This window comes from Endozoicomonas ascidiicola (genome assembly GCF_001646945.1).
Classification (GTDB): Bacteria; Pseudomonadota; Gammaproteobacteria; order Pseudomonadales; family Endozoicomonadaceae; genus Endozoicomonas; species Endozoicomonas ascidiicola.
On sequence record NZ_LUTV01000002.1, the window covers coordinates 379,807 to 476,323 of the forward strand.

A 96,517-nucleotide genomic window follows, 5' to 3' on the forward strand; every position below is an offset into this window, starting at 1 on the left:
GTTAATAACGAACCCGAACAGCAAAGCCAAACGAAAAAGTTATCGAGCCAGTAAAGATGTCTGCAGGGAGTGCTCTTACCGCTCGAGGTGCAGTGGTTCAAAAAAGGAGGCGGGCAGAGTTATCCGTACGGATAAGTTCGAGGCCATACGCCAAGCCATGAACAAGAAAATGGAAACCACTGAAGCAAAGGCAATATACGCACATCGTAAAGTCATCGCTGAGCCACCGTTTGGTCAGATAAAAAATTCTGGTTTCAAGAGCTTTAGTCTGAGAGGTAAAGAGAAAGTAGCGGCAGAGTTTTCGCTGGTATGTTCGGCGCATAACATGAAAAAAAATGGTGAAAGTAGCATCAACGGGGTTAATCCGTCTTGATGATTTGAAAAAGGTTAAAAATGCAGCATAAATGCCTTAAAAAGGCCTGAATATGAGTAAAGTGGAAAATTAAGGTCTAAATGCTGATCATTATTTGAGCGCTTTCAGGTTGAGCTGGTTTTAGGAGAGCTAACCGGGCTATTCTCGGTCAGCCTCCTAGGGGGCGTGTCGTTTATTCTTGGCTGGCTGATGCTGGTCATTTTTAGTGTGACTCATTATTCCAATGACTAATACAAATGGCGCTTTTAAATTTTGTGCGAACAAGTTATTTTGGACAACTGGGCAATACCCATAGGGCATAAAAGCGAAGAGACGAGTCATAACCATAGTTATGGCGAGGAACTTCAACACAGATCCAGTTAGCTAAAATGGCTGCACAGCCCATAATTTAAAAGCAGAGTTGGTTATAAGGCAGCCCTTTCAGAGCTGCCTTAATTCCGGTTTAGCTGTCATACCGTGAATAGTCAGATCATGGGCGTTCCAGATCTCAAATAGTTTGCCAGAATGCTCTACTAATACGGGCATCATACTCACAGTAAGGTCTTCTGCGTAGCGACAACCCGCCTCTGAATATATGTTCACGACTGTTACATTGGGAACCGTCATCGTATCGACCTGATAACTGTCTACTGCCAGTAGTTCACTTTGCCCAGTTGCCGGATTGGTGACACTGGCCATTCCACTTTGTGGCACGGTAGTTGTTACCTGTTTGGTACCACCTTCATGCAAATAGGCGGTACATGTCTTCCCAAAGACTAACCCCCAACGGGATACATGAATAAACTGACCTGACTTTTGCCCGGCTTCATAAGAACCTCTTTGCTCACCGGAAGGGTTATCAAACCTGTAACCATATTGACGGTAAGACTCTGTTTGTTCAAAAGACTGGCCAGCCAATTGAACTGAGGTAATAAAGTACTTGGACTCTGTCAGATGAAATGGGTTGAGTGGATAAGGGTGCACATAACGCAGCACCACAGGCTGATCGAATGGCACAGATTGAAGTTGGTCGTAAACAAACTGGTCATAAGTTGAGACTTTTAACGTTTCAGAAGGATAGTGTTTACCATTAGCACTATGATTTGCTCCAACCTGAATCGTCATTTCTTTTGTGGAAAAGAGTAGCCCTCGGGTAACCACATCCCCTTTATGGCCAACTAGCACGCCGCTTCCCCAATACCCACGAGGAGTCGACGATACCGGAGCTCCGAACACTGTTTGTGTCATCAAGCCTGAGTAGATAATTGTGCTGGCAGCCACTCGAATCAATAAACCTGGATTTAAACTACTGAACATAACTTTCGTCCTATTTTATGAAATTTCGAGGATCGAAGACAGTCATTGCTCTGACAGTTTTTGATCTTGAAAATTCAAAAAAATATTGCATTTTTTGGGAGGAAAACCTTACGGGCACAGCTTTCACAACCGCTCCCACAATGAACAACAGCGACTTTTACCCGTTAAGAAATTTGCATTTTGAAGAGTGGGCAGTATCTTACGCGGTTATTTCCACAGATTCAGAACCCCAATGAACGATATCACTAAGTCAGTTGATGATGCTGAGAACCCACATGATACCAACCCCCACCAACGCCGGATAAAAAGTTTTGTCTTACGCGCAGGTCGTATGACTACAGGCCAACAGCGTGGTTGGGATGAGTGTTGGCCTAACTGGGGTCTGTCTCTGGAAAGCGGCACTGAAGGTTTCCTGAATGCTTTTCCGGAACAGGCACCACGGGTTCTGGAAATCGGTTATGGCATGGGCCACTCTCTAGTGACCATGGCTTCTCAGGAGAGCGATAAACACTTTATTGGTATTGAAGTGCATCGCCCCGGTGTTGGCAGTCTGCTGAATGAAGCGCGACTGGCAGACATTAACAACCTTCGTAGCTATTGTGATGATGCCGTTGAAGTGCTTAAGCAATGTGTGCCCGATGGCAGCCTGTCTCGAGTGCAGATTTACTTCCCGGACCCATGGCACAAAAAGCGTCATAACAAGCGTCGTCTGATTCAGCCGGAGTTTATCCAGATGATTCGTCCAAAGCTGGCGATTGGTGGCGTTGTTCATCTAGCAACAGATTGGGAAAATTACGCCGAACAAATGCTGGAAGTGATGAACGCTGCAGAAGGCTATGAAAACCAGGATAAAGAAAATGGCTATTCACCACGCCCGGATTTCCGCCCGCTGACTAAGTTTGAAAAACGTGGTCAGCGTTTAGGCCATGGTGTTTGGGATTTGCTGTTCACTCGCCTTAGCTAAACAAGTGGAGAGTTAAGTAAATAGCTCCAGAAGGTCGTTTAGAAACAACCTGCCCGTTGGGGTGGGTTGCAGGCGACCTTGCTCAAGCGGCTCTAATAAACCCTTTTGCTGAGCCAATGCTAACGACGCTGTGATACTATCCAGATTCTCACCAGTTCTTGCTCTGTACAAACCCTGCTCAACACCGTGATTCAATCGCAGCACATTCATCATGAACTCGATAGGCAACTCATCAACCGCCAATATTCGCCGCCCTGTTTCAAAGGCTTGCTGCTCATCACTTGCCGCTAAGTAATCTGCCGGCATTCGGGTTTTCCAGTTACGAATGATCTGGCCTGTGGATAAATCGGTCAGTTTGCCATGGGCTCCGGCACCAATCCCCATGTAATCCCCAAACTGCCAATAGTTCAGATTGTGCCTTGAACGTTTGTCAGCCTGACTGTATGCCGATATCTCATACTGTTCAAAACCCGCTGAAGCCAGTAGTTTCTGCCCTGCCTCCTGAATATCCCATAATGTGTCGTCTGGTGGGAGCACAGGTGTTTTTGAGTAGAAGACTGTGTTTGGTTCGATGGTCAGCTGATACCAAGAAATATGTGCAGGTTTCAGCTCAATGGCCCGCTGAAGATCATGGAGCGCGTCATCAAGAGATTGATTGGGCAAGCCATGCATCAAATCAATATTGATATTGGTGAAGCCGCTTTCAATGATGGACTTGATGGCCTGATACGCTTCTGCAGCACTGTGGATTCGGCCAAGCTTTTGCAGTTTTTCATCCTGAAAACTTTGAACACCGAGAGAGATTCGGTTCACCCCCGCATCGATATACGACTGGAAACGATCATGTTCATAGGTGCCAGGATTGGCTTCCATGGTGATTTCAATGTCATCAGTAAAGCTGACATGCTTCTGTAAGCCATCAAACAGCCTCTGGTACGCTTTTCCTGATAATAGGCTAGGCGTTCCACCTCCAATAAAAATCGAGTGTATAGCGCGCCCCTGAACCTGTGACAGCTCATTCTGGAAATCATGCAACAGTGCGCTGATATACGCGTCCTCCGGAATGTCGCCATTCAAACGGTGGGAGTTGAAATCACAATAAGGGCACTTCTTCACGCACCAGGGTACGTGAATATAAAGACTGAGAGGAGGAAGGGTTAACATAAAGTCCATCACCGAGGCGTTTGCAGCCTCAGTTGTTCAGCTCCTTCAGGCTACTGATCAGCGTTTGCAAAGCCTGAGCACGGTGGCTTAATTGGTTTTTAACTTCTGATGGTAATTCAGCGGCAGTTTTGTGTTCTGTGGGCACCATAAACAACGGATCATAACCAAAGCCGTGATCACCCAGCGCTTCTTCAATAACAAAACCTTCCCACTTGCCGTGTGCAACGATGGGCGTTGGGTCATGCTCGTGACGAAGGTAAACCAGCACACAATGGAAACGCGCTGTTCGCTCTGCCGACTTAACACCGGCAAGCTTTTGCAGCAGTTTCTGGTTGTTGTCCGCATCAGAAGCATCTAACCCTGCATAGCGCGCAGAGTAAATGCCAGGCTCGCCATTCAGGTAATCCACCTCAAGCCCGGAATCATCAGCAATCACTGACAGGCCGGAGATCTTTGCTGCATAGCGCGCTTTCAGAATGGCGTTTTCCACGAACGTCAGCCCAGTTTCTTCTGCTTCAGGCAACGTCATCCCGATGCCAAACTCACTTTGAGGCTGCATCTGGATATGAAGCGGTTCCAGAAGTCGCTGGAATTCTGCCAGCTTGCCCTTGTTACCACTGGCAAGCACGACCTGGCGAATATCCCTGACCATAGTATCTCTCTATTCTAAAAAGCTTTACTGATAAAACGTCTGTTCAAAGCGCAGTGTCTCGCTTTTCAGACTGTCTTGGGGCATAACATCAATGACGAATTTTAGCAGTTCTTTATCCGAAAATTTGAAGTCAGCCAGATAATAAACAGCGCCGCCGTCTTTCACTTCCGAAAATTCCAACCCCTTTTTCTGAGTCAGTAAATTCATTGAGTGCCCAGCAATGGTTCCGGTCACGGCTTTACCAAGTTCGCCTTCTGACACGTCACGAATGGCAATATTCACAATGCCATAACGCTCACCACGGCGGAGATTATACTGATCAGCCACATCCGGGGTAATAAACGTGCTATTAAACGCACTGAAGTACACTTCATAGTTGCCGAACCTTTCTGGCTCGTTATCCAGAGCCCGAGCGGCTGGAATGTTATCATTTGCCTTTGCAAGGCTGGTCAGTAATGCAAAGACAATAAATATCCCTGCTTGCTTCAATTGTTTGGTTAATGCCATTACGAATCCCCCTCCGCCATCGTCAAATGATAAATGGCTACTTCTCCCATCAGGTTTGGCCAGACATTGGCAAACACGCCATTTTGATATGACTGATCCACGACCATTCGGTTCAATACCCGATAATTCTTTTCCCGGCACAACGCTTCGAAGTCCCGAAAGGTACAAAAGTGTATATTAGGTGTGTCGTACCAGGTGTAAGGCATGTACTTGGATACTGGCATCCGACCGTTAGCGGCCAAATGTACACGACAGCGCCAGTGACCAAAGTTCGGAAAGGTAACAATACACTGCCGTCCAACTCTCAACATTTCTTCCAAAACAAGATGCGGAAAGTGCATTACCTGCAGCGCCTGAGTCATAATCACGGTATCGAAACTGCCCGTTTTGAAATTCCCCAGCCCGCGATCCAGGTTCTGCTCTACAACGTTTACTCCTTTATCAATGCAGGCTTCAATGTCCTGCGAATTGATTTCAAGGCCGTAACCCGTCACCTGCTTTTCTTTTTGCAGTTCATACAACAACTGACCATCACCACAAGCCAGATCAAGCACCCGACTTGTTGGTGCAACCCATTTGCGGATGATGTCCAGATCTCCACGAGTCGTCATTGGCAATCCTCCGCCACGCGATTCATATAAGCCGCTAATCCTCTGGTGTATCTTGGAATATCCATCAAGAAGGCATCGTGCCCCTGTGGTGCATCCACTTCCAGATAGGTGACGCATCTGTCCGCTTCCATCAGCGCATCGACAATTTCTCTCGAACGCTCCGGTGAAAAACGCCAGTCGGTGGAAAACGACGCCAGAAAAAATTTAGCGGATGCATTGCCAAGCGCCTTTGGAAGGCTGTCGCCAAACTCTGCGGCAGGATCAAAATAATCCAGCGCCCGAGTCATTAACAGGTAAGTATTGGCATCAAACATTTCTGAAAAACTTTCACCCTGATAACGAAGATAACTCTCTATCTGAAAATCCACGTTATAGTCATAGCTCAGGCTGTCGTTTTTCATTTCCCGCCCAAACTTGGCACCCATGGCATCGTCAGACAGATAGGTGATGTGCCCGACCATCCGAGCCAAACCAAGCCCTTTGCGGGGAATCGTGTTTTCTTCGAGGTAACGCCCATTTAAAAACTGTTCATCAGACATAATCGCCTGACGAGCCACTTCGTTAAAAGCAATATTCTGAGCTGACAACCGAGCCGCTGACGCAATGATAACGGCGTGGCGTAATCTTTCTGGATAGGTAATAGACCATTGCAGCGCCTGCATACCACCGAGGCTGCCACCGACGACAGCTGCCCACTGATCAATACCTAAATAGTCTGCCAGCATAGCCTGACTGCTCACCCAGTCACTCACCGTAACTACCGGAAAATCAGGGCCGTAGGCTTTACCCGTTTTTGGGTTCTCACTGGTGGGCCCGGTACTGCCATGACACCCACCCAGATTATTCAGAGCAACCACAAAGAATCGATTGGTATCGATGGGTTTTCCCGGGCCAATGCAGTTATCCCACCAGCCGGGTTTGCGCTCTTCCATGGAGTGATAGCCCGCGACGTGATGATGGCCGCTCAGCGCATGGCAAATCAGAATCGCATTGGAGTGGGACTCATTCAGCTGACCATAGGTTTCGATCATCAGCTGGAATCCGTCCAGCACTTCACCGCACTCGAGAGCCAGAGGTTGATCAAACCAGATTGCTTTCGGCTCGACCAACCCGACTGAGTCAGAAGGGATTACTTCAGGCATTGCTTTATCAGGCTTTTTATTAGTGACCAAAACGCCCCCTCTAGCGCCAAAAGCGGCAGAGGAAACTGAAAGAAAGCAATGGGAGTGTATCCGCTAATTGATTGATTGTCAGCTCGATTGAGCTACCTGGTTGTTGGCGCTTCTAATGCCAGCTCTGTAAGCGCCAGAACATGATTCAGAAAACACCCTTCAACTTGCCGCGAACAAAAATGCAGGTGTTGTGTATGAATATAATCATCCACACTCTGCCGATTCATCAGGGATACATAAAATGCTCTCAGTGCTTCATCTTCTACATTCAGATCAGAAATAATTCTGGCACAGGGCTGTGTATTTTCGTTCATTTAAAACTCCCGAAGCCTGATGCTTCTGGGTACTGCTTTGTTCCTTGCAGAGGGCTCGGAATACGATATCCAAAATTCTCAAAAGCAGGCTCGAAATAGATATAAGACGCTGACTAACTATTTAAAAGCCAGTCAGCGCTGAACTTCCAGACAGTGTACTTATTCATTTACGGATAAATACACAAAACAAATAGAGTATAGTCAGGCTTTTCTGAGTTATTCTTATTTAAACTACTTTCGGACAGCCACACTGATACAATCAGTGCTATCGTAACTATCCGCAATAGTGCAAACTATTCAATCATCTTTCACTGTTTTTCGGTGTCATTGTCGTTATGTCTATTGAATCTCTTGGTCAGCTGGAATCAAGGCTGCAAAACCTGATAGATAAATTGGAACTGTCCAGAATGGAAGTCGAAGACCTCCGCTCTGCCAATTCCCGTCTTGAGGAAGAAAACACGCAGCTGAAACAGGAGCTGTCCGCTTGGGGCGATCGTGTTTCTGCACTGCTTGGCAAGCTTGATGTGGTTTCTGAAGAAGAAACAAATCAGGAAGAAGAAGCAGTCGCCTGATATCAGGGGCATTCAGCCCCTGAAACTCTTTTCTTAAGAAATGATTCAACCCATTTCGGCGGATTCCAATTCTTCCAGCGCTTCCATCCAGGCTTCTTCTATCTCGACCATCTGACACTTGATATCAGCTTGTCGACCCAGTAAATCTTTTAACTGATCTTTGGCGGATTCCTCATACAACGATGAATCTGATAATGATGCTTCAACTTCCTCCAATGAAACCTGAAGACCTTCAAGCTGTTTTTCCAGCTTTTCGGCTTTTTGCCTTAGCGGACGTAAAGCCTGACGTCTTTCTGCCTCCTGTCGCTTAGCATCTTTTCTTTGCTGAGCAGAACTGGACGACACCCCCTTTTCTTCGGTTCTGGCTGCACGGGATTCGTTCTTTTCCCGAGTTCGTAGCTGAACTAGCCACTGGCTGTAATCTTCCAGATCACCTTCGTAACTTTCCATACGACCATCATGCACAAGATAGAGCTCATCCGTCGTACTGCGAATCAGGTTTCTGTCGTGAGACACCAGAATCATTGCGCCTTCGAAAGACTGCAACGCCATAGTCAGTGCCAGGCGCATGTCCAGATCAAGATGGTTAGTTGGCTCGTCCAGCAACAACAAGTTAGGTTTCTGCCAGCCAATAATAGCCAATGCAAGACGGGCTTTTTCTCCACCCGAAAACCCTTGAATCACTTCAACGGCTTTATCACCGTGAAAACCAAAACCTCCCAGGAAGTTTCGTAATTCCTGCTCCCGGGCATTGGGCGACAATCGTTGCAAATGCAGAAGAGGAGTTGCCTGAAAATCGAGGCTTTCTAACTGATGCTGCGCAAAGTAACCAACACTTAAATGTTCTCCCTGATGCACTTCACCTGCGAGCAGAGGCAACTCTCCAGCCAGAGAGCGAATCAAGGTGGATTTACCCGCGCCATTTGCCCCAAGTAACCCAATGCGGCTACCGGGCTGGATATTCATACTCAACTGCAGCAGCGTCTTTTCACCGTACCCTAGCTGAGCCTTATCCAGAACCAGCAACGGAGACGACATTTTGTCCGACTCAGGGAACGAGAAAGAAAACGGTGAATCGACATGTGCGGCAGAGATTTCTTCCAACTTTGACAGTGCTTTCAATCGGCTTTGGGCTTGTTTGGCTTTGGACGCCTTGGCACGAAAACGCTCAACAAATTTCTCCATATGAGCACGTACTTTCTGCTGTTTCTCGAAAACGGCCTGCTGCTGTTCCAGCCTTTGAGCACGCAGTGTTTCAAATGCAGAATAATTGCCTCGATATTGGTTCAGCGTCTTTTGTTCAATATGCAAGGTGTGATCTGTTGTCTCATCCAGAAAATCACGGTCGTGCGAAATAATCAGTAAAGTTCCGGAGTAACGCTTTAAAAAGCTTTCCAGCCAGACAATCGCATCGAGATCCAAGTGGTTAGTCGGTTCATCCAGCAACATAATATCGGATGGACTCATCAGGGTTTTTGCCAGATTCAGTCGCATTCGCCAGCCACCGGAAAAATCACTGACGCTTTTATTCAACACATCATGATTGAACCCAAGTCCATGCAACAGCTGCTCGGCACGTGATCGAGCTGTATAGCCATCGGCTCTCAATAATTGCTCATGCAAATCGGCCAGTTTGTCGTGGGCACCGGATGTTTCGGCATCGGCTATTTTCTGCTCGATTCGACGCAACTCTGTGTCACCATCAAGAACATAGTCCACCGAATTTCTGCCCAGGGCTTCTATTTCCTGAGCCATATGAGCCAGTCCCCGACCTTTATCAAAGTGGAGATCGCCTTTATCCGGCTGCAAATCGCCCGTCAGCAATGCGAGCAGACTGGATTTTCCACACCCATTCGCTCCAACCAGCCCAACATGCTGGCCAGAATGGATAGTAACGGAAGCATCCTCCAGCAAGAGTTTGCCGGATCTTAATAGGCTGATTGAGTTTAATGTGATCATGCCGGGCATTATATTGGGGAAGAGACAGATTACGAACTGTTTTGGCGGGGTTTATTTCAGACATTAAAAAAGGGGGATCAAAATCCCCCTTTAGCGTAGAGCATCCAACTTGATTACTTCTTCTTGGCAACACTTCTGGCCGGAGCCTTTCTCTTAGGAGCTGCTTTACGAGCTGGCGCCTTTTTCTTAGCGGTTGCCTTACGAGAAGGAGCCTTCTTAGCAGCCGCCTTACGAGCAGGTGCTTTTTTCTTGGCTGCAGGCTTTCTCTTAGCCGCTACTTTTTTCTTGGCAACTTTCTTTTTAGCTACTGGCTTTTTCTTAACTACTTTTTTCTTAGCCGTAGCCTTCTTCTTAGTAGCTACCTTCTTTTTAGCAACAGTCTTTCTTTTAGATGCTGTTTTTTTGACGGCAGCTTTTTTAGCAGTGGTTTTCTTTTTAGCAGTGGCTTTTTTCTTGGCAGCAGCTTTTTTCTTAGCTTCTGCTTTCTTTGCCGCATCTGCTTTCTTTTTAGCACTGGCTTTTGCTTTCTTCAGCGCTTCACGCGCTTTTTCCAGCTTTTTCTTCAGTGCATCAACTTCTTTTTCCCACTTCTTAACCATGTCGACTTTTCTAACAGTCTTCTTGGCTGTGGTATTTTTCTTTGCTGTTGCCTTTTTAGCAGGTGCCTTCCTGGCAGTGCTTTTTTTGGCTGCAGTCTTCCTTGTTGCAGGCATGGGTCGTCCCTCGTTCTGAATTATCCAATCTACTAGTAGTTAGTACATCGTTATAAAAACCGAGCAATTTATACCCAGCTTTAATTCCAACATAGAGTGCTTATTCGTCATCTGCAAATTTTTTTTTAGTAATTAAAGTGTTTTTTTACGCGAAATGATTAATTCAGGAAGGAGTAAGATCGCATACAAATTCATTGTTAATAGAAAAACACTTTATTTAAAGTATATTCTTAACAGCGATAGAAGAGGCAGTAGAAAAAACTCAACAAGAAAAATATTTAATGAAAAATCAAAAAAATAAACAAAGCCACAGGCATTTTTACCATGCAGCTTGTTAAAAATGCGCTTAAAGCACTTTAACCAGACAGTTTTTCTCTGTGAGGCTCATGCAATATCTCTATCATGTTATCTTCCAGGCTGAACCGCTCTTCCAATGCTTCTCCAAGTTCTGAAACGGATTCCTGAAGCCTTTGAAGGGAACTGATAGACTCGCAGCTATCATTAAAGCTCAAACACTTCGAGGTATTTTCTTCTAATCTGGGAATGATATCGAGAACAAACTCACCACTTTTATCTTTATGCTCCAGCGCTTCCTGAATCAGCTGCTCATACACTTCAAAGTGCCCCGCAGAAACATAATCCACCAGAATCTGACACAGTTCTTTTAATTTGTTTGCTACCGGTCGGTTGTCATCATCAAATTGATCCATTCCATTTATGGAACAGTAGAGCACAATCAACTCCTGTCGTTCGCTGAGCCAGCGATCAATAATTTCTGATACTCCTCCCCAGCGTTCTTTTGCCGTTTGGCAACCCTTCAGCATGATAAACAGTTCCTCTTAACAGTTAGATCTCTTCTGCGTGAACGGGACCACTTAAGTACCTTTAGTAGGTATTTAAAGTGCTAGGTTATGACACTGGATTTTTTGCGGCAAGGGTTTATTTTTCTCACCATATAAAAAAAACAATTGCAAGTTTTGCGCAATCTGCATGTTTGCTAAGGAATAGGGCTTATTAGTCTCTGGCAAATTATATTTAATTATTAAAACAGCAGGCTTTAATGATAAAACAGTATTTTAATAGACTGGAAATCCTTTTCCTGATCTACAGATAAGCCATTACCACTTACGTTCAATTCAATGAACGTTAAACTTCCGAAGCCATATATTCCTTAAGGAATTCATCAAAGCTTCTGTCATCACTACTTTCTCTGACTAATTGGTCTTCAATGGATCGCCCTGCAATCTCTTCGAAGTAGCTTGTACGTTCAGCGCTCAATTTTTCACTGTAGGTGATATCGGCGTGCTGTTTAGATAAAGAGAGCATGAACTCCAAATACCCCATATCCCCAGACTGTAATGCACTCAGCACCTTTGCAGATGGCGTTAAGGATACATCCTCAAGCTTCGTCTGTTCTCCATAGATACTGGCTGCAAACAATGAACTCTCATTGGCTTCATCCAACAATTGAGCGATAGGCAACATCTCTTCCAATAGCTGGGTTCCCCATTTTTTCATGGAGAGCATCTGACCGGCATTTTGAAGTTCCAAATCTGGACGACGACCTTCCAGCACAACGCGCTTAAAGTTACCCGTAATTTCCATGCATTCCGCTTCAAGAATCGGCTTACTAGGTTGGAGCGCACAATAAAGAAGGAAGACATCAAGAAAGTGCGCGTCTTGCTCACTCAATCCAAGAGGTTCAAACGGGTTGATATCCAGACAACGCACTTCAATATACTCAACACCTTCATTACGAAGAGCGGTAACCGGCTTTTCACCGGAACGAGTAACCCGCTTAGGGCGAATATTGCTGTAATACTCGTTTTCAATCTGCAACACATTGGTGTTCAGTTGTAGATACTTATCACCCGACTTCAAGCCAATCGTTTCATAAGGCGGATAAGGCGTGCGGATGGCTTTGGTCAGACAATCAACGTATTCATCCAGCGTGTTATAGCAAATGCTTAAGGATGACTGCGCATCATTGCTATAACCCATATCACTCATACGGAGTGAGGTTGCGTACGGAAGATACAGAGCGTCATCGTCCAGTGCTTCCAACCCGGACTTTTCAACGCCCTCAGCATCATCAGCAAAAAAGCTTCTGTGCACGACAGGTGAGGCACCAAACAGATACATTAATAGCCAAGAGTAACGGCGGAAGTTTCGAATCATGCCGAAATAACCAACGGACACACGATCCGCGTCTTCAACATCTTCGCCTATCACGTCCCAGAACGCTTCAGGCAGTGAAAAGTTATAGTGTATACCCGCGATAGTCTGCATCGGCTTACCATAGCGATGCCACAAACCTTCCCGGTACACGCTTTTCATGGTGCCAATATTGGAACTGCCATATTGGGCGATAGGAATATTCTCATCACCTTCCAACAAGGGCGGCATACTGCCAGGCCAAAGCAACTCACCATCAATATTTTGCCAGGTGAATTGATGTAATTGCTGCAAGAAAGTCAGAGTATCATCTACGCGACAATGTACAGGGGTTATAAACTCAAGCAGTGCTTCGGAGTAATCGGTGGTGATGTAAGGATGGGTCAGCGCCCTGCCAAGGGATTCATTATGAGAGGTTTTGGCAAGACGTCCATTAGACGTGACTCTGAGACATTCCCGTTCAATCCCGTGACAAATACCACGAAGCATCGAATTATTAGCATGGGACCGGAGCAGCTCCAGACGATCCTGATAATCAGTAGCCAATGTAAAAATCCAATAATTAGGTCAAGTATCAGTGCGATAATTCCGGGGAGGAGCACGACACCTGAAAGCAGTAATCAGTTTAGTCTTTGATCACGTTCTTTAAAGAAGTAATGATAACAGCGCCACCCTATAAAATCTTTTACTTCCTACGATCCAATACAAAGAACCCGCTTAGCAGAAAGCCAGACACATCATGCATCTGGCTTTCTGTTATTGGTAGCAACTGTCGTTTATATGACCTTCAAGCCATCACTTACGCAACTGCTTTGCATTTGCGAAGATATCCGCAAGAGTTCCACCGGAGTCTTGCTGTTTCTTACCACGGCCAGCAGGCTGACTTGCACCTTGCGGTTTACGCCCTGCAGATTTATCGGACTGAGCCTTACGAGGTTGCTGACGAGCTTCTGCAACTTGCTCAGCTTTATCAGACATTCTCATAGTCAGACCAATACGCTTACGCGGCACATCCACTTCCATCACTTTTACTTTGACAATGTCGCCTGCTTTCACCACCTCGGCAGGGTCTTTGACAAAGCTTTCAGACAGCGCAGAGATGTGCACCAGACCATCTTGATGCACGCCCACATCAACAAACGCACCGAAGTTGGTAACGTTGGTCACGACACCTTCAAGCTCCATGTTTAGCTTGAGGTGACGAATGTCTTCGATACCGTCTTTAAACTCAGCCGCTTTGAAGTCAGGACGTGGGTCACGGCCTGGTTTGTCCAGTTCAGCGATGATGTCGGTAACCGTTGGAACACCGAAGGTTTCATCGGTGAAGTCCGCAGCGTTCAACGTTCTCAGGAAAGCCGAGTCACCAATCAAACCACGAACGTCACGTTGTGAATTTCCGGCGATTCGTTCAACCAGCGGATACGCTTCCGGGTGAACGGAAGAACTGTCCAGTGGGTTTTCGCCATTCATCACCCGCAGGAAGCCCGCAGCCTGTTCGAAGGTTTTCTCACCGAAGCGGGTCACTTTCTTCAGATCTTTACGGCTTTTGAACGTACCGTTTGCATCACGATACGCAACAATGTTGTCAGCCAGTGTGCGGTTCAAACCGGATACTCGAGCCAGCAATGGGCTGGAGGCGGTATTCAAATCAACACCAACGGCGTTTACACAATCCTCAACCACCGCTTCCAAAGAGCGCGACAGATTCGTTTGGCTAACATCGTGCTGATACTGACCAACACCAATGGCTTTTGGTTCAATCTTCACCAGCTCCGCCAGCGGATCTTGCAGACGACGGGCGATGGATACTGCGCCACGAATAGAAACATCCAAATCCGGGAATTCACGGGAAGCCAGTTCAGAAGCGGAGTAAACCGACGCACCTGCTTCGCTGACTACAATTTTGGTGAGATTCAGTTTTGGATAGCTGCGCATCAATTCAGCCGCTAGACGATCTGTTTCACGGGAAGCAGTGCCATTACCAATACTTACTAGCTCTACCTGATGGGTCAAACACAGTGTTGCCAGTGTACCCAGCGCTTCTTTCCACTTCTTCTGTGGTGCGTGTGGATAAATTGTCGTGTATTCCACCAACTTGCCGGTGCCATCCACAACGGCGACTTTTACGCCAGTTCTCAAACCTGGGTCTAAACCAAGTGTTGGGCGCAAACCAGCCGGTGCCGCCAACATCAAGTCTTTCAGGTTTTTAGCGAAGACTTTGATGGCTTCTTCTTCAGAGTTTTCGCGAATGCGGGTCATCAGCTCGGTTTCAAGCTGAGACAGTAACTTCACTCGCCATGTCCAGCGAACCACATCTTTTAGCCAATCGTCACCCGCACGGCCTTTGTGTTCCACTTTCCAGAAATCCGCAACCAGCTTCTCACAAGGGTGAGTAGCGCGGCGATCTTCCGGCTCATCAGCCAGTTTAATGCTGGCCTGAAGCACGCCTTCGTTGCGACCACGGAAAATCGCCAGAGCGCGGTGAGAAGGTACACGCTTCAGTGCTTCGTCGTGTTCAAAGTAGTCGCGGAATTTCGCGCCTTCTTCTTCCTTGCCTTCAACACCACGGCTGCTAAGAATGCCATCGCTCCAGAGCAGGTCACGGAGCTTGCCAAGCAGCTCAGCGTTTTCACTGAAGCGTTCCATCAGAATGTAGCGAGCGCCTTCCAGTGCCGCCTTCACATCGGCAACGCCTTTCTCTGCATCAACAAATGCAGCAGCTTCTGCTTCAGGGTCTTTTTCAGGCGTATCGAACAGCATGTCTGCCAAAGGCTCCAAACCTGCCTCACGGGCAATCTGAGCCTTGGTCCGACGCTTAGGCTTGTAAGGCAGATAAAGATCTTCAAGACGGGTTTTGGTGTCAGCGGAACGAATGTCCTTTTCTAACTCAGGGGTTAGCTTTTCCTGCTCAATAATACTTTTAAGAATGGTTTCGCGACGGTCTTCAAGCTCACGAAGGTAACGAAGACGTTCTTCCAGCGTTCTCAGCTGAGTATCGTCCAGACCGCCAGTGACCTCTTTACGATAACGGGCAATAAAAGGAACCGTGGACCCATCATCCAAAAGTTGTACCGCACTGGTGACCTGTTCAGGTCTCGCACCTAACTCTTCCGCAATACGCTGAGAGATACTCTCCATTAAATCACACTCATTACCAGTGAAAACGGTCAATTATAACGAAGCCTGCACACCTTGGAAGCATAAAAAAAGGGAAGACAGTGCTTCCCTTTCATCCGGCATCACAATTGTGATGTCAGTCCAGTGACGGACCTGCGGCTACTAGCGCCTTACCTTCATCATTGTCTGTGAACTTCACGAAGTTGGTAATGAAGCGATCAGCCAGATCTCGAGCCTTGCGTTCCCACTCAGCTGGATCTTCATAGGTGTCCTGAGGGTTCAGGATACCATCGTCCACACCTTCTACTTGTTGCGGCACGTGCAAACCAAAGAATGGCAGAGCGTTGGTTTCCGCTTTATCGATAGAGCCATCGAGGATTGCATCAATAATTGCGCGAGTCGCTTTGATGGAGATGCGTTTGCCAGAACCGTTCCAGCCAGTGTTCACCAGATACGCAGTGGCACCGTTGGCTTCCATCTTCTTCACCAATTCCTGCGCGTAGCGGGTTGGGTGAAGTGACAGGAACGCCGCACCAAAGCAGGATGAAAACGTTGGTGTTGGCTCAGTAATACCACGCTCGGTTCCTGCCAGTTTGGCAGTGAAACCTGAGAGGAAGTGGTATTTGGTCTGCTCTGGCGTCAGGCAAGAAACCGGAGGCAGAACACCAAAGGCATCAGCAGTCAGGAAGATCACCTTCTGAGCATGACCGGCTTTGGAAACAGGCTTAACAATGTTTTCAATGTGATAAAGCGGGTAAGAAACCCGGGTATTCTCGGTTTTGGAGTTATCGTCAAAATCGATTTTACCATCGGCGCTCACAGAAACGTTTTCCAGCAACGCATCACGGCGGATAGCATGGAAAATCTCCGGCTCATTTTCTTCTCTAAGGTTGATGGTTTTGGCGTAGCAGCCACCTTCAAAGTTGAAGATACCATCGTCGTCCCAGCCGTGCTCATCATCACCAATCAGTGCGCGTTTTGGATCTGCGGACAGTGTCGTCTTACCGGTACCAGAAAGACCGAAGAAAATAGCAGTATCACCATCTTCACCAACGTTGGCAGAGCAATGCATAGAAGCGATGCCACGCAGTGGCAACAGGTAGTTCATAATCGAGAACATACCTTTTTTCATTTCGCCGCCGTACCAGGTTCCGCCGATGACCTGAATCCGTTCGGTCAGGTTAAAGGCGACAAAGTTCTCAGAGTTCAGCCCCTGTTTTTCCCAATTCGGATTGGTGCACTTGGCGCCGTTCATCACGATGAAGTCTGGCTCAAAGCTTTCCAGATCGGCAGCATCTGGGCGAATAAACATATTCTTCACAAAGTGCGCCTGCCAGGCCACTTCAGTGACAAAGCGAACACTCAGTCGCGTTTCCGGGTTGGCTCCGCAGAAACCATCAATGACGAATAAGCGTTTACCAGACAGTTGATTGGTGACCAAACCTTTGAGATCGGCCCAGATTTCTTCGGTAATGGGTTTGTTATCGTTTTTACCTTGATCCGACCACCAGATAGTGTCACGAGTGGTGTCGTCTTTTACGATGAACTTATCCTTAGGAGATCGACCGGTGAAGATGCCGGTGTCCACTGAGACCGCCCCCATTTCGGTGACAATGCCTTTTTCATACCCTTCCAGCTCTGGCCGGGTTTCTTCCTGAAAAAGTATTTCATAGGAGGGGTTATATACAACTTCCGGGACATCCGTAATCCCAACTGCAGCCAGGGCTTCCTTTACGTTTACATGGGTCATGCAAAGTTCTCCTAAGGCAATACTCAACTTAACGTTTTATGATGTTAAATTATGATAATTCTTGTGGCGCAGATAATAGGGCATTCGGCTAGTTATTGAAATATGAGTACCAGTGTTTCTGGAGGAAAATCGCCCTTTATTTTGCGCCGATTGTTAATCGAGCACTAATGACAGTAATCCTTTATAAGGATCGATATTTTGCTGCAGATCAATTTTTCGAAAAACGGTAGAGAGAAATCCACCCGGAATGGTGGCAAAGAGGCAGGAGCCACAGTGGCATCCTGACTCTCCCATTATAAACTGTCAGTGCAGAGGTGTTTTATGGCTGAAGATCGCATCAATATCGTCTTTACCAAAAGCATATTGCTGATTACAGAACTGGCAATCCATAGCAACCTGTCCTTCTTCTTCAACAATCGTTTCGACTTCTTTGCGGTCTAAAGTACTGATGATTTTCGCGCTGCGTTCCCAGGAACAAGTGCAGGCAAACTTAACCGGCTCGTTGTCGAATACCCGAACGGCTTCTTCATGGAACAGACGAACTAATAAAGTCTCATGATCCAAATCCAGCAACTCTTCAGCCTGAGTAGTTTCTGCCAGAGCCGTCATGCGATTCCAGGATTCAGAGCGGTCTTCTTCAGAAAGCTCAGCACTGGCGGGCAGAGCCTGCAGTAAAAAGCCTGCAGCCGTTTTGCCATCACAGGCCAGCCAAAGGCGCGTTTTTAACTGAACGGACTGGGTAAAATAATCCTCAAGACTGGCAGCCAGACTCTCTTTTTCCAGAGGCACAATGCCTTGATATCGTTGACCTTTTACCGGATCGACCGTAATCAGCAGGCTCGCCCTGCCCAGCAAATCCTGCATGGACGATTCGGTGATACCTTCTTTAAACTGAGCCACTGCACGGAAGGACTTTTGATCGGTACACTCCACCATCAAAAGGGATAACGCCCCTTCGCCACGAGCCTGAAGCGTCAAAAGCCCGTCAAATTTCAGGGTTGTACTCAACAACACTGCGGAGGCAATCAACTCTCCCAGAAGCTTACGAATCACGTCCGGATAGTCATGGGAGGTCAGCGCAGCCACATAACTTTCATTCAGAGAAACCACTTCTCCACGGATATCCGTGTTTTCAAAAAGGAAACGCTGAACTGCGTTATCACTTCTACTCATCAGTCAAATTCCAAAATCGCCACCGTCTATGCTCCAGAATTATGATGCTGTTTGACCATTCACAATGGCAGCAAAAACGATAAATATTTAATAAAAACAATTGATTATATAACAACCACAGATCTAAATCTTCCTGCTACTTATAGCTTATATATATCAAAATTCACTCAGCTATACTCAGATAATGTAAAAATAAGCGACTATAGAGAGTACAAGGATGGCAATTGATCCAAAAAGTGCAGGTGATTTTCATTCATCGCAAAGGGCTTACGAAGAGCTAATCAAGCAAGGGCCTTCGAAACAGTCAGCTCCTCACCAAAAACCTGTACCAAACTTTATACCACCAGCCGAGCATGACATAGAGGCCACAGGTCTTCATGAGCGGCTCATAGAGAATCAATCAAACTCACCAGAAGCACTGGAAAACTTGCTCCGAACGGAAAAAGATTATCTGGCGTCGCTTGAAGAAAAAAGTGATTTATTAAAGTCACTAGAAAAAATAAAACCGCTTGTTGGCGACTTAGGGAGCCTTAAAAATAATCTATCACGCTTAAACAAAGATTTTGGCTTCTCCATTTCTTATCAATACGAGGGTATCAATGGAGAAGATGTGTCTATCATTCCTCCTGATAGTAAACTGAGTGAGGAAGAGCTTTTCAGATTACTTGGCGAGCTTGGTATTCAAATCAAAAAAATGGATGATGCGTTCAAAGACGAAAAACTGACAGCGCTATCAGAAAAAATAAAGAACGATATAAACAATACAACGACCGAACTTCTCGAGCTCAAACCTGAATCTGAAGAAATCACATACAAACCTAAAAGCAAAGAAGTAATAGATATCAATCCATACTTACCTGATTACCCAACAAGATCGAATCTTGAAATGAGAGCACCCAATGCTAGCGATAATAATTCTGGCGGGCATTTCAAACTGTACAACCTGAATAAACAACAGCATAAACCTTCTGACCGAGAAGCCACACCGCCAAGTAGCCTCACAACGAGTCCAAAAACACCCAAAACGTTACCACATCCTTCACCAAGTCCTGTATTGCGAGATTCGACAGGCACTGATGACACAATACCTAAAGAAATCCCAGCATCCACAGTCCCATCTTTCGTGACGCCACCAAGGGCAACAGCTCTTTCAGATGACTTCTCTCGTGAGCAAGCCGACATTATTTTTGCAAAGAATAAAGTAGACTTTCAGGATATAAAACATGAATTACCGAACAACCCTGAAAGCATCGGCAGCATCAAATCTATCGCTTTGGTAACTCCAGACTGCGAAAATGAATCAGATTATTTTGCTGGGCAAATTCATAGCCAATTTAACGAAGGTTCATCAACTGAACTATTACAAGAATTTCATGACATATTGTTTAACAAAACAAAACTTAAGCGAGAGAAAAAAACAACTCTGGACAAGTATGATGTTTTAGAAATAGTGCACAAAGCCTTTGCAAGCAGCAGGCTATCATTAGAAAGCAACAGTAAAGAGCATTTCAACATCTATTTAATGCTTGATAACAAAAATTACTTAATCAATCGTGGTGACATTGAACTATGCTGTATCCCCAATTATTTCCCCGATGAAGTAAAAAACATCCACATTGGCAATACTGATCCAGAAATACAATCTATTCTCAGACAAAAAACCTTTTGCCAACAGCTTAAAGAACCAAATCTTTTACCTGCGATTACAGAGCTTCCAGATGACGACGACACAGAGGACAAAGATAAACGCACACACTATTACTGCTTCCAAAAGAACAGAAACTCTCAAGTCTTAAATGACACATCTCCTCTTAGTGATCATGTCATAGAGGCTAAATCTGATGATGACATCACTCAGGCTACAATCAGTGAAGGGCTTGTATCGATAATCGAAGAATTAAATAGAGAGGAGTCTGTCAGCAATAAGCCTCTGGTTTTGTTCAACTTCAGCAATATAGATCCTACTCATGATGAAGGATTCCGTACCCCTCGGTCGTCTTCATCATCAGACGATGACTTCAGCAGTGATGACGACACTGCTTACAGAACACCTGCAGCCTCTTCAGATGATAGTGAGTCTGACTTGTCTGATTATTCTGAAAGCGAAAATTCTTCGGTCAACAATAGTTTTTCTTCAGGTTCATCAGAGCTCTCTTCTGAAGCATATAGCACTTCACAATCAGGAAAAAAACGCCGTAAAACAAAGCGTCAACGGGACCAGACTTACCAAAAGCCACGCGCACTGAGTGCTGCAGAAGATTCTGATGATCAACTAGTTTCTTTGACAACACACTTAGCCCCAATAAAAGCTGCAAAGGTATCGCAAACAAAACCTGCAAGTCTGGCTGATAAGAATCACACTGAAGATGAAGACGTTGTTGAAAATGACAGTAGATACCCTGCTGATGAAGGGCTGCCAACTACCTTCCCGCCACCACTGTATAATGAGAACTCTACAAGCACTTTTGACAACTGGTTCAACGTAGAAGATGAAAATGACTGGAAAACAAGAGTCTCTAACCGCATAAGATCTCCCAGACCTAATCAGGCACCAGCATCAGATCGCAAAACATTAAAAGAACACCAAGAAGAGCTTCTCAATGCAGAGATGGAACTAAGTGAGGATGAACTACCTGAAACTGCTTTAAAACGACAACGAAACCTTGCTTTCAGAAACAAGATAAATGAAATAACAGAAGAAAACACACTACCAAACAAAGATGTTGGCCGTACTGTTGAAGATATTAAAGAGCCTGATACCACCTTGTCATCATCCACTAGCCCGGATGATTCACTATTAAGCTCTTATGATGATAAAACCTCAGATGCTAGTTATGATGCCAATAATGTTAATCAATTTGAAGATGATGATTAACTGACAACATACAAAATTTTTGTTACTCGAATTCCAAGACTATTCGCCGCCAACCTGCCAACTCTCAGGAAGCACAAACCCCATGCTATCCAGCAATGACCCCATAGAGGCCAAAATCCGATAGCGAGCCTGAGTCTCCTGATAGATAGCCGATATCAGGCTATTACTTGACTGAAAAAGTTCATTCTCACTGTCCAGCAAATCCAGCAGAGTACGCTTACCAATATTAAACTGTCCTTTGTAAGCGATAACCGTTTCCCGGCTCGCCTTTTCATGGGCTAACAAATATACCCGCTGTTCGCCGGCAAACTTGTAAGCAGCCCACGCAATACGAACGCGCTCTTCAAGATCTCGCATGACCCGGTCTTTCTGGGAATGGCGTTCTTCCACCTGATAGGCACTTTCCATTAGCCGGGCTTTATCACCACCACCACTGAATAAATTGTACCGAAACCGCAGCATCACTTGAGTATCGACGTTCGAACCTGGTTGGCCATCGGCGTCTTTTTTCCAGCTCTTATCAAGCTCTATATTCAATGAGGGTAAATAGGCGCTCTTCCGTGATTCGAACGCATGCTCAAATGAACCGATATCTGAGTCAGCTGCTTTTAAACTGGGGTTGCCTTGGCCGCTTTGTTGGATTATCGCGTCAATATCGCCAGGTATTTCTAAGTGCTCAAAACTTGGAAAAGCCAGTTCAGCGGGGCTATGTCCAACGAGCGAACGGTATTCACTTTCCGCATCCGATAAATTGTTATAGGCATTAATCAAGTTGGCATTAGCTCTTGCAAGGCGACCTTCAACCTGAATTAAATCTGAGTTTCTTGCTACGCCCTGTTTGGCGCGCTGCTCAATCTGAGCATAAATCTCGTTATGAATGTCCAGATTATCTTTCGCCAGCTCAACCAGCTCACGCCGCTCCATCACTCTCAAATACACCGAGGTAATCTTCAGCGAAATCTCTTCAAGGGTTGACACCAAACGCCACTGCTCAGCTTCCGTACTTTTTTTGGCACCGGCAACACGATTTTTGGTATTAAACCCGGCAAAAAGACTTTGCTTTATGGAAATCGCTGCTTCCTGCTTGGTAAAACGGATTTCATCAATCTGTTCATTAGTTCCATCAGGAACGTCCTTTTTCTGAGTTCCGTAGCCGGCAGATATATCCAACGATGGGAAAAAGTCAGCTCTGGCCGCACCAATGGTTTTCTCTTCAGCTCTGAGACGGTTAACGGCTACTTTAACCTGCGGGTGGGATAACAGCGCTTTGGTTAGCGCTTCCTCCAGTGCTTCCGCAGAAGCCGGCGAGTTCCAGAGTATCAAGCCTAAAGCAAGGCTATAGGCCAAAAAGGGAAAGCGATTCATAAGGTTCCCTGTATCATTCCTGACAAGATTTATTATGAAATTACATCGCCACTGAGGCGCAGGACTTTAAGTAATACTCAAAATCGACCTTTCCTGAGGGGGTAATACCAATTCTGTTTTTAAATTATGGGCTGCACAGCTATTTTGTGCCTACTGGATCTGCGTTGAAGTTCCTCGCCATAGCTACTGCTATGACTCGTCTCTTCGCCTTGCCCAGTCGCCCAAAATAATTTGCTCGCTCCAAAATTTAAAAACGCCATTGGTATGACTTCTAGTCAGCACCCGCCCACTTGTGATAAAAATACAGAACTAACGATCTGGATTGATAGTACTTCAATAACAAACTGAGAACGGATCGAGAAAATCAAAAAGCGACAGTAAAAAGTTTTGGTGCTTGTGTGGGGCATCGGGGGCAAAACATGCAAGGCAGCGAAAAAGACCTTAAGGTCATGATTATTGATGACAGCAAGACAATACGTCGTACTGCTGAAACTCTGTTAAGCAAGGCGGGCTGTGCGGTAGTGACAGCAACCGACGGTTTTGATGCTCTGGCAAAAATTGCCGAGTCTGAGCCGGATATCATTTTTGTTGATATTATGATGCCTCGTCTGGACGGTTATCAGACCTGTGCATTGATCAAGAACAACAGTGCCTACCAACGAATTCCTGTTATCATGCTCTCCAGCAAGGATGGTCTGTTTGACCGAGCTCGTGGTCGAATCTCTGGGTCTGATTATTATTTAACCAAACCTTTCAGTCGTGATGAACTGTTTGGTACGATTCGAGACCACTGCCCAGATTACGCTCTGGCGGTATAACATCGAATAAAGAGTGGGCAGCATTAGCCTGCATACGTTTTAACGATTCATTTGCCTGATGATGGCCTTCCAACAATAAAAGGCTGTTTTTACTAGGGGGACTTATGGCGAAAATTCTGATTGTCGACGACTCACCGACTGAACTGTATCAGCTGAGCGCCATGCTGGAAAAACATGGTCATACCGTTCTGACTGCTGATAACGGCGCTGATGGTGTGGCTTTGTGCCGCGAAGAACAGCCTGATGCTGTACTGATGGACATCGTCATGCCAGGCCTTAATGGTTTCCAGGCAACTCGCCAACTGTCAAAAGATGCTTCTACAGGCCACATCCCGGTCATCATCGTGACCACCAAAGATCAGGAAACTGATCGTGTTTGGGGAATGCGTCAAGGCGCCAAGAACTATCTAACCAAGCCCATTAAGGAAAATATCCTTCTGGAAACCCTCAACGAAGTGCTGAGTGACGTTGCTGCCTGATAAAGCAGAGTCTGGTTTTTTGTTGAACTTCCTATTGAAGATAACCTTTCTGTTGTGATCCAGTAGGGGTTAACCAGAAATAAAGGAATAGAATGAGCAGCTCCACTCATCCATTCGACTATCTGGAAGCACTGGAACAATGTGCTTCCCTGTATGCTGCACCCATTCCTGCTGAACAGTCTGATCTCAGTTACTGGCAGGGCATCTCGTTTTTGCTGAACAAGCAACAATACGTCGTGCAATTGGGCAGTGTTACTGAAATCCTTCTGGTTCCCCAGACAACACCATTACCGGGCGTTCATGGCTGGGTCAAAGGCATTGCTAACGTCAGAGGACGTTTGATCCCGATCATCAGTCTGACTGATTTTTTGAGCAATGATGACAGCTTGCTAAATATTGAAACGCAACGGCAGGCCAAACCAGAAGCCAGTAACCGAATCCTGGTTATCGAGAAGAAAGACATGTCCGTTGGTCTGATTGTTGATGAAGTTCAGGGAATGATGCAGTTTTCAGCCAACACCTTCTCGGATGAAATACCCTCATCGCTACCGACCAGCGTTCACCCCTACACCCGGGGTTCATACCAGAAAGATCACCACTACGTTGTATTCAGTATTGAAGGGCTCATGACCAGTGAGCGTTTTCTCAAGGCAGCCAGCGAATAAACAGGATTTTGATTTCAGATTAGAAATCGGGGAATAAACCATGAAAGGCAATCCAGCGAACAGGGGACAGGGAAGCAAGGCGAACAGAGGCACCATTGTATCGATTACAATGCTGGTTCTGTCCCTGTCGGTCATGACAGGCGCGTTTTTCTACAATGACCAGCAGTCTCAGCTGCTCCTGACCCACGCAACCAGTGCGGGCGAGCTCCGGGTACTTTCTCAGCAGATTGCAAAGAACGCTTCGGAAGCGGCTTCTGGTAAAGAAGAAGCGTTCCCCCTACTGAGAGACGCTACCAACATGTTTGGCCAGTACATCGGCGAGTTGAATAATGCAAAGCTGTCTGCCCTGCCTTTCGTAGAAACCTCTGACTCTGAAGCTGCCCGACAGATCAACGCCCTGAACAGTTCCTGGATGGAAATGCAATCTGAGGCACAGAACATTCTGACCGCACAAGACACGGTACTGTCCCTCCACGACGTAGCGAACACCTTGGGTGAAACCATTCCACAGCTACAGATTGAATACGATGAGATCGTAGAAATCCTGCTGGAAAATGGCGCTCCATCTGATCAGATCTCCATGGCGCAAAGACAGCCATGGCTGGCAGAACGTATTATTCGAAGCGTTGCCAAGGTACTGGAAGGTGGTGAAGATTCCATCATGGCGGCAGACAGCTTCGGCCGTGACGCCAAGCTTTTTGGTCGAGTACTGGACGGTATGATCGAAGGTAACGTCGCCATGCGTATCAGTCAGGTGACAGATAACGAAGCGATCGACCGCTTGCTGGAAATTGCCGACCTGTTCGAATTCGTTGACGGTAGTGTGGACGAAATTCTGGAAACCTCTCCAGAACTGTTCCAGGTACGCGCCGCATCCGACACCATCTTTACCGACTCCCTGGAATTGCTGGAGCAAACTTCCGTTCTGGCTGAAACTCTGTCCGTTTCTACTGTAGAACAAAGAACACTGGAAATGATCATCCTCTTGTCTGGTGGTCTTTCCTTGCTGTTTGTACTCTCCACTGCCATGTCCATCATTATGGATACCCGTCGTCGTCTGGAAGAAACCAAAGCCCAGAGTGACGAAACTGAAGCACAGAACAGCGCAAACCAGAAAGCGATCCTGCGACTGCTGGACGAAATGGCCGACCTGGCAGACGGTGACTTGACCGTGAAAGCCGAGGTAACCGAAGACTTTACTGGCGCCATCGCTGACTCTATTAACTTCTCCATCGAGCAGCTGCGAGCTCTGGTTAACACCATCAACCAGACTGCTGTACAGGTAGACGCCGCTGCTCAGGAAACTCAGGCAACCGCCCGTTTGCTGGCCAAGGCTTCTGACCATCAGGCCCAGGAAATCGGTTCAACCACACAATCTGTAAACGAAATGGCGGAATCCATCGACCGGGTATCCGGCGAAGCCTCCGACTCTGCAGATGTAGCAGAACGTTCGGTACAGATCGCTGCCAATGGTGGTTTGGTCGTACGTAACACCATTGATGGTATGACCACCATCCGTGAGCAAATTCAGGATACTTCGAAGCGTCTGAAGCGCCTTGGTGAATCTTCTCAGGAAATCGGTGACATCATCTCCCTAATCAACGAGATCGCGGACCAAACCAACATCCTGTCTCTAAACGCGGCCATTCAGGCTTCCATGGCTGGTGAAGCAGGACGAGGCTTCGCCGTGGTAGCGGATGAGGTACAGCGTCTTGCGGAACGGGTTTCTGCCGCGACCAAACAGGTAGAAGGGCTGGTATCCGCAATCCAGACAGATACCCACGAAGCAGTTATCTCCATGGAACACACCACTTCTGAAGTGGTACAAGGTGCACGACTGGCACAGGATGCGGGTGTTGCTCTGGAAGAAATCGAGACAGTATCCAACAGCCTTGCAGGCCTGATCCGGAACATCTCCGAAACGGCAAAAATTCAGTCTCAATCTGCTTCTCAGATTTCTACCCGCATGGTGGCAATCCGGGATATCTCGGTTCAGACATCGACTGGTACCAAGGCTGCGGCGCAATCCGTAGGTCAGCTGGCAGACATGGCGGTGACTATGCGTCAGTCCGTCGCCGGCTTCAAACTGCCTGAAACCACGGATGCCTGATCTTCAGGATCGGAGCTGTAAGATACTGAACGCATGAACTTAAGCATGATGCCCGCCATTCAGGGGTGTTTGATTACGGGGGCCTGGCATGGTCGAACAGCGTGAATATTTAGGCCTGGACTGGGTTATCAGTGAAATTGACACAACCCTCACTGAAGCCCGCCAGGATCTTGAGACCTATGCCGAAGCCACGGAGGATCAATCCTCCCTTGCCGGCTGTCGTGCAAAAATCCAGCAGGTTCACAGCACACTTAAAGTGCTGAAACAGCAAAGTGCGCGCCTGTTAACCAGTGAAATTTTATTGCTACTGGAAAACCTGCAGGAGAGCTCTGCCGAACAAAAGTCTGACGAGAACAGTCAAGACAAGATGGTCACGTTGATTCAGGCCATGTTACAACTGCCTGATTATCTGGTTCAGATTTCAAGAACCGGAAGAGACAACCCAAGGCTGTTTCAAAAGCTCTTAAGTGACATGCGACAGCTTCGAGGTGAATCTGCACTATCCGATCTGGACTTTTTTTCACCGACGATTGTCATCGCCAATGAGCCTATTGCTGATGAACAATTGGCAAAGATTCAGGCAGGCGGCTTTACCCCGCTGGTGCGTAAAATGCGCCAGAAATACCAGCTGTCGCTGGCCGGTGTTTTAAGAGGCAGCCAGCAAGAACAGCAGCTGGTGATCATTGGTAAAATTTTTGCCAAGATGCAAAACCTTTGCTGGGACTCCCCATTGTCTCCACTGTGGGATGCAGCAACCGGGCTTGCAGAAGGCCTCCGGGAAGGTGCAATTGCTGCAGATAATCATGCCATTTCCATTCTGCGGAAATTGGATAATGAGCTGAAACTCCTGACTGGTGACGACATTCGTCGTATTAATACCACTCCAGACGAAGAGCTTCTTCGTAATATCCTGTACCGTGTGAGTAAAGCAGAAAGCAACAACGCATTACTGCTCTCACTGAAGCATCGCTATGGTTTGGATAAAGCGCTGGAACAGAATCAGGCTGATGAAAAACTGACAAACTACCAGGCAACGGCACCTGTCGTCAGTGCTATTAAAGAAGAACTTGCTAACGTCAAAGACGCTTTAGACCTGTACATACTCAACCCTGAGACCAACAGAGAGCGGCTTCAAGAACAAATGCCGGTGTGCCAGCAGATTACTGACACCCTTGGTATGCTTGGCCTCGATAAACTTCAAAGTACCATGCAAAAAGAGTCAGAAAGCCTCCATCTGATTCTGACCACTGAACAGCCAAACCCTGCCGAAATTAATAACTCGCTGATTGATATTGCCGCCCGTTTACTGGAAGTAGAAACCGGGCTCAATCAGTTCATGAGTTATCGACCCACCGTTACGGGCGATGGTTCAGAATCTTCGCAGATGAGTGATATTCATCAAACGGTTATTCATGAAGCCCGCGAAACCCTTGAACAGGCAAAAGGCACGTTAGTTGATTATCTGGGCAGCAATGAAAACAAGGAATTTCTGACCAAACTGATCCCGATGCTCAAAAGTATTCAGGGCAGCCTGGCCATTATCCCATTACCCCGTGTTGCCGACTTGATGGGGCGGTGCTCCAATTACATTAAAAGTCAGTGGTTGGAAAGAACCGCGAAACCAGAGCTTGATGAACTTGAAGCATTGGCTGATGCTCTGTCCAGTGTTGAGTATTATCTGGAGCAGTTGACTACAGGTGTATCCAACTTCACTGAGAAGACTCTGGATATCACTCAGCAAAGCATCGAAAAGCTGGAAGCCAGAACACCTGCACCATCGATTCCAGAAAATAAACCAGCACCAACAACAAAGCCGGCTGGCGAAAAGGTGAACCCTTTTGCCAGCCATCTGTTCAGCGATGAAGAAAAGAAAGAACAACAAGCTGCACAGCCCACCGATACCAACGACCATGTTCTGGAGTTCAATTACGAAAAGCCTGTAACACAGGAACAGGTGCAGGTCGCTGAGAACAGCCAGAGCGACGATGGTTATAACCTATCCATCGATTTCAGCCCAACCATCTCTAGCAAAGCTATGCCTGAGCCAGAAAAGGTTGAAGCGCAGAACACAGCAGATGAAGCTAACCTTTCTATCGATTTCAAACTAGATAGTGCAAAGGCTGAGACAGCTGAACACGCCTTAGAAGAAACCAAAGAAAACGACGAAGCCCTGTTCATTGACTTCGCTTCCGACGATTTAACCTTTGAGATTGAGACATCAGAATCGGTTCAAAGTAGTCCTGAGCCCATTCTGGATGACCAAATTCTATCCCTTGACGATATGGAGTTTGATGAGTCTGAGTTCGAAGCCGATCCTATCGGACCAGAAATCGAAGCCTCACTGGCGCTGAGCGATGATGTTCTGGATTTTACTCTGGATGACGAAGAAGATCTGGGTGAAATCTTTGTAGAAGAAGCGACCGAAGTTCAGGAGCTTCTGACCGAGCAATACGCCATCTGGCGTAAAGACAGTAATGATGTACGCAGCCGGACTGAAGTTCGTCGAGCCTTCCACACCTTAAAAGGCAGTGGACGCATGATAGGCGCTGAAGTTATTGGAGAGCTCGGCTGGTCTATCGAAAGCATGCTGAATCAGTTGATCGATGGAAAAATCAATATCTCTGAAAGCATGATCCAGCTGATAGACGACGTCATTGTCATGCTGCCAGAACTGGTTCAGGACTTTGCTGCTCAAAACCAACAACTGACGCCAGAAGTTCTGGTCTGCATGGAGAAAGCAGATGCCCTTGCCAAAGGCCTGAGTTTTGTTGTCGAGCAGGAAGAACCTGAAAGTGATGCACAAGAGGAGCCTGCAGTCCTCTTTGGTGAAGTAGTACCTGCAGCTGAAGACCTCAGCATCGCCGAAGAGATTGAACTAGGTTCGAATGAAGGCTCTAGCGAAGAGTCTGACGAAGAGTATGACCAACAGCTGCTGGAGATTTTTGACAACGAAGCCAGAAGTCATCTGGCCGTTGTAAAAGATTTCATCGAGCAGTTTTATCAGTTGGGTGACAGCATCCAGATAAGCGACACCGTTCAACGCGCACTGCATACGCTGAAAGGCAGTGCTTACATGGCAGATATCACCCCTCTAGCAGATCTGATTGCTGCCATTGAGAGAACAGTGAAAGAGTTCCGGGCACACCTGGTGCCAGCAGACAGTCAGATTATCAGTATGCTGGAACAGGGCATTGATCTGATCGAAGACGCTTTAGTCCAACTCCATGGCGGTGCCAAACCGGTTGAACTGAAGGTTGATAATTACCTTAATTGGATTGCGGCTCTCCATAGCCAACTGCTCAGTAACAGCCTGCAGGATGACTCATCTCACGACGCACCTGCAACGATTGCCACTCAGCAAGGACAACAGGCATCGTTGTTCTTATCTAACGACCTTGACCTTCTATTGGACGCCAATAAGTTCCTGAAAGGCTGGGTAAACGGCATCCCGAAGGAAGAACTGGAGAGATTTAAGTTTGAGCTTCGGGTTCTCACGGCAAATGCCACTGAAGCCAGTCTTGCTACGATGGCTGAACTCTGCGACGTGCTTCTGGACGTCTGCACCTATCTTGAAACCCGGGAGTCTTCTCTTCCTGAACTGCTGCTAATACCATTTATGGATGGTTTTGAGGCACTGGTGGAGATGATGAATCAGGTGGCTTCCCAGCAGACGCCTGAATCACCTCAAGCTGTCTTTGGCGATTTACGAAAAGCTCTGGCCCTGTTGCTGAATGAACAGCAGGCATTACAATCCGTTGAAGCCTCTCCCGCTCCAGTTGAACCGGTGATACCGGATATCGTTATTGAAGAACTGGACGACAGCGCTGTTGAAGAAATTGTTATTACAGCGCCTGCCAATAATAAACCAACAGAAATCACACCTAAGCCTTCACCCGCGATGCCTGCTGCAGCCACAGCTCAACTGGATGAATATGAGCTGGAGTTGCGCCAGAACTTTATTGAAGAAGCCTTTGAGCTTCTCGAAGATTCTGTCCAGGCATTGGAAGTCTGGCTTGATGCACCGGACGATTTACACCCGGTACATGAGCTTCAGCGTAGCCTGCACACCTTGAAAGGTGGTGCACGCATGGCAGAACTCTATGAGCTTGGAGATCTCTGCCACGCACTGGAAGATATTTATGAAGTGATCACCACGGGTCGGTGCACCTCTGATCGTGCACCACTTGCACTGATTCAGAAAACACACGACACCATTGAGTCATCACTGAAAAACCTCAGCACCGGTATGGCGCTACCAAGCACTGCCAACATGCTGGAAGAGCTGCAATCATGGAAACAGCGTTTGATCTCTGGAGATACCGCTCCTGAGGTTGAGGTGCTGCCGGATTATCTCGCATCGCCTGAATCGGTTCAAAGCCTGGCCAGTGCAATCGCACCGGCGCAGATCGCTGAAGCAGCAGCAGAAAGAGCCGAGATAACGCCAGTACAAATTTCGACAGAAACGGCTAATCCTTTGGAGCCCGTTTCCACCATCAAGGTTGCCACTCAGAACATTCCTGTATCGGAAGGTGTTGCACTTCAGACTGCACCCAGCGAGATGATTCGTGTTCCATCTGATCTGCTGGAAACATTGATCAATCTGGCCGGTGAATCCAGCATCAGCCGCTCTCGAATTGAGCAGCAAACGGCTGACACTGCCCGAACACTGGATGAAATGAATCGAACCATTCTTCGTGTGCGGGAACAGTTGAAACGTCTGGATATTGAAACACAAACCCAGATTATGTCCCGTCACCAGGGAGACCTTGGTGAAAATCCAGACTTTGATCCGCTGGAAATGGATCGGTACTCAGAGCTTTCACAGCTTTCCCACGCACTGGTCGAGTCAGCGTCTGACTTGGTGGATTTGCGCGAAGCGATGCAAGAAAAAACCAAAGACATGGAGGGCCTGCTGGCACAGCAATCCAGAACTCAGATCGAGCTTCAGGAAAAACTGATGAAAGCCCGGATGGTTTCCTTCAGTCGCCTGGTACCAAGACTCCGCAAGATCGTCAGACAAGTGTCTGATGAACTGGGTAAACCTGTTGAGCTGATGGTTGGCAATGCCGAAGGTGAAATGGACAGAACCATGCTCGAGCGTGTGCTTGCACCACTCGAGCACATGCTGAGAAACGCCATCGGTCACGGTATTGAAAACGCTATCGAAGATCGTCAGCGCCTTGGCAAACCAGATATTGGACAAATTTCTATCTCCATTCGTCGTGATGGCTCCGATGTGGTCATCGAACTGTCTGACGATGGTCGTGGTATTGATATTGAAGCCGTCAAAGCAAAAGCAATTGAGCAGGGCTTGATCAGTAAAAGTGCTCAACTGTCTGATCAGGAAGCGCTTGAATTGATTATGCGTTCTGGCTTCAGTACCGCCAGCAGCATTACCCATATTTCTGGTCGTGGTGTGGGTCTGGATGTGGTGAACAGTTCTGTTCGTCAACTGGGTGGTAGCATCCAGGTGAAATCAGAAACCGGCGAAGGTACTCACTTTTCTCTGCGTCTGCCTTTCACTCTTTCCATCAACCGGGCACTGATGGTGGAAGTCGGCGGTAGTTTATATGCACTGCCTATGCATGCCATTGATGGTATCTCTATGATGTCATCAGATATCCTGACCGACTGCTATCGCAATAATTCACCATTGGTTTATGGTAATGGTACTGAGCACAAACTGATTTATATGGGCGCTCTGCTGGGCACCAGTATCCCTAAGATCAGTGAAGGCCAATGCCCGGTGGTTCTGGTTCAACGTGGTAATGATAATGTTGCCGTACACGTCGATGCGATTATTGGTAGCCGTGAAATTATCACCAAAAGCCTGGGTCTTCAGTTTTCCGGCCTGGCGGGTGTGAACGGTGCCACCATTCTGGGTGATGGTCGAGTAGTGGTGATTCTCGACCCGGCGGCACTCTATCGCAGACATCTGCTATCGCATATTGAAGCTACGATTAAAGACGAAGCTGAAAAGAGTGAGAAAGTCGCGAAAGTACTGATCGTAGACGACTCCGTAACTGTACGAAAAGTAACCAGTCGTCTACTGACCCGCCAAGGCTATGAAGTGTCATCTGCCCGGGATGGTGTTGAAGCTCTGGCCATGCTGGCTGAGCAAAAGCCGGATATCATGTTGCTTGATATTGAAATGCCGAGAATGGATGGCTTTGAGGTCGCCAGCTCCGTACGTAATGACCCTGAGCTGAATGATCTGCCAATTATCATGATCACGTCACGAACCGGCGAGAAACACCGAACTCGAGCCATGAGTCTTGGTGTGAACGAGTATATTGGTAAACCTTTCCAGGAAGGCCCATTGCTCAAAGCTATTAAAACCCTGATTATGACTGAAACAGCTTGAGCCAAGCGACTAATACCAATGGCGCTTTTAAATTTTGGAACGAGCAAGTTATTTTGGGCGATTGGGCAAGGCGAAGAGACGAGTCATAGCCATAGCTATGGCGAGGAACTTCAACGCAGATCCAGTCGACCAAAATGGCTGCACAGCCCACAATTTAAAAGCAGAATTGGTATATGCAAGCCACTGAGTAAGAGAGTAGTGCTATGCCAGGAATTCATCACATGACATCGGTGCTGCTGCCAATCCAGCAGCGACCTTTGCTGATACCGGCAGTCTGCCTGGCGGGTAATACTGACTACACCAGGCCAGAGGACAACTATCCTGAACTGGATTGGTTGCTGGGTGACATTCGCTGGCGTGGTGAAAAAGTGCCTGTCATCTCATTTGAGCGAATGAATAAAGGCCGGTTTACGGAATTCTCAGCCACCAACCGGATTGCCATTATTAATCGTACGACAAAGGGCAGTAGTTACGGTTTCTATGGATTGGTGGTTCAGGGGATTCCACAGCCCCTTACCATCGTTAAAGAAGAGTTACGAAACTCGGCTGAAGAAGCAGGCCCCATGGAGCAACATCGAGTTATTCTCAAGGATATCCCCGCCTCTATTCCAAACCTGACACTGCTTGAACAAGCACTTGAGCAGGCTGTTTCTGCTCGACATACTACTGCAATCGTTTAAATCTGGCAGTTTCGATTAGAAGGGAGTCACGCTCCCTTTTTAATAATCTCCCCACAAATATTGCATCAAAGAGATCGCGACCACTGGTGCTGTTTCAGTTCGTAATACTCGTGGACCAAGAGCTAGCGGATTAAATTGCTTTTGCTCAGCCATGACAATCTCGTCTGCCGTCAAACCTCCTTCAGGACCAATCAACAGAGAAACTGAGTCTGGTGCTTCATAGCCACTTAACTGTTCTTTTGTCCGGTGGTGCAGCACAAAATTAAGATTCGTCTTTCTTGTGGATAACCACTCCTCAAGCTTCACCGGTGGATGAATCACTGGAATAATGTTGCGCCCGCACTGCTCACAGGCACTGATGGCAATCTGCTGCCAATGCTTAACTCTTTTATCCAAGCGTTCCGCATTCAGTTTTACTTCACACCGCTCACTCCACAAAGGTGTGATTGATGTAACACCCGCCTCTGTGGCTTTTTGGATAGCATAATCCATCCGTTCCCCACGGCTTAAGATCTGACCAAGCTCAATGGTAAGAGGAGATTGAGCATCGCCTTCAATAAGGTTATCTAAATAAACGGTCACTGACTTTTTACTAACGCTTTCCACCTTTCCCTGCCACGCACCGCCCTGTCCATTGAACAAAACCAGAGGTTCATCCACTTTCATACGAAGCACACGCCCAACATGATTGGCCGCACTTTCAGCGAGTTCAACCGAGCTGTTTGCCTGAAGAGGCTGATCAGAAAAAATCCGAGGGTTTCTCATAGTCACTATCAGTTCATAAGTAAGCTAGAGGGAATTATAAGCGGCAAAAGAGACGGAAAGGTATTAAATCACCCGAATCCAAAAGTATGGTTCAGGTGATACAGAGTTTTACTGGCGACTAAAACCAAGGTTATTACAGATTCTCTCGCAAGGCTCTGATTGATTCAGTGTATAGAAATGCAGTGCTGGTGCGCCACCGTCTAACAGCCGTTCACAAAGTTGGGTGATGACCTGCTCACCAAATTTTTTGATGCTGCTGACATCATCTCCATAGGCTTCTAGCTGCTTGCGAACCCATCTCGGCATCTCGGCCCCACAGGCATCGGAGAAGCGAGCCAACCGGCTGTAGTTGGTGATCGGCATAATGCCCGGCACAATCGGCACATCAATACCCATGGCTCTGACACGCTCAACGAAATAGAAGTAGCTATCAGGGTTGAAAAAATACTGGGTGATTGCCGAATCGGCACCAGCATTCACTTTGCGCTGAAAATTTTCGAGATCTATTTCAAAGTTAGGCGCTTGTGGATGCGACTCTGGATAGGCGGCAACTTCAATATGAAAATGATCGCCAGTTTCTTCACGAATAAACTCCACCAACTCATTGGCATATCGCAACTCACCAATGTCACGCCCCATACCTGAGGGCAAGTCACCTCTCAGGGCGACAATACGGGTAATATCTTTACTGCGGTAAAAGTTCAGAAGCTCCCTAAGCTGCTCCCGGGAATCACCAACGCAGGAAAGGTGTGGTGCGGTAGCAATATTGGTTTTGCTCTGAGTGGTGAGTACTGTATCAAGAGTACGATCTTTTGTAGAACCGCCAGCACCATAGGTGACTGAGAAGAATTCCGGCTGGCACGCCGCAAGATTCAGAGCGTGCTGCGCAAGTTTCTGAGCGCCTTCTTCCGTTTTAGTAGGAAAGAATTCAAAACTGATCGGGATTTTTTTACTTGTTGTTGCAGACATGATGAATACCGTAGGGTAAAGCGACTGATACATCTAACAGCATCAGTCGCATACTGACTTAATACTTGTAGTCGTCGCTTTTGAACGGACCCTCAACAGGCACATTAATATAGCCCGCCTGTTCATTGGTCAGTTTGGTGATCACGCCACCGAAGCCTTCGACCATATAAGCCGCCACTTCTTCATCAAGCTTTTTCGGCAAGACGGTCACTGATAGGTTAGCCGCTTTCTGATCTGCAGGCAGGTCAGCAAACTTGCTTTCAAACAGATGAATCTGTGCCAGTACCTGGTTAGCAAATGAACCATCCATAATACGCGACGGATGGCCGGTAGCATTGCCAAGGTTGACCAAACGGCCTTCGGACAAAAGAATCAGATGATCGTTAGACGACTCATCACGCAGGATTTTATGCACCTGCGGTTTGATTTCTTCCCAGCGCCAGTGATCACGCATGAACTGAGTATCGATTTCAGTATCAAAGTGGCCAATGTTGCACACCACACAGCCATTTTTGAGACTTTGAAGCATGTTGCGGTCACAGACGTGAACGTTACCGGTGGTGGTTACCAACAGGTCTGTGGTGCCAAGGAGTGCCTTATCAATAGAAGCCAGTGTTCCATCATTAACACCATCGAGGTAAGGAGACACAACTTCATAACCATCCATACAGGCCTGCATGGCACAGATAGGATCCACTTCTGTCACCTTAACGATCATGCCTTCCTGACGAAGCGAAGCGGCAGAACCTTTGCCCACATCACCATAACCAACCACCAGTGCTTTCTTACCAGAGAGCAGGTGGTCTGTGCCGCGCTTGATGGCATCATTCAGGGAATGGCGGCAACCGTATTTATTGTCGTTCTTGCTCTTAGTGACCGCATCGTTAACGTTGATTGCTGGCACTTTCAACGTACCTTTTTCCAGCATTTCCAGCAGGCGATGTACGCCGGTGGTGGTTTCTTCAGAAATACCGTGGATGGCATCCAGCATTTCAGGGTATTTGTCATGGAGCAGCAGAGTTAGATCACCACCGTCGTCCAGAATCATATTGGCATCCCATGGGCTGCCTTTACCATCAAGAATGGTTTGCTCAATGCACCACCAGAACTCTTCGTCGGTTTCACCTTTCCAGGCAAAAACAGGAATACCTGCCGCTGCAATAGCCGCCGCCGCATGGTCTTGAGTAGAGAAGATATTACAGGAAGACCAGCGAACATCGGCACCCAGTGCAATCAGGGTTTCGATCAGTACCGCTGTTTGGATAGTCATATGAATGCAACCCATGATCTTTGCATTCTTAAGGGGCTGCTGATCACGGTATTTGGCGCGAATGGCCATCAGAGCAGGCATTTCACCTTCGGCAATCTGTATTTCGCGGCGCCCCCACTCAGCCAGAGAAAGGTCTGCCACTCGGTAATCCGTTACCTCGGTAGCAGTTGAAATGGCAGCCATATCAGGGTTAGCACTCATTTTTTATATCCCGCTCTGCGTATTATCCGAATATAACGAAGTCTAGCAGCGGTTAACACCTATATCAATATATTTTGATATAGGCTTGGGAGCATTTTAATCTATCCTCGACTGTGATCGAATAATTCTACCTTTGAGGCTCATGTGATCATGCTTAGCCCTTTACCTACAAAATTTCAGCATACTCCATATGCTGTATTGGAAGATGATACTAAATCCTTACCGCCACCCACCACTCAAAATAGAGTCGGAGGTATAACTACGTTTAATCAGCATACAGTTCAACTTCCACAACAGGAGCAAAAACTCTTTCAAGCCTTTAAACATTGTAGAGAACATCTTGGGAAAAAAAATAAGGTTATAGGACTGGACCAAAGAGACACTGTAGTTATTAAACAACTCACACATTGCTTTTATGGTGATGAATCGTCTTATAAAACAAACCGGAAGCTTAAAAGTATTGCAGGTTGCTCCACACCAGGACTTATATATGCAGGAATAACAATGGGTATCGGCGTTGCCTGCGCTCCATTCACGGGTGGAATTTCTTTACCCCTGGCTGGAACTGCAGCTGCTATTGGTTTAGCTAGTGCTGTTCACGGCGCAGCCAAAGGCGCGGTTGTAGGGGGGCGCTGTTGCCATGATAGAAAATGGTTTCAAAGTCTCGTCGGGGCAGAAAACACAATGCTTTTTTTAAAAACACATCCCAAGGCTGAACAAATCGAGCAATTGAGAAAAATAGCAGACGATCTCCAAAACAAACTTTTACCTGATAATTTTAAGAAGACTTTTGCTAATATCAGGAAGGATTTGGGATTATCGAAATACAACATTAAAAATAAAATAATGTTTAAGAAAGATTCTACTCATTTAGCGGCTGAATTAAAATTGGCCTCCCGTGTTATAGATATATATTTCCAGCATGCACTATACAGACATCTAAATCCTAAACAGAATTCAGATCTGCCTATGTTACTGACAGGAGAGCACTCACGCTCTCCCTCACTGCAATCCACTACAAGCAGTAACAATCCATTCCTTAGTGATTTCATTCCTTAGTGATTTGGTTAAATAGACAAACCTAAACCTGCAGCCTTACGAAGTTGGTCAGCTTTATCCGTATTCTCCCAGGTAAACTCAGCTTCTTCACGGCCAAAGTGACCATAAGCAGCGGTTGCCTGATAAATTGGACGTTTAAGATCCAGCATCTTCACCAACCCACCAGCACGCAGATCAAAGTATTCACGAACCAGTTCTGCGATCCGGTCGTCAGAGACTTTGCCGGTTCCGAAGGTGTTGATGGAAATCGACGTAGGCTCGGAAACACCAATGGCGTAGGAAATCTGAATTTCACAACGATCAGCCAAACCTGCAGCAACAATATTCTTCGCCACATATCGACCCGCGTAAGCAGCTGAGCGATCAACCTTGGATGGATCTTTACCAGAGAAGGCACCACCACCGTGACGAGCCATACCGCCGTAGGTATCAACAATGATTTTGCGGCCAGTCAGACCACAGTCGCCTACCGGGCCGCCGATCACGAAAATACCGGTTGGGTTAATGTGATACTTGGTGTCTGCATGGAGCCAGCCTTCCGGGAAAACAGGCTTGATGATCTGTTCCAGCACTTCACGACGAATCTCTTCCAGAGACACACCAGGAGAATGCTGAGTAGACAGCACCACGGCATCAACGCTTTGTACTTTGCCGTTTTCATCATAACGCATGGTAACCTGACTTTTTGCATCAGGGCGCAACCATGGCAGCGTGCCATCCTTACGTAACTGAGCCTGACGTTTTACCAGCTCGTGAGCGTAGTAGATCGGTGCAGGCATCAGCACAGGCGTTTCGTTGGTTGCGTAACCAAACATCAAGCCTTGGTCACCGGCGCCTTGATCGTGATCGTCACGTTCATCAACACCAACAGCGATGTCTGGAGATTGCTTACCAATGGCATTCAGCACTGCAACGCAATCGCCATCAAAACCCAGATCACCGTGGTTGTAACCGATATCGGTCACTACCTTGCGAACCAGGTCTTCAATATCAACATAAGTATTGGTTCTTACTTCACCCGCAACCACGACCATGCCGGTTTTTACCATAGTTTCCACAGCGACACGGGCATCTGGGTCGTCTTTCAACATCGCATCCAGAATTGCATCAGAAATCTGATCAGCAATTTTATCCGGATGACCTTCGGATACAGATTCGGAAGTAAATAGTGAATACTCAGACATAGTCGTAGAACCCTCTTAATCAATGAAAAAATAATAAACTGTCAAAATCAGTTATTCCGGCAACTGGAAACATCTGACCTGAATTTGAAAACCATTACGTAAGCCAAGATACTGGGACTCGGAGCTTAAAAGGCCAACTTTCTCTGCCCACTGGCTTAACTCTTCTGCGCTGAACCCCAACCATAAGTCACCGCAGGATTCACGCACCCAGTCCTGATCATGATGACTGAGCTCGCTGATCATCATGCTGCCGCCGGGCTTTAACAGCTTTGCTGACCAGAAAAAAATATCGCCGGGGCTGGGAACATGATGCAGTACCATGTTCGCAACGATGCAATCAAAGCGTTTTTCGTAGTCGCTTAACGATTGAATCTCGCCATGGATAAAGTGGATATTGTCCAACTTCTGGTTACTGGCACTTTGTCGTGAATAATCGAGCATTTTCTCTGAGCTATCCACCGCATAGACATCATCAAATATGCCCGATAGCGTCTTCAGAAAAGCACCTTCCCCTGGCCCGAGTTCCAGTGCCATTTTGGAATCAGTAAACGTCGTCGCAGCAATCAGATCCGATACCGAATCGGCATAAAGCTGATGTTCAGCAATCAGCTCTTGCTGCTTGCGAAACTCATCAGAATTTCGGGTGAAGAATGCCTGAGACAACTCTGATCTCTGCTGACGAATCAACTGAAGGCGCTTTGTCAGCAGCTCAGGCATAGGAAGCTCTTCCACCGCCTGATACAACGCTCGCACCACAGGTTCCAGAAAGCTGTCGGATGGTGGCAACGCCCTGCGATAAAAAATGCTATTGCCATCCTTCCGGGTAGAGACGAGCCCTGCCTGCAGCAGAACTTTTAGATGGTGGCTCATGGCAGGTTGTCGCATATCAAAAAGGCTGCTGAGCTCAAGCACCCCTAATGACTCCGTACTCAACACTCTGAGAATCTGCAGTCTTAACAAGTCGCCGCTGGCTTTTGTCACAGCTGCCAGCTGTTCGTAACCCTCAGTCAATGTAAACCGCCTTTTCCTTTATACCCATCATGCACAGCGGGTCTCATTTACTGATGTTGATTTTAGCAACACAGACAACCTATATCAAAATATTTTTATATACATGATGAATTGCAAATTCTGCTCTATAGTTATCTCCTTCAATTGGCTCAGGCATTTCTAATGGCCTTTCTAATATGCAGTTGTCCAAATGAAAGCATATTTTCTGACTAAGTAGACAGCCACTCTGCAGCATTGCAGCTATCCACTCAGCCAGAAATATTCGATTTCATTTGCACAACTTCTGACTAACATCATTTAATTGGCACGATTGTTAGTCGTAGATGTTCAGCCGTTTTCGGCTTGGGGCGCTACTTAAGAATCACCTGTGGCCAACAGCCAGATGAAATAATACGCAAATGAATAAAGTCCTTGCCAGCGAGGTGCCAGAAAGCTCAAACACCTTGCTTTATCTGCAAATTACCATGATGGCCTGCTGCATCTTTAATTTCGACATACTCTGGAATTTAAAAGAATCCCTTCTGGTCACCCGACTGGGAGCAGAAGCTATTCCTTTTATTAAACTGTGCGCCGTCATGCCAGTTGCTTTCATTTTTTTGTTTTGTTACAGCGCACTGGCTAACCGATTGAATAAAAGAATGCTATTTGCCGTAGCGATTGGCCCGTTCCTTCTATGGATGCCCCTGTTCTCTATACTCATTTACCCAAACCTTGATGCTTTTGCCCCGGCCACTTTTACCCAATGGCTTTCACCCTATGTACCAGATCATCTTCAGTTTATTACTGGCATGATTTATTACTGGCCACTCACACTGTTTTTTGCTTTGGCTGAAATATGGGGATCCGCCGTCATTTGTATTTTGTTCTGGACCTCCGTTAATGACCTCCATAACAGTCGAAGTGCAGCCCGGCATTACCCAATTTTGACTATGGTGGGCAGCAGTGCCTCTATTATTTCCGGACCTCTTTTATACTATTGTGCTTCAAAAGGATTATCTTCAGAGAACGCTGGATGGCAGGGAAGTCTGACAACACTTTCCGTACTGTTTGTCATTTTTGGGCTGATGATTCTTGTACTGAATGAATACTGCTATCGCCTGCAGGGTGAAGATACAAAAACACAGTCAAGCCTTTCAACCACAACCCACCTACCCGTTTTTGATAGTTTTAAATACTTGGCTCGCTGCCCCTACCTCACCAGCATTGCTCTGATGATGTTGGGATATTGTATCTCTATCAATATGGTTGAGCTGGCTTGGAAGAGTCAGCTTGTGGAGAAATACCCCAGTGAAGTCGACTATTCGATGTTTATGGGCAAGGTTGCACTGGTTAATGGCATCGGTAGCCTGCTCTGCGGATTAATGACGCCGGTATTACTCAATAGAAGCTGGTTCACAGCGACGTTTGCAACACCTTTTATTATTCTTATTACAGCAGCCCCATTTTTCATTTTCACGCTGTTCCAAAACGCCAACCTTAACCTTCTTTTTTTTAGCAGCCTTGATCTATCGATGCTGAGCCTCAATGCCGGACTTTGCTGCCATGCTCTGGGAAAATCCGCAAAGTACACCCTATTCAATACAACCAAAGAGATGACTTTTGTACCTTTGGATGTAGAAAGAAAATACAAGGGCAAAGCCGCTATAGAACTGGTCGTCAGTAGGGTTGGTAAAGCTGGAAGTTCTCTGTTGCAGCAAATCTTAATTTCTCTGGGTGGCTCGATGAGTCTGATTACCTCCTGGCTGGCTGGTGCGTTTTTAATGGCAATCATTATGTGGCTTTTTGCTATCAAGAAACTTGGCAAGCACTACTGGAAACTTATGGACAATGAACCCTGATCGGGATCGGAGGAGGTGCCGGCTTGTCAAGCTACAACACCTCCAGCAATGAACATTTTACCAATGTGAGCATTTCATATGACTGAAAACTCAAATTGCTTCGCCAAATATAGCCACTGCGTGCGCTATAACCGGTAATTTAACATCGCCTCTTCACGACTTTCGCCTAAGATTCCCACTCGATAAGAAATATCAGAAGCTCTCATTGCCTCATTACCACTACCATAATCAATAGCGCGCGCGATCTCCGACGCCATCAAAAGGCATTAAGCTGGCAATCAGCGGATGATGGTCAGCAGCAAACAATGATGAATTAACCGGCAAAACAGGACGGCTTCCAAAAAGCCCTATTTTCAGTTTTCCATAGTCAGCTTTTCCCATGCTCTCTCTAATCTCTTTCGGGTCAGTCAGCTCTGATGCTTCCAGTTCAGTATTAACCACTGGTTTGTTATAAATGGTAATGCTTGATCGACCAGCATCAAAGCCGCTACTGAATGTTCGATCAAGAACACCACTTACCGGATGCGTAGCAGGCGTTACTGCTTTGCTATTTTGATCCCATATCAGCTTTTTTGCCTCAGGCAGCATTTCCCCTTTAACAGCATTTCTGATGTCAGTCTCTGCAGATCTGGCTGCGTCTTGCCCTGCTTTTGTGGGCTGATAGCCAAAATCAAATGGGTCCATCGTCATAGATGACGCTTTATCAGCAGGTATTGACTCACCCTTATGATTATTCCAGCGGTCATAATGATGAATATCCACATTGCTGACTGCTCCAGCAGTTAGAACAGAATCTATTACCGCATCCCTATCCTCTTCAAAGGTGTTCATATCACCCATAGCCACAACCCGAGCATTTGGGTCTGCCTGGCGAATTTCCGCCATGCGCTCTCCCAGTTTTTTGCCGTACGCTTTTTTATGCTCCGAATTCAACCCACTGTGCAGGTTCAAAACGTGGGTTATCACACCATCAGGACTTTTATAAGCGGTCTCCAAGATACTTTTGCAAGTTATGTCGCTAAGGTTATGTCTGAATTTTTCTTTATTAAAAGCTCCCTTTTCTTCCTCTGATCCTTCCTTCGGAAACGACTTCCCGAAAGGCTTACCATCAACTGTGACTCGTATTGGCTTGGTTTCTTCCTTAATCAGTTCCAAAGCACAATCTTTACGGCGTGCAGTCATAAGATTAAAAGACCAATCAATCGAGGGGTCTACTTTCTCAAAAACTACTTCATAACCCAATTTGTCGAGAAACGTGGAAAACTCCAGGACAAAGTTCTTTTTCGTTTCAGGATTATCCATATCCACCAAAAAGTCTCTTAGCTCTTGAAGGCAGATAATGTCAGGCTTTTGCAACTTTACAATTTCTGCCAACATGGTCCAGACGTGAATTTTTCGATTTTCCATCCGGTAGTGAGGGTGAGTTTGATGCGCCAGCCCATTACCAGCTTCCAACCGCCCCAGGCAAAGATTGACATTCCAGGACAAAACTTTGAATGCATCACCGCTCTCATTCTGTTGTTCCGCCACTTGGATGGAATCCAGGTATTCTTTAACTAATGGGTGGTCAAGAAAATGCTCTGGATTGACCAAGCTGGTCTTCTGGAAATCAGATAAAGACCGAATGATTTCACCATCTACCTGAAGGTAGTTTTTACCTTCAACCTCACATACACCAACCGACTGATTCAGGGTTGCTTTATCCTGAGCTAAATACACCTGACTAGCTGAAGTGTTATTGGGCAAAGATGCCGAAGGCACTCTAGGGTTCATACTAAGCATATCGTTTATCCTTTATTTCATACTCACGTTAACGAGATAAATTGGACACTTAGTTAATAAGCAAGTTCCTTCCAAGCCCAAAAATTAATTTATGATGTTTCATGTTTTCGTCCAAAGGCTTTAAAATAGCGCCCGAATTCAAATGAACTGGATCCCCAGGAGCAGAAATTCCATGTCCTCACGTCGTGAGCTTGCCAACGCTATTCGCGCCCTCAGTATGGACGCCGTCCAAAAAGCCAAATCCGGCCACCCGGGCGCGCCCATGGGAATGGCGGATATCGCTGAAGTACTTTGGCGAGATTACCTGAACCACAATCCGACCAACCCGAAATGGATGGACAGAGACCGCTTTGTTCTGTCCAACGGTCACGGTTCCATGTTGCTTTACTCTTTGCTCCACCTTTCAGGGTATGAGTTAAGCATTGATGATCTGAAAAACTTCCGTCAGCTGCATTCCAAAACCGCAGGTCACCCTGAATACGGTTATGCACCGGGCATCGAAACCACCACTGGCCCACTGGGTCAGGGCATGGCCAACGCTGTTGGTATGGCGGCGGCTGAGAAAGCACTGGCTGCTCAGTTCAACAAACCGGGCCATGACATCGTTGACCACCACACCTATGTATTCATGGGTGATGGTTGCATGATGGAAGGTATTTCCCACGAAGTTTGCTCCCTGGCGGGCACGCTTGGACTGGGTAAACTAGTTGCGTTTTACGACGACAACGGCATCTCCATCGATGGTGAAGTTGAAGGTTGGTTCACTGACGACACCGTTAAGCGTTTTGAAGCTTACAACTGGCACGTTATCCCTGCGGTTGATGGTCACGATGCAGATGCCATCAAAGCGGCTATTGAAACGGCTCATGCAGAAACCGAAAAGCCAACCCTGATTTGCTGCAAAACCATCATCGGCTTTGGTTCGCCAAACAAAGAAGGCAAAGAAGATTGCCACGGCGCGCCACTGGGCGACGACGAAATCAAACTGACCCGCGAACGTCTGGGTTGGACTCACCCGTCGTTTGAAATTCCATCTGACATCTACAGCCAGTGGAATGCCAAAGAAGCCGGTGCAGCTAAAGAAGCTGCGTGGGATGAGAAGTTTGCTGCTTACTCAGCGGAGTTCCCGGAACTGGCTGCAGAGTACGTTCGTCGTCAGAAAGGTGAACTGCCTGCGGACTTCTCCGAGAAAGCTAACGCTTACATCAAATCCTGTCAGGAAACTGGTGAGAAAGTTGCCAGCCGTAAAGCGTCCCAGAACACTCTGAACGCTTATGGCCCAGAGCTACCAGAACTGCTTGGTGGCTCTGCTGACCTGGCGGGTTCCAACCTGACCATCTGGAGCGGCTCCAAAGGCATCAAGCGTGAAGACGCTAACGGTAACTACCTGTTCTACGGTGTTCGTGAATTCGGCATGACTGCCATGATGAACGGCATCGCCCTGCACGGTGGTTTCATTCCTTACGGCGCGACTTTCCTGGTCTTCATGGAATACGCTTGCAACGCGGTGCGTATGGCAGCACTGATGAAGCAGCGCTCCATTCAGGTTTACACTCACGACTCCATTGGTCTTGGTGAAGACGGCCCAACCCACCAGCCGATTGAACAAATTGCCAGCCTGCGCATGACGCCAAACGTTAACGCGTGGCGCCCATGCGACACCGTTGAATCTGCGGTTGCCTGGAAGCACGCGATCGAACGCACCGATGGTCCGAGCGCACTGATCTTCTCCCGTCAGGGTCTGCCATGCATGCCAAGAACGGATGGCCAGATCGCCGCTGTTGAGCGTGGTGGTTACATCCTGAAAGATTGCGAAGGCACTCCGGAACTGATCCTGATTGCCACCGGTTCTGAAGTAGAATTGGCCATGAATGCTGAAGCGGCTTTGACTGAAAAAGGCCGTAAGGTGCGCGTTGTCTCCATGCCATCCACTGATGTATTCGATGCTCAGGACGCAGAGTACAAGCAGTCCGTTCTGCCTCTGGAAGTCTCTGCCCGTATCGCTATTGAAGCGGCTCAGGCTGATTTCTGGTACAAGTATGTAGGCTTGGATGGTCGTATTATCGGTATGACCACCTACGGCGAATCAGCGCCAGCGGAAGACCTGTTCCCATACTTTGGGTTTACCGTAGATAACATTCTTGCTGCTGCAGAAGAGCTGATCGATTAATCACTTCTAAACAGCAAAACCCTTATAAAAACGGCGGTGGACGTAAGTCTTCCGCCGTTTTTTTTGCAAACGTTTGGTAATTCACATCCGAACTAGAGTACCTATCTATTTATTGCGTATGGCTTTTATGAAAGAATCGTTATAGCCGTATGCAATATAAAGCGGATGTAGTTATCTCTTCGCCTTCACATAAACCTCATACATAATATGAGAAGGAAATAGGCGAGCTCACCACCACACCTCAACACTGAATTAGTGTTGTCTATCTAGAACTACACCGATACGGCCTACCCGCTTTTACAGCGGCATCTCACTTATACGCAGTCACTGTCGTTTTGCACAGAATGCTTTTACCTAAAGCAGCAAAATTGTGGCCGCCTGACGATTTAGGCCTGAAGAATGACAATGATCTCCGGAGAGACCACCGGAAACGGGATGACCAAAAAGGAATATCTCAGCCTTATACTGACACTAGGCACACTCACAGCCCTTGGTCCATTGGCTATAGACCTTTATTTGCCAGCAATGCCTGCTATTGCCAGCAGCATGGGCGAGCCTTTAAGTCGCATTCAGTACACATTAAGCGCTTACACCATTGGTTTTGCATTAAGTCAGCTTATTTATGGGCCACTTTCTGATCGCATTGGTCGACGCAAAGTCATGTACCCGGGCATTGTCTTTTTTGCCCTGACCAGTTTTCTGGCCGCTTACAGCACTTCCGCTACTGAACTGATCGTTGTTCGTATCCTGCAGGCCTTTTCCGCAGCGGCCATTATGGTCACCATTCCGGCCATGATTCGCGATCTTATGCCCAGAGAGCAGGTAGCCAAAACATTGTCGTCCATTCTGATGGTGATGACTGTTGCTCCTTTAGCAGCACCACTGCTGGGCGGGCAGATTCTGAAATATTTTGGCTGGGAAATGCTGTTTGTCTTTCTGGCGATTACTGCGGTTCTGGCACTTGTGCTGGCGGTTTTCCGTATTAAAGAAACGCTGAAAGAAGAAGACCGGTTGGTGGTTCCACCTGTGCAACTGGCGTTGAATTACGCCAATATCCTGCGTAATCGTGAAGCGATGGGCTGCATTCTCTGCCATTCACTTTTCTTTGGCGGCATGTTTGCCTTTATCGCCGGTTCACCTTTTATTTACATCGAACTTTACGGCGTACAGCCAGATCAATACGGTTTGCTCTTTGCCATCAACATTCTGGCCATGAGCGTCACCAATATGGTGAATATCCGCCTGGTAGAAAAGTACAAACTCTACGCCATTTTGCGCAATGGCAGTCTGCTGGCTGCGGTTGCTGCACTTGTTTTACTGTTCAATGCAGCCACCGGATTTGGTGGGATTGCCGGCTTAATGATTCCTATCGCAATCTACATATCTTGCATTGGTTTTACTGGGCCGAACTCTAACGCCCTGGCACTGTCTCATTTTCCAAAATCTGCCGGTTCCGCCAATGCGCTTGCGGGGGCTCTTCGCTTTATCGTCGCAGGCATTGCTTCAGCGTTGGTTGGTGTACTGCATAATGAAACAGCCATCCCAATGGCGGCTGTTATGGCCGGCTGCGGGCTTCTCTCAGTGGTCGCATTATTGTTAACCCGCAATGAAGGTGCTACAGAAGAAGAGGTTCCTGCCACTGCGAACTGATATTCTTTGTCGACTCACTGGCTTTAGAAGCCGTTATTTAAGATGGAATCTGAAGCTAGAATATATAAACAAAATAGCTTTCTACAGGAAAGCTATTTTGTCAGGGAAATATAGGCAGTGGTTAAAACAAGCGGCTCTCGCCAATCGCTCTTTTAAACGCGTTCAACTCTCGATTCTTATATGCTTCAACCCGTCTGGTCGCATCTTCAAACAACTTTTCACGCTTTCTATCCACATCATCAAGCAATTGCTCTTTTTCCAGAATTTCAGATTCAACTGCTAACGTATCTTCTCCTTCCGGTATACCTTCCAGCTGACTTCTTAACGATTTAAGCTGTTGTTCGAGCGAACTTTTAGCCGTAGGAACCTGACTGTCAAACTCGGCTGTCACATCGGCATGTAACTGTTCGATTCGGCTATTCAAATCCTCCTTATAAATCTTCAGCATATCGTGCCGTGTGTTTTTGAGCTCCGTCTTCACATCATCTCTTGCCGCATGAATATCTGCGACACGGTTATCCCGATCCAAATAATCCTTATAGCCTTCACTGCTATTGAATGCCTCGATAAATGTACTGATTTCTTGGTTACGGGCATTCGTATTACCCAGTGTGGGCGCCCTTATCACGACATATTCGACCTTATCAGAATCTCCCCCGGCAGGAATCGGTAGCTTAACTTCGCCCTTCTCCTTGGCAAGCAGTGCCTCCGCATTCTGCTTTGACAGCTCGATAGTCCCATCCATAAAAGCCAGACTGTCAGCAAATTTATCTTGAAACGCTTGCATATGGTCAATATGGCGCACCATTTCCTTTTTAAGGCTATTAAGTGTTTCCAGTTTCTGTCCAAACTCTGCCTTTTTGGATTCCAGGCTGGCTTTTGCTTCCGGATTTACACGGTCAAAAGCCTTATCGGATATAGGTTTAAAATTTTCTTTCAAGACGAATCGCTTCAGTTTTCCCAGGCCATTCTTAATCGTCTTCAGGGCCGCACGTCCCAGCTCTCTCGCCCCGGCTGCCTTTTCCTTGACGGAGGCAACCAAATCCGAATCAATATTTTTTACAATTCTCAACCCCAGAGGTTTGGATGGCGCTTGCGTTTGTGGCTTCCCTCCCACTTGATCATGCTGCCTGATACCTACAGTGGTAACGGGCTTCGCCTGAGTCACTGAAATTCCTTTTAAATTCCCTGACTGATTTGTAGATGCTGGCAATGGGTGAGTTAAACCCGGTGCGTTGATCGGCGAGTTGCTTCCTAAACCATTCATTCCGTGTGCCATGTGCACTCCCTCAGAGTCTATTCCTTGATGCTATTTCCAATTGTAGTTATTCGCTCAGGGATAGCCTCAAAACCCATAAACATAATGAGAGTTCAATATGTCACAGCAGGCATTCATCTGAACAACAGCAGCTTCGCCAAAAAACCATCATATTCCGGTGATGTTACTGCTTAGAGCATTACTGCCTGCCATGCCCCAACCTATCAATGATAACCGGCCAGCAAAGTAAGCCCTCATAAGACGCCTTTCTCAATGGGCGATCATATCATTTTGGTATTATAATCATCTCTCTAAAACGATTAGATTTGGATAGCTGAACCATGACATATCGGGTGGCCATTAATGGATATGGTCGAATTGGCCAGTGCGTACTGCGGGCACTTTACGAAAATGGCTACCGCCATCACCTGCAGGTGGTCGCCATTAATGAGCTGGCCAATATCGATACGCTGGCTTATCTGACTCGCTACGACACCACCCACGGTCGCTTCCCCGGAGCCGTCAGCTTTGAAGATAATCAGCTATTTATTGGTGACGATACCATTCAAATCTCTCGAGAATCAGAGCCACAAAAACTGAATTGGAAAGATTTGAATATCGATCTGCTGCTGGAATGCTCCGGCGCATTTTCTGATCGGTCAACCGCAGAACTGCACCTGGAAAGTGGCGCTGCACGCTTGCTCTTTTCCCAGCCTGCCAAACCGGATGTGGATGCCACCATTGTTTATGGCATTAATGAAGAGTCTCTCGACCCAACCCATCGCATTGTTTCCAGCGCCTCCTGCACCACCAATTGCATTGTACCTGTCCTCAAAACCCTGAATGACTCCTTGGGCATCGAATACGGCACCATGACCACCATCCATTCAGCCATGAATGATCAGCCAGTCATTGACGCATACCATCAGAATGACCTGCGCCTGACTCGAAGCGCATTGCACTCGATTATTCCTGTGGACACTGGTCTGGCAAAAGGCATCAACCGTCTATTGCCAGAGCTGAAGGGTCGTTTTAAAACCAGTGCCGTTCGTGTGCCCACCATCAATGTTTCCTGTATCGACCTTACGATTCAGGTCAGCCGTGATACGTCAACCGCCGAGGTAAACCGATTGCTGGAACAGGCAACCTATGGTCGTCTTGAAGGCATTATGGGTTTCACTAATGAACCCCACGCCTCTGTTGATTTTAATCACGACACCCGGTCATGTATTGTCGATGGTACTCAGACGCAGGTTTCTGCTCATCGTCTGGTAAGGCTGCTATGCTGGTTTGACAATGAGTGGGGTTTTGCCAATCGAATGCTGGATGTTGCGAACTATTGGTTAAATACGGCTGTGGATAATTAATCCACAGCTAACAGAGATACACAACATCCACCAAAAACCTGTGCCCCTCCGAAAACCCTTGATACGCCTGTTGATTCAGGTCATCAGAGTGTTTCAATGAATACCTGAAGCCCATTTTTTATGCTATTGTCCCTGACGTTTTTTCGCTGATTCCAAACAGCCATGAGCTGAAAATGCCATTGCTCCGAAGAGTCATAGTATTTTCTCCAGCCTGGCATTTGGCATTTTCACTACAGATAGCCCCAGCCATCTTTCGCTAATGCGAAAGTAGCAAGAGTGAATATCAGGAGAGCTCTCCATGAACGTTTTAAAAATGACTGATCTGGATCTAGCCGGCAAACGCGTTTTGATCCGTGAAGACCTTAATGTTCCGGTTAAAAACGGCAAAGTCACCAGTGATGCGCGCATCCTGGCTTCCCTGCCAACCATCAAGCTGGCAATAGAAGCCGGTGCCAAAGTGATGGTGACTTCTCACCTGGGTCGCCCAACTGAAGGTCAGTACGACGAAGAATCTTCTCTGAAGCCTGTGGCCGATTACATTGCTGATCTGCTGGGCAAAGACGTTCGTCTGGTAAAAGACTGGGTTGAAGGCGGCTTTGACGTCGCGGACGGCGAACTGGTCATTCTGGAAAACTGTCGTTTCAACGTTGGTGAAGGCAAAGACGACGAAGGTCTTTCTCGCAAAATGGCAGCTCTGTGCGACATTTATGTCATGGATGCCTTTGGTACCGCTCACCGCGCTCAAGCCTCTACTCACGGTGTTGGTAAGTTTGCTGCCATTGCCTGTGCCGGACCTCTTCTGGCTGCAGAACTGGAAGCCCTTGGCAAAGCCATGGATAAGCCTGCCCGCCCAATGACTGCCATTGTTGGTGGTTCCAAAGTGTCTACCAAACTGACGGTTTTGGAATCCCTGTCCGGCATTTGCGACCAGCTGATCGTTGGTGGCGGTATTGCCAACACCTTCCTGGCAGCTGCAGGCAAGAACGTTGGTAAATCTCTGTACGAAGCTGATTTAATTCCACAAGCCAAAGCGCTCATGGACAAGTGCAGCATTCCAATGCCTGTCGATGTAATCTGTGGCAAGAAGTTTGATGAAAACGAACCCGCTGTCGTTAAGTCCGTTGATGATGTACAAGACGACGACATGATTTTCGACGTTGGTCCTGAAACACAGAAACTGTTCGCCGACGTTCTGATCTCAGCCAAAACCATCCTGTGGAACGGCCCAGTTGGCGTGTTTGAATTCGATCAATTCGGTGAGGGCACTCGCTCCATGTCCATGGCGATTGCAAACTCCAGCGCCTTCTCCATCGCTGGCGGTGGCGACACTCTGGCGGCTATCGATAAATACGGCATTAAAGACAAAGTGTCTTACATCTCCACCGGTGGCGGAGCTTTCCTTGAGTTTGTAGAAGGTAAAGTGCTTCCTGCGGTTGCCATGTTGGAAGAAGCTGCCAAGCGTTAAGTGCGTCTTAATTCTGAAAAATTATAGTCGAGTTCAGGCATTGCCTGTTCCCGACTATAATGCCTGTTACGCCTTTATACCGCTTGCATCATCGTCAAATGAGTATTTTCTTCGTGGCATTCTCGCGCCTTGCTACGCTGTCTTGCTATTGAGTCCCCTTTTGAGTCCTGTAGAATGTTTTTACTGAAAACGTCTGGATCGTTTGTTGGTTTCAGTGAAGCTAGTTTTAAAAGGATTTGCTATGTCGTGTAGTACGGATAAGTTGAAGCAGGGATGGTATTTACTGAAAACCAAAAACCGGGAAGAAGTCCGTGCTCAGGAAAACCTGGAAGCGCTTGGCTTTGAGGCCTATTGTCCGCTGATTTTTGGCAAAGCTGTACAGGTACCTCTTTTCCCCAGCTACATCTTTATTCGCTTGGGTATTGAAGGCGAACCACCTTATCACAAAATTCGCTCAACCCGGGGCATTCTGCACATCGTTCGATTTAACCGGATGAATCACAAGTTAAATGAGTCTGGTCGTTTACCTAAGAATCAAGCAGCCTCTCTACTCCCAAGCCCAATTCCGAACGGCGATCAAATCATCGATCAGATCGAAGCCATCACCTGGTTACAGAATGGCGCTGACCCTGAAGAAAAGCCCTCTAATCTACGCTTCCAGTCGGGGGAAACGGTGCTGTATGACAACCCGCTATTCCGACATCTTGAAACCACCTTTATCAAAGGTGTGAACATCGATCGCGGTATTGTTCTCATCAAATTTATCGAGAGCATGCGCACAGATGATGGCAGTGAAGAACGCAAGGTCGTTGCCGAAAGAGAACTAAACGTTCCGTTAAAAGACCTACATAAAGTAGCCGAAGAAGCTTGATGGACAAAACAACACTGGTCGCTCAAATGCGGCCGCTATCCCTTGGGCTGGAAGCATCGTCGCTTGAGCAATCCTATTTTCAATACTATGGCATTGACCTGGAAAACAGGCTTGAGAATATCGATCACACCTTTGGTTATGTCGATACTCAAGACTTCCGAATAGCCTGCCATCTATATTCCTGCCGCGCCCCTAAAGGCTCAGTATTTCTGCTCCATGGCTACTACGATCACGTTGGCCTGTTTGAGCACATTATCCGTTTTTTCCTGGAGCAGAACCTCAACGTATTGGCCTACGATTTACCCGGGCATGGTTTATCCAGTGGTGAGTCAGCAACCATCGAGGATTTTGGAGATTACCGTCAGACCCTGGAAGATATGCTTTCTTTTTCGGAGCCTCTGCTACCAAAGCCTTGGTTTGGTTATGGACAAAGTACCGGATGCGCAATCATCACCGACTTACTGAACGACTATGTTAGCCAGAAGCAACCATTACCTTTTCAGCAGGTCATTTTGTCAGCACCTCTGGTTCGCCCTTACTTATGGTGGCTCGCACGCATCAAGTTCTACATAGCACAACCATTTATCAAACAGATTCCGAGAACGTTTAAAGAGAACTGCCGCAATAAAGCCTTTATCCAGAAGGCCCATAGTGATCCGCTAGCACCAAAAGTTCTGCCTACGCAGTGGGTAGCGTCCATGAATCGGTGGATAAGAAAAATTGAAGCCAGCTCAAGTCAAATCGATATTCCTGCATTCATTCTACAGGGTACGAATGACACGACAGTGGATGGCCATCATAACTTGAAAATACTGAACAGGCTTTACATCAACCCTTCGGTCATGTGGCTTGATGGTGCCCGCCACCATTTACCGAATGAAATAGAAGACACTAGAACACAATATATGAACTGGCTGATCAGCAAGATCAAACCATAAATCTACATCTTGTCCCAACCGAAAGCTTCTCGCTTAAGCTTTTTAGTATCGTAACAAAGGTCCTGAAATCTTAGAAAATTCTTACCATAAGGCTGCCCATTGAGCATCAACTGATAGTCTGAAAATGTTGATTTATTGATACCAAGAATCCGTTGATGTGGGATTGAAAAGTGAGCTATCGAATTAAGCCAATCATCCAGTGCGTCCAGAGCATCTTCCCGGGCATCAGTGCCATAGAGATCCAGAATCTTTTGATTATCCAATCTCACGATACAGCTTGAGCTTGTCGTTTTTATTTCAAGCCGGCCATCCATAGTGGGATGATCCAATACTCGAAACTCTCTTTTTAGTGAAGACAGGTTTGCAGCAAGCTCATTACAAGCTCTTTTTTTTGCATCCTTCCTGAGAGCATCTACCTCTTTCGCTTTTCCCGCCGCTTCTGATGTTTTTGCAAAATAAAGTTTATTATTAACCTCAACCATATAACGGACTTCATAGATAATATTGTCACTGTTATCGGAGGTCAGTTTCGCTTCTTGCTTCCATACAGTAACACCTTTCTTTATCCCGCCAGGAAGAGCGTTGACGGCCTGAAGTAAGCCTTTCGGGTAATCACTACAAGGTACTTTTTCTCTCGGACTCAGGTTGCCGTAATACGTTCTTCCTGTAAAAATACCCTCTATGTAAGTCAGGTGAGCTTCACCTTTATTACCATAGGGTTGTTCGGACCTAAAAGAACATGAAGAGTCTCTTATCGCCACAGTAATTTTTCTGGCTCCCAGAGGCACATCCTTTACCAGTTTTTCATACACTTCCGGTAAATAATTCTTCACCTGCACCAGAGCGACTTTGTAGCCACAAAACGTACCTTGAATACCGGCCCAGGTACTTTTTACCAACTTAACAATAAAGCAGCTCTTATTCTCTTTTTTCCAGGCAAACTTAAATGCGTCTATACCGCCCAAACTGACCTGATTATCAATAGACATAAAAAGCATCCCTTTTAATAAAGTGCCTGTTAAGAACATGACATCGCAGTTACGCGTGGAATATGCGACCATATCCCTCAAGAAAAGTTCACTAAGTGCGTAACCTTATGAAATATATTGGAGCACACGTCAGTGCTGCCGGAGGCGTTGAAAACGCTCCGAAGAACGCCTATGAATTAGGTGCTACTGCTTTTGCACTGTTCACTAAAAACCAACGACAATGGGTGGCCAAACCACTTACATCTAAAAGCATCGACCTATTTAAAGAACGATGTGAAAAGTATGGCTACAAGCCTGAGCAAATCCTTCCCCACGACAGTTACCTTATAAATCTCGGACACCCCGAGCAGGAAGCATTGGATAAATCCCGTGTGGCCTTTCTTGATGAAATGGAACGCTGCATGCAGCTTGGGCTTGACCGACTGAACTTTCACCCGGGCAGTCATCTACGCAAAATGGATATCTCCGAATGTCTGGCTCGTATCGCTGAATCCATCAATATCGCTCTGGATAAAACCGAAGGCGTCATTGCGGTTATCGAAAATACGGCTGGGCAAGGCAGCAACCTTGGCTGGCAATTCGAAGAGTTAGCGGAAATCATTGAGCAGGTTGATGACAAATCCCGCGTCGGTGTCTGTCTCGATACCTGTCATACTTTTGCCGCCGGTTATGATCTGCGCACCCCAGAAGCCTGTGAGAAAACCTTTGCTGACTTTGAAAACACGGTTGGCTTCAAGTATCTGCAAGGCATGCACCTGAACGACTCTAAAGGCGAGCTGGGGTCGCGGAAAGACCGGCATCACAGCTTGGGTGAAGGGGAAATCGGCTGGGAAGTGTTCCGCTATATCATGAAAGATAAGCGTTTCGATGGCATTCCGATGGTGCTGGAAACTATTGATGAGTCGATCTGGAAAGATGAGATCAATGCACTAAAAATGCTGGCTGCATAAGTGCTTTAAATCCAGCACCGCCAGAAAGCTAGCGGTGCCGGAATCTACTTTAGAACTGCTTGAGAATCTTCTCTACACTGTCGGTAGCATCACCAAACAGCATACGACTGTTGTCTTTGAAGAACAGAGGGTTCTGAACGCCCGCATAGCCAGTAGCCATTGAACGTTTGAATACAATCACTTCACCAGCTTCCCAAACACGCAGAACCGGCATGCCCGCAATGGGGCTGGTTGGGTCTTCTGCTGCGGCAGGGTTCACCGTATCGTTGGCGCCGATCACCAGAACGGTATCGGTTTCTGCGAAGTCATCGTTGATCTCATCCATCTCTTCAACAATGTCGTAAGGCACTTTGGCTTCCGCCAGCAGAACGTTCATGTGACCTGGCAAACGTCCGGCAACCGGATGAATACCAAAACGTACTTTCACGCCGCGATCACGAAGTTTGTTCACCAGATCACGCACACCGTGCTGTGCCTGAGCCACCGCCATACCGTAACCCGGAGTGATGATCACGCTGGAAGAATTCTTCAGCTTTTCAGCCACGTCTTCTGCGGAGACTTCGGTGTATTCACCCATGTCCGCATCAGAAACCACTGTGCCTTCTTCCGTACCAAAACCGCCGAGAATCACGGAGATAAAGGAACGGTTCATGGCTGAACACATCAGGTAGGAAAGAATTGCACCGGAAGAACCCACCATGGCACCGGTAATGATGAGCAGGTTATTGCCCAGCATAAAGCCGGTCATTGCAGCGGCCAGACCGGAGTAGGCATTCAACATGGACACAACGACTGGCATATCTGCACCGCCAATACCCAGCACCAGAGTGATACCAAAGATAAAGGCAAGCCCGGTCAACAGAATCAGCGCCAGAATGCTGTGTTGCTGGACATAAACGACACCCATCAGAATGGCCAGAGCCAGAATAATCAGGTTAGTCCAGTGCTTTCCAGGAAGTGATTTTGGACGACTAGAGACTTTGCCATGCAATTTCAGCGCCGCAACCACTGAACCACTAAACGTCACTGAACCAATAATGATTCCGATAAATATCTCGGAGCGATGGATCAGTTGCTCGGTGGATAACACCAAATCTGCCAATTGTGCTGCCAGTGAATCATTCACTTCCAACGCACTGGAAAACCCAATCAACACGGCAGCCAAGCCACCAAAACCATTAAGAATCGCAACCAGCTGAGGCATTTCGGTCATCTGAACTTTAATCGCCAGATAAAGACCAATACCCGCCCCCACTACCATACAGGCAGTCACCAGAGTAAAGCCGGAAATATGCGCATGGCCAAGGGTTGCCACAACGGCAATCACCATACCAATAATACCGTATATATTGCCGTTCTTCGCAGTATCCTGCTGACTGAGCCCCGCAAGGCTCATAACAAACATCAGAGCAGCTACCAAGTAAGCCGCTACCAGTAAACCTTCAGACATCGTAAGCGACTCCTGTTAATCCAGACGGAACATCTTGAGCATCCGCTGGGTAACAGCGAATCCACCCACAATGTTGATAACGGCGACGGTAATCGCAATACCCGACAAGGCCAGTACAATTGGATTATCACTGCCCATTTGCACCAAACCACCCACAACAACAATGCCGCTGATCGCATTAGTTACACTCATCAATGGCGTGTGCAGTGCAGACTTCACATTCCAGATCACGTAATAACCGACAATGGACGCCAACAAAAACACGGTGACATGCTCAAGGAAGTTGCTTGGTGCGGCGTTGGCAATATAGCCAAAAAAGACTGCACCAATCGCCATCAAAACAGGCTTCACCCATGGGCGGGGCTTTTCTTCTTTCTCTTCTTTTACAACAACAGGCTCAGGCTTGGCAGCCGGCGCAGCGCTGACTTTGACCGGGGGTGGTGGCCAGGTGATGCTGCCATCGCGGATCACGGTAAGACCACGGATCACTTCATCGTCAAAATTGATATCGATCTGCCCATCTTTATTCGGGCAAAGCAGTTTCAGCAGGTTGACCAGGTTAGTGCCAAACAGCTGTGAAGACTGAGTAGGCAAACGGCTTGGCAGGTCGGTATAACCAATAATTTTTACGCCGTTTTGTACCGCTACTTGATCTTTAACCGTAAAGGCACAGTTGCCTCCGGTCTGAGCAGCGAGGTCAACAATGACGCTGCCAGGTTTCATCGCCTTCACCATCTCTTCGGTAATGAGTTTTGGTGCCGGCTTACCGGGAATCAGGGCAGTGGTAATGATGATATCCACTTCCTTTGCCTGTTCCATAAAGAGAGCCATTTCCGCATCGATAAATGCCTTGCTCATCTCTTTGGCGTAGCCGTCGGAAGAATCTTGTTCTTCTTCGTAGTCCAGCTCCAGAAACTCTGCGCCCATACTCTCAACCTGCTCTTTTACCTCAGGTCGGGTATCAAACGCTCGCACAATCGCGCCCATGCTACCGGCAGCACCCAGCGCAGCAAGACCGGCAACACCGGCACCAATCACCAAAACTTTGGCTGGCGGAATTTTACCTGCAGCGGTGATCTGACCATTAAAGAAACGGCCAAACTCATGGGATGCTTCAACCACCGCACGGTAACCACCGATATTGGCCATTGAGCTTAGAGCATCGAGGGATTGGGAGCGGGACAGGCGGGGAACACTGTCCATGGCCAGAATGTTCACATTGCGCTGACTGAGTTTACTCATCAGCACTTCATTCTGGGCAGGCCAGATAAAGCTGGCCAACGTTGCGCCGTCTTTCAACAGCGCAATTTCTTCATCAATGGGTGCATTAACTTTTAGAATAATGTCGGAGTTCCAGACATCATCACGATCAACGACACTGGCTCCAGCTTGAGAAAACGCTTCATCCTCAAAGCTTGCCTTAACGCCTGCACCTCGTTCGACAACGACGTCAAAACCGAGTTTCTGCAGCTTGCCCACTGTATCGGGGGTCGCAGCAACACGGTTTTCGTTTGCCTGGACCTCTCCAGGGATCCCTATACGCATATGGTCACCTAGCTAGGAAGCTAATAGTTTTACATTCAGTTTTACTCATCAGCCCTTACAGCTCATGACCTGAGAGCAAACATTGCTGGAACTTTTACTGTAAAAACGTATTTTATTCCTACCTCTTTTGTACGATGCCGAATAGCCGGATCGACAAAAGGAATACACGACAACTTATCACAACAAAAGTACTGGCAAGTTTCTGTCATCAAAGAAGTATCAGTGCCTCTGACACTAAACCTTCCTTAAAAACCGGCCAACATAGTAAGTGATTTTAGAGAAAAGTGGTAATTCACAGCGTGTATAACCGAAATTTTATGCGATATGTACAACAAACCATCAATAGCCCACCGCTAAAAGACGGAAAAATCGCTCATCAGCAGCTAACCCGGATATTTCATAAAACCAAGCAGGTTCCGCCCAATCACTTGATATGATTGGGTCGACAAAAAGAAAGCTTCGGAAGAAGCAAACCGGAACCTGCCATGGCCAAACATACACAAGAAACCCTTTGTTTTCACCCTGTGAACGGTAAAACAGTGCGAGCTGATTTTAACGGTGGAGAACTGTCCTCTGATTTCGGAGCTTTGCTGTTAAGAGAGACGGCAACCCACAGTGGGCTAATTCCCAGATTAGTCAACGCAATACAGGATAAAAGACACCAATCCTATATCGATCACTCCATGCAAGATCTCTTGATGCAGAGAGTGCTGCAAATGGCTTGTGGCTATCAGGATGCCAATGACAGCAATCATTTGCGCAAAGACCCTATGTTCAAGCTGGCAGTTGGTCGTAGCCCTCTGAGTGCTGAAGCTCATCTGGCCTCTGCTCCAACCTATACACGACTTGGGAAAGACTTATCCCGCAGGGACATTCACAGCCTGGCTTACGCATTCGCAGAGCATTTTATCAACAGCTATAAAAAGCCACCAAAGCTGGCGATTATCGACCTTGATCACACGGCGTCCCTGACCCACGGCGCTCAACAGTACAGCCTGTTCAACACCAAATACGGGAACACCTGCTACTTGCCACTGATGATTTTTGAAGGTCTGAGCGGAAAGCTCATCACCGCGATACTTCGTCCGGGTAAAACACCCTCTGGTCAAGAGAATGCCGCTATTGTTAAACGACTCTTGGCGTTAATCAGGCAGTCATGGCCGAAAACACACCTTATCATCCGGGGTGACAGCCACTTTGCTCAGCCAGAGCTAATGCAGGTTGTAGAACAGGATAAAGCTGCTGATTATGTGTTGGGCAAAGGCGCAGGCCATCCAACAGCCTTACGGCCTCAATCGGATGAGAGCATGGCTGAAGCTCGTCGCTGCCTGCAGGAACGCACGGCTAACGCACGATCGAATGATTTGGCAATACCTTACCGTGTTCGTATATATGGTGAGGCAAACTATCAGGCAAAGAGTTGGAAAGGACTGAATACACGTGTCATCTATAAAGCTGAAGTCAATCAGATGGGTGACAATCCTCGTTTTGTGGTGACATCCATAACAAACGCTTCAGCACAATGCATTCATGAACAGTTCTATTGTCCGAGGGGGCAGGATGAAAACTACATCAAACATCTGAAAAATGACCTGTCGTGTGATCGAACATCGGATATGAGTTTTCGGGCGAATGCGTTACGCATGTATTACGCATGCGCTGCCTATGTTATGCATTATGAAATGAGAGCCATTGCGTTGAAGGGTACTGAGTTAGAGAAGGCACAGCCTTCAACAGTGATTGCCAAATTGTTCAAAATTGCTGTTAAGGTGGTGGAGTACAAAGATCGTGTGAAGTTACACCTGCCCAGCAGTAACCCAATGAAAGAGGTGCTGCAGCGAATTACAGAAACGTTTACTGCCCTGCCGTTCCCCAAACCGGGGTAACAGACACAACACTTTGAATAAAAGGCACGAAATTGAATCAGCAAAACAAGCTGAGGGTTCGTCATGCCAAATACTCGGAAAATCGATTATTTTATAGCGGTAAAAAGGTGCAGTTAAGCATGACCGAAAGGCAGAAGAGTTTGTTGCTATGCTCTGCAAGGATTTGTTTGTTCAAAAAAACATCACTTCTTCTGGCTTAGCAGCATTTATGGAATATCCGGCTAAACTTCTTTTAATGTCTATTTTTTGCGAGATCAGTCATGAGCAGTCGTCGTATTTCTCTATCAAACATTGGTCTTCTGATAGCACTAACCCTTATTTCAGTTTCTGCCACGGCAGAGCTCTCTGAAAGGGTCATGAAAGTTACCAGCCCAGAGATAGCCAATGGAATGTCTTTTCAAGCATCTCAGTTTTATAACCGCTCCGGGTGCAAAGGTGACAATAAGTCTCCTGCATTAAGCTGGTCTCGCTTCCCGAAAGGCACAAAAAGCTTTGCTGTCACCATGCACTCACCAGAAACACTCAGTAATAAACGATTCTGGAATTGGACCGTGATTAATATTCCGCCGGACATATCTGAGCTGGCGTTAAACGCTGGAAAGGAGAAGAGTGGCTCACTGCCTTCTGGCGCAAGCATGCTGAAGAATGACCATGGCTATAAAGGCTATAGTGGACCTTGCCCCGAACCAGGTGTTGCACCAACCAAGTATCAAATTACTGTCTTTGCTCTGGATGTTCCCAATTTAAACATTAACAGTAACTCAACACCTGCAATGGCGAGTTTCTATATTAAACAACACACACTGACCAAAGCAGTGATTACCGCTTCGGCCAGTCGTTAGCACTATTGCTACTAACGAGTTGATGAAGTTATTTCCTTGGCGAGCCTCGTTACCGTTGCCCAGTCACCAGCCTCGATCGCGTCCTTTGGCAGAATCCAGGAGCCACCAATACAGAACACATTTGGCAGAGACAGGTAATCAGCAGCGTTATTGATATTAATGCCACCGGTCGGGCAAAAGCGTACCTGACTGAATGGTCCACTCAGTGCAGACAACATCGCAGTTCCGCCACTTTGCTGAGCCGGGAAAAACTTCTGAGTGGTAAAACCATAAGCCAGTGCCTGCATCACGTGACTGGGTGATGACACTCCTGGAATAAATGGTAATCCACTGTCTTTTGCTACAGACAACAGTTCATCAGTAATACCAGGGGAAATGGCAAAATCACCGCCCGCTGCCATCACCTGCTTGAACTGCTCGCCATTAATCACAGTTCCCGCACCAACGATGCAATCTGGCAGCTCTTTCTTTAATAGAGTAATTGCATCCAGCGCAGCGGCAGTGCGCAAAGTAATTTCAAAAACGGTAATGCCACCTTCCCTTAGAGCTCTACCCATTGGTAAGGCTTGCTCAACATCATCAATCACCATAACCGGCATGATGGGAAAGGCACGCTCAACAATCAGGTCCAGCTTCGCTTCAACAGTCATTCATCTTGTCCTTCAAAAAACCGGATTGGTAAATTCGCTCGGCACTATTGCGCCTTTGTGCTGGATCACAGCTGCGGCCATTGCATGACCTTTTTCAGCAGCGGCGACGGGCGAAGCGCCTCTGACTCGGGCAGCCAGATAACCACCATTGAAAGAGTCTCCTGCTGCTGTCGTGTCGACTACATTCTCGATTCTCATGGACGGCACTAATTCCACAGCATTATGATGCTGTACGAAGCAACCATCGGCGCCATTTTTCACAACCACTTCAGGAATGGCGCTCAAACGCTGCAACGTATCTTCCGGTGTGTGGTCACCAAACAATGCCTGCTCATCGTCAAAGGTCACCAGCGCCATAGTGGCCAGAGATAGCACTTTATTAACGGTGTCCCGAGCAGTCTTTTGATCAGCCCAGAGCCTAGGACGGTAGTTATTATCAAACACAACCGCCTTGTTGTTTTTTCGCGCGGCTTCCAACAGTTTGAAAAGAACGGCAAGACCCATTTCATCCAAAATAGCCAGACTGATACCAGACAGGTACAAATAATCAAACTCTGTACCAAGGTCGTCTACCTGTTGATCGGTAAGTCCTCTGGAAAATAACTGTTTTGCCGCAGCGTCATTACGCCAGTAGGTAAAACTTCTTTCGCCGCCTTCGGCCAGCTGAATGGAGTAAAGGCCCGGAAGCTTATCTTCAATCCGACAGACAAAGTCACAATTAATGCCTTCCTGCTGCCAGCTATCCACCATCTTATCGCTCAGCGAATCGATGCCAACGGCGGTAACATAACTGACTGAATTCTCTGTGCCTTTGAGGCCACGACTCAAGTAAACCGCAGTATTTAAAGTATCGCCGGCAAACGATTGCCGATAGCAGCTATCACCGAGATCAGAGAGCTCAATCATGCACTCGCCAATGGCTGCAATACGGGTATTCATTAACGTATTCAAACTAAATTAGCTCTTTGGCTTTTTGTAATGCACTAATAAAAGAAGTGGCCCGTTGTTTAACAACTTCAGCTAAGTCCCCAGGAGCATAGAGAGATGATCCAAGGCCAAACCCACAAGCTCCTGCTTTGAGGAACACTACCATTTGATCAGGATCACTATTTATACCACCCACTGGTAAAATCGCAGTCTCTTTCGGAAGGACAGCCAACATTGCCTTAACAACTGATGGGCTCACTAAATCCGAAGGGAAAGCCTTTAAAGCCGTTGCACCTGCAGCCATTGCCATGAAAGCCTCCGTCGGTGTAGCGACGCCGGGAAAGCATGCCATACCAAGACTTTTTGCCCGACCAATTACTTCAGGGTTACAGTTTGGTGTAACAATCATTCTACCGCCGACAGCGTAAACATCTTCTACATCTTTTACCGAAAGCACTGTACCCGCACCAATCAGGGCTTTTCCCCCAAAAGATTCAGCCATGATTCGAATACTATCTAAAGGCTTAGGGCTGTTCATCGGCACTTCTATAAAGTAAAAACCACCCTCCACAAGGGCACTGGCAATGCTTACCGCCTCCTCTGGTTGAATACCCCGAAGAATAGCGATCAGTGGGTGAATATGTTTATTACATAACACTTTGAATTCAGCAGGTTTCATTTAACATTATCTCTCATTGTCTGATAAATAGCTCTCAGACCTTGTTGAACACATGTGTCTCCATCGGCAGTATCTGCTGTGAACCCTAAATATTCCAGAGCCATACGATAATGCTCTGTTAATTCTGGTGATCCAATCAACCAGATATTTTTCTGGGATGGACTTAATCCACTCAATTCACTACCAATTAACAAACCCGATAAATAACTCAGTACTTCACTGCTTTTAAGATTACCTAACAGCATCTCTGTACGGGCAGAGAAAAGAAGATTAGAAAGACTGCCTGGATTCTTGGCATACTGCACACCCTTAAAGAAAGACTCTGAAGATTCTGTTGCTTCTGACAACCCTTTTCCCAAGATTGAATGCTTACTCATGACAGAGAATATTTCTCCTGTCATAAATGTTCTGAATCCTGTCAGTTGAAAGTTCTTGATTTCAACCTGTTTGCTATGGGTACCCGGCAAAATAAGTAACCCATCTTTGAGGTTTTGCTCTTGCATAAGAAGTCCAAATATTTGAACTTCTTCTCCCCGCATAACTTCATGCCCGACAAAAGAATTAATTGCAGACACGCCTGGAACAATAAAGCTTACAGTATTATCTTGTGAAGGAATTCTAACTACTTTAGAAGCAAGGTCTTCAATTGCACAGGGTGCTGAAACATACCCAACATCCTGCCAACCATTTTTAGAACCGACCATTCCTGCCATAAGTACTGGAAGTCGACCAAATTTGTCTGTCCAAACACTGATCATGCGATCCAGTCCGGCTGCATATGTGCCATCTGATATCGCAAGCAAACCTGATGGCTCAGTAATAACATCTAAAGGAGTATGACTATCGTCGTGCATCAAAAACGCACGGAAATTTGTAGTTCCCCAGTCTACAGCAATCCAGAATGGAGCTTTTTTGCAAGCTGCAACAGTGCTCATAAATACAAGTCCGTTTTAAGAAATTTTTGGATTTGGGGTAGGCAGAATGTAAGTCTACGGAACACTCTCATCTTGTCAGTGATCGATCTGGCGAAAATATGAAAGTATGAGTTTGATGAATTTACATAGATAAAGATGCTGCCAGCTAACTGCTTCCAAAAAGCCAGCAACATCGATAAATCAAGGTTTAGCTAGCCATTTGCAGTCTTTCCTGAGTCAGAATAGCTTGAGCTTCTTCTGATGTGATAGTGCTTTCCTTAGTTGACAGACTCACAATAACACCAGCAACCAGAGCTAATAGTGTTGACGGGATTACAGGGTTACCCCAGAAAGTCAGCCATTGCGGATTCATCAGAATAGCAATGGAACCAATAGAGCCACCCGCAAGAGTTGCAACACCACCCTGCCAGGTTGCACGTTTCCAGTATTTACCCATCAAACCACATACAAATAAACCAGACATTAATGTGGAAATCATTTTGCTGATATAGCCAATGATATCGTCGGCAGCCAGGGTAAATAGAAGAGCCAGCGCGATGACACAAACGAGGGCAATTCGTGAGTAAGTTATCATCTTATCCTGCGGTGGAAGCCTGCCTCCAGTAAAAATAGAGTAGACATCGCGCAGTAAAATCGAGATACCTGCAATAGCATCAGAACTGGCAGATGACATCGTTGCACTCAAACCAGCGATAAGTACGATCATACCCACACCCATCGGTAATACTTCTACTGCCAGATAGGGGAACGCATAGTTCGCATTCTGTAACTCTGGATTCAGAGTAAAGGTTGCCATACCAATCAGTGCTGGAATCAAACTGAAGAATAGGTAAATAACGCCAGTCAAGGTAAAACTTCGCTTAAGGGTAGAAATGCTGCCTGCTGAATAAATGCGCTGACGATAAGACGGAGTTGCCAGTACACCAACCCCTACAACTGTCGCTAAAGAGATCGAAGGAATCAGGCCCAGTTTATCAATACCAAGGAAACTTAGTGCTGCTGGATCCATTGCTGCCTGAAGGCCGGAAAATCCGCCCACTTTTTCCAAAGCCATTACGACCATCAGAATAAAACCAAAAAACAGAACAACGGCCTGAATAGTATCGGTCCAAACAACTGCCATGTAGCCACCAATAACTACATAAATAGCAAAGCCCAATGCAATGATAATTTTTGCGGTATTAATATCAATTCCAGCAATCCATGATAGGTACATACCACCACCCATGATGTGTGCACCTAACCAACCTACAGAAGCAACAAAGATAATCACACCTACCAGATTTTTAATGGCTTTGTTGGCTCCATAATAATAGGAAAGTTCCTCAGACATCGTCATGAAATTAAGCTTACGGACATCAGAGAAAAGGTAAGATAAAAGAAGGATACCAATTGCACCACCGATTCCATAAAGTGCGCCAGCCCAGCCATTATTATAGCCAAAGCCAACAGCGCCCATACTAGAACCAGTACCCACCATGGTTGCAACCGTGGTGCCTAACAGAAGAAATAATGGCAGGCTCCGACCTCCCAACAAAAAGTCTTCACCGGATTTTTGATTCTTAGATACACGCCAACCCAGCCAGATCATAAAAGCAATGTAAATGAAAAAGCCTGTTAGAAAAAATGTTGAATTCACTTTTTACTCTCCGAAACCTGATGGGTTCTCCACCAGGAATAATTTCTTAAAAACTTATTTGCGGACTGTTAAAATTGCATAAGCAGAATGGCTGTTATTCACCTCTTCGAATCATTTTACCTGACCTACTTTCTTTCAATTGGCCATGCTCTATCGCGAATTCACCATTAACAATTACATGCTCAATACCGACTGCCGCTTGTTTTGGGTTTTCGAAAGTGGCCAGATCATTTATCGTATCTGCATTAAATATGACTAGGTCTGCATGAAATCCCTTACTGATATATCCACGCTTTTCCAGGCGGAAGCGCTTTGCAGATAGCCCCGTCATTTTGTGGACAGCTTCTTCCAATGAAAACAGCTTTTCCTCTCTTGAATAATGACCAAGCACCCTAGGGAATGCGCCCCATAGTCTTGGGTGTGGATTTGGATCATGCGGCAGACCGTCAGAACCGATCATAGTCAAGCGGTGAGAAAGGACTCTCGAAACATCTTCTTCACTCATGATGAAGTAGGTAGCCCCTGCTGGTTGCAACTTTTTAGCCGCATCCATCAATGAACATTCCCACTCCTGAGCAATATCCCGAAGATAGCGGTTGCTCATTTCCGGATAAGCATCTGACCAAGTAATCAGAATCTCTACATTGTCTTTCACTTGCTTAAGATCCAAAGTGCTAGATCCGGCAATGTATGGATAACAATCCATTCCAACATCAATATGCTCTGCTGCATTATCAATAGCAGCCAGCGTTTCTTGGGTTCTACCCCAGTTTTCAGGACCTGCGCATTTATGGTGAGAAATAATTAATGGAGATTCGGCACATTTGGCTGTTTCAAATGCCTCGTCCATTGCATCCAGAATACCTGCATACTCATCGCGCAGATGCGTTGTATAAATCGCCTGGTACTCCTTCAGATTTCTGGCGAGTTCAACAATCTCATCCGTTTTTGATTCAAATGCTGTAGGGTAAGCAAGGCCAGAACTCATACCTAAGGCACCGTTCTCCAGCCCTTCACGAAGTTGCTCGATCATTTTGCCAATTTCATCAGACGTCGCCTCCCGATCCAGTTTCTCCATCTGGTTTACGCGCAGCGTAGAGTGACCAATCAATGCTCCAACGTTTACGTTAGGTCTAATTCTTTCAACCTCTTCGCCATATGCTTTGAAGGTTGGAAATCGATAAGCTTCTTCATTACCCAGTAAATTTAGGGGATCCGGGGGGGTTATTGCCTTAATCATCGGTGAAAGACTAATGCCACAATTTCCGACGATTACAGTTGTTACTCCCTGAGAAACTTTTGGCTCCATTAGGGGAGTCATTAAAACAGCATTATCATCATGGGTATGAACATCTATAAACCCTGGAGCCACTGCTAATCCTAAGCAATCAATTACCTTTTTAGCTTTTGCTCCCCTGAGACTACCTGCTTCTGATATCTCAACAATAACGCCATCCTGCACTGCAATATCGGCGGTATAGCGTGAACTTCCACTGCCGTCTATAACGATGGCATTCGAAAAAATCAGATCATACATACTCAATTCAGTACTCATAAAAATCGCTCAACCTTGCTCTACAACCAAACCCATTCTGTTTCTGGTGACTACTGGTTTAGGCCTTACTTCTACGATTTTTCCTTCAGGCCAAAAAAACAGCCTTTCGGATTTGAAAAAATATTTCAGAATAGATTGCTATAAAATGAGCTGCAAATCGTTGACTTATGTCAAACTATGAAAGATCTTAGTAAAAAGTGTTTATGCTTGTTTTTTAACCAGAGTAATAGTTTTTCTAATTAATAAAATAGAAGGATTGCTTGAAATGATAATCTTACTTTAAGCTTTAAATAGAGGGGAGCAGAGATAACCAAATAACTTTGACAAAGAGGGGACCCAGCCAGACAAAATAAACTAACTTCGTCTGACCAGATATAGATCGTATTAAGAGAAGTTACACCTGCGGCTTCATTGCTCTCATTGTAATTTCAACTTTAAAATTATTAAGTAACTGTACGCCTACTGCAGTTCGTGCTGGATAAGGCTCCTTAAAGTACTCCTTATAAACTTCATTAAATCTAGGCCATTCACTCAGATCCGTCAGATAAACATTCACTTCTATTACGTTTTCCAGCGTGCAGCCTGCGTTATCCAACAGACGAATACAGTGCTCAATAGTAATACGAGTTTGTTCCTCAATCGTTTCGCCGATCGTATTACCTTCCATATCCAGTGGAGCTTGTCCAGACAGAAGAACCGTTGTTCCCGGCATAACCTCAAGCACAGGACTGTATGGGCCGGCTGTTTTGTGCTGTACCGCCCCCTGAGGAACTCTCTTAATAACCATAACTATCAACCCTTAAATTAATTGTTCAATCTCAAGAAATTTCTTGATTACCAGATCAATTTCCCCATCTCTTAATGTCATGGGGTTAACAAAAACCTGATTTGGATGTTCTGAGTTACACATAACTCGGTTGGTACCTTGCATTAGTAGCTCAAGCACCCGTTTTTCACTGATATGCTGTGGGAAGACGACACTAGCTCTGGCCATGGGCTGACCAGCCTCATTCGGATAAGTTCTTTTTACCGAGAAAACAGAACCTTCTAACCCTGAAGCAAGTGCCATAATTTGCGCTTCTGCCCATTGGTCACGTGCATCAGGATCGGTCTCAAGCGCTTCCTTAATTGCCCAGTAGGTAGCAACTATTTCTTCCCTGCCTGTTTTCAACATTCGCCCATACCCGTAGTTCGGGAAGCCTGTTTCTGTCACATGAGATAGCAAATGTTGTTTTCCAAGAACCAAGCCGCTGGCTTGGGGCCCTTTCAAGTCCTTCCCGCCTGAGATAACTACCGCATCGGCTCCTGCCTCGGTATAACGCCAAAGCGTATCAATGGGCGGGATCTGTGCAGCACAGTCTACAACTACAGGAACATCATGCGCTTTTGCAACATCCACGGTGTCTTCAAAAGATAAGCCACCTGGAGCAATCCATCCGCCATTATCACCTGCAAAAAAGAATATGGCTGCTGTGTTCTCATTGATGGCCATTTCCAAATCGCGCTTGGTTAATGGGAGTATGATATTAGGGTAACCAATTTCTCTAACTTTGGCTCCGAATTGCGAAACAGCAAAACCATAAGGGTTCCTATGCGAAGAGAAAATAATGATTTCACTCTTACAAATTATTTCTTTTTCGAGATAATAAGCTGGGCGACCATATTTCTTAGCAATGGCAGCTCCAGTACATAAATAAAGACCACAGGCAGCACCATTACAGATAAAAGCCGCTTCATTTCTTGTCATCTGGGCAATTTTTCCATGAACTACTCTTTGCAGCTCACGAATTTCCACATGATGACTAGCAGCTTGCCTTATAGCCTCCAGGGTACCAGAACTCATTCTTGAGCCACCAATCACGGTATAGGTACCCGCTGCATTTATCAGTGTGGGCACTCCCAAATGCTCATAAATATTGTCAGCCATTACTCACCCATTAGTGAAATAAGATTTCAAATAAGAAATGCGAGCATATTTGAGACAGACAGTTTATGTCTATTGAGACAGATCAATGATAACGCTTCTATTTTTATCTGATTGGTTGGTATTCTCCACCCCATAATTTTGGTGGTGCTCTTTGTTAGCCTGTAATAGTTCCCAGCAGTCGCGGCTGCCGATGAAGATATATCAATTAGGAAAACCTTGTGACAACTGAAAAATATCGGTCTGAAGCACTTGAGAAAGGTTTGGACATCTTAGAGTTTCTTGCAAAAAACAGAATAGGTCATACTCAAGCGGAAATCGCCGAGGGGTTAAGCCGTAGTGTTGGCCAGATATTCCGCATGCTTTCAACACTAAAGGCTCGTGGGTATATTGATGTTGTTAATAATCGGTATTACTTAGGCTTAAAAATAAATGAACTACTTGTCTGTGAGTCAGTAGTAACCAGACTGCTTTCAACGGCTAGATCCGAGATGGATGCATTTTCACACTCCACAGGCCAACCTTGTCATCTGTGCATTTATAGAAGCGGGCTGCTGGTAGTAATCCATCAAATTGACCCACCAACCATGATCGGCGTAACTATAAAAATAGGTGCGTCGGTGGATATTACAACAACAGGCTCAGGTCTCGCCCTGTTAGCCTTTAGTGATGAGCAAATGCGCAGCATTATTTGTGAAGAGGCCGGAATATCTGAAGATTTTTTCATACAAAATCAGAATGCTCTTGAAAGAACACGCCGATCAGGGATTGTTGCTGAGCCAAGCAAAGATCTTGTAGCAGTAACTAATATATCTGTTCCTGTGTATGATGATAATGCGAGGCTAAGTTACCGTTAATGGTTGAATCAGCTAAACTCCTATAAAATCAGCGTTGTAGGGGAGTGATATGCAATCTGAACTCTTCCAGAATTTTATTGATTCCATTTCATCATTAACCAGTGAGCAGCGAGACATTCTTAACACCTCGCTCGTTAGTGCCCAAATAGAAATTACTGAGGCAGTAGAAACCACTGATTCAGAAACACTTTGCAGTAAATCTTTATCCAATAATAATACAACACATGACGTAGAAAAAAGCATACTGTCCAAGTTTGCAGAAAACCCCAAGTGTCCCAGATGCAAAAGCCATAGCGTTGGTCGCTGGGGTATACGGAATGGCCGACAGCGCTACCACTGCAAGACTTGTGACTCCACATTTAATGCTTTTAGCGGAACACCTTTGGCAAGGCTCAGGCACMCTGAAAAATGGAGCAAGTACCTTACAGGCATGACTTACTCTATGGTCTTGCGACCCGCTGCTGCTGAGAATGRCATTGACTTGAAGACCGCGTTCCGCTGGCGTCATCGCTTTCTTGAGGTGATCAATAATGACCAGGCAGAAGAGCTTTGTGGCATTACGGAGCTCGATGAAACATTCTTCCGTGAATCCTTCAAAGGGCAGAGAGAAGGCCTACCAAGACCAGCTAGAAAGCGTGGTAATGATCCCCACAAAGCCCGAAAAGTACCGGTGATGGTGGCTCGGGACCGCAATCGAAATACYGTCGACGGTGTTCTGRAAAACGAAAGKGCTAATGAATTATGCAGGCATTTAAATGGCCGTATATCGATACAGGCCACGGTTTGTGCGGATGCCCACCTTGCACATGAAAAACTTGCAGACAAGCTTGGATTTGACTTTAAGGAGCTGGTGACATCTGMAGGTCAACATGTTGTTGAAGGTATCTATCACATCCAGACTGTAAACTCTTATCACAGACATCTAAAACGCTGGATTGGCGGCATATTCCAAGGGGTTGCTACTCGTTACCTACCCCATTATCTGGCCTGGAGACGGGAACTTACAGCGGCAAATAAGTTAACTGCTGGCCGATTGGTTAGCAAAATTGCTGAACATTGGTGCTTCCAACCATTAACGGTAACTTAGCCATAATGCGAGGTTATCTGCTATATTGACTGCGCCGTATCTAGAATTTTATGAAAGCTCTAAACAGCGATTTTCTACAAATATTGCGGAAGTTAAACAGTCATTAAAAGACACCGCTACAAAAATTACAGAAGCTCTATAGTTCGACTAAAAAGCATGTGTAGGATAACTCTTGGTTATCCTACACTTTCCATCCTTTCCTCTATTAACTCCAACCAAAACTGTAAAAAGACCCGCACATTTTCAACACTCAATCTTTTGCAAAATGTTATGTTTTGACATAAATCAACAATCCACCTTCGTAAATACTGCATTCTTCGCACGGATTAAAAATCGATTTCATATTAGAAATTAATTTAGATTGCCCGGTGGAGAGCCATGGATAATAAAACTGTACTATTACTCTGCTTTGCAGGTTACACAATACTCATGTTTGTCATCAGCCACTTGATGGCAGGCAAGCAATCAAAAAGCAGCGGCGATGACTTCATCTTAGCAGGCCGCAGCGTCCCTTTGTTTCTCATTATAGGTTCAGCCGTAGCAACTCAAGTTGGCACGGGGTCGAGCATGGGTGCAACTGGTTTTGCCTATACCAGTGGCTGGGCAGCCACTTTGTATGGTTTGGGAATGGCAATAGGTATTTCTATTTGCGGTAAGCTCTTTGCCCATACAAGAACCTGGGAAGTAAACACTATGTCCGAAGAGATTGGCGTTTACTATGAAGCCAACAAATGGATTCGCCACACTGTAACGATCGGAATGTACCTGGCTTCCGTTGGCTGGCTTGGTGCGCACATTGTTGGTGGCGGTATGTACCTTGCCTGGCTTACTGAACTTGATGTTACAACCGCTCGTATTATTGTGGGTATTATTGTGGGCCTGTTTGTACTGAAAGATGGTTATAGCGGCGTAACATGGATTGCCTCTGCACAAGCAGTGATTCTATTTATTGGCTTTATTATTCTGGCGGTAGCTTCCTTAAATACTGTAGGCGGTTTTGAAGGCTTAAGAGCTTCAGCCCCAGAAGGCGCATACAGCTTTCTTGGGCTTGATAAGCTAAATCCTATATATGCAATTTCTATAATTTTTGCAGAAATCATGGCTATTCTGGCAGTACCCTCCTTCAGACAAAGAATCTATTCATCTGTTGATGAACAGAGCTTGAAAAAAGGGTTTTATATCACTGGTTTCATTAGCCTTTCATTTTGCTTTATTCCTCCTATTCTGGGGATGACTGCTTATGCGCATAATCCTAATTTAGAGCAGGTGAACTACGCATTTCCATACTTAGCTATGACGGTTTTACCTTTATGGCTGGGTGCAGTTGCGCTTATCTCCGGCCTTAGTGCTACCATGTCCTCAGCTTCAGGTGATGCCAGTGCTGCCATGAGCATTTTGGTAAATGATATTCATCAGATGATCACAGGCCGCTTACCCGATCAAGAAAAGGTAGTAACTTATTCCAAATATGCTGTTGCTGCTTCTATTTTCATGGCGCTAGTCGGAACTCTCGCTGCAGAAGATATTATTAGTTATATCACCTCAATGGTTGGCTTACTTATCACTGGCCAAGCTATTGCAGGCGTAATGGGGCGCCTTTGGACTCGTGCGACCTGGCAAGGCGGTATGGCGGCAATCTTCGGAGGAGCCATTGGCTCTTTATGCTTCCAAGCTGTTCCAGCTATGCAAGAAACCTTCGGTTATGCGGTATTCCCATCCATGCTATTCGCTATTTCAGCAGGAATATTGGTGAGTCTGGCTACCCCTGCCAAAAAAATCACTGAAGAACAAGCGCTGGCAATTATTAAAGAGCAACGCCACCAAATGGCGATCCATGCAGCCAAAGCCTAATCCAACAGACATTGCTTTAATTTACACACCCCTCTGAAACAAATCAGAGGGGTATTGTCATCAAGATGAGAACATTATGAATAAGTTTTGGAAAAACGATGATGAACTTTTCCATTTTATCAGAGAAGAACTTTTCACAGCCCTCCCCGGCGATATCCTGGATGGTCTAGGTTACATAAATCAATTTCTGCCGCCGGATATAAAAGTCCAAGGAGAAGACTACGTAATCATTGGCAGAGCAATGCCCGTTCTAGAAGCAGATGTGCTTGGATTACCTAGCTCATATCCAGCACAGGCTGATGTCACTGCTAAAGATTTTGGCTTAATGTTTGAGGCTCTTGATTCACTTAAAAAAAATGATGTTTATATATGCTCAGGTTCTTCTCATGACTATGCATTATGGGGTGGGTTAATGAGCACAAGAGCACAGCATCTAGGTGCAGCAGGAGCAGTAGTTAATGGATACTGCCGTGACAGTCGCGAAATCAACGCATTAAAGTTTCCAGTTGCATCTTTGGGATCATATGCTCAGGATCAGCGTGTACGTGGGAAGGTTATTGATTACGGTGTACCTATTCGATTTGGAAATGTGACCGTAAGTCCAGGCGATATTGTTTTCTCAGATATAGACGGCACAGTAATCATCCCTCGAGCTATCGAGGATGAAGTTTTTGTTGGTGCTTTTGAAAAAGCTCGAGGAGAAAAAAGGGTATTGGAGGCATTAAAAGAAGGCATGTCTACAGTAGATGCTTATAAAACTTTTGGAATTATGTAAATTGGGATAGGCCGTTGCCTCAGGGCGCTTACATTGACATATGGCGATTCTGTCGCATATACAGAATCGCAGTTTAATTATCATCATCCCTGAATTATCATAAAATCAGAAATAAATAACTCAGACCCAGTCTGAATTACTACAAATAAGTTGACATGCGATAGCTTAATCTTACTGAGCATAACCTACGCCGAGAGGCTCCCATGAATACAAGAGCCAATTTTGATTTACCTTATTGCCGTAAAGTAAAGATTAGATTTACAACACTTTTTATTATGTAACCTGATTTAGATATGAGCCTCAATATGAGGCTCAACTTACACCTACCTCATCGTCACAAACTCTTCTGCAGAAGTAGGATGAATCGCCACGGTGTTATCAAAGTCTGCTTTGGTAGCACCCATTTTCAGCGCAACGGCAAAGCCCTGAAGTATTTCATCGGAGCCATGACCGATGGCGTGAATGCCAACGATTTTTTCATTTTCACCCACAGTAACCAGTTTCATTTTGGACGGCTGTCGATGACTGGTGAGCGCGCTGTACATGGCGGTGAACTGGCTGGTGTACACTTTTACACCGTGGTCACCATATTGCTCACGGGCTTCGTTCTCTGTCAGGCCAACCGTACCGATGGGCGGGTGGCTGAACACAACGGTGGCCACATTGTCGTAGTTTAAGTGCTCTTCCGGTTTATTGTTGAAGAGGCGTTCAGATAAACGACGGCCGGCAGCAACTGCCACAGGCGTTAACTCGATTTTTCCGATGTTGTCACCGACGGCATAAACGCCATCGACGTTTGTGTTCTGGAATTTATCTACCGGGATATAACCCCGTTGATCTGTTTCAACTCCGGCGGCATTCAAGTTGATGTTACCTGTTTTCGGTTTTCTTCCCACCGCCCAGATAACGGTATCCACATTCAACGTGTTGCCATTTTCCAAGTGAACCGTCAGGCTATCATTTGATTCTTTGGCGATTTCTTTAGGGACAGAGTGAGTATGAAGTTCTGGGCCTTCGGCCTCCATTACTTCAACGAGCGTGTCGGACAACATATCATCAAAGCTCCGCAACGGCTTATGCTTGCGGATCAGCAAGTGTGTTTCACTGCCCAGAGCGTGAAGCACGCCAGCAAGCTCAACGGCGATATAACCAGCACCAAGTACCGCCACTCTTTTTGGGCGCTCTGACAGTTCAAAAAAGCCATCTGAATCAATACCGTATTCTGCGCCCGGTATTTCAGGAATCATAGGCTCACCACCGGTAGCGATGGTGATGTGATCTGCCGTGTAGTGTTCGCCATTCACTTCCACGGTGTTGGCATCGACAAATTTCCCAAAGCCATTGAGAACCGTAATTTTATTATTACCAAGAACTCGCTCGTAGGATCCGTGGATGCGACTAATGTATGCCTCACGGCTTTCTACCAGTTTTTTCCAACTAAACGACTTTAACTGTGCATCAACGTCGATATCAAAACCGTAGTCAGGACCATAACGACAAGCGTCTGCTATTTGCCCGGCAAACCACATGGCTTTTTTGGGTACGCACCCTACGTTGACACAGGTTCCACCCAGATGTTTTGCCTCAACCAACGCAACCTTCTTGCCATACATGGCAGCGCGATTGGCTGATGCGATACCACCACTTCCGCCACCAATGACCAGATAATCGAAATGGTTTGATGTTGTCATGTTGCTGTCCTGGTTTTTGCAGAATCGTCAGAGGTCTGTTGAGCATCTCTGGGCTTGGTATGTAGATGAGGACTTGATAGACAGTTTTAAAGTGCTTTTATTTATGTCTACCCAAACAAAAGGTTTAGTCCATGTGTGTTACTCACAGTGATCAGGTTACACCTGAAAGGGAAACGTAGTAACAGAAATATCGCACAATTGTCATATACAAGAACTCACAGAAATCATTTACCCCCTATTTACCAAGGGCTGTAGAGAATCTCACAAAAACTGGCACAGCAATTGATATGAACAAATTGAAAAACAAAATCGCCAAACTATAACAATAATAATCATGGCGATGCCCAGCCTAGAAAAATAATAACAACAGGCCGGGTAGCTCAAGTAGACAGGTTTGCAGGTTACTCAAGTAGCCGACAAACAGGAAAGGGTAGCTAAGAAGACTGACTGAATCTGGCAACAGGTTACTGAAGCAGCAAGAGCTATTCGTTACAGGGAAGAGATAAAGTGCTTCTGATCATCTGTAAACCTGTCTGCTTGTTTCTTTTCTCTTGGTCTTCCTGATCATTCTGCAATTTCTTCATATAATCGATAACGCTTCTTTCAGGCACTTATTTCACACGTCTACTGTCTTATTTTAACCAGTTCCCAAGTTGTATTTGCCAGTGAGAATATCTGTTACCCACGTTACGCACACCAACACACGATATTTATCTGGTAACAAATAACTGCCTTGCCAATGGCTTAAACCAAACAAGAAAAACAAAATAAATGCTTATTAATCAATGGGATAGATATTATTTATAATTATTGGCACACCGATTGTATATCTACTGTCAAAAATATGACGCCACACAATAAAAATAATATGGCGATCACTGACCTCCAATAACAATAATAGAAAGGTCGGCCCTTCAAGCAGATAAGTTTGCGGGATATCAAGGTCATCAACTGGCATGACCTCTGGAATGTAAAAAGATTGCCGCAGCCTCTTTAGAGACTGCATCAAAAGAAAGGCAACAGACGCATACCAGACAACTGTCAGTCAATAACAACAATAACGATGCCTGGTAGTTTGTAAACTTATCTGCTTAACCCTTCTCTAAGGCTGCACTGCTGCAATTCAACTGATCAAGAATCTGACAACAAGACCCGACGATACTCCGGACTCCAACGTTGTCCTCTTACTCTCGCTTCCAGCATGGTTTGTTCACACTTCGGCGCCAGTCCTTCTTCCTGAGCCTTCTTGGCCACAGCAATCGCAATTTCACAGGTCACCTGATGAATACGGTTCAGCTCTGGCAGAAGCGGTGCTTCAGGGTTGATGACTGCCGGTGAAGACATCGCCAGCGTTTCTACCGCCGCATCCAACATACCATCGGAAATGCGCTCTGCACCCGCAGCCAGCACACCCAACCCGAGACCCGGGAAAATATAGATGTTGTTACATTGCGCCACAGGGTAACGGTTGCCTTTGTACTCAACCGGATCAAACGGGCTGCCCGTAGCGATTAACGCGCGGCCATCACTCCACTCGATAATGTCTTCTGGCGTCGCTTCTACCTGACTGATGGGGTTCGAAAGAGGAAACACAATTGGACGCTCGTGATTTTCAGCCATGGTTTCAATGACTTCACGGGTGAACAATCCTGGCTGACCCGAAACACCCACAATGGCGTCTGGCTTGCCATGGGTAACAACGTCCAGCAGCCCTGGATTCTCAGAACATCCCCACTGTTTCAGAGTTTCTGTTCTTTGTACCAATCGCTGCTGGAACGGACGCAACCCTTCCATCTCATCGTTCAGAACACCGTCACGATCCACCATAAAGATTTGCTGGCGAGCCTGTTCATCACTCAAGCCTCTGCCAACCATCAAACGCACGAGCTGTTCGGCAATACCGCAACCGGCAGAGCCTGCACCCAGAAAGGCGATCTTCATGTTTTCGATGGATTTGCCGGCTGCCGTTGCTGCTGCCAGCAAAGAAGCGCCGGTAACACCCGCGGTACCCTGAATGTCGTCGTTAAATGAGCAAAGCTCGTCGCGGTATTTTTCAAGTAGTGGTGTCGCGTGGTTGATAGCGAAATCTTCAAACTGCAGCAGAACATTTGGCCAGCGACGTTTAACGCCACGAATAAAGTCTTCTACAAACGCGTAGTACTCATCGTCAGAAATTCGTTCATGACGCCAGCCCAGATAGTTGGGATCGTTCAACAGCTGCTGATTGTTGGTACCGCAATCGAGCATGATAGGCAGTGTTTTGTTTGGAGCGATACCACCCACAGCACTGTAAAGGGAAAGCTTGCCAATACAGATTCCCATACCGCCAATGCCCTGGTCACCCAGACCAAGAATACGTTCGCCATCGGTCACCACGATGACTTCAATGTTACGTTTGAAGTTCGCTAGCATGGCAGAAATATGCTCACGCTGGTGATAGGCAATATAAATGCCCCGAGGCCGACGATAGAGATCACTGAAGCGCTGGCAGGCTTGTCCGACAACCGGCGTATAAATGATAGGAAGCATCTCTTCAAGGTGACTTTGCACAAGAGCATAGAAGAGTGTTTCGTTAGTATCTTGCAGAGAACGCAGATAGATGTGCTTAAGGATCGGCGTGGGCTTAATGGAAAACGATTTGTACGCCCGACGACACTGCTCTTCCATGGACTCAATCCGTGGTGGTAGCAGACCGTGAAGGTCCAATTCGCTACGCTCCTCCATGGAAAATGCAGTTCCCTTGTTTAGCAGGGAGTTTTCCAGTAACGAACGGCCGGTGAGGCCGGTGTGGAGGCATTGGTCTTGTTCGTTCATCGTTTTCCTACGTGTTTTCCTGTTATTCAACAGAAGAGTTTAATCCCGGCTACCAGTCTCAGCAGGGCGCGCCAAGAATAATCCCTATTGGACAGGCAGAACAAACGGAATAACCGAAATGATCAAACAATTCCACCGTATTAATTCGGCAAAAGTATCCGTAATAACAGTCTGTTAGCTAAAAAGTGAACAGTGCGATGTGGCAGTTGTTACCTTGTCGGTAGCAGTGCCACGCATTACGGGTAAACCGGTAACAAGTGTCAGCTGAAATGTCCGTGACATTTTTAAGCTATAAAATAGCACTGCTTCGGAAACTACGCACGACAGGGGTTGTAGAAATTTACAGAAAGTTGGCACGCAGGTTGTATTAGTAAAGATATAAGAACAACAGCCCACAATAACAATAATAACAGGGCAAAAAAGTTCGGCTTATTTAATAAAAATAATAAAGAGCCGACTGTAACAAGCAGATGGGTTTACAAGGTGCTTTTTTGAGGAGCAGCACCAACAGGGAACCGGAAAGTGTGATAAAGATAAAGTCCGAAAGGATTTCGGATAACATCAAACTGACCGGTATGCATGGAAGATAAAAAAGCCATTATCCTCACAGCTTGCAAACCCATCTGCTTGTCTCTTCTTTCTTTCCCGCACATCTCTCCCAAATCAATACTCAAAAGCCGCTTAACCATTTCAGGTCAAACCGCGTTTCAGAATGGCTCAGCCTAACTGCCCAGCATTCTTTCTTCGTAACTGAGACAACAGCATGCCGACCATCATCAGAGTACAGCCTAAAATGCCCGCTGTGCCCAGCTGTTCGTTGAGCAGCAACCAACCACCAATAACAGCAAACACTGCCTCAAGGCTCATAATGATGGCTGCATGGGAAGAGGCGGCATCTTTCTGGGCAATCGTCTGCAAGGTAAAAGCAACACCGGTAGACAGCACCCCGGTAAACAGCAGAGGCCCCATGCTTTGGGCTATGGCATCCAGAGTAATGACCTCCGTTGCCAGTGCCACCAGCAAGCTACAAAGTGCCACCATAGAGAACTGCACCAGTGATAATCGTAAAGGGTGTACGTTTCTGGCAAGCCATCCAATCAGCAGAATCTGAATAGCGTACATTAAGGCAGAACCCATCGTGAGAAGGTCGCCTTTGTTCAGGCTAAGATCATCTTTTACCGTCAAGAAATACAAACCTGCCAGAGCAAAAGCACCACCTATCCAGGTAGCCGGGCGAGTTGTGTGTCCAAGCCCAATCCCAAGAATCGGCACCAGAATAATATAGAACCCGGTGATAAATCCTGAGTTGCCTGCTGTCGTATAGAGCAAACCAACCTGTTGAAATGAAGATGCCAGAAAAAGCACGACGCCGGTTAACGGCCCCCATTTAAATAATAAGTCATTGTCGTATTTTTTCACTTTGCTTTTTTTTTGCGCCACGTTCTCCAGGAGAAAGTAGACCGGCAGCAAGGAGATAACCCCAAAAGCAAAGCGAACCGCATTAAACGAAAAAGGTCCGAGGTGATCCATTCCTTTAATCTGGGCAACAAAAGCAAATCCCCAGATGGCCGAGACCAGCAACAACAGCAGGTCAGCACGTAGTGCTTTTGTTTTCACGAAGTACATCCTTTTTGTGCCTGTTATCAATTCAGAGAGACTGAATGAACGGCTTTTTTATTGGCGTGACACTTGTAAAACCATTGTGCCACTGGTGCTAAGTAGCGAAAAGAGAAATAGTCAATCACAAGAAAATGGACTACAACAGTTTAGGGAAATACCATTATCAAAGAATATCGTCCGGAAACGACTAACTAATGATCGATTTGCATCAGACTTGCTGCTCACTTCTCCCAGAGCTGTCTCCCGAAGACATGGAGCGACTCGCCAAAATCTTTCAACTGCTGGGAGACACAAAGAGGTTACAACTGGTAATTGCCTGCCTAGAAGAGCCGCAACCTGTATGCTGTCTGTCGGAAATCTCCGGAATGTCGCAACCATTAACCAGTCACCACCTTCGCAGCTTACGGGAAGCCCGCATTCTTAAGTCCAAGCGGAAGGGCAAACAAGTTCTGTATGAGTTGGACGACCATCATATCCGCCATGTGATTCTGGATCTGGCCAACCATGTGAAAGAAGGGACTGGAGATCAGTTAGCTGATCCCAACTCATAACAGGAGCACTTGCTCCGTTTCACGCCCAAACTATCTCCTCATCAGCGGCTACATACCCCGCAATCCTACCCTATAGTTATTCATCAACCATTTATATGGTCAGCTGGAAAGATCTGGCTTGACCACTTCATACATATAAATAAATATATATTTATATTAAATATTATTTATGAGTATTAGCCATGTCTTCCTGTTCGGCTAAATCAGGTCCAGCCCCTCAAAGTGAATCAGGCCAGAGTGCGGCTTCTTCATGCTGCAGCTCCAATACTGAAACCCTTCAAACCTCCGAATTGGAGGCAGCCGATACAATTCAGTTCAGCTGGTCCATCACGGGCATGGATTGCCCAAGCTGTGCTGCCAAAATTGAAAATGCCGTAAACGCGCTTGATGGAATACATCAGGCTCGGGTGACCTTTGCTACGGAACGATTGCTGGTAGTGGCTGAGGATAAATCCGGTAACGACAGTGCCGTTGTCAATGTGGTCGAAAGTCTTGGTTTTTCTATTCATAACAACCGCAAATCTGAGGCTGCTTCCGAAGGATTTCTGAAAAAATACTGGCGAATTCTGGCTTTGGCTGCGGTTATGCTGATTGCTGCGCTAGCACAAGTAATCAGTCCAATCGGCAGTAACGTGCTTTTCTACCTTGCCACCCTCTGGGGACTTTTTCCTATTGCCAGCAAGGCTTTCAAGCTTGGCAAAAGTGGCACGCCCTTTTCTATCGAAACATTGATGAGCATTGCCGCTATTGGCGCAATGTTTCTGGGAGAAACCATTGAAGCCGCCATGGTGCTGCTATTGTTTCTCATTGGTGAACACATGGAAGCCTTTGCCGCCGGACGGGCGCGCCAAGGCGTACAGAAGTTGATGGCTCTGACACCTGACACCGCCTTATTGATCGATAGTGACGGTAATAAAAAAGAGGTCGCCGCACATACCCTCAACCCCGGAGATATCATCGACGTATTACCCGGCAGTCGTCTTCCAGTTGATGGCGAGTTGTTAACGGCGGGTGTCAGCTTTGATGAAAGCGCACTGACCGGAGAATCCGTCCCGGTAGAGCACGACGAAGGTAATAGTGTCATGGCCGGTTCTTTATCCGTTGACCGGGTTGCCAGAATAAAAGTTATCTCCAAGCCCGGAGAAAGCGCGGTTGATCGTATTATTCGGCTCATTGAGGAAGCTGAAGAACGTAAGGCACCTGTCGAACGCTTTATCGATGCATTTAGCCACTGGTACACCCCATTGATGATGGTTTTGGCAGGGTTCGTGGCCATTGTTCCCCCACTTGCACTTGGGCAATCTTGGGAAGAGTGGATTTATAAAGCATTAACTCTGTTATTGATTGCTTGCCCATGTGCGCTGGTTATTTCCACACCTGCGGCCGTCACCTCTGCTTTAGCCCGGGCTTCCAGAAATGGTGCTTTGGTGAAAGGTGGAGCGGCTCTGGAACTCATGGGATCGGTCACTACGGTTGCCTTCGATAAAACCGGAACCCTGACTGAGGGGAAGCCCGAAGTCGCTCATGTTGAAGCATTTTCTATAGAACAGGATACGGTGCTTCAATTGGCTGCTGCTGTTGAGTCAGGTTCAACTCATCCATTGGCTAAAGCGATTGTTGCCTACGCCCAGTCACACCAGTTAGCCATTCCTGCTGCAGAGCATGTAGAAGCTAAAGCGGGATTAGGCGTTCAGGGGTTAGTGGATGGCCAGTCGGTCAGTATTGGTTCACCTCGACATCTCCAGCATGCGATTGATCAAATTGATAGTGCTCGCAAAAAACTGGAGCTTCTGGAAGATCAGGGCAATACGATAGCTGTCGTTACTGTCGAGGATGAACTTATTGGGTTTATTGCCCTCAGTGATACCCCAAGAACAGATGCCAAGGCAGCGATCATCGCTTTAAAATCCATGGGCATTAGCAGTGTTATGTTAACAGGCGACAACCGTCGTGCAGCTGCAGCCATCGCCGGACAGCTGGGTATGGAATACCGGGCAGAACTTCTGCCCGGCGATAAGTCTTCCGAAATAGAGAAACTGCGCGCCTTCGGAAAAGTCATCATGATTGGTGATGGCATCAACGATGCGCCCGCACTAAAAGCTGCAGACATTGGCATCGCCATGGGTTCCGGCGCCGATATCGCCCTGGAAACCGCCGACTGCGCATTAACTCATAACCGCATTGAAGAGTTGCCAGAATTAATTGATCTGTCCAAATCCGCCATGTCGATTATACGACAGAATATTTTTCTGGCGGTGGGCAGCAAAGCATTCTTTCTGGTAACTACGTTGCTGGGTATGACTGGCCTTTGGGTGGCTGTATTAGCCGATACCGGAGCAACAGCGCTGGTCACTGCAAACGCTCTGCGACTACTGGCCCATAAGAAAAAACGCTAAACCTTTACGATCTCTGGGCGACTCAGACTGAAATGAGTATGTCCGGAGAACTCTTCTTGTGTCACAGAATAAAAAACCTTCCTCAAGCACCCATTCAATAGAATCTGGTCGCGATACCTCAACAAATAGTGTCCTGGACACTGATGGCGTTAGAACCCCCGGGATCAATCCCAGTAAAGGAAACGTCAAAAAAGGCGTTTCAAACTATCAAGTGAAAACTCAGTCTGGGTTGGTGTCTCAACTTGAGTTTGAAAAAGAGAAAGCCGCACGTCGAAAAACGCTGCTTGGCCATATGCACCCAGGTGCCAAAGTGCCTGAGGGCGTTGATTTTAGCGATATCTCGATGGTACGGCTGGACATGGAACGGGTTCGCTTTCAAGGCAGCCTGATGAGACGGTGTAAGTTCAATGCCACCAAATTACGCGGCACCCGCTTCAAGAACTGTGACCTGCGCGGTGCTGACTTCCGTAAAGCAGACCTTCGCGACTGTATTCTGGATGGCTGTAATTTGAATGGTGCCGATCTGCGCAAAGCGAATCTGACCAACGCCCGTATCATCGATACCGACCTATCTGCCGCCAGTTTTGATCAGGCTATTCTGGATTCAGCGGTCATCGAGAATTGTGATATGGCCGCTCAGACGTTTCACCAGACCTCCTGCCAGAAGATCTGTTTATTCAATAGCCATATTATTCATGGCTTCTTTGATAATACGGACTTCTCCAAAGCCGAAATTCGTGATGTAGAGTTTCGTCACTGCACATTAACAAAAACTTTTTTTAATGATGCAGATATCAGCGGGGTTCAATTCAAAGGGTGCGAGAGCTTCGAAGACGGCCCATCCTTTGTTCATACCAGAGTGTCTGACTCCGTGTTCACAGACTGCGACCTGCAATCCGTTAACCTGACGGGCACCGAGTTCAAGCAGTGCATCTGGAAGCGAATTATCATCCGTGATGCCCAGCTGGATGACACTTCATTCCATCAAGTCCACTTCAATGAAAGTCACTTTACAGATTGTTTCTGCCTTGAGAAAGCCCCTTCATTCAGCTCTTGTCGTATGGATCATCTGTGCATTGAACACACGGATCTGACCACTGCTGTTTTCCGAGACAGTGCCTTTATTGGCGCAACCATCAGAGATTCTGATTTTAGTGAATGGGATCTGAAGAAAACGAAGATTGATGATGAGACGGTGATTGAACAGTGAGCCTGAACAGGCTCACTGTATTTCGCCATTTACCTTTCAGTCAGCGCATTCTGCTTGGCTCTTAACAGCGGCTTAAGCAGATAAGCCATCAGGGTCTTATCACCGGTAATGATGTCCACATTGGTCATCATTCCCGGGATAATTACGAGAGGCCTCTCAGCAGTGCCTACATGGCTTTCGTCGGTACGGATGCGAACCATATAAAAACTTTCACCCTTCTCGTCCATGATGGTGTCCGCACTGATGTTCTCTACATACCCTTCCAGCCCACCGTAGATGGCAAAGTCATAAGCGGTCAGTTTGACGACTGCTTTCATCCCTTCACGAAGAAACCCAATATCCTGAGGCTGAATTTTCGCTTCAATCAAAAGATTGTCTTCGATGGGTACGATTTCCAGTAGATTCATACCGGGCTGAACAACACCACCGATAGTGGTGACGTGTATCTTTTTCACAATGCCGTCCATCGGGGCACGGATAACTGTACGATCTACCTGATCTTCCAGTGCCATATTGGACTCTTTTAACTGATCCAGACGAACCTCAACATCTTTCAGCTCCTGCGCCACATCTGCCTGGAACAATTCCACCACTTCATCCCGTCTGGCAATGGCTTCGTTATAGCCGGCCTGCAATCTTGGAATGCTGCTTTCCGTCATGCGCTTTTGTGATTCCAGATCGTTTACTCGCTGCCGCAACTGTATCAGTTCTACTCTGGACACAATTCCCTGATCAACCAGAGGCACCGTCAGCTGAAGTTCATCCTCACCTAGTTCAAAACTGGATTTCAGAAATGTTAGCTGATCTCTGGCCGAGTCAAGCTCCATCTGAGCCTGCGAAGCCTGTTCCTGGGCAACTCTGAGTTCCGAGCGAAGCTTCTTGGCACGCTGGCGATAAATATCCGTTTCACGATAAATGTAATTGGGGTGCTTCTGAAGAGTGCCAGGAAAGCTCAACTCTCCGCCAGTAAACTCAGCACGGAGTCTTGCCGCCTTGGCCAGCTCACCATAGTATTCAATGGAACCTTCTTTAAAGGTCGATGCGAAACGTGTGTCGTCCAGCAGCATCAGCTCCTGACCCGCTTTAACCGTCGCCCCTTCCTTAACCATGACTTTCTCAAGAATACCGCCTTCAAGGTTCTGAACCACCTGAAGTCGAGAAGAAGGAATAACCAGCCCCATCCCCCGGGTAATTTCATCCAGCCTTACGACACTAGCCCAAATGATAAGACTGATTAATGCAAAAAAGACAACATAAATCAGCAGCCTGCCACCTGTTGGTGTTCTCATCAGCATGGCTGCACTTTTATCAGAGATATACTCCATATCTTCTGGACGGACCACTTTCTCCAAACCCTCCATGGACATCGCCGGCTCCATTGTCTGATCTCCATTGGTGGTAGTTGCCGTATTTGAATCGACTTGCTCTTCTTCACCAAACAGCTTTTTTTCAATGAAATTATCTATTTTCTTCTGAGTGCTGGAGAGCTTACTCTTCAAAAAACTCACCAGCTTTTTCATATCACTGGGAAGCTTGTTTTTCACAAAATCTACCAGCTGTTGCCACACGCTTAACCACGTTTCTTTGTCAAAGCGATAGTCTCTAAACGGCATTTTCGTTTGAGGGCGTTGTGGCTCTGATGGATTACTCACAGGCTCCCTCTCTTCATCTGGCTGCATTCCATTTCCGTCCATGATCCTGCCTACCCTAGTCTATTTTCAATTTACCCTGCTTCAGGGCAGCGTGAACCTGATCCTTCGGACCATCAGCCACAATATGGCCGTTATCAACAACGATCAGTCGATCCACCAGCTCCAGCATGGACGCTTTATGTGTGACCAGAATCAATGTTTTGTCCTGACAACGATTTTTCAGCTGCTCCTTTAATCGTAATTCTGTGGTGTTATCCATGGAGCTTGAAGGCTCGTCCATCACCAGAATGGGTGGATCCATTAATAACGCACGGGCCATTGCAATACTCTGACGCTGACCACCAGAGAGATTCTGCCCACGTTCTCCAACCACCATATCCATTCCATTAGGGTGCTTGTTGGCAAACTCAGCAACGCCGGAAATCTCAGCAGCGTTCAGCAGCTGTTCATCCTCAACATGGTTTGCACCCAGAGTAATGTTGTCTTTAATGGAACCATAGAACAGGGTTATATCCTGGGTGACACACCCTATACTGGTGCGAAGATCCGTTGGGTTTATCTGTCTCAGGTCTATACCGTCCATTCGAACGGCACCTTCATCAGGCTCATAAAGTCCGAGAATCAGTTTCTCCATTGTGGTTTTACCAGAGCCAATCCTGCCGATAATTGCCACCTTTTCACCGGCTTTTATCTGTAGATTGATATTCCGAAGCGCTTGAATTTCCTGATCTGGGTAGGAGAAGTTCACACCATCAAATTGAATGCTGCCTTTCAGCTCCGGACGGTTCACATAATCCCGGTCTTCGTTTCGTTCAGCAGGCATATCCATGATATTGGTCAGGGCTTCAAGGGCAGATTTGGCCTGATTATATCGAGTAGCCAAGCCGGCAAACTGTGCCATTGGCCCAAGGCAACGGCCGGTAAGCATCACCGAAGCAATCAGACCACCCATACTGAGATCACCTTCTGAGATGAAATAAACACCCATGATGACCAAAACAATGTTACACATTTGCTGAACATAGGCAGCGAATGAAGTAGCAGATTGGCTCAGTAGTTTGGTTTTGATACTGAAGGTTGCAATATGGCTGACCGCCTTTTCCCAGCGATACTGAACATCACTTTCGGCATGAGCCACCTTGATGGCTTCCATACCGGTAAGGCTCTCAATAAGTGTGGCATTTTTCTGTTGGCCACTTCGCAGAGTTTTCTCTACAGAGCGTTTTAGAGCACCGTGGATAAAGAAGCTATAAAGAGCAATCAACACCATGGCTCCGAACGGTACGACAGCCAGCGGGCCACCCAGCATGAAGATCACGCCAATAATGACCAGAGTAAACGGCAAATCAACCAGTGCCGTTACCGTCGTCGATGTGATGAAATCTCGGATACTCTCGAAGTCCTGAAGACTCTTGGCAAAAGACCCCACTGATGTGGGACGCGCCTTCATACTCAAACCGAGCACTTTTTCCATAATCGTGGAAGAGAGCAGGATGTCAGACTTTTTACCCGCAAGATCAATAAAGTAGCTCCTCACCATCTTTAAAACAAAATCAAAGGTGAAGACAATAAATGCACCTATAGCAAGAACAAACAACGTGTCGAACGCCTGATTAGGCACGACCCGATCATAAACGTTCATAATGAACAGCGGGCTGGCAATAACAAAAATATTAATTAAAAGAGAGGCCAGCAACACATCACGATAGATTCTCCAGGATCCGAAAATGGTACCCCAAAACCAGTGCCTTTTTTTAATATTCAGCTTTTCTGGTGCCCTTTTGTCGTACCTGTGTTTTTCACGAATGTAAATAACATAGCCAGTGTATGATTCACTCAATACACTGAGCTTTATTCTTTTGATACCTTCACCCGCTTCAGGCATCAGAATTTTGGCAATTCCCTTTTTTTCATCAACATCAAGAAGAACACAGGCTTGTTTTTTATTCAGCAGTAAAACAGCAGGGGTCACCAGGGAGGATATTTCCGTAAGCGCTTTTTTATTAAGCTTACACGCCAGTCCAGCCCGTTCTGCAGAGCGAATGAACACGTCCGTTGTAAACTTACCATTTTCCAATGGCAAGCCTGCTTTCAGGGATTCTCTAGAATAGGGGTGACCATAATGACGGGTCAGAAGGGCAAGGCATTCTAAAAGTGCATCACTGTCTGCTGTCTGTTCAGTGGGAACATTCCAGCTCTGATCTGAATTACTGGACGGGTTCATAGCTACCTGCTGTTTATTTATTTGTTTTCATCAAGAAATCAACTCAGATCAAACAACAGGATTGGCTGAGGACATTAATAAACTTAGATTAGCTCAGAATAAAAAAATGGAATTAATTACTAGAGAAAGAAACAAAAGAGGATTAAAAACAAACGCACATTCTTTAAAAATTGACACAAAAAAAACAGACACCCTTTTCATAAAAGAGCATCTGTCAGAAAAAAAACATTATTTTTTCTATCTACTCATGCTTCGGAATTATCAAAAACTTCTTCCTGCATTCGCTTAATTCCAATATGACGAACATCGGTCCCCTTCACCAGGTAAATCACATACTCCGCAATATTCCGTGCATGATCACCAATCCGCTCAAGAGAACGAAGTACCCACATAATGTTCAACACCCGGGTTATTGAGCGGGGGTCTTCCATCATATACGTCACCAACTCACGGGTAGCGCTTTTGTATTCCCGGTCCACCGTTTTGTCTTCTTTAGCAACGGCCAACGCCTTTTCTGCATCAAATCGGGCGAATGCATTCAAGGCATCCTGTGTCATCTGACGAACATGGCTACCAATGTGACGGGTTTCAATATAGCCCTTTGGTGCTTCACCCTGCTCCGATAGCTGGATAGCAAAACGGGCAATTTTGGCCGCTTCGTCACCAATTCTTTCAAGATCCGTCGCTACCTTGGTGCAAGCCAGTACCAGACGCAAATCGCTGGCCGCTGGCTGACGGCGGGCAAGTATACGGGAGCATTCCTGGTCAATGGATGTCTCCATGTAATTGATGTCCGTGTCCTTCTCGCACACGTTCACAGCCAGGTCACTGTCCGCATTGATAAGCGCGTCAATGGCATCACTCACCTGTTTCTCCACCATGCCACCCATGGCCAACAGGTTGTTGCGCAGCTCTTCCAGCTCATTGTTAAACTGCTGGGAAATGTGATGGGTCAGCAAATCGCTCTGATTTGGCATGAGTAATCCTTAGCCGTAACGGCCGGTAATATAGTCTTCAGTCTGTTTCTTTTTGGGGTTGGTGAACAGCGTATCCGTATCGCCATATTCCACCATCTGCCCCATGTACATAAATGCGGTGTAATCAGAAACTCTGGCAGCCTGTTGCATATTGTGGGTAACGATCACAATAGTAAATTTGGACTTCAGCTCGTTGATCAGCTCTTCAATCTTCAATGTGGAGATTGGGTCCAGAGCCGACGCTGGTTCATCCAACAACAGCACTTCTGGCTCAACCGCAATGGTTCTGGCAATCACCAAACGCTGCTGCTGACCACCGGAAAGCCCAAGCGCACTTTCATGGAGCCTATCTTTTACTTCATTCCATAGGGCGGCGGCTTTTAAAGCCCACTCAACGACTTCATCAAGCACCCGCTTTTTATTGATGCCCTGAATACGCAGGCCGTAGGCTACGTTCTCATAAATACTTTTGGGGAAAGGGTTCGGCTTCTGAAACACCATCCCTACCCTGCGGCGAAGATCAGCAACGTTCACTGATTTTTCGTAGATGTTCTCAGGCCCTTCGGACGTATTCAGCAGAATCTTTCCGCCAACCCGGCAGCCATCCACTAGATCATTCATCCGATTCATACTGCGCAACAGCGTGGATTTACCACAACCGGAAGGTCCGATAAACGCCGTTACCCGTTTCTGGGGAATTTTCATGGAGATATCAAATAGCGCCTGCTTCTCACCGTAAAACAGATTCAGGCCAGATACATCCATGCAGGTCTCTTCCTGCTCTAAATCCAGAGCCGGACGACCGCGACCAACCGACAACGGTTTCATAACCCGAGGCGCAACACGAGTCGCCACCGGCGTATCACTTGCTTTGTCTTTTCCTTCATCAAAGGATGCTTCAAGCTCTTCTACCAGCATGGTGATCAATCCTCCAGGCTCTTATATTTTTCCCGCAAGTGGTTACGAATAGCGACAGCGGATAAATTCAATACCGCAATCACAATCACCAGTAACAGCGCGGTGGCGTATACCAATGGCCTTGCCGCTTCCACATTGGGGCTCTGGAAGCCCACATCAAATATGTGAAAGCCAAGGTGCATAAACTTCTGATCAAGGTGCAGGTATGGATAGTTTCCATCCAACGGCAAACTGGGTGCCAGCTTCACCACGCCCACCAGCATCAGTGGTGCAACTTCACCGGCGGCACGGGCAACAGCGAGAATCAAACCCGTCATCATTGCCGGGCTAGCCATAGGGAGAACCACACGCCATAAGGTTTCAGCTTTGGTGGCGCCAAGGGCAAGGCTACCTTCACGGACAGAGCGGGGAATGCGGGACAAACCTTCTTCCGTCGCAACAATCACCACCGGCAAGGTCAGCAGCGCCAAAGTAATAGAAGCCCACAACAACCCCGGAGTACCAAACGTGGGTGACGGTAACGCTTCCGGAAACAACAGCTGATCCACCTGAGCGCCGGCAAAATAGATAAAGAAGCCCAAGCCAAACACACCGTAAACAATGGACGGAACGCCTGCCAGATTATTCACAGCCACTCGTATCGCCCGGGTCAACCATCCTTGATTGGCGTATTCACGGAGGTAGACTGCGGCCACCACACCAAATGGTGTCACCATGATGGACATCAAAATCACCATCATCACCGTGCCAAAGATAGCTGGGAAAACCCCGCCTTCGGTGTTCGCTTCCCGTGGATCATCCAGAATAAACTCAGCCACCTTGTCGAAGTAGAAACCGAATTTGTCAGACAGTGTCATTGTATTAGGCTGCCAGGCTCGTACCACCTTGCTGATGGGCTGATCAAGCACCTGTCCATCAATGGATTTGGCGGTAAAGCTGTCACGGTTAAATGATCGGTAGAGATCACCCAACTGTTGCTCCAGCTGCTGATATTGTTGATCCAGCAATTTACGCTCGGCTTCCAGCTCTGCCAGCTGTACCGGATCCACATTGCCACTCAATTCCAGACGACGTTCTGCAAGACGTAGCTGTTCCATTGAGGCGTTAACAGAGCCAATGTCGTGCTTTTCAATCTGGTAAATGGCTTCGTAGATTTCCAGAGCACGAGTCAATCGCTCCTGAAATACGGCATAGGCAGCACCGCCAGCAGCAACCGTTGTCCCTTCTTGTTGAACTGATTCCAGAAAGCCATAAAAGTTACCCCACTCACGGCGCTCAAGCACCATGATTTCTTCGGGATAACTCCGGTTGCTCAGCCACTCATCCACAATCCAGACAAAATCAGCACCGCTGAGATCCCGGTTACCTTGCTTCAACAGGTCGCGAGTAAAGAGTTCTTCGCTATCGCTGGCTTCTAGGCCCGATGTTTCTAGCCGCGCGGCAGACACTTCTTCACTGTCGACAATTTCACCGGCAACGGTTCTTACGGTTTGATTAGGAACCTGATAATCCGCCACCATCACCTGCCCGGGCCAGAAATGCCCAAGCCCGCGAACGGCGATCAATGAAATCAAACCAATCACTAGAACCAGGCTGATTGCCACTGCACCCGCGTTGAGCCAGACCCAGGGCGAGCCGCTTTTAAACCAACTGCTTACGGTGTTTCTTGAAGCGCCGCTGAGAGAAGAGCGGAGGGTTTTATTCATCATAACTACTGTCTCCTTTCTTCCCTTAAAGTGAACTGTACTTTTTACGGAGTCGGTGACGCACTATCTCCGCTGCGGTGTTCACCACGAAAGTAAACATAAACAACACCAGCGCTGCGAGGAATAGAATCCGGTAGTGGCTGCTGCCCACTTCTGACTCCGGCATTTCAACGGCGATGTTTGCCGCCAGCGTTCTCATGCCTTCGAAAATATTGGCATCCATAATGGGCGTGTTACCGGTGGCCATCAACACGATCATGGTTTCACCCACTGCCCGCCCCATGCCGATCATCACTGCGGAGAAAATACCGGGGCTTGCGGTTAATAAAACGACACGTGTCAGGGTTTGCCAGGGCGTGGCGCCAAGAGCCAGGGAACCAAACGTCAGGTGTTTAGGAACACTGAAAATCGCATCTTCGGCAATGGAGAATATGGTGGGAATGACTGCAAAGCCCATAGCTAAACCAACCACCAGCGCATTTCGCTGATCGTAGGGAATGCCCAACTCGGTAGTCATCCATGAACGCATATCGCCATTAAACAGCCACAGTTCCAGATCGGTACTCATGGACATGGCAATCGCGCCACTGATAATCACCACCGGCACCAGTAAGCCTGCCTGCAAACCATCGGGCACTCGATGTCTAATCGATGAAGGCAAGCTGTCCCAACCAAAGGCGAAGATCAAAATACCTATGGGGACAAACAGCAGCAGTGCAAAAATGCCCACCAACTGGTTTTCCACCAACGGTGCCAGCCACAAACCGGCAAGAAATCCGAGAATTACCGTTGGTAGTGCTTCCATCAACTCAATCACCGGCTTCACCTTCCGGCGCATGGAAGGCGCCATAAAGTAAGCGGTGTAAATCGCTGCGCAAATTGCCAATGGTGTTGCTAATAACATGGCGTAAAAAGCCGCTTTGAGGGTACCAAACGACAGTGGCATCAAACTCAGCTTGGGTTCAAAGTCGTTATTGGATGCAGAAGATTGCCAGACATACTCCGGCTCATTGTAAGATTCGTACCAAACCTTGCCCCACAAAGCAGACCAGGACACTTCCGGATGCTCATTATCAAGGCCGAGAAACTGGGTTTTACCCTCATTCTCAAACATCAGGTAATTCGCACGTGGCGCAATGGCCATCTGATCAATTCTGCTTTCCGCCAGCGACTCAACCAACAGTGAACGATTAGCCGTGGTATAAAACAAGCCAACCTGTCCATTCACGTCGGAGGCCAGAAAACCTTTACGACGATGTTCAGGTATAATCTTATCCACCGCTGAATCGCTCAACTCAAACGAGCGAATTTTGCGCAGCCCAAGTTCGCCGTTTTCACGAACCATAAACCATTGGGCAATGGTTCCCTCGGCGTCACCCACCAGCAAAGAAACACCACCCAGCAAAAACGTCATCTCAGTAATGGCAACACCCGTTTCTGTGAGGTTGACAACCTCATGAATGAAGGGACGATCCGGGTCGCTGATATCCAGAACATTCAGCTGATTCTCGCCACTGAGTGCGAAGAGCCAGCGCTGTTCCGGATCAAGCAACAACTTCTGTATTTGGCTGTTCGCGCCACTGATAGTGGGAAGCATTACACGCTGCTGCTCGATGGTGACCTCTTCCGTCAGGAAGTCTTCTTCTTTATTAAAAACATCCATCACCAGTTGATCATCAATACTGGCTGCCACCAGAAGCTTCTCTTCGCCATCACTAATGGCAAGCTGAGATACCGGAGCGGAAGCACCGCTGATGCTGAGCGGCGCATCACCATAGGGATAGCTCACTTCCGGCGAGATCTTGCGTTTGTCATCAGGCCAGGTGATTCGATAGCCCTGTTTAAAGACCACCACTTCACCGCTGGTCAGCCCTGCTGCCAGTAAACCAGTGCCAGCAGCGTCTTCAACCACTTGCGTCACTTTGCTGCCGGCGGAAATAGGCAGTTTCTCATTCTGTCGCCACTCACCTGTCTGGGCAGAAAAGAAGCGAAGGTTTCCGGAAGTCTCAGCTTCCATGGCCACTTCGCCCTGTTCTTCCACGGACAGAAACAGCGGCTTGCTACCATCCGCCGCCTGTGTGCTCGAGGAAGTATAGGAAGTCAGTGGCGTAATCTCAGCGCCCTTGAACAGGGGCACCACTTCATAAAGGAGGTAAATAAAAATCAGCAGAATCGCCAGAATAACCCCAAGCCCGCCGGAAGCAACTCCCCAGCGCGCGAGATGGTCTTTCAAAAAGCGCAGCGAACGATATTTTTTTAGTGCCGGTGTATTGAAATCAATACCCGGGCTGTTATCTATCGGTTTTTGGTACATAGCGCAGGCCGGATTGGATCATGGGGGTAACATATAAAATGAATATGACATTAATGTTACAGGCGACAAAAACTCATTGCCTGCGTGAATTAATCACGGTAATTTATCGTTTGCTATAGGTAGATAAAGTATTCCAAATAAGACTGGCTACCTGCTGTAAAGGCACAACCACTTGAGAAAATAACGATGTACCCCAACAGAGTGCAACCTAGAAAATTTATAGAACAACAATCAGATAAGCCCTGCTTAACCGCTGCTGTTAACACCTGCCTACATGCCCATCGACACCACCATCACCATTAATTTCCAGTTCAACCCTGTTTGTACATATATACTCAATATTGCCTGAGCTGCTGGTTTTTATAACAAAACAAGAAAACCAGCGAACGGCTCCAGAGGCAAATCTCATGCTTATTGCGATGGCTGACTCACTTGAAGCCTCGCAGCTGACGAAAAAAGATGGATGATTATGAACGCTGTCGTTCTGGCTGTTGCCATCATGCTGACACTCAGTGTTTTGCGTGTAAATGTTGTTCTGGCACTGTTTTTAGGTGCCATTGGTGGTGGACTGGTTGGTGGGCTGGATTTCCACACAACCCTTGCCGCCTTTACTAAAGGTTTGGAAGGTGGCGCTGGCATTGCCATCAGTTACGGCATGCTGGGCGCTTTTGCCATGGCCATTTCCGTTTCAGGTATTCCTCAGTGCCTGGCGGATCAGATTATTAATAAGGTCGCCAATACAAAGAATTCTGCTCGCATTCGACTGAGCATTATCGGAAGTCTGCTGCTGATGGCATTTGCTTCGCAGAATCTGGTGCCAGTGCACATTGCCTTTATCCCAATACTGATTCCACCGCTGCTGGGGGTTTTCAGTTCACTGCAGCTGGATCGGCGAATTGTTGCCAGTACCCTATCATTTGGCCTGATAGCAACCTATCTTCTGGTGCCCATTGGCTTCGGTAATATCTATTTAACCCAGATTCTGGCCGGTAACTTGAATAACAATGGCCTAAATATAGACCCGGATTTGATGCCTGTTGCCATGGCGATGCCGGTTGCTGGTATGTTTGTGGGATTATTGATTGCCATTTTCTGGAGCTACCGTAAGCCTCGCAATTATCGTATTGAAGAGACTAAAGTGGCTGGGTTTAGAGAGACAAAAGTCATTACCCCAAAAACGGTAACCGTCAGCCTTACCGCCATCGTTGCAGTATTGGCTGTGCAATTGATTACCGATTCCATGGCCATGGGTGCGGCCACTGGTTTTGTGATAATGATAATTGGCGGCGTCGTACACTGGCGTGAATCCGATGATGTTTTTGCTCAAGGTATTCAGTTGATGGCCATGTGCGGATTCATCATGATTTCCGCTTCCGGGTTTGCTGAAGTATTGAGAGAAACTGGCGACATTCCTGCGCTGGTGGAAGCGGTTGAGCAATTGGTCTTTGGCAGTCAGGCACTTGCCGCTTTGTTGATGCTGATTGTTGGTTTGCTGATTACCATGGGCATTGGTTCTTCTTTCTCAACTATTCCCATTCTCGCCACACTTTATGTACCCCTGGCGATGACGCTCGGTTTTTCACCTATGGCAATTGCCGTGCTGGTAGGTACCGCTGGCGCATTAGGCGACGCAGGTTCTCCAGCATCGGATTCCACTATCGGGCCAACGGCTGGATTGAATGTGGATGGTCAACACGATCACATACGAGATACTGTGATTCCGACGTTTATTCACTACAACATTCCAATGATTATCTTTGGCTGGGCGGCAGCCATGATTCTCTAGGAGCCTGTCGGACTTAGAACAACTTTTGAGTATAATACCCGCAAGATCGTAAAAGACAGCCAGCCAATGAACAAATGGACTTTCAGACCCATTGACCGAGACATCCCTGACTTTTTTCCTGCCACTGTTCAGGATTATCTGCCAGAGGTGCATCTTGCTCGCTTTGTTGTAGAGGTGGTTGAGCAGCTAGACCTCACACCTTTGATCAGCGCCTATAAAGGAAGGGGTTCTAAAGCCTGGCATCCATCCCTCATGCTGTCGTTATTGTTCTATGGATATGCAACAGGTGTCTTCTCCAGTCGCAAACTGCAAACTGGAGAAAGCAACTTATGACTCCATCGCCTTTCGATATATCTGCGCCAACGAGCATCCGGATCACGACAGTATCAACACCTTTCGCCAGCGCTTCCGTAAAGAAATCAGTGAACTTTTTGTTCAGATATTGTTGATT

General features: G+C 46.7%; 72 protein-coding genes and 1 pseudogene. 30 read left to right on the forward strand and 43 right to left on the reverse strand.

Going from position 1 to position 96,517, the window contains the following annotated elements; translation table 11 throughout:
- On the forward strand, positions 1 to 373 hold a 373-nt coding region (locus AKL11_RS24460; protein ID WP_172807245.1), incomplete at its 5' end, for a transposase.
- Positions 374 to 793: 420 nt separating this feature from the next.
- Here AKL11_RS24460 and AKL11_RS05710 read toward each other — a convergent pair.
- On the reverse strand, positions 794 to 1,669 hold the full coding sequence (locus tag AKL11_RS05710; protein ID WP_067515650.1) for a hypothetical protein: 876 nt from the start codon (positions 1,667 to 1,669) through the stop codon (positions 794 to 796).
- A 232-nt stretch (positions 1,670 to 1,901) separates the two neighbouring features.
- On the opposite strand from AKL11_RS05710, the gene trmB reads away from it, so the two are divergent.
- On the forward strand, positions 1,902 to 2,633 hold the full coding sequence (gene trmB, locus AKL11_RS05720) for a tRNA (guanosine(46)-N7)-methyltransferase TrmB (RefSeq protein WP_067515652.1): 732 nt from the start codon (positions 1,902 to 1,904) through the stop codon (positions 2,631 to 2,633).
- 12 nt (positions 2,634 to 2,645) lie between these two features.
- Here trmB and hemW read toward each other — a convergent pair whose 3' ends face one another.
- From hemW to AKL11_RS05750, 6 genes are all read right to left on the reverse strand, one after another.
- Entirely contained in the window at positions 2,646 to 3,797 is a 1,152-nt protein-coding gene (gene hemW, locus AKL11_RS05725; RefSeq protein WP_067515982.1) for a radical SAM family heme chaperone HemW, read from the reverse strand.
- A 28-nt stretch (positions 3,798 to 3,825) separates the two neighbouring features.
- On the reverse strand, positions 3,826 to 4,449 hold the full coding sequence (locus tag AKL11_RS05730) for an XTP/dITP diphosphatase (protein WP_067515653.1): 624 nt from the start codon (positions 4,447 to 4,449) through the stop codon (positions 3,826 to 3,828).
- Between the two features lie 24 nt (positions 4,450 to 4,473).
- Complete coding sequence (locus AKL11_RS05735; protein WP_095210211.1) at positions 4,474 to 4,956, reverse strand: DUF4426 domain-containing protein; 483 nt, start codon at positions 4,954 to 4,956, stop codon at positions 4,474 to 4,476.
- Positions 4,956 to 5,567 carry a methionine biosynthesis protein MetW gene (gene metW / locus AKL11_RS05740; protein ID WP_067515654.1) on the reverse strand — a complete coding sequence of 204 codons (612 nt, stop codon included), beginning with the start codon at positions 5,565 to 5,567 and terminating at the stop codon, positions 4,956 to 4,958. Before metW ends, AKL11_RS05735 begins: the two co-directional genes overlap by 1 nt.
- Positions 5,564 to 6,709 carry a homoserine O-succinyltransferase MetX gene (gene metX / locus AKL11_RS05745; RefSeq protein ID WP_067515655.1) on the reverse strand — a complete coding sequence of 382 codons (1,146 nt, stop codon included), beginning with the start codon at positions 6,707 to 6,709 and terminating at the stop codon, positions 5,564 to 5,566. The genes metW and metX overlap by 4 nt, the downstream gene beginning before the upstream one ends.
- 122 nt (positions 6,710 to 6,831) lie before the next feature.
- Positions 6,832 to 7,053 (reverse strand): hypothetical protein, encoded by a 222-nt coding sequence (locus tag AKL11_RS05750; RefSeq protein WP_067515656.1) that lies wholly within the window; start codon positions 7,051 to 7,053, stop codon positions 6,832 to 6,834.
- A gap of 335 nt (positions 7,054 to 7,388) precedes the next feature.
- On the opposite strand from AKL11_RS05750, the gene AKL11_RS05755 reads away from it, so the two are divergent.
- Positions 7,389 to 7,625, forward strand: coding sequence for a cell division protein ZapB (locus AKL11_RS05755; RefSeq protein WP_067515657.1), 237 nt, complete (start codon positions 7,389 to 7,391; stop codon positions 7,623 to 7,625).
- Between the two features lie 45 nt (positions 7,626 to 7,670).
- Here the strand turns inward: AKL11_RS05755 and AKL11_RS05760 are convergent, their stop codons facing one another.
- The 7 genes from AKL11_RS05760 to hslO all read right to left on the reverse strand — a co-directional run bounded on the left by AKL11_RS05760 (position 7,671) and on the right by hslO (position 18,512).
- Complete coding sequence (locus AKL11_RS05760) at positions 7,671 to 9,584, reverse strand: ATP-binding cassette domain-containing protein (RefSeq protein WP_067515984.1); 1,914 nt, start codon at positions 9,582 to 9,584, stop codon at positions 7,671 to 7,673.
- A gap of 113 nt (positions 9,585 to 9,697) precedes the next feature.
- Entirely contained in the window at positions 9,698 to 10,297 is a 600-nt protein-coding gene (locus tag AKL11_RS25035) for a hypothetical protein (protein WP_067515658.1), read from the reverse strand.
- A 356-nt stretch (positions 10,298 to 10,653) separates the two neighbouring features.
- Complete coding sequence (locus tag AKL11_RS05770) at positions 10,654 to 11,121, reverse strand: Rsd/AlgQ family anti-sigma factor (protein ID WP_067515659.1); 468 nt, start codon at positions 11,119 to 11,121, stop codon at positions 10,654 to 10,656.
- Between the two features lie 322 nt (positions 11,122 to 11,443).
- Positions 11,444 to 13,018 (reverse strand): glutamate--cysteine ligase, encoded by a 1,575-nt coding sequence (gene gshA / locus AKL11_RS05775; protein WP_095210212.1) that lies wholly within the window; start codon positions 13,016 to 13,018, stop codon positions 11,444 to 11,446.
- A 249-nt stretch (positions 13,019 to 13,267) separates the two neighbouring features.
- Positions 13,268 to 15,610, reverse strand: coding sequence for a Tex family protein (locus AKL11_RS05780; RefSeq protein ID WP_067515661.1), 2,343 nt, complete (start codon positions 15,608 to 15,610; stop codon positions 13,268 to 13,270).
- A 115-nt stretch (positions 15,611 to 15,725) separates the two neighbouring features.
- Positions 15,726 to 17,339, reverse strand: a complete 1,614-nt coding sequence (gene pckA / locus AKL11_RS05785) for a phosphoenolpyruvate carboxykinase (ATP) (protein WP_067515662.1) — start codon at positions 17,337 to 17,339, stop codon at positions 15,726 to 15,728.
- Positions 17,340 to 17,642: 303 nt separating this feature from the next.
- The gene (gene hslO / locus AKL11_RS05790) at positions 17,643 to 18,512 is read right to left on the reverse strand and encodes an Hsp33 family molecular chaperone HslO (RefSeq protein ID WP_067515663.1); all 870 of its coding nucleotides are present in this window, start codon (positions 18,510 to 18,512) and stop codon (positions 17,643 to 17,645) included.
- A gap of 217 nt (positions 18,513 to 18,729) precedes the next feature.
- Here hslO and AKL11_RS05795 point away from each other — a divergent pair, with 217 nt between their 5' ends.
- The gene (locus tag AKL11_RS05795) at positions 18,730 to 21,387 is read left to right on the forward strand and encodes a hypothetical protein (protein ID WP_067515664.1); all 2,658 of its coding nucleotides are present in this window, start codon (positions 18,730 to 18,732) and stop codon (positions 21,385 to 21,387) included.
- Between the two features lie 39 nt (positions 21,388 to 21,426).
- Here AKL11_RS05795 and AKL11_RS05800 read toward each other — a convergent pair whose 3' ends face one another.
- Entirely contained in the window at positions 21,427 to 22,752 is a 1,326-nt protein-coding gene (locus AKL11_RS05800; protein ID WP_067515665.1) for a TolC family outer membrane protein, read from the reverse strand.
- A 419-nt stretch (positions 22,753 to 23,171) separates the two neighbouring features.
- Between AKL11_RS05800 and pilG the strand changes: the two genes are divergently transcribed.
- From pilG to AKL11_RS05830, 6 genes are all read left to right on the forward strand, one after another.
- Entirely contained in the window at positions 23,172 to 23,570 is a 399-nt protein-coding gene (pilG, locus tag AKL11_RS05805) for a twitching motility response regulator PilG (protein ID WP_067515666.1), read from the forward strand.
- 104 nt (positions 23,571 to 23,674) lie between these two features.
- The gene (gene pilH, locus AKL11_RS05810; protein WP_067515667.1) at positions 23,675 to 24,049 is read left to right on the forward strand and encodes a twitching motility response regulator PilH; all 375 of its coding nucleotides are present in this window, start codon (positions 23,675 to 23,677) and stop codon (positions 24,047 to 24,049) included.
- 92 nt (positions 24,050 to 24,141) lie between these two features.
- A complete protein-coding gene (locus AKL11_RS05815) occupies positions 24,142 to 24,714 on the forward strand; it encodes a chemotaxis protein CheW (RefSeq protein ID WP_067515668.1) in 573 nt (190 codons plus the stop codon).
- A gap of 40 nt (positions 24,715 to 24,754) precedes the next feature.
- A complete protein-coding gene (locus AKL11_RS05820) occupies positions 24,755 to 26,824 on the forward strand; it encodes a methyl-accepting chemotaxis protein (RefSeq protein ID WP_067515669.1) in 2,070 nt (689 codons plus the stop codon).
- An 88-nt stretch (positions 26,825 to 26,912) separates the two neighbouring features.
- The gene (locus tag AKL11_RS05825) at positions 26,913 to 33,188 is read left to right on the forward strand and encodes an Hpt domain-containing protein (RefSeq protein WP_067515670.1); all 6,276 of its coding nucleotides are present in this window, start codon (positions 26,913 to 26,915) and stop codon (positions 33,186 to 33,188) included.
- A 221-nt stretch (positions 33,189 to 33,409) separates the two neighbouring features.
- Positions 33,410 to 33,868: a chemotaxis protein CheW gene (locus AKL11_RS05830; RefSeq protein ID WP_067515671.1), complete on the forward strand. Its 459-nt coding sequence runs from the start codon at positions 33,410 to 33,412 to the stop codon at positions 33,866 to 33,868.
- Positions 33,869 to 33,907: 39 nt separating this feature from the next.
- Here the strand turns inward: AKL11_RS05830 and AKL11_RS05835 are convergent, their stop codons facing one another.
- From AKL11_RS05835 to ahcY, 3 genes are all read right to left on the reverse strand, one after another.
- Positions 33,908 to 34,633: a 16S rRNA (uracil(1498)-N(3))-methyltransferase gene (locus AKL11_RS05835; protein ID WP_067515672.1), complete on the reverse strand. Its 726-nt coding sequence runs from the start codon at positions 34,631 to 34,633 to the stop codon at positions 33,908 to 33,910.
- 108 nt (positions 34,634 to 34,741) lie between these two features.
- Positions 34,742 to 35,602 (reverse strand): methylenetetrahydrofolate reductase [NAD(P)H], encoded by an 861-nt coding sequence (gene metF, locus AKL11_RS05840; RefSeq protein WP_067515985.1) that lies wholly within the window; start codon positions 35,600 to 35,602, stop codon positions 34,742 to 34,744.
- 58 nt (positions 35,603 to 35,660) lie between these two features.
- A complete protein-coding gene (gene ahcY, locus AKL11_RS05845; RefSeq protein WP_172807246.1) occupies positions 35,661 to 37,073 on the reverse strand; it encodes an adenosylhomocysteinase in 1,413 nt (470 codons plus the stop codon).
- Positions 37,074 to 37,223: 150 nt separating this feature from the next.
- Between ahcY and AKL11_RS05850 the strand changes: the two genes are divergently transcribed.
- Positions 37,224 to 38,132, forward strand: a complete 909-nt coding sequence (locus AKL11_RS05850) for a hypothetical protein (protein WP_067515673.1) — start codon at positions 37,224 to 37,226, stop codon at positions 38,130 to 38,132.
- A gap of 8 nt (positions 38,133 to 38,140) precedes the next feature.
- Here AKL11_RS05850 and metK read toward each other — a convergent pair whose 3' ends face one another.
- Both metK and AKL11_RS05860 read right to left on the reverse strand, forming a co-directional pair.
- The gene (gene metK / locus AKL11_RS05855; protein WP_067515674.1) at positions 38,141 to 39,316 is read right to left on the reverse strand and encodes a methionine adenosyltransferase; all 1,176 of its coding nucleotides are present in this window, start codon (positions 39,314 to 39,316) and stop codon (positions 38,141 to 38,143) included.
- A gap of 51 nt (positions 39,317 to 39,367) precedes the next feature.
- A complete protein-coding gene (locus AKL11_RS05860) occupies positions 39,368 to 40,327 on the reverse strand; it encodes a metalloregulator ArsR/SmtB family transcription factor (protein WP_067515675.1) in 960 nt (319 codons plus the stop codon).
- A 398-nt stretch (positions 40,328 to 40,725) separates the two neighbouring features.
- Here AKL11_RS05860 and AKL11_RS05865 point away from each other — a divergent pair, with 398 nt between their 5' ends.
- Positions 40,726 to 42,165, forward strand: coding sequence for an Npt1/Npt2 family nucleotide transporter (locus tag AKL11_RS05865; RefSeq protein WP_067515676.1), 1,440 nt, complete (start codon positions 40,726 to 40,728; stop codon positions 42,163 to 42,165).
- 228 nt (positions 42,166 to 42,393) lie between these two features.
- Here AKL11_RS05865 and AKL11_RS05870 read toward each other — a convergent pair whose 3' ends face one another.
- Positions 42,394 to 43,947: an exonuclease/endonuclease/phosphatase family protein gene (locus AKL11_RS05870; protein ID WP_067515677.1), complete on the reverse strand. Its 1,554-nt coding sequence runs from the start codon at positions 43,945 to 43,947 to the stop codon at positions 42,394 to 42,396.
- Positions 43,948 to 44,119: 172 nt separating this feature from the next.
- On the opposite strand from AKL11_RS05870, the gene tkt reads away from it, so the two are divergent.
- Positions 44,120 to 46,117 carry a transketolase gene (tkt, locus tag AKL11_RS05875; RefSeq protein ID WP_067515678.1) on the forward strand — a complete coding sequence of 666 codons (1,998 nt, stop codon included), beginning with the start codon at positions 44,120 to 44,122 and terminating at the stop codon, positions 46,115 to 46,117.
- A 435-nt stretch (positions 46,118 to 46,552) separates the two neighbouring features.
- Complete coding sequence (locus AKL11_RS05880) at positions 46,553 to 47,767, forward strand: Bcr/CflA family multidrug efflux MFS transporter (RefSeq protein ID WP_067515987.1); 1,215 nt, start codon at positions 46,553 to 46,555, stop codon at positions 47,765 to 47,767.
- Positions 47,768 to 47,888: 121 nt separating this feature from the next.
- On the opposite strand, the gene AKL11_RS05885 is transcribed toward AKL11_RS05880, so the two are convergent.
- Positions 47,889 to 49,046 carry a hypothetical protein gene (locus AKL11_RS05885; RefSeq protein ID WP_157673432.1) on the reverse strand — a complete coding sequence of 386 codons (1,158 nt, stop codon included), beginning with the start codon at positions 49,044 to 49,046 and terminating at the stop codon, positions 47,889 to 47,891.
- Positions 49,047 to 49,366: 320 nt separating this feature from the next.
- On the opposite strand from AKL11_RS05885, the gene AKL11_RS05890 reads away from it, so the two are divergent.
- The 4 genes from AKL11_RS05890 (at position 49,367) to AKL11_RS05905 (ending at position 53,666) form a co-directional block, all read left to right on the forward strand.
- The gene (locus AKL11_RS05890; protein ID WP_067515680.1) at positions 49,367 to 50,392 is read left to right on the forward strand and encodes a type I glyceraldehyde-3-phosphate dehydrogenase; all 1,026 of its coding nucleotides are present in this window, start codon (positions 49,367 to 49,369) and stop codon (positions 50,390 to 50,392) included.
- A gap of 298 nt (positions 50,393 to 50,690) precedes the next feature.
- A complete protein-coding gene (locus AKL11_RS05895; RefSeq protein ID WP_067515681.1) occupies positions 50,691 to 51,857 on the forward strand; it encodes a phosphoglycerate kinase in 1,167 nt (388 codons plus the stop codon).
- Positions 51,858 to 52,098: 241 nt separating this feature from the next.
- Complete coding sequence (locus tag AKL11_RS05900) at positions 52,099 to 52,728, forward strand: transcription termination/antitermination NusG family protein (RefSeq protein WP_067515682.1); 630 nt, start codon at positions 52,099 to 52,101, stop codon at positions 52,726 to 52,728.
- Entirely contained in the window at positions 52,728 to 53,666 is a 939-nt protein-coding gene (locus AKL11_RS05905; RefSeq protein ID WP_067515683.1) for an alpha/beta hydrolase, read from the forward strand. The genes AKL11_RS05900 and AKL11_RS05905 overlap by 1 nt, the downstream gene beginning before the upstream one ends.
- A 2-nt stretch (positions 53,667 to 53,668) precedes the next feature.
- Here AKL11_RS05905 and AKL11_RS05910 read toward each other — a convergent pair whose 3' ends face one another.
- The gene (locus tag AKL11_RS05910) at positions 53,669 to 54,655 is read right to left on the reverse strand and encodes a hypothetical protein (RefSeq protein WP_067515684.1); all 987 of its coding nucleotides are present in this window, start codon (positions 54,653 to 54,655) and stop codon (positions 53,669 to 53,671) included.
- A 107-nt stretch (positions 54,656 to 54,762) separates the two neighbouring features.
- Here AKL11_RS05910 and nfo point away from each other — a divergent pair, with 107 nt between their 5' ends.
- Complete coding sequence (gene nfo, locus AKL11_RS05915; RefSeq protein WP_067515685.1) at positions 54,763 to 55,605, forward strand: deoxyribonuclease IV; 843 nt, start codon at positions 54,763 to 54,765, stop codon at positions 55,603 to 55,605.
- A gap of 49 nt (positions 55,606 to 55,654) precedes the next feature.
- On the opposite strand, the gene pntB is transcribed toward nfo, so the two are convergent.
- Both pntB and AKL11_RS05925 read right to left on the reverse strand, forming a co-directional pair.
- Positions 55,655 to 57,055, reverse strand: coding sequence for a Re/Si-specific NAD(P)(+) transhydrogenase subunit beta (gene pntB, locus AKL11_RS05920; RefSeq protein WP_067515686.1), 1,401 nt, complete (start codon positions 57,053 to 57,055; stop codon positions 55,655 to 55,657).
- 15 nt (positions 57,056 to 57,070) lie between these two features.
- Entirely contained in the window at positions 57,071 to 58,600 is a 1,530-nt protein-coding gene (locus tag AKL11_RS05925) for a Re/Si-specific NAD(P)(+) transhydrogenase subunit alpha (RefSeq protein WP_067515687.1), read from the reverse strand.
- Between the two features lie 485 nt (positions 58,601 to 59,085).
- Here AKL11_RS05925 and AKL11_RS05930 point away from each other — a divergent pair, with 485 nt between their 5' ends.
- Positions 59,086 to 60,486, forward strand: a complete 1,401-nt coding sequence (locus AKL11_RS05930) for an IS1380 family transposase (protein WP_067515988.1) — start codon at positions 59,086 to 59,088, stop codon at positions 60,484 to 60,486.
- Positions 60,487 to 60,746: 260 nt separating this feature from the next.
- Complete coding sequence (locus AKL11_RS05935) at positions 60,747 to 61,328, forward strand: YbhB/YbcL family Raf kinase inhibitor-like protein (RefSeq protein WP_067515688.1); 582 nt, start codon at positions 60,747 to 60,749, stop codon at positions 61,326 to 61,328.
- An 11-nt stretch (positions 61,329 to 61,339) separates the two neighbouring features.
- On the opposite strand, the gene AKL11_RS05940 is transcribed toward AKL11_RS05935, so the two are convergent.
- From AKL11_RS05940 to AKL11_RS05975, 8 genes are all read right to left on the reverse strand, one after another.
- The gene (locus tag AKL11_RS05940) at positions 61,340 to 61,978 is read right to left on the reverse strand and encodes a bifunctional 4-hydroxy-2-oxoglutarate aldolase/2-dehydro-3-deoxy-phosphogluconate aldolase (RefSeq protein ID WP_067515689.1); all 639 of its coding nucleotides are present in this window, start codon (positions 61,976 to 61,978) and stop codon (positions 61,340 to 61,342) included.
- Positions 61,979 to 61,990: 12 nt separating this feature from the next.
- Positions 61,991 to 62,917: a sugar kinase gene (locus tag AKL11_RS05945; protein ID WP_067515690.1), complete on the reverse strand. Its 927-nt coding sequence runs from the start codon at positions 62,915 to 62,917 to the stop codon at positions 61,991 to 61,993.
- Between the two features lie 13 nt (positions 62,918 to 62,930).
- Positions 62,931 to 63,584 (reverse strand): 2-dehydro-3-deoxy-6-phosphogalactonate aldolase, encoded by a 654-nt coding sequence (locus tag AKL11_RS05950; RefSeq protein WP_067515691.1) that lies wholly within the window; start codon positions 63,582 to 63,584, stop codon positions 62,931 to 62,933.
- Positions 63,581 to 64,519: a 2-dehydro-3-deoxygalactonokinase gene (locus AKL11_RS05955; RefSeq protein ID WP_067515692.1), complete on the reverse strand. Its 939-nt coding sequence runs from the start codon at positions 64,517 to 64,519 to the stop codon at positions 63,581 to 63,583. The genes AKL11_RS05950 and AKL11_RS05955 overlap by 4 nt, the downstream gene beginning before the upstream one ends.
- A gap of 187 nt (positions 64,520 to 64,706) precedes the next feature.
- On the reverse strand, positions 64,707 to 66,158 hold the full coding sequence (locus AKL11_RS05960; protein ID WP_067515693.1) for a sodium:solute symporter family protein: 1,452 nt from the start codon (positions 66,156 to 66,158) through the stop codon (positions 64,707 to 64,709).
- Positions 66,159 to 66,252: 94 nt separating this feature from the next.
- Positions 66,253 to 67,713 carry an N-acyl-D-amino-acid deacylase family protein gene (locus tag AKL11_RS05965; RefSeq protein ID WP_253705178.1) on the reverse strand — a complete coding sequence of 487 codons (1,461 nt, stop codon included), beginning with the start codon at positions 67,711 to 67,713 and terminating at the stop codon, positions 66,253 to 66,255.
- A 394-nt stretch (positions 67,714 to 68,107) separates the two neighbouring features.
- Positions 68,108 to 68,500, reverse strand: a complete 393-nt coding sequence (locus AKL11_RS05970) for a RidA family protein (RefSeq protein ID WP_067515695.1) — start codon at positions 68,498 to 68,500, stop codon at positions 68,108 to 68,110.
- 12 nt (positions 68,501 to 68,512) lie between these two features.
- Positions 68,513 to 69,640 carry a hypothetical protein gene (locus AKL11_RS05975; protein WP_067515696.1) on the reverse strand — a complete coding sequence of 376 codons (1,128 nt, stop codon included), beginning with the start codon at positions 69,638 to 69,640 and terminating at the stop codon, positions 68,513 to 68,515.
- A 218-nt stretch (positions 69,641 to 69,858) separates the two neighbouring features.
- Here AKL11_RS05975 and AKL11_RS05980 point away from each other — a divergent pair, with 218 nt between their 5' ends.
- The 4 genes from AKL11_RS05980 to AKL11_RS05995 all read left to right on the forward strand — a co-directional run bounded on the left by AKL11_RS05980 (position 69,859) and on the right by AKL11_RS05995 (position 74,207).
- Entirely contained in the window at positions 69,859 to 70,494 is a 636-nt protein-coding gene (locus AKL11_RS05980) for an IclR family transcriptional regulator (RefSeq protein ID WP_067515697.1), read from the forward strand.
- Positions 70,495 to 70,543: 49 nt separating this feature from the next.
- Positions 70,544 to 71,581, forward strand: coding sequence for an IS1595 family transposase (locus AKL11_RS05985; RefSeq protein ID WP_095210215.1), 1,038 nt, complete (start codon positions 70,544 to 70,546; stop codon positions 71,579 to 71,581).
- Positions 71,582 to 71,959: 378 nt separating this feature from the next.
- A complete protein-coding gene (locus AKL11_RS05990; RefSeq protein WP_067515698.1) occupies positions 71,960 to 73,432 on the forward strand; it encodes a sodium:solute symporter family protein in 1,473 nt (490 codons plus the stop codon).
- Positions 73,433 to 73,508: 76 nt separating this feature from the next.
- Positions 73,509 to 74,207 carry an RraA family protein gene (locus tag AKL11_RS05995; RefSeq protein ID WP_067515699.1) on the forward strand — a complete coding sequence of 233 codons (699 nt, stop codon included), beginning with the start codon at positions 73,509 to 73,511 and terminating at the stop codon, positions 74,205 to 74,207.
- A gap of 323 nt (positions 74,208 to 74,530) precedes the next feature.
- On the opposite strand, the gene gorA is transcribed toward AKL11_RS05995, so the two are convergent.
- From gorA to AKL11_RS06020, 4 genes are all read right to left on the reverse strand, one after another.
- A complete protein-coding gene (gorA, locus tag AKL11_RS06000) occupies positions 74,531 to 75,898 on the reverse strand; it encodes a glutathione-disulfide reductase (RefSeq protein WP_067515700.1) in 1,368 nt (455 codons plus the stop codon).
- Between the two features lie 1,131 nt (positions 75,899 to 77,029).
- Entirely contained in the window at positions 77,030 to 78,712 is a 1,683-nt protein-coding gene (locus AKL11_RS06010; protein WP_067515702.1) for an NAD-dependent malic enzyme, read from the reverse strand.
- Positions 78,713 to 79,188: 476 nt separating this feature from the next.
- A complete protein-coding gene (locus tag AKL11_RS06015; RefSeq protein ID WP_067515703.1) occupies positions 79,189 to 79,401 on the reverse strand; it encodes a hypothetical protein in 213 nt (70 codons plus the stop codon).
- Positions 79,402 to 79,429: 28 nt separating this feature from the next.
- Positions 79,430 to 80,329: a DMT family transporter gene (locus AKL11_RS06020; protein WP_067515989.1), complete on the reverse strand. Its 900-nt coding sequence runs from the start codon at positions 80,327 to 80,329 to the stop codon at positions 79,430 to 79,432.
- Between the two features lie 254 nt (positions 80,330 to 80,583).
- On the opposite strand from AKL11_RS06020, the gene AKL11_RS06025 reads away from it, so the two are divergent.
- From AKL11_RS06025 to AKL11_RS06035, 3 genes are all read left to right on the forward strand, one after another.
- Positions 80,584 to 80,883: an ArsR/SmtB family transcription factor gene (locus tag AKL11_RS06025; RefSeq protein ID WP_245673282.1), complete on the forward strand. Its 300-nt coding sequence runs from the start codon at positions 80,584 to 80,586 to the stop codon at positions 80,881 to 80,883.
- Between the two features lie 182 nt (positions 80,884 to 81,065).
- Positions 81,066 to 83,279 carry a zinc/cadmium/mercury/lead-transporting ATPase gene (locus AKL11_RS06030; protein WP_067515705.1) on the forward strand — a complete coding sequence of 738 codons (2,214 nt, stop codon included), beginning with the start codon at positions 81,066 to 81,068 and terminating at the stop codon, positions 83,277 to 83,279.
- Positions 83,280 to 83,337: 58 nt separating this feature from the next.
- Positions 83,338 to 84,489, forward strand: a complete 1,152-nt coding sequence (locus AKL11_RS06035) for a pentapeptide repeat-containing protein (RefSeq protein WP_067515706.1) — start codon at positions 83,338 to 83,340, stop codon at positions 84,487 to 84,489.
- A gap of 29 nt (positions 84,490 to 84,518) precedes the next feature.
- Here the strand turns inward: AKL11_RS06035 and AKL11_RS06040 are convergent, their stop codons facing one another.
- The 6 genes from AKL11_RS06040 to AKL11_RS06065 form a co-directional block, all read right to left on the reverse strand.
- Positions 84,519 to 86,183: an HlyD family type I secretion periplasmic adaptor subunit gene (locus tag AKL11_RS06040; RefSeq protein ID WP_253705179.1), complete on the reverse strand. Its 1,665-nt coding sequence runs from the start codon at positions 86,181 to 86,183 to the stop codon at positions 84,519 to 84,521.
- Positions 86,184 to 86,196: 13 nt separating this feature from the next.
- Entirely contained in the window at positions 86,197 to 88,365 is a 2,169-nt protein-coding gene (locus tag AKL11_RS06045) for a type I secretion system permease/ATPase (RefSeq protein WP_067515707.1), read from the reverse strand.
- A 245-nt stretch (positions 88,366 to 88,610) separates the two neighbouring features.
- Positions 88,611 to 89,342, reverse strand: a complete 732-nt coding sequence (gene phoU / locus AKL11_RS06050; protein ID WP_067515708.1) for a phosphate signaling complex protein PhoU — start codon at positions 89,340 to 89,342, stop codon at positions 88,611 to 88,613.
- Positions 89,343 to 89,351: 9 nt separating this feature from the next.
- Positions 89,352 to 90,170: a phosphate ABC transporter ATP-binding protein PstB gene (pstB, locus tag AKL11_RS06055; protein WP_067515991.1), complete on the reverse strand. Its 819-nt coding sequence runs from the start codon at positions 90,168 to 90,170 to the stop codon at positions 89,352 to 89,354.
- A gap of 95 nt (positions 90,171 to 90,265) precedes the next feature.
- Positions 90,266 to 91,969: a phosphate ABC transporter permease PstA gene (gene pstA, locus AKL11_RS06060; protein ID WP_425387561.1), complete on the reverse strand. Its 1,704-nt coding sequence runs from the start codon at positions 91,967 to 91,969 to the stop codon at positions 90,266 to 90,268.
- A gap of 22 nt (positions 91,970 to 91,991) precedes the next feature.
- A complete protein-coding gene (locus AKL11_RS06065) occupies positions 91,992 to 94,280 on the reverse strand; it encodes an ABC transporter permease subunit (protein WP_067515709.1) in 2,289 nt (762 codons plus the stop codon).
- 469 nt (positions 94,281 to 94,749) lie between these two features.
- Here AKL11_RS06065 and AKL11_RS06070 point away from each other — a divergent pair, with 469 nt between their 5' ends.
- Together AKL11_RS06070 and AKL11_RS06075 are read left to right on the forward strand one after the other, a co-directional pair.
- A complete protein-coding gene (locus AKL11_RS06070) occupies positions 94,750 to 96,066 on the forward strand; it encodes a Na+/H+ antiporter family protein (protein WP_067515993.1) in 1,317 nt (438 codons plus the stop codon).
- A 66-nt stretch (positions 96,067 to 96,132) separates the two neighbouring features.
- Positions 96,133 to 96,517 (forward strand): annotated as a pseudogene (locus AKL11_RS06075) (transposase); the annotation flags it as partial.

Coding starts and splice junctions, on each gene's coding strand:
- pstA (WP_425387561.1), bottom strand. CDS start 91,969: ATGATGAATAAAACCCTCCGCTCTTCTCTCAGCGGCGCTTCAAGAAAC.
- AKL11_RS05820 (WP_067515669.1), top strand. CDS start 24,755: ATGAAAGGCAATCCAGCGAACAGGGGACAGGGAAGCAAGGCGAACAGA.
- AKL11_RS06070 (WP_067515993.1), top strand. CDS start 94,750: ATGAACGCTGTCGTTCTGGCTGTTGCCATCATGCTGACACTCAGTGTT.
- AKL11_RS05925 (WP_067515687.1), bottom strand. CDS start 58,600: ATGCGTATAGGGATCCCTGGAGAGGTCCAGGCAAACGAAAACCGTGTT.
- AKL11_RS05900 (WP_067515682.1), top strand. CDS start 52,099: ATGTCGTGTAGTACGGATAAGTTGAAGCAGGGATGGTATTTACTGAAA.
- AKL11_RS05755 (WP_067515657.1), top strand. CDS start 7,389: ATGTCTATTGAATCTCTTGGTCAGCTGGAATCAAGGCTGCAAAACCTG.
- pckA (WP_067515662.1), bottom strand. CDS start 17,339: ATGACCCATGTAAACGTAAAGGAAGCCCTGGCTGCAGTTGGGATTACG.
- AKL11_RS05905 (WP_067515683.1), top strand. CDS start 52,728: ATGGACAAAACAACACTGGTCGCTCAAATGCGGCCGCTATCCCTTGGG.
- AKL11_RS05850 (WP_067515673.1), top strand. CDS start 37,224: ATGCTTAGCCCTTTACCTACAAAATTTCAGCATACTCCATATGCTGTA.
- AKL11_RS05955 (WP_067515692.1), bottom strand. CDS start 64,519: ATGAGCACTGTTGCAGCTTGCAAAAAAGCTCCATTCTGGATTGCTGTA.
- AKL11_RS05880 (WP_067515987.1), top strand. CDS start 46,553: ATGACCAAAAAGGAATATCTCAGCCTTATACTGACACTAGGCACACTC.
- tkt (WP_067515678.1), top strand. CDS start 44,120: ATGTCCTCACGTCGTGAGCTTGCCAACGCTATTCGCGCCCTCAGTATG.
- AKL11_RS05935 (WP_067515688.1), top strand. CDS start 60,747: ATGAGCAGTCGTCGTATTTCTCTATCAAACATTGGTCTTCTGATAGCA.
- AKL11_RS05795 (WP_067515664.1), top strand. CDS start 18,730: ATGGCAATTGATCCAAAAAGTGCAGGTGATTTTCATTCATCGCAAAGG.
- hslO (WP_067515663.1), bottom strand. CDS start 18,512: ATGAGTAGAAGTGATAACGCAGTTCAGCGTTTCCTTTTTGAAAACACG.
- AKL11_RS05930 (WP_067515988.1), top strand. CDS start 59,086: ATGGCCAAACATACACAAGAAACCCTTTGTTTTCACCCTGTGAACGGT.
- phoU (WP_067515708.1), bottom strand. CDS start 89,342: ATGCCAAATCAGAGCGATTTGCTGACCCATCACATTTCCCAGCAGTTT.
- AKL11_RS05825 (WP_067515670.1), top strand. CDS start 26,913: ATGGTCGAACAGCGTGAATATTTAGGCCTGGACTGGGTTATCAGTGAA.
- AKL11_RS05895 (WP_067515681.1), top strand. CDS start 50,691: ATGAACGTTTTAAAAATGACTGATCTGGATCTAGCCGGCAAACGCGTT.
- metK (WP_067515674.1), bottom strand. CDS start 39,316: ATGTCTGAGTATTCACTATTTACTTCCGAATCTGTATCCGAAGGTCAT.
- AKL11_RS06025 (WP_245673282.1), top strand. CDS start 80,584: ATGGAGCGACTCGCCAAAATCTTTCAACTGCTGGGAGACACAAAGAGG.
- AKL11_RS05975 (WP_067515696.1), bottom strand. CDS start 69,640: ATGGCTGACAATATTTATGAGCATTTGGGAGTGCCCACACTGATAAAT.
- AKL11_RS06040 (WP_253705179.1), bottom strand. CDS start 86,183: ATGGACGGAAATGGAATGCAGCCAGATGAAGAGAGGGAGCCTGTGAGT.
- AKL11_RS06065 (WP_067515709.1), bottom strand. CDS start 94,280: ATGTACCAAAAACCGATAGATAACAGCCCGGGTATTGATTTCAATACA.
- AKL11_RS05780 (WP_067515661.1), bottom strand. CDS start 15,610: ATGGAGAGTATCTCTCAGCGTATTGCGGAAGAGTTAGGTGCGAGACCT.
- nfo (WP_067515685.1), top strand. CDS start 54,763: ATGAAATATATTGGAGCACACGTCAGTGCTGCCGGAGGCGTTGAAAAC.
- AKL11_RS05965 (WP_253705178.1), bottom strand. CDS start 67,713: ATGAGTACTGAATTGAGTATGTATGATCTGATTTTTTCGAATGCCATC.
- AKL11_RS05890 (WP_067515680.1), top strand. CDS start 49,367: ATGACATATCGGGTGGCCATTAATGGATATGGTCGAATTGGCCAGTGC.
- AKL11_RS05760 (WP_067515984.1), bottom strand. CDS start 9,584: ATGATCACATTAAACTCAATCAGCCTATTAAGATCCGGCAAACTCTTG.
- AKL11_RS05950 (WP_067515691.1), bottom strand. CDS start 63,584: ATGAAACCTGCTGAATTCAAAGTGTTATGTAATAAACATATTCACCCA.
- AKL11_RS06015 (WP_067515703.1), bottom strand. CDS start 79,401: ATGGTTAAGCGGCTTTTGAGTATTGATTTGGGAGAGATGTGCGGGAAA.
- AKL11_RS06010 (WP_067515702.1), bottom strand. CDS start 78,712: ATGAACGAACAAGACCAATGCCTCCACACCGGCCTCACCGGCCGTTCG.
- hemW (WP_067515982.1), bottom strand. CDS start 3,797: ATGTTAACCCTTCCTCCTCTCAGTCTTTATATTCACGTACCCTGGTGC.
- AKL11_RS25035 (WP_067515658.1), bottom strand. CDS start 10,297: ATGCCTGCAACAAGGAAGACTGCAGCCAAAAAAAGCACTGCCAGGAAG.
- trmB (WP_067515652.1), top strand. CDS start 1,902: ATGAACGATATCACTAAGTCAGTTGATGATGCTGAGAACCCACATGAT.
- pntB (WP_067515686.1), bottom strand. CDS start 57,055: ATGTCTGAAGGTTTACTGGTAGCGGCTTACTTGGTAGCTGCTCTGATG.
- AKL11_RS05970 (WP_067515695.1), bottom strand. CDS start 68,500: ATGGTTATTAAGAGAGTTCCTCAGGGGGCGGTACAGCACAAAACAGCC.
- AKL11_RS05945 (WP_067515690.1), bottom strand. CDS start 62,917: ATGAATACCCGTATTGCAGCCATTGGCGAGTGCATGATTGAGCTCTCT.
- AKL11_RS05885 (WP_157673432.1), bottom strand. CDS start 49,046: ATGGCACACGGAATGAATGGTTTAGGAAGCAACTCGCCGATCAACGCA.
- AKL11_RS05910 (WP_067515684.1), bottom strand. CDS start 54,655: ATGTCTATTGATAATCAGGTCAGTTTGGGCGGTATAGACGCATTTAAG.
- AKL11_RS05735 (WP_095210211.1), bottom strand. CDS start 4,956: ATGGCATTAACCAAACAATTGAAGCAAGCAGGGATATTTATTGTCTTT.
- AKL11_RS05835 (WP_067515672.1), bottom strand. CDS start 34,633: ATGAGAAACCCTCGGATTTTTTCTGATCAGCCTCTTCAGGCAAACAGC.
- AKL11_RS05940 (WP_067515689.1), bottom strand. CDS start 61,978: ATGACTGTTGAAGCGAAGCTGGACCTGATTGTTGAGCGTGCCTTTCCC.
- metW (WP_067515654.1), bottom strand. CDS start 5,567: ATGACGACTCGTGGAGATCTGGACATCATCCGCAAATGGGTTGCACCA.
- AKL11_RS05770 (WP_067515659.1), bottom strand. CDS start 11,121: ATGCTGAAGGGTTGCCAAACGGCAAAAGAACGCTGGGGAGGAGTATCA.
- AKL11_RS05995 (WP_067515699.1), top strand. CDS start 73,509: ATGAATAAGTTTTGGAAAAACGATGATGAACTTTTCCATTTTATCAGA.
- AKL11_RS05710 (WP_067515650.1), bottom strand. CDS start 1,669: ATGTTCAGTAGTTTAAATCCAGGTTTATTGATTCGAGTGGCTGCCAGC.
- AKL11_RS05870 (WP_067515677.1), bottom strand. CDS start 43,947: ATGCTTAGTATGAACCCTAGAGTGCCTTCGGCATCTTTGCCCAATAAC.
- metF (WP_067515985.1), bottom strand. CDS start 35,602: ATGTCTGCAACAACAAGTAAAAAAATCCCGATCAGTTTTGAATTCTTT.
- AKL11_RS06045 (WP_067515707.1), bottom strand. CDS start 88,365: ATGAACCCGTCCAGTAATTCAGATCAGAGCTGGAATGTTCCCACTGAA.
- AKL11_RS05865 (WP_067515676.1), top strand. CDS start 40,726: ATGAATAAAGTCCTTGCCAGCGAGGTGCCAGAAAGCTCAAACACCTTG.
- AKL11_RS05990 (WP_067515698.1), top strand. CDS start 71,960: ATGGATAATAAAACTGTACTATTACTCTGCTTTGCAGGTTACACAATA.
- pilH (WP_067515667.1), top strand. CDS start 23,675: ATGGCGAAAATTCTGATTGTCGACGACTCACCGACTGAACTGTATCAG.
- gorA (WP_067515700.1), bottom strand. CDS start 75,898: ATGACAACATCAAACCATTTCGATTATCTGGTCATTGGTGGCGGAAGT.
- pilG (WP_067515666.1), top strand. CDS start 23,172: ATGCAAGGCAGCGAAAAAGACCTTAAGGTCATGATTATTGATGACAGC.
- pstB (WP_067515991.1), bottom strand. CDS start 90,170: ATGAAACCGTTGTCGGTTGGTCGCGGTCGTCCGGCTCTGGATTTAGAG.
- AKL11_RS05815 (WP_067515668.1), top strand. CDS start 24,142: ATGAGCAGCTCCACTCATCCATTCGACTATCTGGAAGCACTGGAACAA.
- ahcY (WP_172807246.1), bottom strand. CDS start 37,073: ATGAGTGCTAACCCTGATATGGCTGCCATTTCAACTGCTACCGAGGTA.
- AKL11_RS05830 (WP_067515671.1), top strand. CDS start 33,410: ATGACATCGGTGCTGCTGCCAATCCAGCAGCGACCTTTGCTGATACCG.
- AKL11_RS05800 (WP_067515665.1), bottom strand. CDS start 22,752: ATGAATCGCTTTCCCTTTTTGGCCTATAGCCTTGCTTTAGGCTTGATA.
- AKL11_RS05730 (WP_067515653.1), bottom strand. CDS start 4,449: ATGGTCAGGGATATTCGCCAGGTCGTGCTTGCCAGTGGTAACAAGGGC.
- metX (WP_067515655.1), bottom strand. CDS start 6,709: ATGCCTGAAGTAATCCCTTCTGACTCAGTCGGGTTGGTCGAGCCGAAA.
- AKL11_RS05750 (WP_067515656.1), bottom strand. CDS start 7,053: ATGAACGAAAATACACAGCCCTGTGCCAGAATTATTTCTGATCTGAAT.
- AKL11_RS06030 (WP_067515705.1), top strand. CDS start 81,066: ATGTCTTCCTGTTCGGCTAAATCAGGTCCAGCCCCTCAAAGTGAATCA.